Annotated in this window: 114 protein-coding genes, 1 rRNA gene and 1 riboswitch (1 of these 116 cut by a window edge); of the genes, 102 read left to right on the top strand and 13 right to left on the bottom strand. The window is 38.5% G+C overall.

Annotation, left to right across the window (positions count from 1 at the left end):
- Position 1 precedes the first annotated feature (1 nt).
- The 8 genes from rrf (at position 2) to mtnK (ending at position 9419) form a co-directional block, all read left to right on the top strand.
- A 5S ribosomal RNA gene (rrf, locus tag BMX10_RS09005) occupies positions 2-118 on the top strand.
- A 1207-nt stretch (positions 119-1325) separates the two neighbouring features.
- The gene (gene mtnA / locus BMX10_RS09000) at positions 1326-2372 is read left to right on the top strand and encodes an S-methyl-5-thioribose-1-phosphate isomerase (RefSeq protein ID WP_208976131.1); all 1047 of its coding nucleotides are present in this window, start codon (positions 1326-1328) and stop codon (positions 2370-2372) included.
- Positions 2373-2474: 102 nt separating this feature from the next.
- Positions 2475-3260 (top strand): DeoR/GlpR family DNA-binding transcription regulator, encoded by a 786-nt coding sequence (locus tag BMX10_RS08995; RefSeq protein ID WP_090442658.1) that lies wholly within the window; start codon positions 2475-2477, stop codon positions 3258-3260.
- Positions 3261-3400: 140 nt separating this feature from the next.
- The gene (locus BMX10_RS08990) at positions 3401-4168 is read left to right on the top strand and encodes a DeoR/GlpR family DNA-binding transcription regulator (protein ID WP_090442655.1); all 768 of its coding nucleotides are present in this window, start codon (positions 3401-3403) and stop codon (positions 4166-4168) included.
- Positions 4169-4330: 162 nt separating this feature from the next.
- The gene (locus BMX10_RS08985; RefSeq protein WP_090442652.1) at positions 4331-5452 is read left to right on the top strand and encodes a sugar ABC transporter substrate-binding protein; all 1122 of its coding nucleotides are present in this window, start codon (positions 4331-4333) and stop codon (positions 5450-5452) included.
- A gap of 154 nt (positions 5453-5606) precedes the next feature.
- Positions 5607-7127 (top strand): sugar ABC transporter ATP-binding protein, encoded by a 1521-nt coding sequence (locus BMX10_RS08980; protein ID WP_090442650.1) that lies wholly within the window; start codon positions 5607-5609, stop codon positions 7125-7127.
- A gap of 3 nt (positions 7128-7130) precedes the next feature.
- Positions 7131-8147, top strand: a complete 1017-nt coding sequence (locus BMX10_RS08975; RefSeq protein ID WP_090442647.1) for an ABC transporter permease — start codon at positions 7131-7133, stop codon at positions 8145-8147.
- Positions 8148-8192: 45 nt separating this feature from the next.
- Positions 8193-9419, top strand: coding sequence for an S-methyl-5-thioribose kinase (mtnK, locus tag BMX10_RS08970; RefSeq protein ID WP_090442645.1), 1227 nt, complete (start codon positions 8193-8195; stop codon positions 9417-9419).
- Between the two features lie 45 nt (positions 9420-9464).
- Here the strand turns inward: mtnK and BMX10_RS08965 are convergent, their stop codons facing one another.
- A complete protein-coding gene (locus BMX10_RS08965) occupies positions 9465-10226 on the bottom strand; it encodes a DeoR/GlpR family DNA-binding transcription regulator (protein ID WP_090442642.1) in 762 nt (253 codons plus the stop codon).
- A gap of 329 nt (positions 10227-10555) precedes the next feature.
- On the opposite strand from BMX10_RS08965, the gene BMX10_RS18440 reads away from it, so the two are divergent.
- From BMX10_RS18440 to BMX10_RS08860, 21 genes are all read left to right on the top strand, one after another.
- Positions 10556-11383: a methyl-accepting chemotaxis protein gene (locus BMX10_RS18440; RefSeq protein WP_090442640.1), complete on the top strand. Its 828-nt coding sequence runs from the start codon at positions 10556-10558 to the stop codon at positions 11381-11383.
- 54 nt (positions 11384-11437) lie between these two features.
- A complete protein-coding gene (locus tag BMX10_RS08955) occupies positions 11438-12607 on the top strand; it encodes an ABC transporter substrate-binding protein (protein WP_090442637.1) in 1170 nt (389 codons plus the stop codon).
- 291 nt (positions 12608-12898) lie between these two features.
- A complete protein-coding gene (locus BMX10_RS08950) occupies positions 12899-14359 on the top strand; it encodes an acetaldehyde dehydrogenase (acetylating) (RefSeq protein WP_090442634.1) in 1461 nt (486 codons plus the stop codon).
- Positions 14360-14386: 27 nt separating this feature from the next.
- Positions 14387-14680, top strand: a complete 294-nt coding sequence (eutM, locus tag BMX10_RS08945; RefSeq protein WP_090442632.1) for an ethanolamine utilization microcompartment protein EutM — start codon at positions 14387-14389, stop codon at positions 14678-14680.
- A gap of 76 nt (positions 14681-14756) precedes the next feature.
- On the top strand, positions 14757-15386 hold the full coding sequence (pduL, locus tag BMX10_RS08940; RefSeq protein WP_090442629.1) for a phosphate propanoyltransferase: 630 nt from the start codon (positions 14757-14759) through the stop codon (positions 15384-15386).
- Positions 15387-15503: 117 nt separating this feature from the next.
- Positions 15504-16178 (top strand): hypothetical protein, encoded by a 675-nt coding sequence (locus BMX10_RS08935; protein ID WP_090442626.1) that lies wholly within the window; start codon positions 15504-15506, stop codon positions 16176-16178.
- A 39-nt stretch (positions 16179-16217) separates the two neighbouring features.
- Complete coding sequence (locus BMX10_RS08930) at positions 16218-17564, top strand: 4Fe-4S dicluster domain-containing protein (RefSeq protein WP_090442623.1); 1347 nt, start codon at positions 16218-16220, stop codon at positions 17562-17564.
- Entirely contained in the window at positions 17561-18109 is a 549-nt protein-coding gene (locus BMX10_RS08925; protein WP_090442620.1) for a BMC domain-containing protein, read from the top strand. The genes BMX10_RS08930 and BMX10_RS08925 overlap by 4 nt, the downstream gene beginning before the upstream one ends.
- 26 nt (positions 18110-18135) lie before the next feature.
- Entirely contained in the window at positions 18136-18918 is a 783-nt protein-coding gene (locus BMX10_RS08920) for a class II aldolase/adducin family protein (RefSeq protein WP_090442618.1), read from the top strand.
- Positions 18919-18932: 14 nt separating this feature from the next.
- Positions 18933-20420, top strand: a complete 1488-nt coding sequence (locus BMX10_RS08915) for an aldehyde dehydrogenase family protein (protein ID WP_090442614.1) — start codon at positions 18933-18935, stop codon at positions 20418-20420.
- A 24-nt stretch (positions 20421-20444) separates the two neighbouring features.
- The gene (locus BMX10_RS08910) at positions 20445-20789 is read left to right on the top strand and encodes a BMC domain-containing protein (protein ID WP_090442611.1); all 345 of its coding nucleotides are present in this window, start codon (positions 20445-20447) and stop codon (positions 20787-20789) included.
- Positions 20779-21054: a BMC domain-containing protein gene (locus BMX10_RS08905; RefSeq protein ID WP_090442608.1), complete on the top strand. Its 276-nt coding sequence runs from the start codon at positions 20779-20781 to the stop codon at positions 21052-21054. The genes BMX10_RS08910 and BMX10_RS08905 overlap by 11 nt, the downstream gene beginning before the upstream one ends.
- Before the next feature lie 37 nt (positions 21055-21091).
- On the top strand, positions 21092-21403 hold the full coding sequence (locus BMX10_RS08900) for a BMC domain-containing protein (protein ID WP_090442605.1): 312 nt from the start codon (positions 21092-21094) through the stop codon (positions 21401-21403).
- Positions 21400-21675 (top strand): EutN/CcmL family microcompartment protein, encoded by a 276-nt coding sequence (locus BMX10_RS08895; protein ID WP_090442602.1) that lies wholly within the window; start codon positions 21400-21402, stop codon positions 21673-21675. Before BMX10_RS08900 ends, BMX10_RS08895 begins: the two co-directional genes overlap by 4 nt.
- 25 nt (positions 21676-21700) lie before the next feature.
- On the top strand, positions 21701-23041 hold the full coding sequence (locus BMX10_RS08890) for a CoA-disulfide reductase (protein ID WP_244272680.1): 1341 nt from the start codon (positions 21701-21703) through the stop codon (positions 23039-23041).
- 27 nt (positions 23042-23068) lie between these two features.
- Positions 23069-23893 carry a CoA transferase subunit A gene (locus BMX10_RS08885; protein WP_090442599.1) on the top strand — a complete coding sequence of 275 codons (825 nt, stop codon included), beginning with the start codon at positions 23069-23071 and terminating at the stop codon, positions 23891-23893.
- 19 nt (positions 23894-23912) lie between these two features.
- The gene (locus BMX10_RS08880) at positions 23913-24629 is read left to right on the top strand and encodes a CoA-transferase subunit beta (RefSeq protein ID WP_090442596.1); all 717 of its coding nucleotides are present in this window, start codon (positions 23913-23915) and stop codon (positions 24627-24629) included.
- Positions 24630-24749: 120 nt separating this feature from the next.
- Entirely contained in the window at positions 24750-25475 is a 726-nt protein-coding gene (locus BMX10_RS08875) for an SDR family NAD(P)-dependent oxidoreductase (protein ID WP_090442593.1), read from the top strand.
- A gap of 286 nt (positions 25476-25761) precedes the next feature.
- Complete coding sequence (locus tag BMX10_RS08870) at positions 25762-27243, top strand: methyl-accepting chemotaxis protein (protein WP_090442590.1); 1482 nt, start codon at positions 25762-25764, stop codon at positions 27241-27243.
- Positions 27244-27407: 164 nt separating this feature from the next.
- Entirely contained in the window at positions 27408-27701 is a 294-nt protein-coding gene (locus BMX10_RS08865) for a metal-sensitive transcriptional regulator (RefSeq protein WP_090442588.1), read from the top strand.
- A gap of 18 nt (positions 27702-27719) precedes the next feature.
- Positions 27720-27935: a heavy-metal-associated domain-containing protein gene (locus BMX10_RS08860; protein WP_090442585.1), complete on the top strand. Its 216-nt coding sequence runs from the start codon at positions 27720-27722 to the stop codon at positions 27933-27935.
- Positions 27936-27963: 28 nt separating this feature from the next.
- On the opposite strand, the gene mltG is transcribed toward BMX10_RS08860, so the two are convergent.
- Positions 27964-28980: an endolytic transglycosylase MltG gene (mltG, locus tag BMX10_RS08855; protein ID WP_090442582.1), complete on the bottom strand. Its 1017-nt coding sequence runs from the start codon at positions 28978-28980 to the stop codon at positions 27964-27966.
- Positions 28981-29162: 182 nt separating this feature from the next.
- On the opposite strand from mltG, the gene BMX10_RS08850 reads away from it, so the two are divergent.
- The 28 genes from BMX10_RS08850 to BMX10_RS18585 all read left to right on the top strand — a co-directional run bounded on the left by BMX10_RS08850 (position 29163) and on the right by BMX10_RS18585 (position 52940).
- The gene (locus BMX10_RS08850) at positions 29163-30176 is read left to right on the top strand and encodes a ThiF family adenylyltransferase (RefSeq protein WP_170834753.1); all 1014 of its coding nucleotides are present in this window, start codon (positions 29163-29165) and stop codon (positions 30174-30176) included.
- Between the two features lie 26 nt (positions 30177-30202).
- On the top strand, positions 30203-30847 hold the full coding sequence (locus tag BMX10_RS08845) for a TVP38/TMEM64 family protein (protein ID WP_090442578.1): 645 nt from the start codon (positions 30203-30205) through the stop codon (positions 30845-30847).
- A gap of 79 nt (positions 30848-30926) precedes the next feature.
- Positions 30927-31110, top strand: a riboswitch (cobalamin riboswitch).
- A gap of 123 nt (positions 31111-31233) precedes the next feature.
- Positions 31234-31617, top strand: coding sequence for a sirohydrochlorin chelatase (locus BMX10_RS08840; RefSeq protein ID WP_170834752.1), 384 nt, complete (start codon positions 31234-31236; stop codon positions 31615-31617).
- A 24-nt stretch (positions 31618-31641) separates the two neighbouring features.
- The gene (gene hemA / locus BMX10_RS08835; RefSeq protein WP_090442571.1) at positions 31642-32898 is read left to right on the top strand and encodes a glutamyl-tRNA reductase; all 1257 of its coding nucleotides are present in this window, start codon (positions 31642-31644) and stop codon (positions 32896-32898) included.
- A gap of 64 nt (positions 32899-32962) precedes the next feature.
- The gene (locus tag BMX10_RS08830) at positions 32963-33634 is read left to right on the top strand and encodes a precorrin-2 dehydrogenase/sirohydrochlorin ferrochelatase family protein (RefSeq protein WP_090442568.1); all 672 of its coding nucleotides are present in this window, start codon (positions 32963-32965) and stop codon (positions 33632-33634) included.
- A complete protein-coding gene (hemC, locus tag BMX10_RS08825; RefSeq protein WP_090442566.1) occupies positions 33631-34536 on the top strand; it encodes a hydroxymethylbilane synthase in 906 nt (301 codons plus the stop codon). The genes BMX10_RS08830 and hemC overlap by 4 nt, the downstream gene beginning before the upstream one ends.
- An 88-nt stretch (positions 34537-34624) precedes the next feature.
- Entirely contained in the window at positions 34625-36148 is a 1524-nt protein-coding gene (cobA, locus tag BMX10_RS08820) for a uroporphyrinogen-III C-methyltransferase (RefSeq protein WP_090442563.1), read from the top strand.
- Positions 36135-37112, top strand: a complete 978-nt coding sequence (hemB, locus tag BMX10_RS08815) for a porphobilinogen synthase (protein WP_090442559.1) — start codon at positions 36135-36137, stop codon at positions 37110-37112. Before cobA ends, hemB begins: the two co-directional genes overlap by 14 nt.
- Positions 37112-38410: a glutamate-1-semialdehyde 2,1-aminomutase gene (gene hemL, locus BMX10_RS08810; RefSeq protein WP_090442556.1), complete on the top strand. Its 1299-nt coding sequence runs from the start codon at positions 37112-37114 to the stop codon at positions 38408-38410. Before hemB ends, hemL begins: the two co-directional genes overlap by 1 nt.
- 1 nt (position 38411) lies before the next feature.
- A complete protein-coding gene (locus BMX10_RS08805) occupies positions 38412-39809 on the top strand; it encodes a cobyrinic acid a,c-diamide synthase CobB (RefSeq protein WP_090442553.1) in 1398 nt (465 codons plus the stop codon).
- A 93-nt stretch (positions 39810-39902) separates the two neighbouring features.
- Complete coding sequence (locus BMX10_RS08800; RefSeq protein WP_090442550.1) at positions 39903-40421, top strand: ECF transporter S component; 519 nt, start codon at positions 39903-39905, stop codon at positions 40419-40421.
- Complete coding sequence (locus BMX10_RS08795; protein ID WP_090442547.1) at positions 40411-41169, top strand: AIR synthase related protein; 759 nt, start codon at positions 40411-40413, stop codon at positions 41167-41169. Before BMX10_RS08800 ends, BMX10_RS08795 begins: the two co-directional genes overlap by 11 nt.
- Positions 41166-41897 (top strand): energy-coupling factor ABC transporter permease, encoded by a 732-nt coding sequence (locus BMX10_RS08790; protein ID WP_090442544.1) that lies wholly within the window; start codon positions 41166-41168, stop codon positions 41895-41897. Before BMX10_RS08795 ends, BMX10_RS08790 begins: the two co-directional genes overlap by 4 nt.
- Positions 41898-42047: 150 nt before the next feature.
- Positions 42048-42800, top strand: coding sequence for a cobalt ECF transporter T component CbiQ (gene cbiQ / locus BMX10_RS08785; RefSeq protein ID WP_090442541.1), 753 nt, complete (start codon positions 42048-42050; stop codon positions 42798-42800).
- Positions 42793-43617, top strand: a complete 825-nt coding sequence (locus BMX10_RS08780) for an energy-coupling factor ABC transporter ATP-binding protein (RefSeq protein ID WP_090442538.1) — start codon at positions 42793-42795, stop codon at positions 43615-43617. The genes cbiQ and BMX10_RS08780 overlap by 8 nt, the downstream gene beginning before the upstream one ends.
- Positions 43618-43637: 20 nt before the next feature.
- A complete protein-coding gene (locus tag BMX10_RS08775; RefSeq protein ID WP_090442535.1) occupies positions 43638-44522 on the top strand; it encodes a GHMP family kinase ATP-binding protein in 885 nt (294 codons plus the stop codon).
- A 51-nt stretch (positions 44523-44573) separates the two neighbouring features.
- On the top strand, positions 44574-45194 hold the full coding sequence (locus tag BMX10_RS08770; protein WP_090442531.1) for a precorrin-8X methylmutase: 621 nt from the start codon (positions 44574-44576) through the stop codon (positions 45192-45194).
- Between the two features lie 13 nt (positions 45195-45207).
- Positions 45208-46332: a cobalt-precorrin-5B (C(1))-methyltransferase CbiD gene (cbiD, locus tag BMX10_RS08765; RefSeq protein ID WP_090442529.1), complete on the top strand. Its 1125-nt coding sequence runs from the start codon at positions 45208-45210 to the stop codon at positions 46330-46332.
- A complete protein-coding gene (gene cbiE / locus BMX10_RS08760) occupies positions 46320-46940 on the top strand; it encodes a precorrin-6y C5,15-methyltransferase (decarboxylating) subunit CbiE (protein WP_090442526.1) in 621 nt (206 codons plus the stop codon). The genes cbiD and cbiE overlap by 13 nt, the downstream gene beginning before the upstream one ends.
- Positions 46933-47526, top strand: a complete 594-nt coding sequence (cbiT, locus tag BMX10_RS08755) for a precorrin-6Y C5,15-methyltransferase (decarboxylating) subunit CbiT (RefSeq protein ID WP_090442523.1) — start codon at positions 46933-46935, stop codon at positions 47524-47526. Before cbiE ends, cbiT begins: the two co-directional genes overlap by 8 nt.
- A gap of 174 nt (positions 47527-47700) precedes the next feature.
- Complete coding sequence (gene cobI / locus BMX10_RS08750) at positions 47701-48414, top strand: precorrin-2 C(20)-methyltransferase (RefSeq protein ID WP_090442520.1); 714 nt, start codon at positions 47701-47703, stop codon at positions 48412-48414.
- Complete coding sequence (gene cobM, locus BMX10_RS08745; protein WP_090442517.1) at positions 48407-49168, top strand: precorrin-4 C(11)-methyltransferase; 762 nt, start codon at positions 48407-48409, stop codon at positions 49166-49168. Before cobI ends, cobM begins: the two co-directional genes overlap by 8 nt.
- The gene (gene cbiG / locus BMX10_RS08740; protein WP_090442513.1) at positions 49165-50211 is read left to right on the top strand and encodes a cobalt-precorrin 5A hydrolase; all 1047 of its coding nucleotides are present in this window, start codon (positions 49165-49167) and stop codon (positions 50209-50211) included. Before cobM ends, cbiG begins: the two co-directional genes overlap by 4 nt.
- 39 nt (positions 50212-50250) lie before the next feature.
- Positions 50251-50982 (top strand): precorrin-3B C(17)-methyltransferase, encoded by a 732-nt coding sequence (gene cobJ / locus BMX10_RS08735; RefSeq protein ID WP_090442510.1) that lies wholly within the window; start codon positions 50251-50253, stop codon positions 50980-50982.
- Complete coding sequence (locus tag BMX10_RS08730; protein ID WP_090442507.1) at positions 50979-51749, top strand: cobalt-precorrin-6A reductase; 771 nt, start codon at positions 50979-50981, stop codon at positions 51747-51749. Before cobJ ends, BMX10_RS08730 begins: the two co-directional genes overlap by 4 nt.
- A gap of 36 nt (positions 51750-51785) precedes the next feature.
- A complete protein-coding gene (locus BMX10_RS18000) occupies positions 51786-51938 on the top strand; it encodes a hypothetical protein (RefSeq protein ID WP_170834751.1) in 153 nt (50 codons plus the stop codon).
- Between the two features lie 464 nt (positions 51939-52402).
- Positions 52403-52600, top strand: a complete 198-nt coding sequence (locus BMX10_RS08725) for a hypothetical protein (RefSeq protein ID WP_090442504.1) — start codon at positions 52403-52405, stop codon at positions 52598-52600.
- Between the two features lie 154 nt (positions 52601-52754).
- Complete coding sequence (locus BMX10_RS18585) at positions 52755-52940, top strand: sigma factor G inhibitor Gin (protein ID WP_090442502.1); 186 nt, start codon at positions 52755-52757, stop codon at positions 52938-52940.
- A 60-nt stretch (positions 52941-53000) separates the two neighbouring features.
- Here BMX10_RS18585 and BMX10_RS17995 read toward each other — a convergent pair whose 3' ends face one another.
- A complete protein-coding gene (locus tag BMX10_RS17995) occupies positions 53001-53174 on the bottom strand; it encodes a hypothetical protein (RefSeq protein WP_170834750.1) in 174 nt (57 codons plus the stop codon).
- A gap of 195 nt (positions 53175-53369) precedes the next feature.
- Here BMX10_RS17995 and BMX10_RS08715 point away from each other — a divergent pair, with 195 nt between their 5' ends.
- Entirely contained in the window at positions 53370-54812 is a 1443-nt protein-coding gene (locus tag BMX10_RS08715; RefSeq protein WP_090442499.1) for an aminotransferase class I/II-fold pyridoxal phosphate-dependent enzyme, read from the top strand.
- Positions 54813-54873: 61 nt separating this feature from the next.
- On the top strand, positions 54874-55551 hold the full coding sequence (tmk, locus tag BMX10_RS08710) for a dTMP kinase (RefSeq protein ID WP_244272679.1): 678 nt from the start codon (positions 54874-54876) through the stop codon (positions 55549-55551).
- A gap of 48 nt (positions 55552-55599) precedes the next feature.
- Here the strand turns inward: tmk and BMX10_RS08705 are convergent, their stop codons facing one another.
- From BMX10_RS08705 to BMX10_RS08690, 4 genes are read right to left on the bottom strand one after another with little or no spacing between them, the layout of a single operon-like run.
- Positions 55600-56688, bottom strand: a complete 1089-nt coding sequence (locus BMX10_RS08705) for a GerAB/ArcD/ProY family transporter (protein ID WP_090442494.1) — start codon at positions 56686-56688, stop codon at positions 55600-55602.
- Between the two features lie 6 nt (positions 56689-56694).
- Positions 56695-56904 carry a hypothetical protein gene (locus BMX10_RS08700; protein ID WP_090442492.1) on the bottom strand — a complete coding sequence of 70 codons (210 nt, stop codon included), beginning with the start codon at positions 56902-56904 and terminating at the stop codon, positions 56695-56697.
- Between the two features lie 18 nt (positions 56905-56922).
- Positions 56923-58080 carry a Ger(x)C family spore germination protein gene (locus tag BMX10_RS08695; protein ID WP_090442489.1) on the bottom strand — a complete coding sequence of 386 codons (1158 nt, stop codon included), beginning with the start codon at positions 58078-58080 and terminating at the stop codon, positions 56923-56925.
- A 22-nt stretch (positions 58081-58102) separates the two neighbouring features.
- Positions 58103-59629 (bottom strand): spore germination protein, encoded by a 1527-nt coding sequence (locus tag BMX10_RS08690; RefSeq protein WP_090442486.1) that lies wholly within the window; start codon positions 59627-59629, stop codon positions 58103-58105.
- Positions 59630-59854: 225 nt separating this feature from the next.
- On the opposite strand from BMX10_RS08690, the gene BMX10_RS08685 reads away from it, so the two are divergent.
- The 6 genes from BMX10_RS08685 (at position 59855) to rsmI (ending at position 64444) form a co-directional block, all read left to right on the top strand.
- Entirely contained in the window at positions 59855-60184 is a 330-nt protein-coding gene (locus tag BMX10_RS08685) for a cyclic-di-AMP receptor (protein WP_090442483.1), read from the top strand.
- 9 nt (positions 60185-60193) lie between these two features.
- The gene (holB, locus tag BMX10_RS08680) at positions 60194-61189 is read left to right on the top strand and encodes a DNA polymerase III subunit delta' (RefSeq protein ID WP_244272678.1); all 996 of its coding nucleotides are present in this window, start codon (positions 60194-60196) and stop codon (positions 61187-61189) included.
- 130 nt (positions 61190-61319) lie between these two features.
- Positions 61320-62222, top strand: a complete 903-nt coding sequence (locus BMX10_RS08675) for a PSP1 domain-containing protein (protein ID WP_090442479.1) — start codon at positions 61320-61322, stop codon at positions 62220-62222.
- Between the two features lie 24 nt (positions 62223-62246).
- On the top strand, positions 62247-62813 hold the full coding sequence (locus BMX10_RS08670; protein ID WP_090442476.1) for a TlpA disulfide reductase family protein: 567 nt from the start codon (positions 62247-62249) through the stop codon (positions 62811-62813).
- Between the two features lie 25 nt (positions 62814-62838).
- Complete coding sequence (locus BMX10_RS08665; protein WP_090442473.1) at positions 62839-63606, top strand: tRNA1(Val) (adenine(37)-N6)-methyltransferase; 768 nt, start codon at positions 62839-62841, stop codon at positions 63604-63606.
- Positions 63563-64444, top strand: a complete 882-nt coding sequence (gene rsmI / locus BMX10_RS08660; protein ID WP_090442470.1) for a 16S rRNA (cytidine(1402)-2'-O)-methyltransferase — start codon at positions 63563-63565, stop codon at positions 64442-64444. Before BMX10_RS08665 ends, rsmI begins: the two co-directional genes overlap by 44 nt.
- A 41-nt stretch (positions 64445-64485) precedes the next feature.
- Here rsmI and BMX10_RS08655 read toward each other — a convergent pair whose 3' ends face one another.
- Entirely contained in the window at positions 64486-64725 is a 240-nt protein-coding gene (locus BMX10_RS08655; RefSeq protein ID WP_090442467.1) for an AbrB/MazE/SpoVT family DNA-binding domain-containing protein, read from the bottom strand.
- A gap of 387 nt (positions 64726-65112) precedes the next feature.
- Here BMX10_RS08655 and BMX10_RS08650 point away from each other — a divergent pair, with 387 nt between their 5' ends.
- Positions 65113-66531 carry a tRNA nucleotidyltransferase/poly(A) polymerase-related protein gene (locus BMX10_RS08650; RefSeq protein WP_090442464.1) on the top strand — a complete coding sequence of 473 codons (1419 nt, stop codon included), beginning with the start codon at positions 65113-65115 and terminating at the stop codon, positions 66529-66531.
- A gap of 151 nt (positions 66532-66682) precedes the next feature.
- Here the strand turns inward: BMX10_RS08650 and BMX10_RS08645 are convergent, their stop codons facing one another.
- A complete protein-coding gene (locus tag BMX10_RS08645) occupies positions 66683-68122 on the bottom strand; it encodes a nicotinate phosphoribosyltransferase (protein ID WP_090442461.1) in 1440 nt (479 codons plus the stop codon).
- A 319-nt stretch (positions 68123-68441) separates the two neighbouring features.
- On the opposite strand from BMX10_RS08645, the gene BMX10_RS08640 reads away from it, so the two are divergent.
- From BMX10_RS08640 to BMX10_RS08595, 10 genes are all read left to right on the top strand, one after another.
- A complete protein-coding gene (locus tag BMX10_RS08640; RefSeq protein ID WP_090442458.1) occupies positions 68442-69017 on the top strand; it encodes a nucleoside recognition domain-containing protein in 576 nt (191 codons plus the stop codon).
- The gene (locus BMX10_RS08635; protein ID WP_090442455.1) at positions 69014-69547 is read left to right on the top strand and encodes a spore maturation protein; all 534 of its coding nucleotides are present in this window, start codon (positions 69014-69016) and stop codon (positions 69545-69547) included. Before BMX10_RS08640 ends, BMX10_RS08635 begins: the two co-directional genes overlap by 4 nt.
- Positions 69548-70051: 504 nt before the next feature.
- Positions 70052-72013 (top strand): methionine--tRNA ligase, encoded by a 1962-nt coding sequence (gene metG / locus BMX10_RS08630; protein ID WP_090442453.1) that lies wholly within the window; start codon positions 70052-70054, stop codon positions 72011-72013.
- Positions 72014-72027: 14 nt separating this feature from the next.
- The gene (locus BMX10_RS08625; RefSeq protein WP_090442450.1) at positions 72028-72795 is read left to right on the top strand and encodes a TatD family hydrolase; all 768 of its coding nucleotides are present in this window, start codon (positions 72028-72030) and stop codon (positions 72793-72795) included.
- A gap of 262 nt (positions 72796-73057) precedes the next feature.
- Positions 73058-74431: an S-layer homology domain-containing protein gene (locus BMX10_RS08620; RefSeq protein WP_170834749.1), complete on the top strand. Its 1374-nt coding sequence runs from the start codon at positions 73058-73060 to the stop codon at positions 74429-74431.
- 423 nt (positions 74432-74854) lie between these two features.
- The gene (locus BMX10_RS08615; RefSeq protein ID WP_090442444.1) at positions 74855-75898 is read left to right on the top strand and encodes a 3D domain-containing protein; all 1044 of its coding nucleotides are present in this window, start codon (positions 74855-74857) and stop codon (positions 75896-75898) included.
- A 192-nt stretch (positions 75899-76090) separates the two neighbouring features.
- Complete coding sequence (gene rnmV / locus BMX10_RS08610; protein ID WP_090442441.1) at positions 76091-76627, top strand: ribonuclease M5; 537 nt, start codon at positions 76091-76093, stop codon at positions 76625-76627.
- 8 nt (positions 76628-76635) lie between these two features.
- Complete coding sequence (gene rsmA, locus BMX10_RS08605) at positions 76636-77499, top strand: 16S rRNA (adenine(1518)-N(6)/adenine(1519)-N(6))-dimethyltransferase RsmA (protein ID WP_090442671.1); 864 nt, start codon at positions 76636-76638, stop codon at positions 77497-77499.
- A 90-nt stretch (positions 77500-77589) separates the two neighbouring features.
- Positions 77590-78759, top strand: a complete 1170-nt coding sequence (locus tag BMX10_RS08600; RefSeq protein ID WP_090442439.1) for a hypothetical protein — start codon at positions 77590-77592, stop codon at positions 78757-78759.
- Between the two features lie 109 nt (positions 78760-78868).
- The gene (locus BMX10_RS08595; RefSeq protein WP_090442436.1) at positions 78869-79873 is read left to right on the top strand and encodes a sodium:calcium antiporter; all 1005 of its coding nucleotides are present in this window, start codon (positions 78869-78871) and stop codon (positions 79871-79873) included.
- A 6-nt stretch (positions 79874-79879) separates the two neighbouring features.
- Here BMX10_RS08595 and BMX10_RS08590 read toward each other — a convergent pair whose 3' ends face one another.
- The 3 genes from BMX10_RS08590 to BMX10_RS08580 form a co-directional block, all read right to left on the bottom strand.
- Entirely contained in the window at positions 79880-80335 is a 456-nt protein-coding gene (locus BMX10_RS08590; RefSeq protein WP_170834748.1) for a rhodanese-like domain-containing protein, read from the bottom strand.
- A 70-nt stretch (positions 80336-80405) separates the two neighbouring features.
- Positions 80406-80858, bottom strand: a complete 453-nt coding sequence (locus tag BMX10_RS08585; protein WP_090442430.1) for a sporulation membrane protein YtrI — start codon at positions 80856-80858, stop codon at positions 80406-80408.
- Positions 80855-81184 (bottom strand): YtrH family sporulation protein, encoded by a 330-nt coding sequence (locus BMX10_RS08580; RefSeq protein WP_090442427.1) that lies wholly within the window; start codon positions 81182-81184, stop codon positions 80855-80857. The genes BMX10_RS08585 and BMX10_RS08580 overlap by 4 nt, the downstream gene beginning before the upstream one ends.
- Positions 81185-81300: 116 nt before the next feature.
- Between BMX10_RS08580 and BMX10_RS08575 the strand changes: the two genes are divergently transcribed.
- The 6 genes from BMX10_RS08575 to BMX10_RS08550 all read left to right on the top strand — a co-directional run bounded on the left by BMX10_RS08575 (position 81301) and on the right by BMX10_RS08550 (position 89500).
- A complete protein-coding gene (locus BMX10_RS08575; protein ID WP_090442425.1) occupies positions 81301-81732 on the top strand; it encodes a hypothetical protein in 432 nt (143 codons plus the stop codon).
- A gap of 339 nt (positions 81733-82071) precedes the next feature.
- Complete coding sequence (locus BMX10_RS08570) at positions 82072-83625, top strand: AbgT family transporter (protein ID WP_330387859.1); 1554 nt, start codon at positions 82072-82074, stop codon at positions 83623-83625.
- A gap of 194 nt (positions 83626-83819) precedes the next feature.
- Positions 83820-84935, top strand: a complete 1116-nt coding sequence (locus BMX10_RS08565; RefSeq protein ID WP_090442422.1) for a M20/M25/M40 family metallo-hydrolase — start codon at positions 83820-83822, stop codon at positions 84933-84935.
- Between the two features lie 119 nt (positions 84936-85054).
- On the top strand, positions 85055-86518 hold the full coding sequence (locus BMX10_RS08560) for an aminotransferase class I/II-fold pyridoxal phosphate-dependent enzyme (RefSeq protein ID WP_090442419.1): 1464 nt from the start codon (positions 85055-85057) through the stop codon (positions 86516-86518).
- A 163-nt stretch (positions 86519-86681) separates the two neighbouring features.
- Positions 86682-87674: an LCP family protein gene (locus BMX10_RS08555; RefSeq protein ID WP_090442416.1), complete on the top strand. Its 993-nt coding sequence runs from the start codon at positions 86682-86684 to the stop codon at positions 87672-87674.
- Between the two features lie 110 nt (positions 87675-87784).
- Entirely contained in the window at positions 87785-89500 is a 1716-nt protein-coding gene (locus BMX10_RS08550) for a CotH kinase family protein (protein WP_090442413.1), read from the top strand.
- A 121-nt stretch (positions 89501-89621) separates the two neighbouring features.
- Here BMX10_RS08550 and murC read toward each other — a convergent pair whose 3' ends face one another.
- Positions 89622-91007: a UDP-N-acetylmuramate--L-alanine ligase gene (murC, locus tag BMX10_RS08545; protein WP_090442410.1), complete on the bottom strand. Its 1386-nt coding sequence runs from the start codon at positions 91005-91007 to the stop codon at positions 89622-89624.
- Between the two features lie 270 nt (positions 91008-91277).
- On the opposite strand from murC, the gene purR reads away from it, so the two are divergent.
- From purR to spoIIE, 20 genes are all read left to right on the top strand, one after another.
- Positions 91278-92096 (top strand): pur operon repressor, encoded by an 819-nt coding sequence (purR, locus tag BMX10_RS08540; RefSeq protein ID WP_090442407.1) that lies wholly within the window; start codon positions 91278-91280, stop codon positions 92094-92096.
- 163 nt (positions 92097-92259) lie between these two features.
- On the top strand, positions 92260-92565 hold the full coding sequence (gene spoVG, locus BMX10_RS08535; RefSeq protein WP_090442403.1) for a septation regulator SpoVG: 306 nt from the start codon (positions 92260-92262) through the stop codon (positions 92563-92565).
- 198 nt (positions 92566-92763) lie between these two features.
- Positions 92764-94143 (top strand): bifunctional UDP-N-acetylglucosamine diphosphorylase/glucosamine-1-phosphate N-acetyltransferase GlmU, encoded by a 1380-nt coding sequence (gene glmU, locus BMX10_RS08530; RefSeq protein ID WP_090442399.1) that lies wholly within the window; start codon positions 92764-92766, stop codon positions 94141-94143.
- Between the two features lie 6 nt (positions 94144-94149).
- A complete protein-coding gene (locus BMX10_RS08525) occupies positions 94150-95097 on the top strand; it encodes a ribose-phosphate diphosphokinase (RefSeq protein ID WP_090442397.1) in 948 nt (315 codons plus the stop codon).
- Between the two features lie 77 nt (positions 95098-95174).
- Positions 95175-95765: an aminoacyl-tRNA hydrolase gene (gene pth / locus BMX10_RS08520; protein WP_090442394.1), complete on the top strand. Its 591-nt coding sequence runs from the start codon at positions 95175-95177 to the stop codon at positions 95763-95765.
- A gap of 295 nt (positions 95766-96060) precedes the next feature.
- Positions 96061-96450 carry a hypothetical protein gene (locus BMX10_RS08515; RefSeq protein WP_090442391.1) on the top strand — a complete coding sequence of 130 codons (390 nt, stop codon included), beginning with the start codon at positions 96061-96063 and terminating at the stop codon, positions 96448-96450.
- 16 nt (positions 96451-96466) lie between these two features.
- Positions 96467-99991: a transcription-repair coupling factor gene (gene mfd, locus BMX10_RS08510; protein ID WP_090442388.1), complete on the top strand. Its 3525-nt coding sequence runs from the start codon at positions 96467-96469 to the stop codon at positions 99989-99991.
- Between the two features lie 31 nt (positions 99992-100022).
- On the top strand, positions 100023-101000 hold the full coding sequence (locus tag BMX10_RS08505; RefSeq protein ID WP_090442386.1) for a peptidylprolyl isomerase: 978 nt from the start codon (positions 100023-100025) through the stop codon (positions 100998-101000).
- 221 nt (positions 101001-101221) lie between these two features.
- Positions 101222-101773 carry a stage V sporulation protein T gene (spoVT, locus tag BMX10_RS08500; RefSeq protein ID WP_090442383.1) on the top strand — a complete coding sequence of 184 codons (552 nt, stop codon included), beginning with the start codon at positions 101222-101224 and terminating at the stop codon, positions 101771-101773.
- A gap of 292 nt (positions 101774-102065) precedes the next feature.
- A complete protein-coding gene (locus tag BMX10_RS08495) occupies positions 102066-103667 on the top strand; it encodes a putative polysaccharide biosynthesis protein (protein WP_090442379.1) in 1602 nt (533 codons plus the stop codon).
- 346 nt (positions 103668-104013) lie between these two features.
- Positions 104014-105474 (top strand): bifunctional methyltransferase/pyrophosphohydrolase YabN, encoded by a 1461-nt coding sequence (gene yabN / locus BMX10_RS08485; protein WP_090442373.1) that lies wholly within the window; start codon positions 104014-104016, stop codon positions 105472-105474.
- A 92-nt stretch (positions 105475-105566) separates the two neighbouring features.
- Entirely contained in the window at positions 105567-105845 is a 279-nt protein-coding gene (locus BMX10_RS08480) for an HU family DNA-binding protein (protein ID WP_090442370.1), read from the top strand.
- A gap of 102 nt (positions 105846-105947) precedes the next feature.
- A complete protein-coding gene (locus tag BMX10_RS08475; protein WP_090442367.1) occupies positions 105948-106190 on the top strand; it encodes an RNA-binding S4 domain-containing protein in 243 nt (80 codons plus the stop codon).
- 99 nt (positions 106191-106289) lie between these two features.
- On the top strand, positions 106290-107285 hold the full coding sequence (locus BMX10_RS08470) for a SpoIID/LytB domain-containing protein (protein WP_090442364.1): 996 nt from the start codon (positions 106290-106292) through the stop codon (positions 107283-107285).
- Positions 107286-107580: 295 nt separating this feature from the next.
- Positions 107581-107871, top strand: a complete 291-nt coding sequence (yabP, locus tag BMX10_RS08465; protein WP_090442361.1) for a sporulation protein YabP — start codon at positions 107581-107583, stop codon at positions 107869-107871.
- Positions 107872-108138: 267 nt separating this feature from the next.
- Entirely contained in the window at positions 108139-108645 is a 507-nt protein-coding gene (gene yabQ, locus BMX10_RS08460; protein ID WP_090442359.1) for a spore cortex biosynthesis protein YabQ, read from the top strand.
- Positions 108646-108692: 47 nt separating this feature from the next.
- Entirely contained in the window at positions 108693-108983 is a 291-nt protein-coding gene (locus tag BMX10_RS08455) for an FtsB family cell division protein (RefSeq protein ID WP_090442356.1), read from the top strand.
- A 116-nt stretch (positions 108984-109099) separates the two neighbouring features.
- The gene (locus BMX10_RS08450) at positions 109100-109519 is read left to right on the top strand and encodes a S1 RNA-binding domain-containing protein (RefSeq protein ID WP_090442352.1); all 420 of its coding nucleotides are present in this window, start codon (positions 109100-109102) and stop codon (positions 109517-109519) included.
- 83 nt (positions 109520-109602) lie between these two features.
- The gene (locus tag BMX10_RS08445) at positions 109603-110511 is read left to right on the top strand and encodes a Ppx/GppA phosphatase family protein (protein ID WP_090442349.1); all 909 of its coding nucleotides are present in this window, start codon (positions 109603-109605) and stop codon (positions 110509-110511) included.
- 257 nt (positions 110512-110768) lie between these two features.
- Positions 110769-113022: the 5' portion of a stage II sporulation protein E gene (gene spoIIE, locus BMX10_RS08440; RefSeq protein WP_090442346.1), read on the top strand. It continues 116 nt past the right edge of the window; the window shows 2254 of its 2370 coding nt (coding positions 1-2254); it begins with the start codon at positions 110769-110771; the stop codon falls past the right edge of the window.

The raw sequence follows: 113022 nt of genomic DNA, 5'->3' as shown, positions 1-113022 counted from the left end.
ATGTCGTGACAATAGCGAAGGGGTCACACCTGTTCCCATCCCGAACACAGAAGTTAAGCCCTTCAGCGCTGATGGTACTTGGCGGGAAGCTGCCTGGGAGAGTAGGTCGTTGCGACATAGAAAAAACTTCTACAACAACATGTAGAAGTTTTTTTAGTTTTTGTCTTGCGCTAAAAGGGCTTAAATAAATTAAGGAGGATTAAGCAGATGGCCGAAATCTGTGATTTCGAGGCAGTCGCTTAGTTAAAAATGCAGTAATTCTTATCATTGCTTTTAAAATGATAGAAAAGAATGGAAGAATTTTTAAAAACCTTGTGAATCACAAGGTTTTTAACTAAGTGACTGACACAAAAGTTGAAAACCACAACTGGCACTCTGTGAAAGCGATTAACACAAAATCACAGATTTTGGTTACCTGCTTTTAGTCATCTACTTAACCGCTGATGGGCCTGGTTGGGAAACTGCCTGGGAGAGCATGTGGTTGCGACATGAAAACTTCTGCATCCTTCGCAGAAATCTTGTTAGTTTGACTAAAAAAAACAAGCCACTGTGGGTTTAAGAGAGTTTGTGTGGAATTACAAACAAAGACAAAACTGCTAATAATATTGTTAATATAGAGGCAAAGATATAACAAATAATGCCATTAAAAAAACACTATAAGCGAGTAAATATAAAAGTTACATTAATGATATATCATTAACAAAAATACAAAAATCAGTCCCTGAATAGAGGATAGTTGCAAAAAGAAAAAAGATAGAAAAAATTCAAAAAAATATAGACTTGTGTGAAAATTTGTTATATAATGTTTAAAACATGAAAAAACACTTATAAAACCTCAGCACTTATGTTATAATTTGCTGACATCTTATAAAAAGCTCACAAAACATCAAGTTTTTCAAGGTTTGTCATGGTAACGACTACCATTGAGCCGTTGAAGAATAAACTTGCTCAACGATATAGGAAAACGATACTATTATGATTTAAAAATTGTGTGAACACATAAGTATATTTGATTAAGACAGCTATTACAATAGATTGAAGCAAAAGGGGGAAAGTGTATAGGAATTAGTGAAGCAGCAAATTTAAAGCAAACAAAGCTTAACAGTAAAAAATAGCTACGAACTAGTTATTTTTAGAGATTTAATCAAAGATTATCAAGGTGTAGAAATATGAGGCAATGCTATTTTCAACGAAAAGGGAGAAACCCTTGTACTAACGAAAAAAGGCGCTGAAAAGACGATTTTAGCAGGAGTTGTTATAGGTGTTTTAATACCTGAAGAAATGAAAATAATGAATTTTGCATGACAGTAAAGGGGGTAATATTGATGGAAGAAGTAAAAACAATACAATGGAATAATGAGAAACTTATTTTGCTAGATCAGACCAAAATCCCCAATGAAGTAGTATATGAAGCCTTCGAGAAAGTAGAGGATGTATGGGATGCCATACAGGATATGAAGGTTAGGGGAGCGCCAGCTATTGGTGTAACAGCGGCTTATGGTCTCTATATTGGGATTCGTGAGGAGGGTGAGGAGGATAAAAATGCTTTTTTCAAAGCATTAGAAGAAAAGTCTCGTTATCTGGGAACTTCTAGGCCTACTGCTGTTAACTTGTTTTGGGCTTTAGAACGAATGGAAAATAAAGCCAAGGAATTAAAGGATTTAACGATAAAAGAAATTAAAGAGAAACTGCTAGAGGAAGCTATTCTTATTCATAAAGAAGATGAAGAAATCAATAGAAGGATTGGAGAGAACTTATTAACCTTATTAAAGGATGGTATGGGAGTGCTAACCCATTGTAATGCTGGAGCCTTAGCTACAACAAAATATGGTACAGCCTTGGCACCCTTCTATCTTGCTAAAGAAAAAGGCTGGGATATCAAGGTTTATGCTGATGAAACAAGACCGAGACTTCAGGGAGCATCTCTTACTGCTTTTGAATTATACCATGCCGGTGTCGATGTAACTTTAATTACTGATAATATGGCAGCTATGGTGATGTCTCAAGGGAAAGTACAGGCTGCTATTGTTGGCTGTGACAGAATTGCAGCAAATGGCGATACAGCCAATAAAATTGGGACATTAGGAGTGTCTATTTTAGCAAAACATTATAACATACCTTTATATATTGCTGCACCTACTCCTACTATTGATTTAAGAACACCTACAGGAGAAGGAATCCCTATTGAGGAAAGAGATGCAGAAGAAATAACCTGTAGATTTGGTGTATTGACAGCGCCTAAGGGAGTTAAAACCTATAATCCAGGATTTGATGTTACTCCCCATGAAAACATAACGGCCATTGTAACAGAAAAGGGGATTGTGTATCCACCATTTGAAGAAAATCTTAAAAAACTATTTGAACAAGAATAATAGAGAGATACGACGGAGACACCATTGATTTACAAAACTAAGTAGGATACACTGATATTGTTTGTTATTATTTATAAAAAACAATGTTATGAGGTGAAAAACATGGCGATATCTCCCTATGTAAGAAGACAAAAAATCATTAGTTTATTGCATGAAGGTAATTTTGTTGAAATAGCTTACTTAAGTAACTATTTTGATGTTTCAGAAATGACAATTCGTAGAGACTTAGAGAAATTAGAGGAAGATGGAGAAATTATTCGTTTGCATGGCGGCGCAAAGCTCAATACTAAAAGCATCTATGAAGCTACGTTAGAAGAACGAAGAATTAAGAACATTTTAGAAAAACAAGCAGTGGCTAGAAAAGCTGCAGAGTTAGTGGAGGATGGAGACGTTATTGCTTTAGATGCCAGCTCTACAGCGTTGGAGGTTAGTAAACAGATTAAGGGCAAAAAAAAGTTAGTGGTGGTTACCAATAACATTAGTGTTGCAAAAGAACTATCGGAATGTAAGGATCATACCATTATTTTATTGGGGGGTATTGTAAGAAAGAAGTCTCTTTCTTTGATAGGACCCTATGTGAAAAATATGCTATCTTCTATTTATATAGATAAGGCATTTATTTCTAGTAAGGCATTGGCATTCAAAAGTGGTTTGACGGATGCTACCATTGATGAAGGGGAAGTAAAAAAGGCCATGATAAAGAATTCAAAAAATGTGTACATTATTGTAGATCATACAAAAATAAATGAAACTGCTTTTTTTCAGGTGTGTGACTACAGAGAGATGAACAAAATTATTACCGATGATTTAGGTGTTTTGACAAAGGAGCAAGAAAACTGTTTGCAAGAATTTAGAAATGAAGGGATAGAAGTAGTCATTGGAAGCTAGGCTACAAAGCTATCAAAATGGAATAGAAAAAATACCTATCTATCAAGGGGCAGGACAGAAGAAAGTTGCTTAATTACCTTGAACTATCAGTAATTTAAAGATATAGATAACGCAGAGATTATAGAAAAGTGGTGAAGAAGATGTTGGCCATCGAAAGAAGACAGCAGATTCTAGAGAGGTTGTATGAAAAGAAAAGTGTAACTGTTTCTGAGTTAAGTAAAAAATATGATGTATCAGAAGAGACCATCAGAAGAGACCTACAAAAACTTGAAGAAGAGGGTATTGCAAACAGAACCTATGGTGGTGCTTATTTAAATGGTGGAGTTCATTATGATTTGCCTATTGAAATCAGGGAGACGGCTTATGTTAAAGCTAAGGAATTGATTGGAGTTAAGTGTGCCAGCCTTATTAACAGTGGCGACACAATCATTTTAGACTCTAGTACAACGTCCTTACATATAGCAGAGCACATAAAAAGGAAAAGTAATATTACCGTCATTACCAACGCTATTAAGGTAGCTTCAAAATTAGCTGAATGTGAAAACATAAAAGTGCTATCAACTGGTGGGATTCTAAGAGCTAATGCCCTGTCTTATGTAGGACATATAGCAGAGAGAATGTTAAAGGATTTCTATGTTGACAAGGCATTTGTATCCTGTGGCGGGATACATTTAGAGAGGGGTATTTTAGACTCCAATGAATTAGAGGCAGAGATTAGAAAAGTTATGCTAAAGCAGGCACAAAAAAAGGTTCTTATAGCTGACAATACAAAGTTTGACAAGACTTCTTTTATAAAGATTACAGATTTTGATGAAATAGATATGGTAATTACGGACAAAAAACTATCGGATGATTGGAAAGCAAAGTTTGATAAAGTTGCAATAGAATATTGCTATTGTGAAAACTAGAGAAAATAATATTGTTACTTCATGAGGAACGAAACAAAAAAAGATAAAGAAGCACACATTATACCAATAACAGAAGATAATGAGTCTACTAAAAAGGCAGGTTAACATAAATGCCATAATAAATAATACACAAATCTATTTAAATTAAAGGGAGGGGTTTCAATGAAAAAAGTATTGTTATTGATTCTTGTAATGGCCTTGATATTAAGTGGCTGTGGCGCAGGATCTACACCTAGTGGGGGAGACAGTCAGACAGAAGGTGGGGACATTCTAGATCTTGAAGGAGTACCAGAGGCAATAGCTTCTAAAGAAGGTGGGTTCAGAGTAGCTGTTGTAAGAAACTTACCATCTGATGATCATACTGTACAATTTTTAGATGGTGCAAGAAGTGAAGGAGAGGCATTTGGATTTACAGTTGACACATTTATTGCAGATAATGATGACGCTAGATTTCAAGAACTAGTAGATCAGGCGATTCAAAGAGGATACGATGGAATGATTATCTCCCATGGTAAGGCAGACTATTCCTATGACATGCTTAAACCTGCTGTTGATAGAGGAATGCAAGTTGTAACCTTTGATACTGTTATAGAGAAGGATGGAGCAACGCTTCCAGAGATTACAACAACCTTCCAAGACGATTTTGAATTAGCAGAGTTATCATTAGGAGAAATCGCTAAACTATCTGAGGGCGGAGAGCCTGTAAGAGTTATAAAGCTTTGGTTTGGACCTGGTGTTCCACCGCTTGATAGAAGAGAAACTGTTTACAGAAGATATGAAGAAGAAAACAAGATAGAAACATTAGAGGTTGTAGGACCTTCAAATTTCCAAGATGTACAGGGTGACATTGCTGCAAGAATAGGTGCTTTATTAGCAAGATATCCAGAAGGAACTGTAGATGCTATCTGGGGATCATGGGATGAAATGGCAAAGGGAGCTCATATAGCTCTTCAGGATGCTGGACGTACAGATATTCCAATTATATCTATAGACATATCTAACCAAGACATGAACATGATGAGAGAAGAAAACAGCACATGGCTATCTACTGCTGCTGTTGACCCTAGACTTATTGGTCTTGTAAATATGAGATTACTTGCAAAACAATTTGCTGGTGAAGAAACTCCTGATAATTATGATCTTGAAGCTAAATTAATTAAACTAGAAGATCTTAGACCAGATACAAATATGGAAAACCTTAATGAAGTTATTGATGGATGGGGTATATCTGATGCATTTAATGAACCATGGATGGATATATTACGTCAACACTTTGGAAAATAAATAGCAATTAAAAGATAGCATAAATAAAGAGAGGGTGCATCACTCTAAGCCCTCTCTTTTCTTTAAAAATACTTTAATGGATGGTGTAAACTTAGAAAAACAGTTCACTCTAACAGTTTCACATTATTTGCTTAGGAGAATGGGGTGGTGAAGTATGGAGGAAGGAAAGATACGAAAACTGGAGATGAAGGATATTTCTATAGAGTTTCCTGGCGTTAAAGCTCTTTCTAATGTGGATTTCATCTTGGATACAGGAAGCGTTCACGCTTTAATTGGGGCTAATGGTGCTGGAAAATCAACCTTGATGAAAATTCTTGCAGGAGCCTATGACCATTATACAGGCGATATCCTTATTGATAATAATATGAAGGAAATTCGTACACCTAAGGATGCAAAGGAGTTGGGTATTGGTATCGTTTATCAAGAGGTAGATACCGCTCTTATACCTTATCTTAGTGTAGCAGAAAATATTATGCTGGATGTTATTGTAAATGAAATGAAGGGAGAGCACTTCATAAACTGGACCTCTATTCATGCGGAGGCAAGAAAAGTATTGGAACGCCTTTCAATTAAAATCGATACGAGAAAACTAGTCCAAGATCTTACCCTTGCCCACAAACAAATGGTGTTAATTGCAAGGGCTATAGCAGAGGAATCAAAATATCTTATTCTCGATGAGCCAACAGCTCCTCTCAGCAATACGGAAACACAGGATCTTTTTAATGTAGTCAAGGATCTTGCTTATAATCATAATGTAGGAGTTGTTTTTATTTCCCATCGGTTACCAGAAATATTTGAAATTTGTCAAGAAATTACTATTCTAAAGGATGGTCAATTGGTAACTAGAAGAGGTTTAGAAGGACTTACCCCTAACCAGGTTGTTGAATTAATGTTAGGTCGAAAATTTGAAGAAAGCTATAAAAAGAATGATGCTCCAATTGGTGAGAAAATTTTCGAGGTAAAAGATTTAAGTGAAAAAGAAGGCGCTGTAAAAAAAATAAACCTATATGTACGGGCAGGAGAAACTATAGGTATAGCAGGACTTGTAGGAGCAGGAAAAACAGAGCTATGTAAAACCATATTTGGGGGCATGCCTATTGAGGGTGGAGAAATCCTTTTAAATGGAAAACCACTAAACATTAAAACCCCTTATCATGCTGTGAAGCAGGGGATTGCTTTAGTTCCAGAGGAAAGACGTAAGGAAGGTGTATTAGTGGAGGAACCAGTATATAGCAACCTCACAGCAGCCTGTTTATCAAGTTTTTGTGGACTTCTTGACTTTCTTAAGCCTCATGATGAATATAAAGCTTCTAGAAAAATGATTGATGAATTAGGTATTAAAACTCCAAGTGAAAAGCAAAAGGTCGCTTATCTATCAGGAGGAAATCAACAAAAAGTGGCTGTGGGCAAATGGCTGATGGCGGATGCCGATATCTATATTTTTGATGAACCCACTAAAGGTGTTGATGTCGGTGCAAAGCGAGATATTTTTGAGCTAATTGGCAGATTAGCCCATATGGGTAAAGGAATAATTTATGCTTCCTGTGAATTCTCGGAAATTTTGGGAATTAGTGATAGAACTTATGTAATGTATGATGGGGAAATTGCTAAAGAGTTGGTAACAGCTGAAACAAATGAAGAAGAACTACTATATTTTTCTACAGGAGGTAAGTAAAATATGGGCGATAATACAGAAGGTTTAAAACAAAGTGAAAATTCCCAGCAAATTAACCGAAAATCGATGATAATAGACTTTATTACGAAATGGGGCACATTAATAACCATCGGATTATTAATCCTTGTGTTTTCAATATTGATGCCGCCATTTATTTCAGCATCTAATATTGTTACTATATTAAGAAGTATATCAATAGTAACAGTAATTGCTATTGGAATTACTGTATCTTTAACTGTAAATGGGTTTGATTTGTCAGTAGGATCTGTTTCAACCTTTTCAGTTGCCTTAGTTGTATCCATGTTTGTCTGGTATGATATGTCAACTATACCAGCAATACTAATAGCTCTGCTGGTATCAGTGGTGGTAGTAGCAAGCTTAAATGCATTTTTAATTGTAAAAGTAAAAATACCTGATATGCTGGCAACCCTTTCCATGCTATTTATTATTGAAGGTGTTGCTATGACCTATACTGGGGGAGGATCCATTAGCCAAGGTATGCCTAGATTAGATGGGACACCAACAATAGGACGATTGACCCCTGCCTTCAGGATGATTGGGCAGGCACCCTATATCATCATCATCATGCTTGTTGTAGTTATATCAGTACACATCTTTTTAAACTATACGAAGCATGGAAGATATATGTATGTTGTAGGAGGAAATCAAGAAGCTGCTCGTTTGTCAGGTATTCCTGTTAACAGATACCGTGCTCTTGCTTATTATCTTGCAACGTTTTTAGCAGCCCTAGGAGGAATCATGCTGGCGGCTCGGATTGGATCTGCCCAAATCAATGCTGGAGCTGGCTACCTTATGCCAGCAGTGGCAGCTTCCTTTATTGGAATTTCTGTAGGAGGAGCAGGCAAGCCCAATGCATTAGGGACCTTTGTAGGAGCAGTGCTGGTAGGCGTACTGGAAAATGGTTTGGTTATGTTATCGGTGCCTTATTATTCTCTTAACATTGTAAAGGGTGCAGTACTAGCCTTAGCTTTAGCATCCACCTATTTAAGAAAAAAATAATAACAAAGCAGCAATAAGGTTATTTTTAAGAAGGAGGTTAATTTCATGTCAAAATTTGACACTTATTTTTTAATGAACCCTGAAGATGTCAGTGAATATGCTAAGGAAAAGCTGGATTTATTTGATGATAAAGCAGAATTGGTATGTAAAGAGATTGGAGATGGCAACATCAATTATGTATTTCGTGTATGGGAAAAAAACTCTGATACATCAGTAATTATCAAGCAAGCGGGAGATACTGCAAGAATTTCAGATGATTTCAAGCTTTCTACGGATAGAACCAGAATAGAAGCAGAGATATTGGTATTGGAAGGAAAATTGGCTCCTGGATTAGTTCCTGTTGTTTACAAATATGATGACATTATGAATTGCTGTGCTATGGAGGATTTATCGGATCACGAAATCATGCGAAGTGCCTTGATGAAACATGAAAAGTTTCCTGGTTTTGCTGAGGATATTACTACCTTTATGGTAAACACTTTGCTGTTGACAACAGATGTAGTGCTGGACCATAAAGAGAAGAAAGCCATGGTAAAAAGCTTCATTAATCCACAGCTATGCGAGATTTCAGAGGACTTAGTTTATACAGAGCCGTTTAATGATTATCAAGGAAGAAACGGTGTGTTTCCACCAAACCTAGAATGGGTTACGAAGGAATTGTATGAAGACAAAGCCCTCCGCATGGAAGCAGCAAAACTAAAATTTGATTTTATGACAAATGCTCAAGCTTTGATTCATGGAGATTTACACACGGGGTCTATTTTTATAAAGAAGGATTCCACGAAGGTAATTGATCCAGAGTTTGCATTTTATGGGCCAATTGGCTATGATGTTGGTAATGTTGTAGCAAACCTTATGTTTGCTTGGGCAAACGGCGATGCCACCATAGAGAATCCCACAGAGAAAGAAAGATACTTATCTTGGCTTGAGGAAACGATTCTTCAAGTAATAGATCTTTTTAAAGAAAAGTTCTTGAAATCCTGGAAAGAAAATGCAACAGAAGTTTTTGCTAAAGAAGAGGGCTTTGATAAATGGTATTTAGGAACTGTTATTCATGATACAGCAGCAGTGACAGGACTGGAGCTATGTAGACGTATTGTTGGATTGGCTCAAGTTAAAGATATCACCTCTATTGAGGATGAAAAGGCTAGAGTAAGAGCCGAAAGGATATGCTTAACAGCTGCGAAGAAATACATTAAGAACAGAGAAGGGTATCGTACAGGAGAAGATTTTCTAAATACATTAAAAGAAGCTGTTCAACAGCATTCTTAGACCCAATTAGGCTGATGAGCTTTCATCAGCCTTTTAACCATTGAGCTATTGACACTCTATGATTTCTACCTGATGTTCAGTTAAAAAAGCTTTCCATTCTTGATCTAAAGCGGTATCTACCAAAAGTGTATTAATATCGTGAAAAAAACAAATGTTGGTAAAAGAGGTTTTATTAAATTTTGTGTGATCTACTACTAAATAAACATGATTGGATCTTTTGATAGCCAGTTGACGAACCTCTGCCTGTTGTTCATTAGAATCTGTAACTGCAAAATCCATGCTGATGGAACGACAAGATATAAAGGCTTTATCAACATAGTAGTGCTGCATACTATTGATGGTATTTCTACCTAAAAAAGACATGGATTGAGGATCTAAAATACCGCCAATTACCATTAATCGAATAGACTCAGATTCTGATAGACTATTGGCTATTTTTAGAGAATTGGTGATAACAGTTACTCTTTTTGAGCGAATCTTAGATGATATAGCAAGCGAAGTGGTGGAAGCATCTAAAAAAATTGAATCACCATGATTAATGAGATCAGCACATTTAGTAGCAATTTTTTCTTTGTTGTCTACAAACAATGATTCACGGATATTGACATTAATATCATTCTGAACGCCATCTTGGATATAGGCACCCCCATAAGTTTTCACAAGAATCCCCTCATCCTCAAGGGCCTTCAGATCTCTTCGGATGGTTTCTTCTGTGACAGAGAATTTTTTTGATAATTCTGATACCATGACACTCTTTTTTTCTAGGATAATATCTTTTATTTTTTCTTTTCGAGTTACGGCAAGCATACATTTACCTCCTTCTATGAAACCATAGTTACTTTGGATTATGTGGAGTTTTTTTTATTATATACCATCAAAACCAAAAAAACAAATACTTAATAAAGAGCGGTGTTATAGTAGACAGCAAAAATCAGAAGAATCATGATGTATACCATAAAACTCATAAATTAGGCGTAGAGCTATTAAAGGTCAAATTTTGATATAAAAAAGTCTTCCTTTGGAAGATTCATTGGTTGACTTTTTTGAAACCAATAACGAAAATTATAACTTACCCACAGATTCAAATGTTTATAATTTCCTATTGGGTATAAAAAAATAGAATAGGGGGAAAGAGCGTGGAACAAATACATCCTTTATTAAAAAGTCTTATTGATGCTGCTCCATTATTTAGCCGCATGAGAAAAAATGGATATATGATAGGTATAACTGATCTTGAGAAAACATTAAGATTCTTTCCTAATGATGTCATCGATCTTAATATTGCACCAAATAATATGCTTCCACCAGAAGATCCCATGCTTGAGGTGATGAAGACAGGTAAGCAAATAGAAGTAAAGGTATCGGAAGAGCTTTATGGAATTCCATTCAAGGCAGCATATGCTCCTGTTTATGATGAGAATAGAAACATCATAGGAGGTCTTGCAGTAGGACAAGAATTAGAAATAGAAGAAAATGTTATAAAGATCGCTGACAAATTAGCAGAAAGCATAGAAGAGATAAATCGTTCATTAAGCAATATATCCAACGGCACAGAAAAACAAGTGGATATTAGCAAACAAATGGTGGATACTGTGTTAACGGCTACAGAAAAATACAACGAAACTGATCAAGTGATTAACTTCATTAATTCGGTGGCAAATCAAACAAACCTTCTTTCCTTGAATGCTCGAATAGAAGCTGCAAGAGCTGGAGAAGCCGGGAAAGGATTTGCAGTTGTTGCTAATGAGGTTGGAAAACTTAGTGCAAATAGTGCAGATGCTGCAAAGAGTATAGGGGATATCATCCTTGAGTTAAAAGAATCAAATGAAACCACAAAAAAGCTGGTGGAAGAAAATAGGAATATATCTTCTAATCAAGCAATAGCAATAGAAAACATATCAAATATTGCAAATCAGCTGGAAGACATTATCTCTCATTTAACGGAAATCGCTTCAAAGCTATAAAATAAAAGGACTTGCTGTTTTATACCCTGACAAGAGAAAGGAAAGATTAATAAAATGGAAATTAAACAGCTAAACATACTGGCAGTAGGAGACCCTGCTGTATATGGATATGTGGAAGAGAAATTTCAGATTATTTCTCAGTATGAAAAACGCAATAATCTGAAGGTACATTTTCACATAGTAGAATGGGAGAAATATTACGATACCATGATGCAGGCCTTTGAAGGGAAAGAAAACTATGATGTTGTTATGGTGGCAGGTCATCTTTGGTTGAAGGATTTTGCAAGTAAAGGATATTTGGCTCCAGTAAAGTATCCTGATAACGATGATTATCATAAGGAGGATATCCTGCCTGTTATTAGAGAGGAAATGGAGCTTGAAGGAAAACCGTATCTTTATCCCTCTTTTTGTGATGGTCATATTGTCCTCTATAGAAAATCTATTCTAAAAGAAAGGATAGGGTATTTACCTAACAAAGTTATTTCAACAGATGAACTTATAAATATAGTACAACAATGCGATGGTTTGAAAGAAATGAAAGGCTTTGCTTTAAAGGCTCATCCCAGTGAAATTTTTCTAGACTTTTTACCTTATCTTAGAGCTGAAGGAATAGATGCTTTTGATGAGAACACCTGTAAACCAACCTTTAATAATGAAAAAGGGGAAAGGGCATTAGAGAAGTATATTTCTCTTAAAAAGTACGCTCCTTCAGATACCAATAGCTATGGCAACGATGAAGTAAAAAAAGCATTTCAAAACTTAGAAGCTGTAGTTGCTGTTACTTGGGGAGGACAACTAGGATTTGTTCTAAATGAAGGATGTAAGGATATAGAGGATATAGGATTTGCAGCCTTAGAGACAGGGTGGAATGTGACATGGAGCTTTGGTATTAATCATTCTTCTAGCAACTGGGAAGCTGCCAATGAATTCCTACAGTATATCTCCTCTAAAGAAATTGATAGAAGGATAGGGGGATATGCAGGAGCACCAGTGAGGCGATCAACCTATAAAGTGGATAGGCACCTTTACAATTGGTACGATGTGCTTTTAGAAATGATAGAAAATTATGCTAAGCCTCTCCCTCAAATGAATAATTCTGGCAATATTTTTGGTGTGCTTTATGATTGCACAAACCAAGCATTTAATAATCAGTGCAGCATAAAAGAAGCTCTAGATAAAGCAGAGAAACAGATACAGACCTTAATAAAATCAGACATAGATTAAGAACTAAAAAAAGGTACTTAAAACCAAATGATTACTGGGAAAAAACCAACACAACAAAAACCACAAAACACAAAATAAAAAACCAAAAAAGTCAACATTTCTTGTTGACTTTTTTGGTTGTAGTTGATAATATTAAATTAAAAACATAATAATCAATCAATTTAATCAATCCATTATCCTTTGAAAAGACTACAGAACAATGCCATAACAAAAATACAGCTTATACATAAAGAAAACAAAAAAACAGAAACAAAATCAATATAACCTTAGGTTGATGAAGGGGGGAAGATTATGGTATTACAGGACAAGGATTTACAGTCTATACAGGAAGTAAGAAATCTAATTGGAAGGGCAAAAGAGGCTCAAAGAGAGCTGTCAACCTTTAGTCAGGAAAAAATAGACAGCATTATAAAAAGCATGGCTAAGGCAGCAGAGGAAGCATCAAAAAGCTTGGCAAAGAAGGCGGCAGAGGAAACGGGTTTTGGCAAGTATGAAGATAAAATCATTAAAAATCTTTTTGCCAGTAAAGCCGTTTATGAGTATATAAAGGATATGAAAACGGTGGGGATACTAAAAGAAGACAAGGAAAAGAGGTTGATGGAAATAGCATCTCCTGTGGGGGTCATTGCAGCTTTGATTCCTTCCACCAACCCTACCTCAACCACCATCTATAAAAGCTTAAGTGCCTTAAAGGCAGGAAATGCGGTTATATTTAGCCCTCATCCTTCTGCAAAGAATTGCACTTACGAAACTGCTAAGCTTCTCCAGGAGACTGCATCAAGAAATGGCGCACCTGATGGTCTGATAGGCTGCATGACCATTCCCACGATGGAGGGAAGTAAAGAGCTAATGACCCATAAAGATGTGTCCTTGATTTTGGCTACCGGTGGCTCTGCAATGGTAAAAGCTGCTTACAGCTCGGGAACACCGGCACTAGGAGTAGGACCAGGCAATGTACCAGCCTTTATAGAAAAAACAGCCAAAATACCAGCAGCTGTAAGGAGAATTATCACCAGTAAAACCTTTGACAATGGAACCATTTGTGCTTCAGAGCAGGCTGTGGTTACAGAAACTGCTATTGCCAACCAGGTGAGGGAAGAGTTTATGAGACAAGGGGGTTACTTTGCGAAAGAGGAAGAGGCTGCAAAGCTGGCAAAAACCATACAAAATCCATGGGGTGGATTAAATCCTAAAATCGTAGGACAGCCTGCTGTAAAAATTGCAGCAATGGCAGGAATACAAGTCCCCTCAAACACAAAAGTAATACTATGCAACGAAAAGGGAGTAGGAAAAGATTATCCCTTCTCCATGGAGAAATTATCACCAATCCTAGCCTTTTATACAAAGGATGATTGGCATGAAGCCTGTGAGCTTTGTATTGAATTATTAAAGTATGGAGGTCTGGGTCATTCTTTAGTCATCCATTCGGAAAATGAAGAGATCATTCGAGAATTTGCATTAAAAAAACCAGTCTTTAGAATTATGGTGAACACACCATCCTCTCATGGGGCTATTGGTGCAACCACCAGCTTGGCACCATCCTTAACCTTAGGATGCGGCAGTCTTGGTGGAAGTGCTACCTCTGATAATGTAAGTCCTCTACACCTCATCAATATTAAACGCTTGGCCTATGGTGTAAAGGAAGCAGATGAGCTGGGGGATGAAGCAATCCAACCAAAGCAAACAGGTGATATTGACATAGACACAATTACCCAATTGGTATTACAGGAATTAAAAAACCTAAATATATAAATTAACTATGATAAGGAGGAATTTTAAATGGCAACTTTAAATGCATTAGGCATGATTGAAACAAAAGGATTGGTAGGAGCAATAGAAGCAGCAGATGCTATGGTAAAGGCAGCAAATGTTACCCTAGTAGGCAAGGAGCAAGTAGGTGGAGGTTTAGTAACAGTTATGGTTAGAGGTGATGTAGGGGCAGTAAAGGCAGCTACAGAAGCAGGGGCAGCAGCAGCAGAAAGAGTTGGAGAGCTAATCTCTGTACATGTTATACCAAGACCTCATGGAGATGTGGAAATTATTCTTCCTCAAACACAAAAAACTGGAAAGTAAACACTCAACAAAGCCCGGGCTGATTTAAGCCCGGGAATTAGTGCAACTAAGCAAGCTCAGTGAAGGGAGGATATCTATGGGAGATCCTATGATTGATCATATCGTTGAGAGGGTTATGCAAAAGATTATGGAGGATGTACTGATACCTGTGGAGGTTTCAGCAAGACATATCCATTTAAGTAAAGAAGATATGCAGGTACTTTTTGGTGAAGAATATGTAATGACGAAAAAGAAGGACTTATCTCAACTGGGACAATGTCAGTATCAAGAACGTGTTACTTTGATAGGTCCAAAGGGTGTTATTGAAAAGGTAGCTGTTTTAGGACCTGCTAGAGAAAAGACGCAGGTGGAAATATCAAAAACCGATGCGGTTAAGCTGGGAATCAATCCTCCTGTTAGGGAATCAGGAGACCTAAAGGGAAGCGGCGACATCTTTATTGCTACTGACAAGTCTGTGATAAAGGCGAAGGAGTCAGTGATTCTTGCTAAAAGACATATTCACATGACGACGGAGGATGCCAAAAAGCTTCAAGTAATGGACAAACAAATTGTAAAGGTTAAGCTCCTTACTGAAAGGCCCATTATCTTAGAGGATGTAGTGGTTAGAGTAAGTGATAAATACGCTTTAAACCTGCATATTGATTTTGATGAAGCAAATGCAGCATTATGCACCAGTGGTACCCTGGGCAAGATGATTATTGAATAGTGGGGTATACAAGCATCTGTATAGTATTTAGAGGTATAAAAACATGCAATAAATGAATTGCTACACAGTCTGATGGAAAAGAAAGAAAGAAAGCCACCATAAAGGATGTGTTCTAACGTGGATATGGAAAAATTAGTAGAAACCGTTACACTGCAAGTGTTTAAAGCTTTGACAGAAACCCCTCCTCCATTGGAACAGAGGGGGAAAAAGATATTAATTCTAGAAAAAGATGGCAACAGCTTGTGGCAGGCTATTGCTAAGGAAATAGTATCACCAACAGATAAGGTAGAAGATATAAACAGTCTTGAAAGGGAAAAAGACTTAGAAAAATATGACTATATTATCCTCCCGTCTTTAACGGTAAAAAGACTTACAAATATAGCAACAGGCATTAGAAATGACCACATAGAAGAAGGTGTTTCCGATGTGCTGCTGCTGGGAAAAAGGATTTATCTTTTACAGGAGGGTATTGAGTATAGAAGGTATAAAAAAACTGCCAATAAGAGCTACTATCTTATGGTAGAGGAGTATGAGAAAAGATTAATGAATTTTGGTATTAAAATCGTTAATAAAATAGAGTTGTATGAAACCATTAAATTTGGAGAGCTGGAGGGCAACCCCCTAAAAGCATCTCTTGATAGCAAAGACAAAAAAATTATTACAGAAACCGAAGTAAAGCAAGGTATTCAAGAAGGATTTAATAGGATAAAGGTAAATGAAAAAACCATTATAACCCCTTTAGCCCATGATCTCATTAGAGCAAATAAGATAGAAGTAGTTACAGAAAAGTAATTATCTTAAGCAAACAGGATCAAAAAGGATGTGATAAGTATGGATCCATTAGAGTTGATAAAGGCTGCCGGTGTAGTAGGTGCCGGAGGTGCTGGATTTCCTACACATATAAAGTTAAACTGTCAAGTAAAATACTTTATTGTCAACGGAGTAGAGTGTGAACCCCTTTTAAAAACCGACCAGTATTTAATGAAGGAAAAAAGCAAAGAATTGCTTTTAGGGATAGAAGCTATAGGGAAGCTAGTAAAGGCAGAGGAAGTCATATTAGGAGTTAAAAAGAAAAACATTGAAATTCTTGATATTTTGGAAAAAGCCAATAAAGAACTAAAAACCTCCGTAAAAATCCATTATTTAAGCAACTTTTTTCCAGCTGGAGATGAACAAATACTGGTTTATGAAGTAACGGGAAAAGTTATTCCACCTGGAGGTCTGCCTCTTCACGTAGGTGCCGTAGTGGCTAATGTAGGAACCATTGTCAACTGTCATGAAGCCATACAAGGAAAGGCTGTCACAAACAAGGTGGTTACTGTACTGGGTGAGGTCAACAACCCTACCTTGCTGCAGGTACCAATTGGCACACCTGTTACTGAGTGTATTCAGGCGGCTGGAGGCCCCAAGATTTCTGATTACTACTGCATTATGGGTGGTCCCATGATGGGCCAGATCATTAACCAAGAAGAAATAGAAAAAAGAGTTATCACCAAAACCGACGGGGCTATTATATTACTACCTAAAAACCATTACATTGCACTGAGAGACAGTACCCCCATCAAGCATATTATCAATCAAGCTAAGTCCGCTTGTATACAATGCAGATACTGTACGGATATGTGTCCTAGGTATTTAATAGGTCATCCGTTAAGACCCCATAAGGTTATGGGCAACATAGGAAGAGGAATCAATGATGAAGAAATAATGAAGGAAGCTCTTATCTGCTGCGAATGTGGAGTATGTGAGCTATATGCTTGTCCTATGGGATTATCACCAAGAAAAGTCAATGTTTATATAAAGGAAACCTATCGTCAGCAAGGTATAAGATATCAAGCTGAAGAAACAGACCTCAAGCCTATGAATATGAGGGAATACCGCAAAATTCCTACCGATAGACTGATCTCTAGATTAAATTTAACCAAATACAACCAGCAAAAGATAGAGGACTTAAAGAAAGTAACCCTTAACCAAGTGAGCATACCCTTGAGACAGCATATCGGTGAAATAGCAAAGCCCATGGTAGCTGTTGGAGATATAGTGACAGAAGGACAGATGATTGGGCAGGTGGAGGAAGGCAAACTAGGTGCTAATGTTCATGCCAGTATTTCTGGAAAAATTGTTAACATCACAGATCATATCCTGATTGTAAGAGGGGATGGTGAAACAGGACAATGATTAGAACCATAGGATTAATAGAATTAAACAGTATTGCCAAAGGCATAGAAGCAACTGACAAAATGGTTAAGGCAGCAGAGGTGGAGTTGTTATTTTCCAAGGCTGTATGTCCAGGTAAATTTATTGTATCCATAACGGGAGATGTGGCAGCGGTGAAGGCGGCTGTTGAGATAGGTGTCTCTGAAGGAGAGCATTATGTAGTAGATCATCTTATGCTGCCTAATGTAGCGGAAGAAGTTATTTGTGCTATCAATGGTGTTTCATCAGTAGAAAATGTCAATGCCTTGGGAGTAATGGAGTTCTTTAGCATAGCAGCAGCAATGGTGGCGGCAGATAGGGCTGTAAAAACAGCAGCAGTTGACTTATTGGAAGTACGACTTGGCATAGGGATTGGGGGAAAATCCTTCATCACCCTAACTGGAGACGTAAGCTCAGTAACAGCAGCGGTTGATGCGGCAGTGATAGAGGCTGGAGAAAATGGCATGCTAGTGGAAAAGGCAGTCATTCCTTCACCAACAAAGGAATTATTTGATAATTTATTATAAAAATTTTTAATACAAGGAGGTACACCATGAATAATTCTTATTCATCCTTTCAAATAAAAAAACAGATTTGTGATATAGGTCGTCGGATGTATGATAGAGAATTTGTTGCAGCTAACGATGGAAATATATCTGTAAGGGTTTCAGAAAATGAGGTTTGGACCACCCCAACGGGAGTAAGCAAAGGGTTTATGACCCCTGATATGATGGTGAAGGTAGATTTAAATGGAAAAGTACTGCAGGGAACCCATAAGCCTTCCTCAGAGCTAAAAATGCATCTAAAGGTATACAAGGAAAAACCAGAGGTGAAGGCAGTGGTTCATGCACATCCTTTAACAGCAACAGCTTTAGCTACAGCAGGAATTCCACTGGATAGAGCATTGCTGCCAGAGGCGGTGATTACCTTAGGGATTGTTCCTATATCCCAATATGCTACACCTTCTACAGATGAGGTTCCTGAATCCATAGCGGCTTATATCAAAGACTATAATGCAGTTCTATTGGCCAATCATGGCGCTTTAACCTGGGGTAGAGATATTTTTGAAGCTTATTACAGAATGGAGACGGTAGAGTTTTATTCCAAAATCATCTTGACAACACAGCTAATTGGTCATGCAAATGAGTTACCCTGTAACAAGGTTGGAGACCTACTGAAGATAAGAGAAAAAATGGGGATTACAGGCATTACTCCTTCTGCTAACTGCAGCATTGAACCAGAGGAGCCTAAAGAGGTAAAAGCATCCCCTCAGGATATGGAATATATAGCCCAAAAAGTTACGGAGGCTGTTCTCAAAAAGTTAAATCTAGGATAGGAGGGAAGTAGCCTATGTCTATTACAGAAAAGGATCTTGAAAAAATTGTAAGCCAGGTTGTAAAAAACATAGAAGGTGCAATTACCAATAAAAACATTGAAATACCCAAAAATTTAGCACCTATAAAAATAAATGACCATCATCTTAAAGGGGTTTTTGAAGAAATAGAGGCGGCAATTAAAGCTACCTCAGAAGCTCAGAAACAACTGATGCTGGAGTATAGGATAGAGGATAGACAACGTTTTATCCAGGCCATTAGAAAAAAAGCTTTAGAAAATGCAGAAAAAATGTCCCAAATGGGCCTTGAAGAAACAGGGATGGGAAATCTAAAGGATAAGATTATAAAGCATAAGGTAGTGGCGGAGCTTACTCCTGGGACAGAAATCCTGAAAACGGATGCTTACTCAGGGGATCATGGACTAACCATAGAGGAAATGGCTCCCTTTGGAGTCATAGGAGCTATTACACCTTCAACCAACCCCTCAGAAACCATTATCAGTAACAGTATAGCTATGTTGGCGGGAGGAAATGCAGTTGTCTTCAACCCTCATCCCGGTGCTAAAAACACCAGCACTTTTGCTGTTGACATGATTAATAGAGCCATCATAGAAGAGGGTGGCCCAGAAAACCTTGTTACAACCATCTTTAATCCTACATTAGATACGGTGGAAGCCATAATTCATCACCCTGAAGTCAAGCTATTATGTGGAACTGGTGGTTCTCAGCTGGTGAAAAAGCTGTTATCCTCTGGCAAAAAAGCTATAGGGGCTGGAGCTGGAAATCCCCCTGTGATTGTAGATGATACCGCTGACATCCCTAAGGCTGCAAAGGCTGTATTAGATGGTGCCACCTTTGATAACAATATACCGTGTATAGCAGAAAAAGAAGTATTTGTTCTAGAAGCAGTAGCAGATGATCTTATTTACCATATGCTGAAAAATGGCGCTGTTATGCTGGATAGACAGCAAACGGAAGCTGTGATGAAGACCGTATTAACGGAAAAAGAAGATTTAAAAGCAGCCAGCTGCAGTGGTGAGAAGCCAAGAAAAACCTATGGAGCTTCAAAAGAATGGGTAGGGAAGGATGCTAAGTTGATTCTAAAGGAAATAGGTGTAGCCTATAAGGAGGATACCCGTTGTGTCATCTGCGAAGTAGAAGGAGATCATCCTTTTGTTATGACAGAAATGATGATGCCAGTACTACCTATCGTGAGGGTAGAATCTATTGAAGAAGCTATTGAACTGGCAAAAAAGGCAGAAGGTGGCAATGGACATTCCGCCATTATGCACTCAAAAAACATTGATAACCTTACAAGGTTTGCAAAAGAAATTGGCACAACGATATTTGTAAAAAATGCACCCTCCTATGCAGGCATTGGCGTAGGTGGTGAGGGCTTCTGCAGCTTTACTATTGCAGGGCCTACAGGAGAGGGAGTTACCAACGCTAGAAGCTTTACCCGTAAAAGAAGATGTGTATTGGCAGAAGGCTTTAAAATTGTGTAGCATTGTCAAGATAGGAGGTAAATCATGGAGAAAAACTATGCAGTAGGAATGGTAGAAGTACAAGGATTTACTACAGCCATCTTGGCAGGAGATGCTGCAGCAAAGGCAGGAGATATTACCATTATAGCCTTTGACTGCAATAAACCAGAGGGAGGGGACAAAGTACCCATACCCTTGCTGCTGCAGCTGAAGTTTGTAGGTGGAGTTTCTGATGTGGAGGCTGCTGTAGAAGCAGCTAGAACAGCGGCGTTAAAAATAAATAAAGAAGAAGATATTATTACCCATGTGATTCCTAGGTCCTATGAGGACACCATGAAACTAGTAGAGGTAAGTAAAATAGAGATTAAAGGAGGAAATGATGATGAGTGAAGCACTAGGTATGATAGAAACTAAAGGATTGACAGCTGCAATAGAAGCAGGAGATGCTATGCTGAAGGCGGCTAATGTAACCCTTGTTGGAACAGAAAAAATAGGATCAGGATTGGTATCCGTTTTAGTTAGAGGAGATGTAGGAGCTGTGAAGGCTGCTACAGAAGCAGGGGCAGAGGCAGCGCAAAGATTAGGAGAACTGGTTGCTGTACATGTTATTCCGAGACCCCATAATGACTTAGAAAAAATGCTGCCTAAAATATAATCCATGAAGAATGTCAAGAATAAGGAGGACTGCTGCTATGACACAGGCCATTGGCATCATTGAAATACAAAGTTTAACTGCTGCATTAGAAGCATTGGACTCCATGCTGAAGGCAGCAGATATAAAGTACCTTACCAGTGAAAAGAAACTAGGCGGCAGGTTAGTCACCATTATTGTAGAAGGTAGTGTTTCTGACGTAATAGCAGCTATCGAGGCCGGCAAAGCTAAAGGTGGAGCTATTGGAAAGGTAGTTGCTGCAGAATGTATAGCAGCACCCCACCAGGAAATTATGAAATTTTTAAAGCCTCAGGAAACCCGAGGCAACCTCAAAAAGGGGGCAGAAAAGTGATTTTAGGAAAAGTTATTGGAACGGTGGTATCCACTAGAAAAAATGATAAGCTAAGGGGTAGTAAATTTTCTATCGTGAAGCCTTTAGACCTACATGGTCCTCAGCAAAGCCTTGTTGCAGTTGATAATATAGGAGCTGGAATAGGAGAAATTGTCCTAATGGTGACTGGCAGCGCTGCAAGAATTGCTGTAGATAACTTAGATGCCCCTGTAGATGCGGCAGTGATAGGCATTGTAGATAGTGAGGATTATATAGATATTGCAGAAGTATAAAAACCTTCAGGAAGGAGGGTGCTAGGTGACCGAACGAATCATTGTGGTAGGTGGAGTTGCTGCTGGTATGAGTGCAGCTTCTAAGGCAAGAAGAATAGATCCAAAGGTGGAAATAACCGTATATGAAGCAGGAGACCAAGTTTCCTATGGAGCTTGTGGATTACCATACTTTATTTCCAACTTAAACAACGACTATAAGAAGATGATCATTAGAACGGCGGATGATTTTATTCATAAACAAAACATAGATGTTAAACTAAAGCATAAAGTGGTGAAGGTTTTTCCTAAGGACAAAAGTTTATTGGTTAGAAATATTTTGTCAGGACAGGTTTTTATTGATCATTATGATAAACTGATTATTGCCACCGGGGCAGCTCCCATTATGCCTCCGTGGCCTGGAAGAGAGTTAAAAAATGTCTTTACATTAAAAACCATTCAGGATGCTATTGATATAAAAGAGGCTGTTATGCAAAGGGATGTCAAAAACGTTGCTATTATAGGCGCTGGTTATATAGGCATGGAGCTGGTGGAGTCAATGATTTACCTAGGAAAAAAGGTAACAGTAATAGATCGTTCTCCTAGAGTAATGAATACCTTTGACAAAGAAATCAGTGACCTGGTCTTAAAGGAATCTGAAAAGCATAATGTGGCCATCTATAACAATGAAACAGTAGAGGCACTGATAGGAAGCCATAGGGTAGAAGGTATCAAGACGGATAGAGCTGTTTATGAAGCTGATGCTGTTGTAGTATGCGTTGGTGTGAAGCCTAGTACAGAATTGATGAAGGGGACAGGGGTAAAGCTATTTCCTAATGATGCTATTGTGGTGGATCAAGAGCTTAAAACAAATCTAGAGGATATCTATGCCGCTGGAGACTGTGCCACCATATACCATCAGGTGCTTAAAAAGGATAGCTATATACCCTTAGGAACCAATGCCAATAAACAAGGAAAAGTTTTAGGTGAAAATATTCTAGGAAGCCACAAAAAGTTTCCGGGCGTCATAGGAACGGCTGTTTGCAAAGTATTAGATATCACCATCGCTAGAACAGGGATTTCTGAGGAAGAAGCTCAGCATCATCATATTCCTTATAAAACACATTTCGTAAAAGCCAGCAGTCATGCATCCTACTACCCTGAAGCAACACCAATCTATGTTAAATTAATTTATGACCCTGTCACTAGAAAGCTTTTAGGAGCTCAAATGGCAGGAGAAAAAGGTATAGCTATCCGCATAGATGTCTTTGCAACTGCCATACAAAACCAAATGGTATTGGAAGATATAGGGATGCTAGACCTATGCTATGCTCCACCCTTTGCAACTGTTTGGGATGCTATCCAGGTTGCAGCTAACTCAGCCAAATAATGAGATAAAAATTCAGGGGGTGAAAAAATGTTCCTGCAGAAGGGAAAGCTAGTTTCTATAGAGGATGCAGTACAATTAATAAAAGACCAGGACACAATCGCTTTAGGCGGTAATGTTCTTCATAGAAGTCCCCATGCCTTTGTCCGAGAAATGGCAAGGCAGGGACGTAAAAACATAAAGGCTGTCAAAACAGCTGGGGCCCATGATATAGATCTTCTATGTGCATTTGATGTAATTCAAGAGGTTTCAGCCGGTTTTATCAGCTATGAAACAGAGTATGGTTTAGCTCAGCATTTCAGAAAAGCTGTAGAAGGTGGAAGAGTAGAAGCAAAAGAACATGCCTGTTATACTGTCATTGCTGGACTAAGGGCTTCTGTTTATGGTGTACCCTTTATGCCTGTTAGAGGAATGGTGGGCAGCGATTTAATAAGTGCCAGAGGCTTTAAAACTGTGGAAGACCCCTATACTGGTGAAACAGTTGTAGCCGTTGAAAGAATCCGTCCTGACTGGGCAATCCTTCATGTTCAACAGGCGGATATAGAAGGAAATGCAAAAATAATAGGCCCTAAATACGAAGATGTTTTGATGTCGAGGGCTGCGAAAAATGTGATTATCACTGCTGAAAGAATTGTAAATAGTGAAACGCTAGAAAAGCTTCCTGAGCTTACAGATGTTCCAGGATTTTTGGTAAAAGCAGTGGTTCATGTGCCAGGCGGAGGAAAACCAGGGACCTGTGCAGGAATGTATGATCTAGATAAAGCTTCACTGGATAAATTTAAGCAATTGAAAACAGAGGAAGAACTAAGGGACTATTTAGATAGCTTTAAATCTAAGGACCGAAAAAGGTTTTAGGAAAAAGAGAGGTGATCTCATGAAATATGAACCATCTGATATGATGACTATAGCAATTGCCAGACTGTTGAAAAATGATGAAACAGTTTTTCATGGAGTAGCATCTCCGGTACCAATGGTCTCTATTTTGTTGGCAAAGGAGCTCCATGCCCCAAACCTCATTTACTTAAACATTGCTGGGGGTGTAGATGCAAAGCCCTATAAGCTGCCAAAATCTACTGATGCGCCAGAATTGCTAAAGGGAACAAGAGCAATTTTTAAACTAGAAGAGATTTTTGATTTATCTGCAAGAGGTGGACTAGACGTGGCTTTTTTAAGCGGTGTACAAATAGATAAGCTGGGAAGGGTTAACTCCAGTGTTATAGGAGAGTACCATAAACCTAAGGTTCGGCTGCCTGGAGGAGCTGGAAGTGCTTGTTTAATTCCTACAACAAAAAAAGCAATTCTGTGGCGTACAAAGCATGACAAAAAAGTGTTTGTAGAGAGCTGTGACTTTGTTACCACCCAAGGGAATGTCCATAGGGTAGTAACACCTTTGTGCATCTTTAAAAAAGATGAAAGGGGACTGATTTTAGAATCTATTCACCCTTATACGACACTGGAAGAGGTACAGGAGAACACAGGATTTCCACTTGTTTATGATAGCATCAGCTATACCCCGGAACCCACACAACAGGAATTAAGAGCACTTGAGAATGTGGATCCTTCTAGGATTAGAGATATAGAATTTGTTTAATCTTTTAGCACTACTAAAATTGATAAATCCCCCCCTATTGATATAAAAGCAATCCACTTCATTATACTGAAAATATAATAGGTGGATTGTTTTGCTTAAAAAAAAGTCAGGAGGCATGTTATGATAGATTTAAAGGGAAAAAATGCAATCATTACAGGAGCTAGCAGAGGGATTGGAAAAGCCATAGCTACTGCCCTAGCAAAGGAGGGAGTAAACCTTATGCTGGTTAGCAGATCCTTAAAGGATTTAAAGAAGGTAAAAGAAGATTTACAGCAATACGCTATCAAAATTCATTTAATCAATGAAGACTTAATCCATTCGGATGCTCCAGAAAAAATCATCAAAGCAGGGGCAGAAAACTTAGGCGCTTTAGATATACTGATTAACAACGCAGGGTTGGCCATGTCAAAAAAATTAGTAGATACTTCAATAGAAGAGTGGGAAGCCCATATGGCAGTTAATGCCAGAGCACCTTTTCTACTATCTACTGCTGCAATACCTTACCTTAAAAAATCATCTACAGCTGTTATTATCAATATCGCCTCTGTTGTGGGGAGTAAGGGCTATGTTAATCAAGGAGCCTATACAGCATCAAAGCATGCATTAATGGGGATGACGAAGGTATTGGCCCAGGAAGTATATGCTGAGGGTATAAGAGTACATGCCATTTCACCTGGGGGTGTAGCTACAGATATGTTAACGGCAGTAAAGCCGGAATTAGATACAGAGGGACTAATCTCTCCTGAAGAAATTGCGGATATTGTAGTATTCCTTATAAAGTATAGAGGCAATGCAGTCATCGACGAAATTGCCCTTCATCGAGCTACAAAACCTCCATGGCAATAAAAAACTCCCTATATAATTTGTAGTAAAGATTTTACATCGTAGGGGTTGGTCTCTGTGCCAACCCGAGCTTGGAAACCTGCCCCTACAAAACATGCAATTTGCTTAATGCAATATATATTAAGAAAAAAAGAAAGAAAAATATAGAATATATGGAAGATTTGTTACTTTTTGTTGAAGATATTTTGGTCTATTGATACAATAGAGATATCGAGGAACGGATACTATAGGTTTTTTAAATTGTATGAATAGTTTAGTAAATATAACATAAAGCCTAGGGGGAAAAGAAATGATTTCTACCAACAAAAAAGAAATTAAAAAGCTAACAAATGTTGTTTCTGAGATTGCAGAGGGTAATTTAACTTCAAAAGTAAACATTCAAGGAACCAATAATGTAAAAGAACTTGGAAATACAATCAATACCCTGTTATCTAATGTAAAAAACCTTATAGGCAAGGTTTCGGTATCCAATGAAAAGACTGTTACCTTTGCGCAGGACCTGCAAGAAAATACAGGCTACATATATGATGCTTCTCAAGAGATAGCGAACTCTATTATGGATATAGCCAATGAAGCCTCTTATCAAAATGAAGCCCTTACCAATGCAAAAGAATTTACAGAAAGGATACATCAAGACATTTTAAATATCCTACATGAATCAGAAGAAACAAAAAAAATGTCTAGCAGCATGATCCATACCGTTAAGGAAAGCATGGAAATTTTCGAAAAAACCCTAGAGACACTGAACAAAAATTCTAACTGGATTATGAATCTAGTGGAGGATATGAAGGGATTAGAAGAAAATGCAGGGAAGATACAAAAAATCACAACAGTCGTTTCCAATATTAGTGAGAATACCAATCTATTGGCTTTGAATGCTTCCATTGAAGCTGCCAGAGCTGGAGAGGCAGGAAAGGGCTTTGCGGTAGTAGCAGGAGAGGTAAGAAAATTAGCAGAGCAATCCTCCCAGTCTGCTAGGGAAATAGAAGAAACAGTCAATGGTATTACTGGAAACATAAAAACAATCACAGAAGATATTGATAGAGAAACTCAGGACATGCAGCAAAACATTGAAATGATAGATAAAAGTAAGGACCAGTTTAGAAACATTGTTGAATCTACTGAAAATACATCAAAGGCAATTGATAAAATATATCTACTGGCTCAAAATGAAGCAGGCTTAGTAAAGGAAGCCAATAAAACAATAGAAGAAATTGCAGCTGCTACAGAAAAAGCCGTTTCCTTTACCCAAGAGGCAGTAGCTTCAACAGAAGAGCAATCGGCTTCCTTAAGTGTAATGTTTGAATCAATAAAGCAGTTAAGCCAAATGGCAGAGGAAGTACAACAAATTGTAGGAAGCTTTGTTCAAAAAGTCACTCTTACTGAAGAGGTAAGAAAAAAACTAGAAGAAGGGAAAAAAATAGTGGAGAAACTGGCCACGCATCAAAACCTGATGAAGGCTCAGGAGAAAGAATTAGCTTCCATCATAGGAGAATATTGTAAAAAGTTTATTGATTTTGATATATTAGGTGTTATTGACCAAGCAGGGGATACAAAGATGCTGATATCAAAAGAATTAAAAATATTAAAAAATCAAAACTTTTCCTTCCGACCTTTTTTTAAGGAAGCTATGAGTGGAAAAGCAATCATATCAGAACCCTATATTTCTGTATATACAAGCACTTATTGTGTTACAATTGCCGTACCTATCCAAGACAATGCAGGTGCGGTGGAAGGATTAGTGATAGCAAATCTATCGATAGAAAACTAAGAGAAAGGAACAGCCTACTTCAAAAGCTGTTCCTTTTAAAGTATAAAAAAAGCTTTTATTAGCAAATAATAAGATGTTAAAGTTTACAAAATTAAAAAGCCCACAGACACTTTACATACGCTAGAGGGGTATGGTATATTAAAAGAAGAAGGGAGGCATATGCAATGGAAAGAAATGATAAAAATCCCACAGAGCAATCAGCAAAAGTACAAAAATCCTTAATTGATAGACTGAATAGAGTAGAAGGACAGATTAGAGGTATAAAAAAAATGATAGAAAAAGGGACCTATTGTGATGACGTGATTAACCAAATAGAAGCCTCTCGATCGGCTTTAAGCGCAATAGAGTTGATTCTATTAGAAAGTCATTTTAAGCATTGTGTTGTACAGCAACTAAAAAATGGAGAAGATGAAGTAGTGGAAGAAATATTAAAAACCATAAAGAAACTTATTCACTAAAAAATAGGAGGTACTAGGATGAAAAAGAAAATTACCATTGAAGGAATGAGCTGCGGTCATTGTGTAGCCCATGTAGAAAAGGCATTAAAAGCAATAGAGGAAGTAATAGAGGTGCAGGTAAATTTAGCAGAAAAAAATGCGATTGTAGAGCTAAATGGAGATGTAGCTGATGCAAAATTAACAGAAATAATCGAAGATGCTGGATATGATGTAGTAGCAATAGAAAATCAATAAAAAAAGGAGATCGCTTTTGATCTCCTTCTTAATTTTGGTTCATCATTTCACGATATTTTGCTACATTGGTTAAATGCTCACTATAGGTTTTGCTAAAAACATGTCCATTTTCTCCCAATACATAGTAAAGATAACTATGCTGTTCTGGGTATAAAGCAGCTTCTACAGAAGCCCTTGATGGAGCAGCTATAGGACCAGGGGGCAGACCTTCTACTTTATAGGTATTAAAAGGAGAAGGATCCTCTAGATGAGAGTAAAGAACACGCGTGATATGCTCCTTGCCTTCACCAATACCATAAATCACCGTTGCATCAATTTGAAGCAGCATGCCTCGGGTCAATCTATTATAGATAACCCCTGCAATGGTGGCTCTTTCATTATCATGATAAGCTTCTCTTTCAATCAGAGAGGCAATGGTCAAAACTTCATGAAGGGACAAATCCATTTCCTCTGCCTTTGCCATGTATTCCTCTGTAAAAACCCTTTCCATGGTGGCAGCTAAGGTGGTGACGATCTCCATCATACTTTGTTTATCACTAAAGTGATAAGTGTCAGGGTATAAATAGCCTTCCATTTCAAAGAAAAGCTTGGAGGTATCAAAGTCATAGCCCTTATCTTGAAAATACTGTCTTGTAGCTTCAAGGAAGTCTTCAGCTGTGCCAATGCCGGCAGCCTCCATTCTATTAGCTATTTGATACAGGGTAAAACCTTCAGGAATAGTTACCACAATAGGCACCTCTTGGTTTCCTTTTTGAAGCAAATCAAAAATTTCTTCTAAGGTAAGATCAGGGGCGATAACATAAGTGCCAGGTCTGATGTTTCTATCAATACCCTCTACCTGAGATCTATATTTAAACCATAATTTACTTTTAATAACACCTTCTTCATATAAAAGCTCAGAGACGGCGTTTACAGAAGCGCCTTGCGGTATAGTAATCTCTACAGCTTCTTCATTCGTAGTTACAGATAAATAAGATGGTAAGTATAAGTAAGCTCCAATAGCTATCAAAAGCAATAGAATCATAAGATACATTATCTTTTTCAAAACAAAACCCCCTTTAAGTTACAAAATAGGCTATATTTCATCATAGTCTATCTTTTATTTTATCATTTTATTAAACAAAATGCATTAGCAGATTTATTTCCCAAAAAAACTTTCATGAAAAACAGGTATTTAAGGAAAAATGATAGAAAGATAAGAATAGAATAATGTAGAGGATGATAGGTATGGAAGAAAGATATTTAAAACAAATAAATTTTGAAGGAATAGGAATAGAAGGACAAAAACTACTAAAAAATGCTAAGGTGCTGCTGGTAGGATGCGGTGCATTGGGTACGGTAGCTGCCAATAGCTTAGCTAGAGCAGGGGTTGGATATTTAAGAATTGTAGATAGAGATTTTGTAGAATTGAGTAATCTTCATAGACAAACTCTATTTGACGAAGAGGATATAAAAAATAATATACCAAAGGCAGAAGCAGCTGCCAGAAAACTAAGAAAAATCAATTCTGATATAGAGATAGACAGCATGATTAAAGACGTCAATAGTGTCACCGTCGAAAAAATGGTAGAGGACATAGATCTCATCATAGACTGCACAGATAATTTCAAAACCAGGTACCTTATCAATGATGTGGCCTTTTCAAAAAACATTCCATGGATTTATGGAGGTGCTATAGGCAGTGCGGGAAATGTGAAGTTTTTTCTTCCTGAAGACGGAGTTTGTTTAAGGTGCATGATGGAAGTACCTCCTCCTGCAGGAAGCACCCCTACCTGTGATACTAGTGGAGTCATTAACACCATCACTGGAATAGTTGCAATGATGCAGGTGAATGAAGCAATAAAATATTTGACCAATAATACAGCGGCGATAGAGAAAAAATTAGTTTTTATTGATTTATGGGAAAATGTTATAGAAAAAATAGAGCTTACTCAAAGAGAAAGCTGTCCCTGCTGCATAGAAAAATCCTTTATTTATTTACAGGATAAGCGCCCGGAGGCTGTACATATCTGTGGAAACAATAGTATTCAGGTAGACTTCCAAGAAAAAATCAACAACATAGAGACGATATATAAAAGGCTAAAAGATGCAGGAATAGAAGTAAAGCTGACCCCCTTCCTATTAAGTATAAAAGCAGACGGATATCAGATAAAGGTTTTTGATGATGGAAGAGCCATTATAAAAAATGCAAAAACTGTTGAAGAGGCGAAAACTATTTATGCAAAATATATTGGGTATTAAATTTATAGCATGAAAGGATTAGAATAATGGCAAAAAAGAGGGTTTTTGCAGCAAAAGCAGCAGGTGTTTTATTATTTTTAGCAATAGCTTGGTATCTTTATTACTATAGAAACATAAACATACAATGGGATGTGGAAAAGCTGCAACAAATTGTGGAAGGGTTTGGCATTTGGGGAGTCATAGTTTTTGTAGGCATTGCCGCTATTCGGCCATTTTTGTTTTTTCCAAATGCTCTCATCTTTGTTGCAGGAGGGATGTTATATAGCACGATGTTTGGAAGCTTAGCAGCTATAGTGGGAACTATGACAGCCTTTTCCCTATGCTATTGGTTAGGCAATAGATTTCAACATTTTTTTATGAAGCTGGCAGCAGAAAAGCATGTAATAAAGCTAAAAAATCTTAAGGATAGAGAGATTATAAGGACCTTTTTTGTGATGCGGGTGACGCCAGCATTTCCTATTGACCCTATAAGCTATGGTGCTGGGGTGACAGGAATACCCTTTGAGAAATATTTTATAGGAAGCTTAGTGGGAATAAGTCCAAAAATTTTTATCTATACCTTCTTAGGAGACAGTATTGACAATGTTCTTTCTATAAGGACCTTATTAGCACTTATTTTATTAATGCTGCTGGCCATTATTCCCGTAATCCTCAATAAAAAAGGAAGTTAATGTTTCTATTGAAACAGGAGGAAAACTTTGATAAGATGTTTATAATTAAATAAAATGGTTTTGTAGGAAAAAAATAGAAAAAATTCATAATATTTTAGGTGTTTCATGGGAAACTTAAATGGGAAAGCGGTGAAAATCCGCTGCAGCCCCCGCTACTGTAAGTGAGGATGAAATCGACAAACAGCCACTGAACCTATTTCGGGAAGGTGTCGAGAGTAAGAGGATTCACAAGTCAGGAGACCTGCCTAAAGTAAAGCAACAGCCTTCGGAGGGAAGGAATGTTTGTAGTGCTGAAAACACCAATATGTCAACAGATATATGTTAGCACATACAAATCTCCATTCATCCGATTGGAGATTTTTTTATTATTACAAGGAGGACGAAAGATGAAAAAAGCGTTATTTGTATTAGCTCATGGTAGTAAGGCCAAGGAAGCGGACGAGACAGTGGAGGCCATTGTAGAAATGTTAAAAGCCAAGGACATAGAGGAATTTCCCTTCATTGGCTATGGTTCTTTGCAGATTTCAACCCCCAGCTTTGAAGAAGGGATAGAGGACTTAGTAAAAAAAGGGGTTGAGGAAATCGTAATTGTCCCTATGTTTCTTTTTAAAGGAAACCATATTAAATTGGACATACCAGAAGAACTGGAAAAACTAGAGAAGAAATATCCCCAGATAAGGTTTGTTATGGGAAAACACATAGGAGCTGATAGCAGAATTGCAGATATTGTTGAAGAGAGAGGAAAAGAGGCTCTTGTCTCAGCACTTTAGCCTATACTTAGAAGGTGAGAAGAAATGAAATTAGCAGCATTTGGTATTACCCATAAAAATTCCACCATAGCCCTTAGAGAAAAGGTTGCATTTTCAAAAAGCAAGCTGCAAAAGGCCTATAACCTATTAAAAGAAGATGCTTTTATCGAAGAAGCAGTAATCCTATCTACCTGCAACCGTAGTGAGATCATAGCTGTGATAAAGGATACCGGCATAGGAGAGGCATGGCTCAAAAGCTTTTATATAAACTTCTTTGACTTAGAAGAGAAAGAGATAGAGGGTCGTTATCTATATAGATGTAAGAAGGAAGTGGTTACTTATCTTTATGAGGTTTGCTGTGGGTTGGACTCCTTGGTGTTAGGAGAAGATCAAATATTGGGACAGGTAAAGGAGGCCCACCAAAAAGCTTTGGAGTTAAAGGCCAGTGGGAAGATACTAAATAAATTATTTTTAGAGGCAGTAACAACTGCTAAAGAAATTAAAACCAAGACCAGTATTTCTGAAAACCCTTTATCCATTAGCTATATTGCTGTAAAGCAGGTGGAAAAACAACTGGGGGATTTAAGGAATAAGCGTGTTTTAATTATAGGGTTTGGGGAAATGAGCAGACTAGCGGTGGAGCATCTTTTAGACAAAGGGATACAAGCAGTGTACATATGCAATAGAAGAAAAGAAAGCTTAGTGCATTTAATGAATCAGCGTAAACAGATCCACTATATTGATTTTGATAAAAAATATCAGCTTTTGGACAAAATAGATATCATCATTAGTGCCACGGGAGCCCCTCACTACATTTATTATAAAGAGGAGTTCGGCAGATATTATGATAGAAGGAAACCAATATGCATTGTAGACATTGCCTTACCAAGAGATATTGACCCTGCTATTGGAGAAATTCCAGGCATAAGCCTATTTGATATAGATCAATTAAAGAATATTGCCGATGAAAACCTAGATGCTAGAAAAAGCTTAATTATTGAAATCAAAAAGGATATTCAAGCTGCTATAAAAAATTATGAAGGTTGGTATCAATGCCTTCCTGTTTACCCCAAGATTGAAGCCATAAATAACTATAGTCAGCAGCTGACGGACGAGGAATTGGACAAAATGTTTAAAAAGCTTTCTCATATCCCTCAAAAAGATAAAGAAACAATAGAGATTCTTGTGAGAAGTCTTGTAAAAAAAATGTGGAAAAAACCTATTCTTCAGTTAAAGGATGCCGGCGCAAAAGGCAAAGGAGAGGAAATGGCATCCTTTGTAGATGAGTTTTTAGGATTATAAAACTAAGCTAGCAAGTATATACCTATACAATATTATTAAATTTGATTTTGTGAGGAGGCTGGAAATGTCTCTATACTATCCCATAATGCTTAATATCAAGGGAAAGTCCTGCACGGTGGTGGGGGGAGGCCTAGTAGCTGAAAGAAAGGTAAAGGCTTTATTGGAGCATGGTGCTATTGTTAAGGTTATTAGTCCCCAACTAACAGAAGGATTAAAGAGCCTAGTAAAAAAAGGCAAGCTCCAATACGAAAAAAAGCCCTATGAAACCGGGGACTTAACGGGAAGCTGCTTGGTTTATGCCGTTACTGACGATAAAAGCATAAATAAGAAGTGTAAAGAAGAAGCAGAGGCGAAACAAATCTTAATCAATATAGGGGATGCCCCAGATAGTTCGGATTTTATTCTGCCGGCTGCTGTAAAACGAGGCAGCCTTACTATTGCTATCTCTACAGAGGGGAAAAGCCCTGCATTATCTCGAAGAATAAAGGAGCAAATAGAGGACACCTATACAGAAGATTATGGAGAGATATTAGATACTCTGGGAGAGATCAGAGAGAAGGCTTTAGAGGAGATTGCTTCCATAGAAGATCGAAAAAAGCTTTTTCATCAGCTGGTACAGGAGTTTTTTTATAAAGCCCCAATAGAAATAGAAACCAAATTACTAAAAGAGGCCATGTGGGAAATGTATCGTAGGTATTGCACCAAGCCAAATGATAAAAAAGGCGTGATGAGATGAGAAAAATAAAGGTAGGCTCTAGGGCTAGTCAGCTAGCTCTGGTACAGGCGGAAATCATTATAGAAATGCTTCAGAAAAGCTTTCCTCAATATGAATATGAAATTATTAAAATTAAAACTAAAGGAGACAAGATTTTGGACCAAACCTTAAGCAAGATTGGCGGGAAAGGTCTTTTTGTCAAGGAAATCCAAACAGCACTGCTGGAGGAAGAAATTGATTTAGCGGTACACAGCATGAAGGATATGCCAGCAGAGTCTCCAGAGGGGTTGGTTTTAGGGGCCATTACCGAAAGAGAAGATCCGAGAGATGTTTTAATTATGAAGGAAAAATGCAGCCTACAGGAGCTTCCCCAAAAATCTGCTGTTGGCACCAGCAGCTTAAGAAGAAAAATACAGCTCTTAAGTCTAAGGAAGGACTTGCAGATGAGGGATATCAGAGGAAATGTTGGCACTAGATTGGAGAAGCTCCACACAGAGGGTTTAGATGCTGTAATTCTGGCGGCAGCAGGACTAAAAAGACTAGGATATCAAGAGGAGGACTTCTATTACTTAGATACAACTACCTTTACTCCAGCTGTAGGCCAAGGGGCCCTGGGCTGTGAGATGAGGAAAAAGGATAAAGAAGTCTATGAAATGCTAAAGAAAATTAATCACAAGGAAACCTATAACTGCGTCATGGCAGAGCGAACCTTTCTAAAGCTTTTAGAGGGAGGATGTCATGTGCCCATTGGAGCCTATGGGCAAAAGATAGAAGGGGAATTATGGATTAACGGGATGGTAGCCTCCGCCGATGGAGAAACCATACTGCGACATACAGAAAAGGGAAGCTTTGAGAACTATCTTGAGGTAGGAACAAAGCTGGCTAAGGAAATGATTAAGCTAGGAGCAAAAGAGCTTTTGTAATGTGAATAGGTGAAACTTAGCCACGTGTGTTTGAAAATTTTAGATACAGACTATACACATGGCAGTTCAAAAAGAAAGGAGGGATTCTGTGAAGAAACCCTATGTTTATTTGGTAGGGGCTGGACCCGGGCAGGAAGATCTGATTACGGTGAAGGGCTTAAAGTGCATAGAGAAGGCAGAGGTTATTCTCTATGACCGATTGGCCAACGAAAGCCTTTTAAAGCACAAAAGGCCAGAAGCAGAAGTGATAGATGTAGGCAAGGCACCAGACCATCATGCTTATACACAAGAGGAAATCAATCAACTATTGGTTACAAAGGCCAAGGAAGGAAAGATTGTTACTAGATTGAAGGGGGGAGACCCCTTTGTATTTGGCAGGGGGGGCGAGGAGGCTTTGACTTTATACGAAGCCGATATTCCCTTTGAAATCGTACCAGGGATTACATCAGCTATAGCAGTTCCCGCTTATGGAGGTATTCCTGTAACCCATCGTGGTATAAGTACCTCCTTTCATGTTATTACAGGACATGAAGACCCTACCAAGGCAGAAGCCTCTGTCAACTATGAAGCCTTGGCAAAGCTGGAGGGAACCCTGATATTTTTAATGGGGGTAAGCCACCTGAAGGAAATTACAGAAAAGCTAATGGCCTATGGAAAGGATAAAAACACGCCAGCTGCTTTGATTCATAGAGGAACAACCGCTAGACAAAAAACTGTTACAGGGACCCTGGGAACCATTGTAGATATAGTGGATGCCAATAAAATAAAACCACCCTCCATTATTATTATTGGAGAAGTAGTGAAGCTAAGACAATCATTAAACTGGGTAGAAAAGCTTCCGCTACAGGGAAAAAGAATCCTAGTTACCAGAACAAGACAGCAGGCCAGTGATTTATCTCGAAAGCTGAAGGAGCTAGGGGGAGAGGTAATAGAATTTCCCACCATACAAATCCAAGCACCGGAGGATTTTGCTGATATCGATGAAAAACTTAGAAACTTAAAGAAATTTCAGCATATTATTTTTACAAGCGTCAACGGTGTAAAGGCATTTTTTGAAAGACTAAAGGTGATAAAAACAGATATCCGCTCTATCGGCACAGCGCGGATTCATGCCATTGGCTCTGTTACCAAGAAGGCCCTAGAGGATAAGGGGATTTTGGTGGATATAATCCCTGAAGTTTTTACAGCAGAAGGCGTGCTGGAGGCTGTTAAGGAGATAATTCAATCAGGAGACAGAGTGCTATTACCACGAGCAGATATTGCCAGACAGGCTTTAATTGATGGTTTAAAGGAGATGGGGGCTGAGGTAGAAGTAATGGATATCTATAAAACCACTATACCCACCTGCAGGAGGCAGGACTTAGTAGAAATATTAAGGAACTCTGTAGATTATATTACCTTTACCAGCTCCTCCACAGCAAGAAATTTTATGGAAATACTAACCCCAGAAAATCATCAGTTGATAGAAAACAGTAAAATAGCCGTGATTGGACCTATTACAAAGAAAACAGCAATGGAGCTTGGAGTAAAGGTAGATATAGAGGCAGAGGAATACACCATTGATGGTTTAGTAAAAAGTATAAAGGGGGAAAAGGATCTTGAAGGATTTTAAAAGATCTAGAAGGTTGAGAAGCAGTGCTGAAATTAGAGGTTTAGTGAGGGAAACCAATGTACATATCTCTGACTTAATCTATCCCATGTTTGTGGTACCTGGAAAAAACATAAAAAGAGAAATACCCAATATGCCAGAGCAATACCATTATTCTGTTGATCAGCTGAAGGAAGCTGTAAAGGAAGTGATAGAGCTGGGAATCAAGGCCATCGTGTTTTTTGGGTTGCCAGAGAATAAGGATGAAGATGCTTCAGAAGCCTATGCAATGGATGGTATTGTTCAACTGGCAGTAAAGGAAGTAAAAAAATACTATCCTGGTATCTTGGTCATCACGGATGTTTGTCTCTGTCAATATACCAGTCATGGCCATTGCGGCGTTGTAAAGGGAGGGGTTGTTATCAACGACGAAAGCATTGATAAGCTGGCAGCAGTAGCCTTATCCCATGCTATGGCAGGGGCTGATATGGTGGCGCCCTCTGATATGATGGATGGGAGGGTAGGAAGGATTAGAGAAATCCTAGATAAAAACAATTTCAAGCATATTCCCATTATGAGCTATAGTGTAAAGTATGCTTCAGCCTTCTATGGACCCTTTAGAAGTGCTGCCAACTGCGCACCACAGTTTGGAGACAGAAAAACCTATCAAATGGATCCCGCCAATCGACTGGAGGCTATCAGACAGGTGGAAGCAGACCTAGAGGAGGGAGCAGATATCATTATGGTAAAGCCTGCCCTTGCTTATTTAGATGTTATTCGAGAGGTAAAGAATGGGTTTTCTGCACCGATAGCTGCTTACCAGGTAAGCGGTGAGTACGCTATGATCAAGATTGCCGCAAGGGAAGGATTAATCAAAGAAGAGGAAAGCATGGTGGAGGCATTGGCTGCCATAAAGCGTGCAGGTGCCGATATGATTTTAACCTACTTTGCCAAGGATATGGCTAGATGGATTAGGAGGAATCAGTAATGATGATGGAAAGGTCTAAAAAGCTTTTTGAAGAAGCAAAAACTGTTATGCCAGGAGGAGTAAACAGTCCAGTAAGAGCATTTTCTTCAGTAAAAATGGAGCCTCTTTTCTTTAAAAAGGGAGAAGGAACCTATCTTTATGATGAGGACGGAAATAAGTACATTGACTATGTAGGCTCATGGGGACCTCTTATCCTGGGACATTGTCATCCAGAGGTGGTAAAAAACCTTAAGGAGGTTGTGGAACTGGGTACCAGCTTTGGTGCACCTACAGAAATCGAAACCAGAATGGCACAACTGATTGTAGAGTCTATACCTTCTATAGAGATGATTAGAATGGTGAATTCCGGTACAGAAGCCACCATGACGGCCCTTCGTTTAGCAAGAGGCTATACCGGCAGAAGTAAGATTGTAAAGTTTAATGGAAACTATCATGGACATTCTGACAGTCTACTGATCAAAGCAGGATCAGGAGCTTTGACCCATGGAGTACCCAACAGCCCCGGGGTACCAGAGGATGTTGTTAGGAATACCATTGATGCTAGATTTAATGACATAGAAAATGTAGAAGAGATTTTTAAAGCCTATGGCGACGAGATCGCTGCCGTTATTGTAGAGCCGGTGGCAGGAAACATGGGGGTTGTTCCCATGACGCAGGCTTTTGCCGACAGATTGCGAAGCATCACAGAGGAATATGGCAGTGTCTTAATCTTTGATGAGGTAATGACAGGCTTTCGAGTAGCTTTTAAAGGTGCCCAAAGCCTCTATAACATCACGCCGGATCTTACCTGCTACAGCAAGGTTATCGGTGGAGGATTACCGGTGGGAGCTTTTGGCGGCAAAAAGGAAATTATGTCTCAAATGTCACCAATAGGCCCGGTTTATCAAGCAGGAACTCTTTCCGGCAATCCCTTGGCCATGATGGCAGGCTATACAACCCTAAAGATTTTGAGGGATAATCCTGAGATCTACCAAGAGCTAGAGAAGAAAGCAGAGTTGCTGGAGAAGGGATTAAAGAAGCATGCAGCAGCATTAGGAGTAAAGGCTTCCTTCAACAGAGTAGGGGCGATGCTATGTATGTTCTTTACAGATAAAAAAGTGGAAGATTTTGAAGCAGCTGTAACCTCTGACACAGAAAAATATGCCGTCTATTTCAAAGAAATGCTGAAGAGAGGGGTTTACTTAGCACCTTCACAATTTGAAGCAACCTTTATTAACGCCGCTATGACAGAGGAAGACATAGAAAAAACCCTAGAGGCTGCCTACCATGCATTAGAGGAAGTAAAGAGGCTAGGGTAGTATGAAAACAGCAAAAGGCTTTTTATTAGCAGGAACCCAAAGTGGTGTTGGAAAAACTACAATTTCTACTGGTATCATGGGGGCCCTGAAGAAAAGAGGCTATAGGGTAAAACCGTTTAAGGTTGGGCCGGACTACATAGACCCTCAGTTTCATCGTTTTATTACCGATAATCCTTCCAGGAACCTAGACAGCTATATGCTTAAGGAGAAAACCATAAAAAGGATATTTACCCAGAATATAACTGAGGAAGATCTTGCGGTGGTGGAGGGGGTGATGGGCCTCTACGACGGCTATGGCACAGAAAAGGACCAAGGAAGCTCTGCTCATGTTGCGAAAATCCTTGACTTGCCAGTGGTGCTAGTGATAGATGGCAGCGGTACCTCCACCAGCGGAGCTGCTATGGTACTAGGCTATAAGCTTTATGACGCAAAGGTAAATATACAAGGAATTATTATCAATAATCTTTCCGGTGAAAGGCATTATCTTCTTCTAAAGGAAGCTATCGAGAGAGATACCGGGATAAAATGTATTGGATATCTGAAGAAAAACAAAAATATTCAATTGAAAAGCAGACATTTAGGCTTGATTCCCTGTGGAGAAGTGCCAGCGCTGCAGGAAAAGGTAGATGAGGTGGTGGCTATGATAGAAGAAACCATAGACCTAGAAGCCTTAGTAAGACTAAGTGGAAAGATAGCTGTAGAAAGCTATTTAGAAGAAGGAAGTAAGCCTTTAGAAAGAAAAATCACCATCGCTTTTGCCTATGATGATGCCTTTAATTTCTACTACCAGGACAATTTAGATTTACTAAAAGAATTGGGCTGCCACCTCATATCCTTTAGTCCTTTAAAGGATAAGGAACTTCCGGAGGAAATAGACGGTATCTACATAGGGGGAGGCTTTCCAGAGGTTTTTGCTAAGGAGCTGGAAGAAAATAAAAGCATGCGAAGGGATATTTATCAAAAAGCCTTAGAGGGAGTACCCATTTACGGTGAATGCGGAGGATTTATGTATTTAACCAAGGGAATTAAGACCTTTGATGGAGAGTATCATGAAATGGCAGGGATTTTTGATGCTGCATCAGAAATGACCAACCGACTGCAGCGATTTGGTTACTGTGAGGTAGAGATCAAAGAAAGCAGTAGCTTCTTTGAGAGGCCTTTTAAAATAAAAGGCCATGAATTTCATCGAGGAATAATAAAAAGCAATAACAACAACTCTAGCTACCATGTAAAAAAAACAAGAAAAGGGGAGATCCAGGATAGTTGGGACTGCGGCTTAGAAAAATACAACTGCTTAGGCGCTTTTCCCCACATACACTTTTACAGCAACCCTTCCTTTGTAAAAGGCTTTCTTGAAAGGTGTCAAAGCTATAAATTATTTCGGCAGAGGAAAAGATAACATACCTTATAAGGGTTGACACTGCCTCTGGCAAGGTTTGATTAGAGTATTGTTCTTCAACAAAAATTATAAAAAAGGAATAGGGGGATTTCTATGTTTCAACAGGAGGTAAAAAAGATTTATAATGTCAGAACCATAACCAAAATAGCCATGCTGATTGCCATAAGTATGATTGGAGCTATGATTAAGATTCAAGGAAGTATAGCCTTTGACTCTATGGCAGGTTTTTATGCAGCCATTGCCATCAGCCCATTAGCCGGCGGCCTTGTGGGGCTTCTAGGACATTTATTATCAGCGGCTACTGCAGGCTTTCCCATGACATTACCAATGCATCTTATTGTAGCTATTGAAATGTTTTTATTTGTCTATATTTTTGGATGGCTATATAATAAAGCATCCAGTTGGATGGCTGTGTTGGTGGCAACATTATTAAATGGACCCGTAGCAGCTTTGATCGTTGTACCTACTTCCATCATGCTAGGGCTGCCCTTTAGTGGATGGCCGTTATTTACAGTGATTTGGATACCTTTAACCATAGCTTCCTTTTTAAATATTTCTTTAGCGACTATGATTCATAAAAACATTTCAAAGGGCATTAAAAATGAGGGTTAAAAGATTTAGGGATCTTACCCTTATTGAAGAAACACCCAATAAGCTTTTGGTAATCGCCTGTGATTCCTGTGGAGCTGTTGGAAATAAGGAAAGGGATATCGTGAAGGTACCCCCTGAGGTGGTAGGCTATTATACAGCTAGGGTTGCCTTAATGGAGGTTTTATCAGTAGGAGCGGAGATAATAACAGTCATAGACACCCTGTCAGTGGAGATGGAACCTACTGGAAAAGGAATCATCAAGGGAATAGAAGCTTTATTAAAAGAAGCTTCCATTGATACAGTTTTTCTCAATGGCAGTACTGAGGAGAATTTTGCCACCTGTCAAACGGCTATGGGCATTACAGTAATAGGAGCAGTAGAAAAAGAGAAGTTAAAAGCAAACACCTCAAAACAGGGTGATATTGTAGCTCTATTAGGAGCCCCAAAGCTGGGGAATGAAATAAGCTACCCGACAGATGAAGAAATCTGCAGCATAGGGGATATAAAAAAGCTGAGTTCCTTAAAAGAAGTAAAGGAAATCTACCCTGTGGGATCAAAGGGGATCCTGTATGAGGCTGATTATTTAGCCAAAAGCAATAAATGCTCCTTTAAAAAGAAGGAGAACCATCAAATAGATATTAATAAATCTGCAGGACCTGCAACGGTTGTTATTTTTACGATAGAAGCTGATAAGCTTTCTTTTGTTGAAGAGAAGCTGAAAAGATCGCTGCAGATAATTGGAGAATTAATTGAGGGGGAAAGACAATGAAAAAGAAGCAATTGTTTTCAGCATTTACCTTGGCGGGGGTACTTGCTATTTTGCCAACACCGGTCTTTGCCATGCACATTTCTGAGGGCTTTCTATCACTAAAATGGGTGATTGCCTGGTGGATAGCACTTCTGCCTTTCTTATACTTTAGCACAAAAAGACTCAAAGCCACCTTGGAGGAGCATCCTAACTGCAAGATTTTGTTAGCTGTTATAGGTGCCACAACCTTTGTATTATCTACACTGACCCTCCCTTCCTTTACAGGCAGCTCATCCCATCCAGCAGCAGTGGCTTTAGGGGCAATTATGTTTGGACCTACCATGATGGTTTTGATATATTTTATTGTACTAACCTTTCATGCTCTTTTGCTGAGCCATGGAGGTATTACAACCCTGGGTGCCAATGCTTTTTCTATGGCGGTTGTGGGGCCCTTTGTTACCTATGGAGTCTATAAGCTGTTAAAACACTTGAAAGCTCCAACTTGGGCAAGTGTGTTTGTAGCCACAGCTATAGGAAGCTTGTCCATCTATATCACAACCTCCATCCAGCTATCCTTTGCCTATGGGGATGCTGCTACGGGCTTTTTAGGCTCCTTTATGAAGTTTATGAGTATTTTTGCCATCACACAGATACCTTTAGCTATTGTAGAAGGCGTATTAACGGTAGTGGTCTTTAAAGTGATCTTTAATTACAATAAACAGAAATTAGAGGAGTTATCCTTTATGTAAGAGGTCAAAAGCTTATACAGATAGACTTCGCAAACTAACCACCTTCAAACATGCCAATTTCTTAAGGCATTTATCATATCCATAGGCTTGGATATCCATAGATAAGACAGCACAATCAATAACGAACCACAAAATAGAGGGGGTAAAGCCGTGTTTATCATAGACCAAATAGCCTACAACAGCAACTTAAGAGAAATGCATCCTTCAGAAAAGTTCTTTTTTTCAATAGCCACCATGACGATGGTCTTTATCAGCAACGCCCCCCTTATCGCTTCTATTGTGTTTCTTATGATGACCTTTCTATTGCTTTACAAAGGAAGAGTTCCTTTTACGCTATTAATGAAGCTTTATCTATTGCCCTGTGCTTTTGTACTACTAGGCATGGTAGCAATTATCTTTAGCCTAGAGGTAGAAGGTGGACTTCGTTTAACTTTGGCAGAGAATGCTTTTCAACAAGGATTTCTCTTGATTACAAGATCCTTTGCCTCTATATCCTGTCTGTATTTTTTAGTGCTGACGACACCCATCACAGAGATAATTTATGTATTGGAAAAGCTAAGGGTACCTATCTTAATAAGAGAAATGATGTTTTTTATTTATAGATTTATTTTTATTTTTATAAAAATAGCCGCTGATATCCATACATCTCAAAGGATTAGAGGAGGCTATGCCAATATAAAAAACAGCTACTATGCATTGTCACAGTTGATCTCAGTATTGTTTTTAAAGGCACAGCATCATGGGGAGCTTACCTACACCGCCCTCGTATCTAGGGGCTATACCGGAGAAATAAGAACAGTGGCACCTCCCTATAAAAAATGCAAAAAAAATTGGATTAAGATTGCTATAGCGGAAGGATTTTTAATAGGGATTTTTCTATGGAAAGGACAGTATTATGGATAATATCATCATAGAGTTTAAAAATGTACATTACCAATATCCCGATGGAACAAAGGCTCTAAAGGGGATAAATATAAAAATCCCTAAGGGCAAAAAAATTGTGTTTTTGGGACCCAACGGCTGTGGAAAATCAACAACCTTTCTTCAAATGAATGGTGTTTTGAGGCCCACTGAAGGAGATATCTACTATAAAGGACAGCTGGTTTCCAATAAAAAGAAGCCAAAAAAGGATTTATGGAAAGAGGTAGGCTTTGTATTTCAAGATCCGGAGATACAGCTTTTTTCTGCTAATGTCTATGAAGAAATATCCTTTGGTCCTAAAAATCTAGGCCTCTCCCATGAAGAGATTAGAGAAAGAGTAGAAGAGGCTATGAAGGACACCAATGTCACAGACCTTCAGCAGAAGCCAGTACATTATCTAAGTGGAGGAGAAAAAAAGAGAGTATCTATTGCAGATATCCTAGCCATGGATACAGAGGTGATTCTCTTTGATGAACCAACCACATCCTTAGATCCCAAGCATATAGAAGCCTTAATGAAAATACTTGAAGAATTACATGAGGGAGGAAAAACCCTAATCATTTCTACCCATGATGTAAACCTAGCCTATGGCTGGGGAGATTACTTTTACATCATGAAAGAGGGAGCAGTTTTATTAGAAGGAGACCATCAAGAAGTTTTTAAACAAAAAGAGCTGCTACAGAAAGCACATCTAGAAATCCCATGGATTTTAGAAATTTATCAATATTTATTAGACAATAACAAGACAAAAGTATTGCAGCCTCCAAGAAATAAAGAAGAATTATTAAGCTACCTATAGACAATAGAGGGGTTGATGTTATGATTCAAGGAATTTGTCCTGCCTCCTGCGGTGAGCTGCTGCAGGGGTATATGTTAGGAGGAGAAAAGCTAATCTCCTATAGCATTAATTTGTTTAGCACCGTAACCATTATAGAGAAAACTCAGGTAGACAAAAATAGTATTTCACAGAACCACGAAAAAGCCTACAGAATGCTGGAAAGCCTCTTTAGGCATTATGGGTATCATAAAGAAGACTACAAAGACATCGTCTTAAAGATAGATTCCCCTATCCCTATTGGGAAGGGAATGGCCAGCAGTACTGCAGATTTAGCTGCCACTGCTGTAGCTGGTGCCAAGTATTTGAAGAAAACCATTACCCAAGAAGAAATAGCAAAGCTTTGTATAGCAATTGAGCCTACTGATAGCACAATTTTTTCTCATTTAACCCTTTTTGACCACCTGAAGGGAACCTTTAAAAAGCAGTATCACAGCCTGCCGGCATGCAAGGTACTGCTGCTGGAGGGAAAAGAAATTATTGATACCATAAGCTTTAGAAAAACAGATAGAAGGTCTCTTTTAAAAAAAGCAGAAGCCTCATTAGGGGAAGCCCTCTCACTTTTTGAAAAGGGAATAAAAGCACGGGATTTAAAGGAGATAGGCAAAGCCGCTACCATCAGTGCTTTTGCAAATCAAAGCATTCTCCATAAAGAAGACCTTGAGGAAATCCATGAACTGAGTCAAAGGCTAGGAGCCTATGGCATCAATGTAGCCCATAGCGGCTCCGTAATGGGAGTGCTGTACAATGATGGAGATTTTGATAGGGAAGGATTTTACCATGGGCTTCTGGAAAAAAAGCTGATGAAGAACTATTTGTCCATTTCCAGCTATGACATTATCTCTGGCGGAGCTAGGCTAGCTAATTAGTAAGTATTACCAGTGCATCCATACACAACCTAAAAACGAGGAGAGAAAACCATGGAATATATCAAAGACCCAAGGGATATTGAAAAAAATAGCTTTGAAATCATAACCCAAGAGCTGGGGGAGAAAACCTTTCCTGAAAGAGAAGGAAAGATTATTAAAAGAATGATTCATACAACAGCTGATTTCCAGTATGCCGATATCACCAAAATCAGCAAAGGAGCCATAGACAGTGGATTAGCAGCCTTAAAAGAAGGCTGTAGTATCTATACAGATACAAGGATGTCTATGGCGGGCATTAACAAAAGAGCTTTAAAACAGATGAACTGTGAAATTTACTGTCTGGTAGACGATCCAGAAGTGGCAAAGGAAGCAAAGGAAAGAGGCCTTACCAGGTCAATGGTGGCAATGGAAAAGGCAGCCAAGGAAGAAAAGACTAAAATCTTTGTCATCGGCAACGCCCCTACTGCATTATTTCAATTATGTCAGTACATCGACGAAGGAAAAAAGCTGCCAAGCTTAGTTGTGGGGGTACCGGTAGGATTTGTAGGAGCCCGTGAATCAAAGGATGAGCTGATAAGGAGAAATGTGCCCTACATAACCACCTTAGGAAGAAAAGGCGGCAGCACAGTAGCTGCAGCCATTGTAAACGCTCTTTTATACATGAATCTGTAGGAGAATTGCTATCATGGATAAATATATGATTAAAAATGGAAAACGTCTGCAATATGGCTACACTACAGGGTCCTGTGCAGCTGCCGCCTCCAAAGCAGCAGCTAATATGCTTATGACAGGGGAGCCTTTAGAGGAGATTACCATAGCTACACCAAAGGGTTGGGACCTAAAGCTGAGGGTAATAGATCCAAAAATAGAAGGCCCTTGGGCTTCCTGCAGCATCAAAAAGGATGCAGGGGACGATCCAGATGTTACCCATGGCCTCCTAATCTATAGCAAAGTAAAGTGGCGACAAGACAATAAGATCAATATTCAGGGAGGCAGAGGGGTAGGGAGAGTAACAAAAAAAGGCCTGCCGGCAGCTGTAGGAAAGGCTGCCATCAATCCTATTCCTCTCCAAATGATAGAAAAGGAAGTAAGAGAGATGATTGGTTATGAAAAAGGCCTAGACATAGAAATCTTTGTTCCCAAGGGTGAAGAAATTGCAAAAAAAACCTTTAATCCCCGTTTAGGAATAGAAGGCGGGATCTCTATATTGGGGACCTCTGGCATCGTAGAGCCTATGTCAGAGGAGGCCTGGAAGGATTCCTTGGGACTAGAAATAGCTATGCTAAAAGAAGAAGGAATAGATAAACTGATTTTTGTTCCAGGAAATTATGGGAGAGATCTGGTAAAAAACACCTATCAATTTCAGGACAAATATATCATAAAAACTAGTAATTTTATAGGTTTTATGCTGGACAAGGCTGTTGAACATGGAATCAAGCAAATCCTATTAGTAGGACATCTTGGGAAGCTGGCAAAGGTTGCAGGAGGTATTTTCCATACCCATAGCAGAGTAGCAGACGGCAGGAGAGAAATCCTGGCGGCTTATTTAGCCTTACTAGGGGCTTCTCCTCATGAGGTAAAGACCGTATTGACCAGCAATACAACAGAGGAGGCAGTCTCCTATATCCGACAAATTAAAAAAGAAAAAATATTTCCTATACTAGCCCAAAAAATCACGGAGAAGACAAGGGAAAGAACAGAAGAAAAGGTACAAATAGGTAGTGTGATTTTCACCATGGAGGAAGGGATACTGGCTATTTGTCCCGAAGGGAAAAAACTGCTGGAGGGATGTAAGGAATGGAAAAAATAACTGTGATTGGAGTAGGCCCAGGACATAAGGATTATGTACTGCCGGTGGCATACAAGGCGGTGGAAGCCAGCGACATCTTAATAGGAGGAAGAAGAAACCTAGAGATTTTTCAGGACTACACAGGAGAAACCTATGTCATCTCAAAGGATTTAGAGAAGGTAATGAATTATATAAAGACCCATAGAAAAAGCAAAAAAATAGCTATTGTTCTTTCTGGAGATACTGGATTTTACAGTATGCTCATCTACTTAAAAAAGCACTTTTGTGATGAGGATTTAGAGGTGATTCCAGGAATAAGCTCCCTACAGTATTTGTTTGCTAGGATAAAAGAAACCTGGCAAGGGGTACCTCTGATGAGCCTTCATGGAAGGGAAGAGAACTATATAGAAAAGTTGAAAACCTATAAAAAGGTAGGATTATTAACAGATTCCCAGCATAAACCAGAAGCCATAGCGGAGGCTTTAATAAAAGCAAAGTTAGATAAAGCAATTATGATTGTGGGAGAAAATCTTTCCTATGAAGAAGAAAGGATTATTAAGGGAGAACCAAAAGAAATTATGGAAAAGGCTCCCTATCAAATGTCAGTGGTGGTGATTACCTATGAATAAAAAATGGAATTATAGCAGCTTTGGCATTCCCGACAGTTATTTTGTAAGGGGAAAGGCTCCTATGACAAAGGAGGAAGTGAGGGCTGTTGTGATGGGAAAGCTTCGACTACAGGAGGAGCATATCTTTGTAGATGTAGGTGCTGGAACAGGATCAGTATCTATAGAGGCCGCTTTAAAGCTCTCAAAGGGAAAGGTGTATGCCATAGAGTATAAGGAGGAAGCCTTAGAGCTTTTAGAAATAAACAAAAATACTTTTGAAATAAATAATCTAAACATCATGAGGGGTAGAGCAGAAATAGAACTAAAAAAAATAGCATCCTTTGACAGAATTTTTGTTGGGGGCAGCAGTGGTGCCCTACCAGAGGTACTGGACTATGCCCACCAGCACCTTACTCCAGAAGGAAGAATTGTCATCACTGCCGTCACTATTGAAACTCTAAACCAAGGATTACAGGGACTAAAAACCAAAGGATTTCAAGAGATAGAAGTGATTTCTGTAGGGATCTCAAAAGGACGTTTCACAGGAAACTATACCCTAATGGAGGCGCAAAATAGTGTCTATGTAATTTCAGGCATGAAGAAATAAGCAAATTTAAAGGCTTATATATGGATATACAAGTTGAAAGCTATCATTATTACAATCCATCATCGTATAACTAATTATGGTAAATAGAAAAATGTATATTTTAATTTCTGAGCTTGGATATCAATATAATGAAAAGCACGATAAAGCAGGATAAACTTGAGGGGGTTGTTGAAGATGAAGGGAAAGCTATATGGCATAGGGGTAGGACCGGGAGACCCTGAACTGTTAACCCTAAAAGCAGTGAAGCTGTTGGGGGAAGCAGATATGATTGTTTGTCCTAAGGGAAAAAAAGAAGAAGACAGTATTGCTCTACAGATTGCAAAAGGGCATATCCACCCTAACGCAGAAATAAAGCCCCTAGTGTTTCCCATGGTTTATTGTAAAGAAACCCTAGAAAATCATTGGAAGGAGAATATCAGCATTATATCTGATGCTTTAGATAGAGGTAAAAAAGTAGTGTTTCTAACCCTAGGAGATGCTTTGCTATACAGTACGTATATCTATATTGTAAAAGTGCTAAAGGAAAAAGATTATTCCATCGAAACGATACCAGGTATCACCTCCTTTAGTGCCGCTGCCAGCAGAGTAAATCTTCCCTTGGCAGAAGGAGATGAAGCCTTAACCATTCTTCCTCTTATCAAGGAGAAGGAAAAAGTAGAAAGAGCATTGACCAATAATGACAATTTAGTAGTGCTGAAGGTATCTCATGATCCAAAGGGTTTAGCATCCAAACTAAAGGCGCATGGACTAGAGAAGAGCTTTGTCATGATTTCTAAATGCGGCCACAGTGACGAGCAGGTGACTACAGATATAAAGGTACTTGAAGAAGGAAGGGTACCCTATCTATCTACTGTTATCATAAAAAAAGGAGGGAAGCTCCGTGGCTAAGGTTTATTTTATAGGAGCAGGACCAGGTGATCCAGAGCTAATCACCTTAAAGGGTCATAAAAAAATTCAAGAAGCAGATGTCATTATCTATGCTGGTTCCTTAGTGAATCCACAGGTGATTGCCGATAGAAAAGAAAATGCAGCAGTCTATAACAGCGCCTCCATGACCCTGACGGAGGTAATAGAGGTAATGAAAAAAGCTTCAAGAGAAGCAAAAACTATTGCAAGGGTCCATACAGGGGATCCAAGTATTTATGGGGCTATTAGAGAGCAAATGGATGCATTAATAGAGCTGTCTATAGATTATGAAGTGATACCTGGAGTCAGCTCTTTTGTGGCTTCGGCAGCTCAGCTAAAAAAAGAATTTACCCTGCCAGAGGTATCACAAACCGTGATCCTTACAAGGATGGAAGGAAGAACCCCTGTGCCGCCTAAAGAGAGCCTTTCTTCTCTAGCGGAGCACCAAGCCTCTATGGCAATTTTTTTATCCGTCCAAATGATAGACAAGGTGGTAGAGCAGCTGATAACCAGCTATCCTCCTGAAACACCAGTAGCAGTTGTCCAAAAAGCCACCTGGGAGGATGAAAAAATAGTAGAGGGGACCCTAAAAAACATCGCAGAAAGGGTAAAAGAAGCAGATATTAAAAAAACTGCACAAATCCTAGTGGGGGATTTTCTAGGGAACCAATATGCCCTCTCCAAGCTGTATGATGAAAATTTCACCCATGAATATAGAAAGGGAAAGAATAAATGAAAACAGCTATTTTAACGGTAACACAGGGAGGAAAGCAGCTGGGACTGCAGATAAAGAAACAGCTGCCACAGGCTCAGCTGTATGTACTGCCAAAATTTCATCATGAAGATTATGAAAAAGAAGCTGTCCTTCCTATAGAGCCAGATCTAAAAGCAGTGGTGAAGAAAATATTTTCTCAGGTAGATTATTTAATTTTTATTATGGCGGCTGGCATTGTGGTTCGATGTATTGCCCCCTATATAAAGCATAAAAGCCAGGACCCTGGGGTGCTGGTAATGGATGAAAAGGGACAGCATGTCATCAGTCTATTGTCGGGACATATGGGAGGTGCTAACGAATTCACCTTAAAAATAGCCGCAATCGTAGGAGGAAACCCAGTAATTACCACTGCCTCTGATGTGCAAAATACCATGGCAGTAGATACTCTGGCACAAAGATTAAACTGTAGACTCAAGGATTGGCAGATGGCAAAAAAAATAACCGCAGCCATTGTAAACAATGAAAAAATCGGGGTTTATTCAGAAATTCCTATCAATATAGAGCTACCCTCTCAGTATCATCTAGTAAAAAATTTAGCAGATCTTTCTCATGAACCCTATGGCATCTATATTGGAAACAAGGACGTAGAAGACCTAAAAGAAAACTGGCTGCAGCTGTATCCTCAGAATCTAGTCTTAGGAATAGGCTGTAGAAAGGACACAACCAAAGAGGTGCTTTTAACAGAGATAAAAACAGCTTTACAAAAGATAGAAAAAAGCATAGAAAGCATAAAAAAAATAACCACAGTGGATATAAAAGCAGAAGAAAAAGGATTAAAGGAGACGGCTATCGCCTTAGAGGTACCACTAGAGATATTTTCGAGGGAAAAGCTATTAGAAATAGAAACCCTTTTTGACAGCTCTCCCTTTGTAAAAGAAACCATCGGAGTGGGGGCAGTCAGCGAACCTTGTGCCTACCTAGGCAGTCAGGGAGGGAAAATGCTTTTAAAGAAACAGAAAAATCAAGGAGTAACCATTTCCATAGCAGAGAATAATGACTTGTAATTTTGCAATACACATCCATAAAGAAAGGAAGGGCAAAGGATGAAAAAAATCGTTGTGGTAGGCATTGGTCCAGGTGATGAAGCCTATATGACACCTGCCGCCAGAGAAGCAATAATATCCAGTGATGTGATCATAGGCTACAAAACCTACATAGATTTAATTTCCCACCTTATAACCGATAAAAAGGTAGTGGACAGTGGCATGAAAAGAGAAATAGAAAGATGCAATCTAGCCCTAGATTTTGCAGAGGAAGGGGCTGCTGTTGCATTGGTCAGCAGCGGAGATCCTGGGATCTATGGGATGGCAGGAGCTATGCTGGAGGTAAAGACACAAAGAGACAGCAAGGTAGAGATTGAAGTGATTCCAGGGGTGACTGCCGTCAGTGCAGCAGCAGCAGTTTTAGGAGCTCCACTAATGCATGATTTTGCTGTCATCAGCTTAAGTGATCTATTGACAGATTGGAAGGTTATCAAAAAACGTCTCCAGTTAGCAGCAGAAGGAGATTTTGTTATAGCTCTCTATAACCCCAAAAGCAAAGGAAGGGTAACACAAATAGAGGAAGCTAGAGAAATATTGCTGCACTATAGAGAAAAAGAGACGCCAGTAGGGCTTGTCCGAAATGCAAAAAGAGCTGAAGAAGCAGCTGTGGTTACCACACTTAAAGAAATGCTGCAGCATCCTATTGACATGTTGACGGTGGTGATCATCGGGAATAGCAATACTTTTGTAGAAAACGGAAAAATCATTACCCCAAGAGGCTACCAGCTATGATTCTGGCACTTTGTGGAACCTCCGAAGGAAGAGAGTTAATAGAAAAGCTGTCAAAAAAACAGCTGCAGGTATTGGCAACGGTAACCACAGCCTATGGTGGAAAGCTATTGAAGATTGATTTGCCAGTAGAGGTGCTGGAGGATAAGCTGGACAAAGAAAAAATGACAGCCCTTATTGAAGAAAAAAAAATAACCATGATTGTGGATGTTACCCATCCCTTTGCAGAAAACATTTCAAAACTAGCACTAGAGATTTCTAAAGAAAAAGCACTGTCTTATTTTCGTTATGAAAGGCAGGAAACAATAAAAGAGAAATATCAGTCAGAGAGTATTCTTATAGCAGAGGATTTTCATCATGCAGCAGATTTAGCAAAGGATTTTGATGGAAAAATATTTTTAACCATAGGAAGCAACCAACTGCCAATCTTTCTAGAAAAAATAGAGGCTAATAGGCTGGTGGCAAGAGTCCTGCCTTTATGGGAAATCATAAAAAACTGTGAAGCCTATGGTTTTACCCCGGATAATCTTATTGCCATGAAGGGACCCTTTAACAAAGAAATTAATCAACAAATGTTTCAAAGCTATGGTGCCTCCGTCGTGGTAACAAAGGACAGCGGTAGTGCTGGAGGAACCGGAGAAAAAATAGCTGCTGCAGAAGCACTAAAAATCCCTGTTATTCTACTAAAAAGACCGTCTATTTCCTATGGAGAAACCTATAATAATCTAGATAACTTGGTGAATAAAATAGCTTCTTTTTATGAAAAATAATGAAAAGGTAAGAAATATAAAAGGAGGCAGTATCCCATGAATCAAGAGATTATCAAAGATATGGGGAACATGAACTATGCTGATTTATCTAAGGAGCAGTTAAAAAAACTCATGGCAATAGAGGACGAAATTAATAGTAATCGACAAGAAAAGGTCTTTTTAATGGCATTTCAAAACAAAAATCAATAAGAGAGTAGCCTAAAAGGATGTGGAAACACATCCTTTAGCTTGTAGACAAACCCTAACATTTTTAAAGCTACGTAAATCCGCTCAGGACCAGGGCAGGAATGAGCTTAAAGATAATCAGGAGTTTTCAAAACTCGCTTCGCTCAAACAGTTGAAAACTCTTATCTAATTATCTTACGCTCTTTTATTTTAACTTCGCTAATCATTTACTTAAGCTATAAAAATCGGGTTTGTAAGTAAGTTTCATACCTTGTCTTCAGTCTGAAGGATGTGGAGACACATCCTTTTTACAAAGATACATTTTCTTTTTAGGACAAATTTCCTACCAAGCAAAAGTAGGATTATGAAAAACTATGTAGAATAATAAACCAGAAGATCAATTTATGAAGAAATATTTTATCAATAGAAGGATTTTCTACAAAGGATGACGAAAAATACCATAAGTCCACTTTTGAGGAGAAGAGAAAATGTATAATTATATTATAAGCATTGCCTTTTTAGGCATCACTGTAATTCCTATTTTTATATTATTTTTAACCTTTATCAAGGAACTTGGAGAAGACCTAAGAAGAGGAACAGTTATGGTGAGGGAAAAAGGTCTTTATGAAAACAGTGTAGAAATAGCTGGAGAAAATTATCATGAAAAAATTAGAAGGGTAAAATAGTCTTGAATCTATAAAATCACAAAAAGACTATTTTATTTTTTTTTGCAGGTTTTCTACTGAATTCCATTAACAATGTACTAGTATGCTGAATAAAATAATTAGTAGAAGGCTACAATCATAATAATTAATTATCTTAATAAGGCTGGTGAGTTTCATGAGTGAAGAATTAAAATGCTGTATTTGCAATAACGAAACCAGTATAGGAATTGTTTTGTTGAACCAGTACATATGTAGAAGTTGTGAAAAAGAACTGATATATACTCCAATGAACCAATTAAAATATGAAGCATATAAAAGAAAAATAAGAGACATTTGGAAGCAATCCGTACAGATCGTTTAATGAATAATAATGAAGAAAATAAAGGGACAAAAATCAGTCCCTTTATTTATTTGTTAAAAACTATTTGTTTGAATGCTTTCTAAATTTTCTTTCCATATTCTTACGAAGAACTTCTTTTCTTTGGCTCTTTACCTCATCAATAGAAACATCTAACATGGTGGATATTTCCATATCCGATTTCCGGTTACGATAGGCTGTTACAAATTTTTGCAAATTAGTTATTTTATCATTCAAACAGGCCACCACCTTTAATGATTTTTGTGGCTAATTATTATAGACACACACGGTCTACAATACTAGTATTTCTAAATAATAAAAGTTTTATACCTTAAAGGAAAAAAGGGAGTTTTTATCGAATACTAGTAGCATAGAAAAGAAAATAAATTTCAAAGAACCTGAGGGTTTATAAAGAAAAAAAGGAGGAGAATTATGAAAGAAACTCCACTTTTAGACAGACTTTTACAACTGCAAAATGAAAAACTTATATCCTTTCATATGCCAGGACACAAAAATGGAAAAATATTCAACAAATATAATTATAAAAACTTTAAAGACTGTTTAACCAATATTGATACAACAGAAATCCTTGGAACAGATAACCTACATAAGGCAAAGGAAGTTATAAAAAAAGCTCAAGAAAGAGCAAGTGAAGCCTTTAAAAGCGAAGAAACCTATTTTCTAGTAAACGGCAGCACCTCAGGAATCTATAGCATGGTGATGGCTGCTACCTCCCCGGGGGATAAAATTATTGTTGGACGAAATTGTCACCAATCCGTCATCAATATTACGATTTTAGGAGACTTAGCTCCTGTTTATCTATATCCAGAAATGGATCTTCAACAAGGAATCGCTTTAGGGATTTCTCCTGAAGAGGTAGAAAGAAGTCTGAAGGAGCACCCAGATGCAAAGGCTGTTGTAATCACTTACCCAACCTATCATGGTCTTGCCAGTGATTTAAAAAGAATAGCAGAGATTGTACATCAGCATGGGAAAATGCTATTGGTGGATGAAGCCCACGGCGCCCATCTAGGATTAAGTGATAAGCTGCCTATGACAGCGCTAGAATGCGGTGCAGATGCTGTGGTACAAAGCATCCACAAAACCCTTCCAGCTTTTACCCAAAGCTCTATGCTGCATGTACAGGGAAATAGAATCGACAGAGAAAAATTAAAGTTTATGCTGCGATTACATCAAACCACCAGTCCCTCCTATATCCTAATGGCCTCCCTAGATTTGGCCACAACCATTTATAGAGATCATGGGAAACTGCTGATGGAGGAGCTGCTTCACAATATTGAAGCATTTAAAGAAAAAATGAAAAACATTCCAAAAGTCACGGTTTTAGGTAGTGAAAGGATTGGCAGTCACTTTATCAAGTCTATGGATACTACTAGGCTATGGATGAGTATGTATCAGAACAAAATCAACGGCTATCAGCTGGAAAACAGACTAAGAAAAGAGTTCGGTATCCAGATGGAGCTGTCCAATCTATATGGTGTGCTGGGAATGACCTCCATTGGTAACGATAAAGAGGATTTTGAAAAGCTATACGAAGCTATGGCAGCTCTTTCCAAAGAGAAGGGCAGTGATGAAATAGGAGGAATGCCGTTTTTTTCCTATGCTATACCCAAGAGAGCTTTTACACCAAAGGAAGCCCTATATAAGAAAAAGAAAAAAGTGAAGCTGAAGGAAAGTATAGGACATATCAGCGGTGAATACTTAATTCCTTATCCCCCTGGAATTCCGATATTAATCCCAGGAGAAGTCATAGAGGAGGAAATGGTTACCTATGTGAAAACGATGGTGGTAAGAGGTATGGAGGTAACGGGACTGAAGGACCAAAGCTGTGAAAGGATTGAAATTATCGAATAAAATCTATACAATATAGATAGGGCACAGTAGACATATGTTTTAGAAGTACAGATTTACAATAATGAAGCTACGCATAACGGATGAATGGGGTGGAGAGATGACGAAGGGTTTATTTATATCAATTGAAGGCTTAGATGGAGCAGGAAAAAGCACCCAAATAAATTTTATGAAAAGATTTCTAGAGGATAAGGGTTTGGAGGTGTTGATTACACGAGAGCCGGGAGGCACCATCATTGGGGAAAAAATCAGAGAGATTATTCTAGATAAACAACACCAGGAAATGGCGGATACTACAGAAGCATTACTGTACGCTGCCGCCAGAGCACAGCATGTAAAGGAATTTATACTTCCAGCTCTAAGAGAAGGAAAGGTAGTGCTTTGTGATCGGTTTGTGGATTCCAGTATTGCCTACCAAGGTGGAGGCAGGAGGCTAGGTCAGGAAGAAGTAAAAGCCATCAACGATTTTGCTACCCAGAGATTGGAGCCAAATCTAACCATGTTCTTTGATATTTCTCCTGAAACCAGTTTAAAACGGATTGATGTAAAGGATATAGATCGATTAGAGCAAGAAAAAATAGAGTTTCATAGAACCGTCTACAACACCTACTTAGATTTAGCAAAAAAATATCCAGAAAGAATGAGAATAGTAAAAGCTGATAAAGGTATTGAAGAAATCAAACAAGAGGTAGAAGTCATATTAAAAGAATTGATAGAGAAAATATCCTTAAAATCAATATAAACTATAGCGAATCTATACTATATGAAAAGCTCTTCTTGATATGATTTGTCAAGAGGAGCTTTTAGTAGTTTTTTTCATTTGCTTTATAAAGCTGATCACTAGTAAAAGGATAGGAATCATGATTTGAAAGGGAATAGAATAATAGGGCCATACCGCAATTGCCCATCGAAGCATTTCAGCAATATTGGTGTAAATCCACATGGATGAACCAATGATGACCACACCTATAGGATAGACAAACACCCGATGGTCATTGGATTTTGTCAGCTGTGCTAGCCCCATGGCTGCTACAAGATAGCAGACACACATCTTAATTCCTCCAGTAATATAAAAAACAACTCCGATTAGAGGGTCTAAATTAAGGTTGGGAATTCTTTTGGTGGTAAGGTGTGGAGGGAATACTTTCCTTTCGATCCCGGACCCACCCAAAACCATAACCTCCCTAAAGTTTGCCAGCAGTAACAAAGCTCCTGCTAGTAAAAAGGCTGTAACAAAGCTTTTTTTAAGTGCCTTCCCTTCATTTACATAAGGAAAAATCATTAAAAAGACTACGGTTTCTCCAAAGGGAAAAGTCAGGACGGAAAAAGAAGCCTCCAGAACTGGGGTCATGCCATTTTCTAAAAAAGGCAACAGGTTATTGAGTTCCATGTGAGGTGTCAGCAGCAAAGTAACCCCTAGATTAAAAGCAAGGGTGAAAGGAACAACCAACTCACCCATACGACTGGTTACCTCTAAGCCGCTTTTTACAGAGTAGGCAACAATGGAGGTGCTTAATACTGCCATAAACCACATTGGGGTTTCTGGTAAGCTAATGGTTATAGTATATTCTGTGAAATTTCTCAAAACTAAAGTTCCTAGATGGAGAAAATACCAAATATAAAGTATAGAAAGAGTGTTTCCCAACCATTTTCCCAGCAGGATTTGATGGATTTCCACCAAGGTTTTGCCAGGATGTCTTTGATAGAGGACAAGATAAATAGAAAACAAAAGAAAGCCTCCCATCCAACCCAGGATATAGGCAAGCCAAGCGTCTTGCTTTGCCTGAACGCCAGGAATGATAATCACCGTACTACCGATAATAAATCCAATCAGGAGGATGGTAAACTGATAGGGAGATATTTGTACCTGCTTCCCCATAAATCATCACCTCTTTAAAATAAGATTTAATGCTTTTTCTATATAAACCGCTGGAGAAGCTACAGGAAGATCCTCTATAAGAATATAGAAGATAGCTATACCCATTAGTAACAAAAAAGAATAGGCGAAAGCCACCAATGGATTTTTTCTTTTTATCAGAAAAGGCAAATCAAATAAGGTAAAAGCCAAGATAATTAGAAGGACAACAATAAACATAAAGATAATAATCACCTCTTATTCACTTGAGGAGGGGGCAAATATTTGGCCTGTTCCCCTAATTTTTGTTTCAACCTTTATTTCTACTGGACATTTGGTAAAGATTTCATCCCAATCCTCTTCAATTTCCTTCCAAAGCTGAGGATATTTTTTGTGGATTAGCGTTCCAAAGCCAAAGAAATCTACCTTAAACTGATTTTGTGCAATATCAAAAACATCAGTAACCTCATGGGTAATCAGCTTTTCCTTTTCCTTTTCTAGGTATCTAATCCCTGCTACATCAGTTTGATCATAGGGACCCTGCTTTCCCCCTATATTACCTTCTTCTTTAATGACTACCTTTAAAAGAATTTCATTATCAATAATCGCTACATCCATTTTAGATTGGGTTCTAATAGTTTCTAAGGATACTAGCTTTTCGGGATCTTCTTTATGAGGAACCACTAAGATAAGACTATCTAGCTCGTCCACTACCCACAAATACCCTCGGGTCTCATAAGAATTTAAAAAACCAACTAGTCGCTCCCCAGAAAAAACTGCTGCCCCTTGAACACGAAGTCCTTTTACATGTTGAGGAACATCAACGCCTCTTTTAGCAATAAGCCCCATAACTAAATGGTTTCCAAGGCTATTGTATTCTTCAAAAAGATCTAGGAGGATCATATTTCTTGAAAAACCCACAGCATCATTATTTCTTATCATGTTAACAATATGGACTGCCGGCAGGGCTTCATAAATACTACCTATTTCTAAAAGCTCTTTGGCTGACATGTCTTTGGTGACAACTGGAACAGCCTGTCTCCTAAACTCATGGTCCCGCTCAAGAAAATCAATAATTTTTTGAATCCCATCCTTTGCAACACTTTCACCAAAGACGATCAGCTGTATATGGCCGATATAGATTTTATGACTGGAGACAGTGGTAAGTTTTCTTATGGCTTCAAAAAATGTGGAACCTACCTCTGTATAAGTAACGGTGGCATTTCCTTCAGCTCCATCTTGCCCTAATTTTCTAGGGATCACTGTCTGAACCGTCAGCTGGATTTCTTTCTCTTCTGTCATATCAATCCCAAAGGCAAGGGCAATCACCATATCATTAATCTCTCTATTGTTCCAGCAACCGGAAAGAGTGATTATTTGTAAAAGCACCAACACCAGTAAAATTATCTTTTTCATAGATTCATTCTCTCCTTGAAAGTTATCTTCTTTTAATCAAAAGGGTCCATAGAGGAGCTCGGATAAAAGTATCCTCTAAATCTTCAACAGATGTTGGTGCAAAAGGAGACAAATAGGGTACTCCAAAAGATCTTAGATTACACATATAGACAAATATGAAAAGAAGTCCAAAGGCAATGCCATAGAAGCCTACAATGCTAGCCAGCACCAATAGTAAAATCCTAATGAGAAAAATAGAATTTTGAAGGCCAGGAACCACAAAGCTGGTGATGGCAGTAAGGGCAACTACAATGATCATTAAGGGACTGGCAACCCCTGCCTCCACCACCGCCTGTCCAAGGACGATAGCCCCTACGACACTGATGGCCTGTCCCACTGCAGTAGGCATACGTATGCCTGCCTCATTAATGAGCTTAAAAATAACAATCATTAGCAGAGCCTCTGTTAAAGAAGATATAGGGATAGGTTCTCTAGCCGACATAATCGATAAAAACAACTTAAAAGGTATAATTTCATGGTGAAAGGTTTGTACACCAACATAAATAGCAGGCAGCGTGCTTGTTATAACCAAGGCCATGAGTCGGAAAAGCCTTATGGTACTGGCAAAGACCCATTTCATATAATAATCCTCGCTGGTTTGTAGATGTTCCACCAGTAGGTGGGGAACCGTCAAAACAAAGGGAGTGCCGTCGCATAGAACGGCTATTCGACCCTCAAAAATCTTTCCCACCACCACATCTGGTTTTTCTGTAGTACCTATCGCAGGGAAGGTACAAAAAGGCTGATCATCAATAAACTCTTCAATATATCCAGACTCTAAAACCACATCAATATTGATTTTTTCAATACGATTCTTTAGCTCTTCAACAATTTTAGGGTTAGCAATCCCATCTATATAACAAATAGCTAATTTAGTTTTAGAATAAATACCTCTAGTAATATACTCAAACTTTAGCTTAGGACTTTTTACTTTTCGACGGATTAAGGTGATATTGGTGATAAGGTCTTCATTAAATCCCTCTCTAGGGCCTCTGATGACGGTTTCTGCTGAAGGCTCTGTAACCCCCCTTGTCTCCCAATGGGCAGCGGAAATAACAATAGCAGAAGGAGAGCCATCTACTACAATGACAGTCCCACCCTTTAACAGTTCATCTACTACTTGGTTTAAGTAGCCTACTAAAAAGGTATTTACCGAAGTAATGATTTCTTCCACCAATACAACAGCAATAGTTCTAGAGGTTTTAACACCAAGGAATGAAGAAATATCCTGGCTCATTAAGGGCTTCAAGACATTTAGCTCCATCGCATCTGTATCAACCAAACCATCTATGTAGCAGATAAAAGCCTTATTCCTAGGAAAGGTTCTAATTTTAAAGGGCCTTATGATCAAACCCTCACTATGATGAAAAATCTCCTCAAGACGTTTTTTTGCAGCTTCTATATCTAAATCAAGCTTTTCCTCTACATCCTTAGGAATAGGGGTAAGGCTATGGCGATTGACGGGTGAATATTTAAGATATCTCATGATACCAATTATTTTCCTAAACATACGGCTTCCTCCAGAAGGTCAGTAATATAAGATGTTCTATTTAGGTTGTCTAGAATAAAGAAAGGCTATACCATTTTTTATAATAAAAACATACTATGATATAATATAATGAAGATATCCCATAAAAAGCATGTATTAAGGCTGTTTTGTGATATAATTAGAAAAATAGCTCTTTATAATAGGGCCCATACACGGAAGGAGAAAATATTAGAGGGGGTTAAGTCTATGAAATTAGTAATAGCGATTGTGCATGATGAGGATGCAGGAAACTTAATAGAGGATCTAACCAACAACAACTATCGGATTACAAAACTGGCTACTACTGGAGGTTTTTTAAGAGCAGGCAACACCACCTTATTGGTAGGGGTAGAAGACGAAGAAGTAGACAAGGTAATTGGAATTATAAAAAACAATTGTGAATCCAGAAAGGAAATTGCTACTTCGCCAGCACCGGTTTCTGGCACCACAGGGGTTTTTATTCCCTATCCTATTGAAGTAACTGTAGGAGGAGCAACAGTTTTTGTAGTAGATGTTGAAAAATACGTAAAGCTATAAGAGAGAGTGATGATGGATATGGCCTTTGAAGCTATTCTAGGACAAGAAAGACTAATAGAAAACTTAAAAAAAGCTTTAAACCGACAGCAGATAAGTCATGCCTATTTATTGGAGGGGGAAAAAGGATTAGGAAAACGAAAAGTTGCTTATGAGATTGCCAAAGGCATATGCTGTAGAGGGGAAGAAAAAAGACCCTGTAATGAATGTACTAGCTGTAAAAAACTACAGCATGGAAATCATCCAGAAGTAAAATGGCTTCAAGAGGAAACCTCCATCAAAATTGAAAGCATACGACAAATACAAAAAAATCTTCAAATGAAGCCGTACGAAGGCTCCAAAAAGGTATACATTATTTGTGATGCAGAAAAAATGACCATCCAAGCACAAAATGCCCTACTAAAAACATTGGAGGAGCCACCAGAATATGCCACCATTCTTTTGCTTACCACCAATGCCGTTGGCTTATTACCTACAATAACCTCAAGGTGTCAGCGATTGAAGCTGCTGCCGGTATCTATGGAAAAAATACAAAACTATTTAGTAGGAGAAAAAGGAATTACCCTAGAGGAAGCCAAGGTAATGGCCGCCTTTTCTAATGGTGCTATTGGGAAGGCTTTACAATTGATGGAGGATGAAGCCTTTAAAAATAGAAGGAAAGAAACCATAAGAATGACAAGGGATATCATGGACAAAAATACTATACAGCTTTTAGAAACCATGAATTTTTTTAACCAGGAAAAGGACAATATCGAAGAAATACTAGAAATCATGATGGGTTGGTATAGGGACCTATTGATTTATAAGGATACTAAAAAAAAGGAATATACCATCAATATAGATGAAATCCAAGAAATCTTTTATCAAGCTGATAAGCTTATACTAAAAAATATTAAGGAAATGATTTTGATTATTGAAAGAACGAAAAATAACTTTAGAAGCAATGTAAATTTTCAATTGAACCTAGAGGTAATGCTTTTAGATTTAAAACAGAAGGCAAAAATTTGACAATGGTATAACTGTACAAAGTTTGATACAATGGAGAAAGGTTAATATTAAAGAAGAAGAACTACGTCTGAGGCCGTTGACTTTCAGCAAACTTGCTTCAGCTTTTATATAGAACTAGGAGGAATGATGAATGGTAACAGTAGTAGGTATACGGTTTAAAAAAGCCGGCAAAATATATTACTTTAATCCAGGGGAAATCCCTGTAAAGAAAGACCAACACGTTATAGTAGAAACCGCTAGAGGTGTGGAATTTGGAGAGGTAGTTGTAGGTCCAAAGGAGGTTGCAGAGGAGCATATCGTAGCTCCCTTGAAGGATGTTATAAGGATAGTGACAAAAGAAGATCAGGAAAGACATGCAGAAAACAAACAAAAAGAAAAGGACGCTCTAGAGATTTGTCTAGAAAAAATAGAAAGTCATGAATTAGAAATGAAGCTAATTGATGTGGAATACACCTTTGATAATAATAAAGTCATTTTCTATTTTACTGCCGACGGTAGAGTAGATTTTAGAGAACTGGTAAAGGATCTAGCTGCCATTTTTAAAACACGTATTGAACTAAGACAAATTGGTGTGAGGGATGAAGCAAAAATGCTGGGAGGTATCGGTACCTGTGGGAAACCCCTATGCTGCTCCAGTTGGTTAGGAGATTTTGAACCAGTATCCATCAAAATGGCAAAAGAGCAAAGTCTATCCTTAAATCCAACCAAAATCTCTGGCATTTGCGGAAGATTGTTTTGTTGTTTAAAATACGAGCATGATATGTATCAAGAAATCCTTGATAAACTGCCGGGAATAGGTTCCGTCGTACAAACGCCTTATGGAGAAGGTACAGTTATTGAAACCAATGTTATATTAGAAAGAGTTAAGGTAAAAATTAAAAACCAAAAGGATAATACTGAAGAATTGAAAATTTGTAGTATGACAGAGGTTACAAAGATTAAAGAAAAACGAAGTCTTAAGGAACAGCTGGAAACCAAGGCAGTAATAGATGAAGGCCTGTCAGAAGATGAATTAAAGCAACTGGAAGACTAATAATCCTGTAAAGGAGTGTTTCCTATGAAGATAAAAAATATAAAATTTATGGGACTCCTACTATTAAGCCTCATGGTCCTCTTACTGATAGGATGTAGAGGAGGAGCACAGGATCCCATAGAAGAGACAACCCCTCCAGCACAGGAGGAGGTAGAAGAAAGTCCTGTAGAGGAGCCAGTAGAAGAAGGGATGATAGAAGCTTCTGTAGAGGCTGTGTTAAAGCAGCAAGAGAATAAACCAGCAATTTTGTCTTTTTGGGTATCCTGGAATGAAGATTCTAAACAACAATTGGACATACTAGAAAATGTATACAAGCTTTTAGAAGAAGAGGTAACCTTTATAGGGATTCATGCCACTGCCTTTGATACAGTATCTCAGGAGGAGATAACCAACTATATTGAGGAACAGAATTACTCCTTCCCAATATTTTTAGATGAAGACAATCAATATACAGAAGCTTATTTTGTAGGAAGTCTTCCCACTACTGTTTTCTTAGGTGAAGGGGAAAAGATGGAAAAATCCTATACAATACTGATAGAGGAAGATGAAATTCTAGACCAAATAGAATTCATGCTGGAAGAACTTTTCTAGCAAAATGAGGTGAAGCTTTACAACCATGAAAGAATTATTAAAGGATCAGGAACGAATTGATGACTTGCAAATAAATGGGTTGCAAATTATCCAAAACCCCCAGGGATTTTGCTTTGGTATAGATGCGGTGTTATTGTCAAACTTTATAACACTAAAGAAAAATGCCAAAGTGGTAGACTTAGGTACGGGCACAGGGATTATTCCCATCCTCTTGGCAGGGAAAAGTACCACAAGTCATATAACGGCATTAGAAATACAGCCAGAAGTAGCTGATATGGCGAAACGGAGTGTACTGCTAAACCAATTGGAGAATAGGATAAAAATAATACAGATGGATCTTAAAAGAGCTGTTGATGTTTTACCCATCAACAGCTTTGATGTAGTAACATCCAATCCCCCGTATATGCATCCAAAGGGACTGCTAAACCCTGAGGCTGGCAAATCCATATCAAGGCATGAGGTAAAGTGCACATTAGAGGATGTTATTGCAGCAGCCTCTCGATTATTAAAGCATCTAGGAAAGTTTTATATGGTGCATCGTCCTCAAAGGTTGGCAGATATTATGTACTATTGTAGAAAATATAAGCTGGAGCCAAAGGAACTACAGTTTATTCATCCCACCTATAAGAAAAAACCAAACCTTTTATTACTGGAATGCAGAAAGGCAGCCATGCCAGAGTTGAAAATTAAAGATCCACTATATGTATACAAGGAAACAGGAAAATATACGGAAGAAATCTATCAAATTTATGGCAGAAAACTGGTGGAGGAAGGGGAGGAGAATACTGAGTAAAGGAAAACTATACATATGTCCTACTCCCATTGGCAACTTAGAAGATATTACCCTTAGAGCCTTAAGAATTTTAAAAGAGGTAGATTCCATAGCAGCAGAAGATACTCGACATACCCTTAAACTCTTGCGGCATTATGAGATTCAAAAACCATTAACCAGCTATCATGAACACAACGAGACAACTAAAAGTCAACACTTGATGGATAAGCTGCTTAGGGGAGAAACCATTGCCCTAGTTTCTGATGCAGGTATGCCGGGGATCTCAGATCCGGGAGAGCTATTGATTAAGAAATGCATAAAAGCAGGGATTGCAGTTGAGGTGCTGCCAGGGGCAAGTGCTGCTATTTTAGCTTTAGTAGCATCAGGATTAGATACAAAGCATTTTAGTTTTGAAGGGTTTTTACATCGTGACAAAAAAAAGAAAAAAGAAAGATTGGAAAAAATAAAAGGGGAAGACAGAACCCTTGTATTTTATGAAGCTCCCCATCGAATAAAGGAAACTCTGAAGGTAATGATAGAGCTTCTGGGCAATCGAAAAGCCGTAGTTGCAAGAGAGCTAACCAAAAAATACGAAGAATTTATTCGAGGAAGCCTACAGGAAATCCATCAACACTTTCAGGAGAATCCTCCAAAGGGAGAAATGGTTTTATTATGCGAAGGAATTAGTCCTCAAGAAGAAGAAGATAGAAAAAAGGAAGCCTTTGAAGCCATCACCATAAAAGAACATATCCTATCCTTTATGGAGGAAGGATTAGAAAAAAAAGAAGCTATCAAGAAAGTTGCTAAGCTTCGAAAGATTCCCAAATCCGACGTATATAAAGAAGCCATAGATCTATAAAAAATCCATGGCTTTTCTTTATTTTCCTCTATGTTTTGCAGCTATTTTACTAGCTCATCAACACATTCACTACAAATATTCTTTGTTTTATAGACAACTACATTCTTAGCATTTCCACAGAAAATGCAGGCTGGCTCATATTTTTTTAATAATATGCTTTCACCGTCAACATAAATTTCTAGAGCATCTTTTTCAGCAATGTTTAAGGTACGTCTTAACTCGATGGGTAAAACAATTCTTCCTAGCTCATCTACCTTCCTTACAATACCTGTTGATTTCAAAATTTTTGTCCTCCTTTAGCTCATAATCAATAATGGTTTTCATATACAAAATTCGACAATGCCTTATAAAAATAGTACCAAATATACCATAAAAAGTCAAATGAATTTTCACGATTCATTGTTAACAAATTAACAAAGGTTGGCTCTTTTGCCATTTTGCTATATACTAGGTAAAAACTACAAGTTATTTTTACAAAAAAATTCCCTATATAATTTATAGTAAAGATTTTACATTGTAGGGGTTGGTCTCTGTGCTAACCCGGACAGGCTTGGAAACCTGCCCTTACAAAACATGTAATTTATCTAATGCAATATATATAGTAGTTTTTTTCAAAGAAAAGTAAATGCTAAATAGTGGGCTAGAAAATAAACTGAGGAGTTGATAAAATGAATACCGTTATTGCTGACATGATTCACTTGAGTAAAAATCTGGAGGTAGAGATATATTTAGTAGGAGGCATGATACGGGATTTATTATTAAATAGGGTTTCAAAGGATCTTGACTTAGTAGTGATAGATCATCATAGAGCCTTTGCTGAAAAAGCAGCAGAAAAGCTTCAAGGAACCTTTGTAGAGCTTGATAGAGAGAGGGAAACCTATAGAGTCGTATTAAAAAACGGTATCATCTTGGATTTCAGCAAAATACGAGGCAAGACTATTGAAGAAGACCTCTATGAAAGGGATTTCACCATCAATGCAATGGCGTATAACCTAAAGGAAGGCTGGCCATTAGAAGAAGAAAAAGTGATAGATCCTTTTAACGGAAGAGAAGGATTACATAGTAAAAAGATAAGACATTTACAAGGGAAAGCTTTTCAAGAGGACCCATTAAGAATGCTGAGGGCTGTCCGGTTTATGTCTCAGCTAGAGTTTGAATTAGAAGAGGAGACAAAGGAGTTAATTCGAAGTCACAGAAATGGAATAACCACTGTGGCAGGAGAGCGGATTGCTGAGGAACTATTTAAGATATTAAATGAAAAAAAGACCCATCATTATTTTAGTATCATGGACAAAGAACTAAAGCTGCTAGAAAAAATTTTTCCTGAAGTAAGAGAGATGAAGGAAGTGGGGGAATGCAAGTATCACCTGCTGGACAGCTGGAATCATTCCATCTATACCATGAAGGTGGTAGAAAGCTATATCTATGCAGAGGGGTTTTTTGAGGACCATATAAGAGAAGCCTATGAGGTCCATTGTGATGAGATAGTAGCCGGCAATCATAGTCGATTACAGCTGCTGAAGCTGGGAGCACTTTTCCATGATGTAGGAAAGCCTTCAGCCCAAAGGGTAGACGACACAGGAAGAGTACGCTTTAAGGGCCATGAAATAACAGGTGCAGAGATTATAAAAGAATATGGTAACAAGCTGAAGCTTAGCCTCAAGGAGAAGGAAATACTGTATAAATACATCTTTCTTCATATGTGGCCTTTGGAGCTGTACAAGAAAAATGATGTTAGCGGCAAAACACTATATACATTGTTTCAAAAGACGGGAAAGGAAACCTTAGAAATTCTTTTGATTGCCCTAGCAGATATTGTAGCCACTAGAAGAATATTAGATCCTCAGGAGGAAATGGGGATGTTTAAGGTCCATATAGAATATATTGCCAACAACTATCTTACCCGTTATAGACCTATAGAGGAAATTTCCAGCATGATAAAAGGTGAAGAGATCATGGCGCTCCTTGATATTCCAGAGGGAAAAAAGGTAGGAGAAGTACTGGAAGACATAAAAAAAGCTATTTATTTTGGAGAAATTGCCCCAAATAAAGAAGCCGTCATTCAATATCTAAAGAAAGTATATTAAAGCTTTTAAGTACAGAAGCTTAAAAACCCAGTAGCCGGAGAGTGTAGACAACTACACAGCATGGCACTGGGTTTTTTAAGTAAAAAACATAAAAATTTTTCAACAGGCTTAGGGTCTAATGAAGGCCCCTTGGCTGCCTGAAGAGTCTCCTCTAAAGGGAGTTCTTTTCTTTATATGCATTAAGCATCTCATTTTTTAAATCCCAAAGCTTCTGTGAAAGGTCCACCTTATAAAGGTGAGGACGGTTAAAGCGCTTATATTCTGGCCAAAGGGTCTGTAACTCTTTAGCTGTATAGGCTTTGATTTCAGCCACAGTTTTTCTAGGATAAACCAGCTTACCTTCCTCATAAATAGGTACCAGCATCTCCCTTATTTTATAACGGTTGAAGGTTTTCTTTTTCCAGGTATATATAGGATGAAAAATAGTAAGAGGCTGCGTAGTATCAATCACCTCATCATCCAGCATAATCAAGTCAGCCTGAGCATTATTGTTATGAGCATCATAAATGCGTACCACTTTTTTATAGCCAGGATTGGTAATTTTTTCAGGGTTTTCAGAAATTTTAATTTTAGGAATCAAGCCTCCATTTTTTTCAATGGCTGCCAGCTTATAAACCCCTCCTAAAGCAGGAGAATCACTGGAGGTAATAAGATTGGTTCCTACACCCCAGCCATTAATAGCGGCCCTTTGAATCTTTAAACTATAAATCGTTTCCTCTTCTAAATCACTAGAGGCTACAATAGATACATCATGAAAGCCAGCAGCATCCAACTGTTTTCGGGCCTCCTTAGAAAGATAAGCGATATCTCCTGAATCAATCCGTATCCCTTTTGGTTGATAGCCCTTTTCCTTTAATTCTTGAAAGACCTTGATGGCATTAGGAACACCACTTTTTAATGTATCATAGGTATCCACCAGCAAAAGACATCTATCAGGGTAGATAGCTGCATAAGCCTGAAAAGCCTCAAGCTCTGAATCAAAGGTCTGAATCCAGCTGTGGGCCTGGGTCCCTACCACCGGAATATCAAACATTTTTCCTGCCAAAACATTAGAGGTAGAAGTACATCCACCGATGACGGCAGCCCGTGCTCCATAGATACCAGCATCAGGTCCCTGGGCCCGTCTTAAACCAAACTCCATCACGGGATCTCCATCTGCTGCTTCACAAATTCTGGAAGCTTTGGTAGCGATCAGGGATTGGAAGTTTAAAATATTTAAAAGGGCAGTTTCAATTAACTGTGCTTCAAAGCATCTAGCCTTTACCCGTAAAATCGGTTCATGTGGAAACATAATAGAGCCTTCTGGTGCCCCGTAAATCGTTCCAGAAAATTTAAAGCCTTTAAGGGCGTTGAGAAACTCTTCATCAAAATTCAACCCTCTTAAGTACTGCAGATCCTCCTCTGTAAAGCTAAGGTTTTCAAGATAATCTATTACTTGTTCTATACCAGCAACAATCGTGTAGCTGTTATTAGAAGGATTCTTTCTAAAAAAATAATCAAAAACAACAATATCCTCATCAAGCTTGTGCTTTAGGTAACCATTCATCATGGTTAACTGATAAAAATCTGTTAGTAAAGCGAGGTTTCTCATTTTATTTCCTTCCTTATCTTAAAGTATTTGGTGAGAAAAGAAGTTTTTCTTCCAAGCCTATTATAACAGATTTTTGTCAATAAAAGAAAAATTTAAACAGGGTGGGAGGTCAATTATGTTTTTTTAAAGCGAAGAGCAGTTAAAGATAAATGCTGATATTTGATTAAGCCCATACCATTGAACTTAGATCATCCTCAGCATAAGAAAGTCATATAGGAAAAGCCATCTATCATACTATTGTAATGCATGAACAAATCTCACTGCCTGTAGAATCAATCCTTAAAACTTCTATAGGTATGAAAAAGAAAAGAGGATAAAAATGAGTATCATATGGTTTAGTATGATTATTTTTGGTATGATAGTAGCCATCTTTAATGGGAAAATAGAGATTATCAATGACGTTATTTTACAGGATGCCCAGGAGGCGGTAATTTTTGCTATCGGTCTTACTGGTATTATGGCAGTTTGGCTGGGGCTTATGAACATTGCCAAGAAATCAGGCCTGATAAAAGCCTTTGCCCTCATCATGCAGCCCGTCACCAAGCTCCTTTTTCCTAAGGTGCCGGCAGATCATCCTGCCATTAGTGCTATCATGATGAATATGGTAGCAAATATGTTTGGTGCAGGGAATTCAGCCACTGCATTAGGTATCAAGGCAATGGAGGAGCTGCAAACCCTAAATAAAGACAAAAAAGCAGCCACAAATGCCATGTGCATGTTCTTGGTCATCAACATGTCCTCAATACAGTTAATTCCCTTAACGGTATTAAAGCTAAGAGGAGATGCTGGATCTGCAGCACCTACAGAAATTATAGCCACCTCCTTTGTAGCCACGGCAGTATCTACTGCTGTAGGAATATTTGTATGCAAGGTATTGGAGGGGAGAGAAGGATGATTTATATATTGACGATTATTTCCGTAGCGGCTATTCCCATCATGATATCTGTTATCTTAATACATGGCATGATAAAAAAAGTCAACCTCTATGATGCCTTTGTAGAGGGAGCAAGTGAAGGATTCAAAACCGCTGTCAGAATTATGCCCTATTTAATAGCCATCTTTCTTGCCATCGGAGTTATGAGAAAATCAGGGGCTATGGAGCTTATCATCAGCTTCATGAAAGCCCCCATGACCCTTTTAGGTATTCCCCCAGAGGTACTGCCCCTAGCAATAATGCGACCCATATCCGGAAGTGGGGCCCTTGGGGTGCTGCAGGATATCCTGACTCATTACGGTCCAGATTCCTTTGTAGGCAGGGTAGCCTCTACTATGATGGGGTCAGCAGAAACCATCTTTTATACGATGGCAGTATACTTTGGAGCAGTAGGAATCAAGTACTCCAGACATACGGTACCAGCAGCCCTAATAGCACATTTTGCTGCTATGATTGCATCTGTGGTAATTTGTAGAATAGTATTTCTTTAGGTGCCAGGCACCTAACTTATTAACTTATTATTTATTTCTATCATAAAACCGGTTCTATATATTGACAGAAGCCGAATAATTTTATATATTAATGTGTAACATAAGAAAAACAAAAGTAATGATGGGAAGAGTAGGTAAAAGGATTTAGTATTGATAATCAGGTGCCAGGCACCTAACTTATTAACTTATTGAAGTTTAATGGATTATCAATAGCAGAGAGCCGGGATAGGTGAAAGCCGGTACTAAAGATATTTATCGAAGATGGCCCCTGAACTTCTTGGCTGAGGTCTAGCAGTACTAGGCTTAGGTCATGACGGAATTGTAGCCGTTATACTACAGGGTGATTGATTTCACTTACAGAGTTTGTTGCTGCGAAGCAATGATAAACTAGGGTGGTAACATGAGTTAAAACTCGTCCCTATACCAATAATACGGTATAGGGATTTTTTATTTTTTAATCAGCAATAATAATAAAATAAACAAGTATGAAGGAGGAAAAAAAGTATGAGTAAAGGCACCTATTATTTAACGACACCTATCTATTATCCCAGTGCAAAGCTGCATATTGGTCATACCTATACAACGGTAGCATCAGATGCATTAGCAAGATTTAAAAGGTTTACGGGATATGATGTACACTTTTTAACAGGGACAGATGAGCATGGAGAAAAAATCCAAAAAGCTGCTGAAGCAAAGGGGATGGCCCCAAAGGAGTATGTAGATGGAATCGTAAAAGACATAAAGAACATATGGAAAAAAATGGATATATCCTATGATGATTTTATCCGTACCACAGATGAACGCCATGTAAAAGCAGTACAATATATTTTTCAAAAGCTCTATGATAAAGGAGATATCTACAAAAGTGAATACGAAGGCTGGTATTGTACACCCTGTGAGTCTTTTTGGACAGAAACTCAGCTGAAGGAAGGAAAGCTTTGTCCTGATTGCAATAGACCGGCTGAGCTAGCCAAGGAAGAGGCTTATTTCTTCAAGCTGTCAAAATACCAGGACCGATTGATTCAATACTTTCAAGACCATCCAGAGATATGCCTTCCTGAGTCCAGAAAGAATGAAATGATCAATAACTTTCTTAAACCAGGACTAGAGGATTTAGCTGTATCCAGAACCAGCTTTGACTGGGGGATTCCTGTGCCCTTTGATGAAAAGCATGTTATCTATGTATGGGTAGATGCATTATCCAATTATATCACAGCCCTAGGCTATAGCTCTGATAACCAGGAGAAATATGAGAAATACTGGCCTGCCAATGTACATATTATGGCAAAGGAAATCATCCGATTCCATACAATTATTTGGCCAGCGATGCTGATGGCTTTAGATGAGCCATTGCCGAAAATGGTCTATGGCCACGGCTGGATTATGTTTGGTGACGATAAAATGTCAAAATCCAAAGGGAATATTGTTTATCCTGAGCCCCTTATCGAAAGATATGGACTGGATGCATTAAAATATTTCCTACTAAGAGAATTTACCTTTGGCTATGATGGCACCTACACCAATAGAGCCTTTGTCAGCCGATTTAATGCTGATCTGTCCAATGATCTAGGAAACCTAGTCAGTAGAACCATTACCATGATTGAAAAGTATAACGGCGGTATTATCCCAGAAGCAACAGTTCCAGGAGAATTTGATGAAGATTTAAAGGAAACAGTGACTGCAGCAGCTGATAAGCTAGAGAAGGCCATCGATAAGCTTCAATTCCACGAAGGCTTGGAGGAAATCTGGAAGGTTATCCGTCGGGTGAATAAATACATCGATGAAACTACCCCTTGGATTCTAGCAAAGGATGAAGCAAATCAAGGGAGACTCAATACAGTATTATACAATCTAGCCGACAGTATTAGGATTATCTCTGTACTGTTAAAGCCTATCATGGGACAGACCACAGCAAAGATATGGACACAGATGGGAATTGACGAAGGGCAAGGTACGGATTGGGAGGCGGCATCTGTTTTTGGCAAGCTTCCAAAGGGTATCAAAGTAAAAAGAGGAGAAATCCTATTCCCAAGGCTAGATATAGAAAAAGAAGTTGAGGAGCTTCAACAAATTAATGAAGCTTATTTCAAAAAAATCAATGGTGTACCAGAAGAAGAAGAGGCTGTAACTATCCAGCCAAAGGAGGAAATTACCATTGATGACTTTGATAAGCTGGAGCTAAGAGCAGTAAAGGTAATCAAAGCAGAGAAGCATCCTAAGGCGGATAAGCTATTGGTGCTTCAGCTCCAGGTAGGAAGTGAAACAAGACAGGTGGTCTCCGGTATTGCAGAGAACTATCAACCGGAGGACTTGGTTGGGAAAACCGTCATTTTAATAGCCAACCTAAAGCCTGTAAAACTAAGAGGTGTAGAATCTCAAGGAATGATACTAGCCGCCGCCAATGATAAAAAGCTGGTATTGGCCACAACAGATGGAGAGATACCTGCAGGTACCTTAATAAGTTAAAGGGAGGCAAAACAATGCTTTTTGATAGTCATGCCCATTTAGATGACAGTCGATTTGATAAAGATAGAGACGAAATACTAAAAAGGGCAAAGGAAAATGGGGTAGAGTTTATTCTTAATCCCGGAGCAGATCTCAACACCTCTATCAAGGCAGTAAACCTAGCAGAAAAGTATTCCATGATGTATGCTGCAGTAGGGGTACATCCCCATGATGTGAAGGACATGGATGAGGATACAGTAACCATCATCAAATCCTTTACCAACAAAGAAAAAGTGGTAGCCATTGGAGAAATCGGCTTAGATTTTCACTATGATCATTCTCCTAGAGAAGATCAAAGAAAATGGTTTCGAAGGCAAATCCAACTGGCACAAGAGGTAAAGCTGCCCATCATTGTTCATGACCGAGAGGCCCATGGAGAGGTGTTTGATATATTGGAGGAATATAAAGCAGGAGAATTGGGCTGTGTCATGCATTGTTACTCTGGCAGCGTAGAGCTGGCAAAGGAATATATAAAAAGAGGGATCTATATTTCCTTAGCAGGACCCATTACCTTCAAAAATGCAAAAAAAACCTATGAAGTAGCCAAGGAGATTCCACTAGAATGGCTGCTAATAGAGACGGATTGTCCCTACCTAGCGCCAGTGCCCTATAGAGGCAAAAGGAACGAACCAGCCTATGTTCGACATGTTGCTGAGACCATTGCAGAAGCAAAAGGGATTTCTTTTGAGAAAGTAGCACAGCAAACCAAGGAAAACACCAAAAAACTCTTTCATATTCAATAAATAATCCAGTAGAAGCTGAAGAAAAAAATCATCAGTTTCTGCTGTTTTTTTGTGTAAAGCAATATCAACAAGGAGAAAATATGTTTTTAAAAGAGATATTTTAGAGCAAAAAATAGAAAAACCATGAAAAGAAGATTTTTACTAAAATTGATAAAAAGTCAAAAAATTGGTACAATAAGGCATAGTGATAATTTTCTATGGATTTACCATATACGAAATACGAAAATAATTTTTATAGAACAATACAGAGGAGAGGATGTTTATGAGAAAAACGAAAAAGCCTATGATACTAAGTATATTATTAATCTTTTCTATGACTATGACGGCTTTTGCTGACACCCATGGAAAGCCCGTCAATCGTGTAGAATTTATAAAGGCACTGTTGGATCTAAGAAATATTAACATAGAAGCAACCAATACCTCTTCCTTTAAAGATGTAACAAATCCAGAGGAGATACCTTATGTAGAAGCTGCTGTAAAGCAGAGAATCGCATCCGGGTATCGGAACAGCTTTTACCCAGCAGATACTGTAACAAAGGAGCAAGCAGTAACTATGGTATTAAAAAGCTTTGGAGAATTAGATATGACAAAAAAAGTGCCAGCACATAAAGCTGTTGAATACACAGACTTTCAGGATAGAGATGCCATTTCTAGCTGGGCAAAGGCCTATATAGCTTATGGAGCAAAAGAAGGTATTATTGATGGAGATAAAGAGATTTTTAACCCTCAAGGGCCTGTCACCATAAAAGATTTAGAAGACATGATGCTAAAGGCCACAGAGGTATTTACTAGAGAAGGGTTAACGGCAGGGGACATGCTGGAAAAAACAGAAGATAAGCTGGCGGCACTTAAAGCCCTAAAGTATAACCTAAAAATGACTATGGAATCTCATGTAATAGACAAATCTCAAGAAAATTATGAGGTTTTTATGACAATGGAAATGCTTCAAGAAGCTTCGATGGATCAAGAAAAGGATAAAAACCATGTAATAAGTACCACCAAGGTAAAGACAGAAGGAGAAGAAATAGAGGCTGTGACAGAAATGGTCATAGGCAACCACGAGATGTACGTTAAACTACCAGAAACCAACAAATGGATGAAGCAGGATATTAATCCAATGATGAAGGAAATAGAGGTATTGATGGGAACCAGTATCGAAGGAGGTACAGGGATATCTAAACAGCAAATACAGCTATTTGGAATGACAGCTGCCTATCTACCAGAGGAAAAAATTGATGGAGAAGATTATTATGTTATCCTGTTTACTGTTGATAAAGAATCCGTAAAAGCGGCAATGGATGAAATCATTAAGAAAATTTTACCCCTTACGCTACAGATGAAGGAAACACAGGAAATAACCCAGCAGGAGGAAGCTGAAAAGCGGCAGCAAATAGAAGAAATGCTAAAAAGTCTACTCAGCGGCATGGATTTGGAAGTAGAATATAAATATTATATTAACAAGGCAACAAAGGAGTTAGAAAAGATAGAGGTTGACCAAACCATTCATAGAGTATCAGGAATCGTAGAAAATCATACCACCAGTGTTGGAACTTTTACGTATTTTGATTTTAATGAACCATTAACCCTTCCAAACATCAAAGAAAAAGATGTTTTGAAGGAATTTCAACTACACTAAGGCTGAAAGGCATAGGACGTATAGTGAAAAGCAATATTGAGATAAAAAGAAAAATTCAGTAAAAACACCAACTGGATTTTTCTTTTTATTTTGCGATATTTCCCGGGAAATCGACACAAAGCTTCACAGGAAAAATAACAAAACAGAATGCATACATAGGACAAAGCAAAGGGAAAGGAATAAAAGGCAAATTTGTTGGATATAATTTTAACAGTTCAATATTTTCAAATAATTCCATTTAATGGGTAAAAGTATTGACAAATATTTAATGGTAACATACAATGTTGTAAGCTTATTCCCTAGGCAAGCAGTTAACTAATTTTATGCGGGTGGTTAATTGTTTAAAAAACTGCTTTATTTCCTCTCTCAATAAAAAGAGAAAATCATTTAAGGAAATAAGGTAAAAAAACAGGAGGAATATGTATGGATAGTTTTTTCAGCAGTAAAGGCTTTTTAAAGGGAGCTAGTAAAAAAAGTCTTATTGCTATTTTCTTAGTAGCTATTTTTGCAGTGGGTGTTAGCGGGATGGCTATGAGGAAAGATGTAGTACTTGTATATGACGGTAATGAGGTGAAGGTTTCCACCTTTGCCGGGACAGTTGAAGCTCTATTGATCAAGGAAGGAATAGAAATTGAAGAAGAGGATAGAGTAACACCAGAGCCTCAGGAAAGGCTGCAGGACGGAACTAGAGTAATCGTCCATAGAGCCTTTGAAATCAAACTGGTTGATGGAGAAGAAGAAGAAATCATTAAGACAGCAGAGAGAAAAGTAGAAGACTTGTTAAATATATTAGAGATAAAATTAGGGGAAGAGGACAAGATAGAGCCTCATCTACAGGCAGCTATTCATCCTGGAGAGGTTGTAAAGATCGTAAGGGTAACCAAAGAGGTTGTTACAGAGGATCAAGAAATCCCCTTCCAAACTACCATGAAATATAATGATGACATGGATTATGGTAAAATCAACAGACTGCAAGAAGGAAGAACAGGCTTTAAAGAAATTGAATTACAGGTTACTTATGAAAATGGAGTAGAGGTGGCAAGAGAAGTAATAGGGGAAAAGATAATACAAGAAGCCACTAATGAAATTGTTGAAAAAGGAACAGCTAGAATGCTATTAACCTCTAGGGGAGACACTAGAAGGTATAAGGATGTTGTTGTGATGGAGGCTTCAGCCTACACGGCTGGATACGAGAGCACAGGAAAAAAACCTGGAGATCCTTTTTATGGTATCACCCGCAGCGGAACCCAAGTTAGACCTGGTGTTGTAGCAGTAGATCCTAGAGTAATACCACTTGGAACAAAACTCTATATAGAATCTATGGACAGAACAGCAAGCTATGGTATGGCCAGTGCAGAGGATACAGGAGGCTCCATTATAGGGAATAAAATTGATCTTTACTTTGAAGATCGCGATGCTGCCTTACGTTTTGGCAGAAGAAATGTAAAAGTGTATATTTTGGAGTAAGCATTTAATAGCGGAGAAATTTTTTCTCCGCTACAATTAATTTTTAGAGGATAAACCCTTGAATTACATAAAGAAATAGAATAAATTATAAGTATTGCAGAGTGAAAAAAGCTTTATGAAAACTGTAACTAGATCCATTAAAGGATGAGGGTCTAATGACATACATCAATAGCGTGTTGAAGGAGATTGAGGATGATTAAAGAAATAATTGTAGTAGAAGGTAAAGATGATGTAGCAGCAATAAAAAAAGCGGTGGATGCAGAAATGATTACAACAGGGGGATTTGCATTACCTCCCTCTGTAATAGAAAGGATAAAAACTGCCGCTGAAAAAAGAGGGGTTATCATATTTACTGACCCAGACTTTGCAGGAGAAAAAATAAGAAAAATTATTGCTTCCAAGGTTCCCAACTGCAAGCATGCTTTTCTTCCCAAAGAAAAGGCCACAAAAAACGGAGATATAGGTATCGAAAATGCTTCCCCAGAAAACATTTTACTTGCATTAAAAAATGCCCGCAGTCAAACAATAGAAAAAAGACAAGAATTCACACAAAAAGATCTAATAAGTCATCAGCTTATGGGAAATCACCAGGCGGCTGAAAGACGAGATCATTTAGGGAAAATTCTGGGGATAGGCTATGGTAATGCAAAGCAGTTTTTAAACCGATTAAATCATTATGACGTTACAAGGGAAGAATGGCAGGATGCTTTAAAAAGATTAGAGGGGTAGGAGAACCTATGGATAAAATCGCATCACCAAAAAAAACAAAAGAAATTATTGAAGAATATCAATTTAAGTTTTCTAAAAGCTTAGGACAAAATTTTTTGATTGATAAAAACATTCTAGAAAAAATTGTTGAAGCAGCAGAAATCACAAAAGAAGACTGGGTGATAGAAGTAGGACCTGGTATAGGCAGCCTAACTCAACATATCGCAGAAAAGGCCGGTAAGGTAGTGGCGGTGGAAATTGATAGAAATCTTATTCCCATTCTAGAAAAAACCCTAGAAGCCTATAACAATACAGAAGTGATTCACGAAGATATTTTAAAAGTAAATCTACACGAGGTCATTGAAGAGAAATTTGGGAAAAAAAAGATAAAAGTAATTGGAAATCTGCCCTATTACGTAACAACAGCTATTATCATGAAATTTTTAGAAGAAAAGGTGCCTATGACTTCTATGACAGTCATGATCCAGCAAGAGGTGGCCCAAAGGATGCAGGCAAGCCCATCCACTAAAGACTATGGCTCCCTCTCTATTGCAGTGCAATACTATTGTCAACCCAAAATCCTATTGAAGGTGCCGCCAGCTGTTTTTATGCCAAGACCAAAGGTGGACTCAACCGTCATACGCCTTGATGTTCTGGAGAAACCTCGGGTGCAGGTGGAAAACGAAAAACTTTTTTTCCAAATAATCAGAGATGCCTTTGGCAAACGAAGAAAGACCTTGGTCAATGCTTTGAGCACAGGAAACTTAAGCCTTAACAAAGAAGATATAAGAAAAGCCATGGAAATTGCGGGAATAGAAGAAAAGAGAAGGGGAGAAACCCTATCTATTGAAGAATTTGCTAAACTGGCAAATCATCTGGCAAAAGAAATGTAAATGGTATTTAATAGCAACTATTCCGTTCCTCTTACATATATTAATAAAAAGGTCAAAGAATCCTATTAATATATAAAAGGAGGTTGGACGGTGAAAAGACGCTATCGAAGATATTTTGTTATATTAGAAGAAGAAGACAAAGGCTTTAGCATTTCAAAATCAGAAGGACCAAAGGGATATGGCAAAATAGAAGTAAGAAATGATCATGGTACACTATCATTACATTGTCAAAATCTAAAACAGTTGGATGAAAAAAAAGAACGATACCGTTTGTATCTAATTCATACAAAGGATACAGAGGAGCCCGTTATCGTAGATGTAGGACCTCTACAGGTGGATAAACATGGAAAAGGAGAAGCTGTCTGGGAGTTTAATGCAGAAAATGTAAAGGGCTTTAGAAAAGCAATAGAAGTTTTTGACGTATTGGTTCTAGCGGTGGAGCCTTTAGAAGAGTCCCAAAGGATTATAGCACCTTTGGTAGGTTATATACATAAAGAAAAAACAAGATGGAAGCCCTTGCTGCAAAAGAAATTATTTATTACTACTAAAGAAGAAGAAAAGCCGGAACAGAAGCAGGAAGCGGTTGCGCCGAAGGAAGAGAAAAAGCTAGAGAAGAAGCAGGAGGCGGTTGCGCCGAAGGAAGAGAAAAAGCTAGAGAAGAAGCAGGAGGCAGCAGTACCGAAGGAAGAGAAAAAGCCGGAGAAGAAGCAGGAGGCAGCAGCACCCAAGGAAGAAAAGCCTACTAGCTCTTATAGCTTTGAAAAAGACTGGGATACAGTAGAAAAGGCTAATCCAGCTCAACAATATATTGAAAGCACCTTGAAGATATTTCCAAAGGTAGAACCATTTGATCGAAACCTAGAAAACTATGAATGGTGGCAAATCCAATATAATGCTCAGACTCTTTATAGAACCTATATGCCCTTTATTGCTCATATTGAAACCATGATCAATCCTTATTATTATCATTATCCCTACTACCAGGCTTCAGAGTATCAAAGGCAGCTATATGGGTATCAGCACTATGTTTTTGGCATTTGCTACGATGAAAAGAAAAGAGCAAAATATTATGTTTATGGCATTCCAGGGAAGAAAACCAGTGCAGAACAGCCATATAAAGGAAAAACAGGCTTTGTATATTGGCATCCTTCTCATTATCAACAATTTAACCAAGAAGGCTTTGGTTACTGGCTGATGCATATTGACGCAGAAACTGGCAAAGTAGTAGAGCCTTTAGAGGCAACAAAGGCTTCAACATAAAAAATAAAAAATAGTAGCGGGGTTAAAGCTCCGCTATCTATTGATTTTTGTTTATAAGCCTCATGCTATTGAAAATCTAAAGAGGAAAAGGAAAAAGAGAGGGGTTTCCATGTTAAATACCTATTTATTATTTATGATGAGTGCAGTTTTAGTCATTATTTCTGGTACAAAAATATCACAATATGGAGATGTCATTGCCGCCAAAACCAAACTGGGACATGGTTTGGTGGGAGGCATTCTTATAGCAGCAGCTACCTCCCTGCCGGAGTTTGTAACCAGCATCACCTCAGCATTAATCGATGCACCTGATATTGCTATTGGCAATGTCTATGGAAGTAATACCTTCAATATCATGATTCTAGCTTTAGTTGATATTTTGCATGGACATGGGCCTCTTACAGTAAAGGTAAAAATGAATCATATACTAGCAGGAATGCTAGGAGTGCTATTATCAGCATTGGGAGCTTTAGCCATCCTGATGACACAAATAGGCAGGATAGATCTTGAAATAGGCTGGGTTAGTATAAGCAGCATCATGATTTTTGCTATCTATATTTATGGATCAGTGCTAATTATTCGTTATGAAAACAAAAAAGCTCATCCGGAGGGCCCAGAAGATGTAGAGCAGGTAGATAAAGACAGTCTACCTTTGAATAAAGCCATCATAGGATTTGGACTGGCCTGCACCATTATTATCTGGGCAGGCATGACCCTATCCCAAACAGGAGATACGATAGCAATGCAGACGGGCTTAGGACATACCTTTGTAGGAACACTATTGATAGCCGCCACCACCTCCCTGCCAGAGCTGGTAGCTTCAATTGCTGCCATTAAAATTGGTGCCTATGACATGGCGGTTGGCAATGTTTTTGGCAGCAATATTTTCAACATGCTGATTATAGTGGTAACAGACATGGTATACTATAAAGGCTCTATTTTTGCTGTCATCAATATAGATCACACCATAACAGCGATGGCAGGCATCGTATTGAGCTGCATCGCTGTGATAGGATTATTCTATCGTTCTAACAGAACCTTTTTTAAGGTGGGCTGGGACTCTATATTTATCTTAGCCTTTTACTTATTATCTATTTATCTAATCTTTGTTTCCTAAAGAAGCTCAATCATTATGTAGAACGGGCTTTGTAATCTCATAAGGCCATTTTTGATAGCCCCCTACCAAGGAGTAGACTCTAGGGTACCCAGAATCACCTAGAAGCTTAGAGGCTTTTTGACTATCCTTTCCATTAGCACAATACACAAGATAGACATGATTTTCATCTAAAAACTCCCTATGGGACTTTAACTCCTTTAAAGGAATAAGAGAGGCATTTTCTAAATGCCCCTTATTGTACTCCTCCTCATTGCGCACATCTAATACAACTACATGTGCATTATTATCAATGAGGTCCTTTGCCTCCTCTGGTAGAAGGTTTCCATAGGTATATTTGATCGTAGAGTAGTTACTCACTGTTTTATCTCGGGTAAAAAACCAAAATAATAAGCCAACCAGCAGAACCACTATAAGGGCCAACGCAATATAGAGGCTTCTTCTCTTAATTACAAAAATCTGCATTATTTCACCCCTCATCTAATGAAAGTGTCTATTATTAATATATTTAAAGAAGGTATGCTTTAGTACAATATTACAATTTTTCTATGATTTTAGCGATGACAGCAATAGATATCTTTTCACTGATAACGATATACTTTATCTCTAAATGAACCTGTCGGTCTCCTATGTCAAGAATACGATCATCCAAAATCTTGTAAATCATTTCTCCATCTATACGCCATAGCTCCATACCAACCAAATCTGACATGTAAAAATGAATAGACTTCTCTATTTCATCCTGCACCAAAGGATTACCTTCAAATGCTATATCAATAACCAAATCCTTTACAATAGAGGCCTTCTGCTGCTCCATGCTTTCTGTTAAACGCTCCAGTTTAATTTCTCTGTCCAACAGCTGGTTGGTCAACTGGTTTTGAATCCGATATAATCGGTCTATCGTATGCATATGTACCACATTCATAACAGTCAAGCCTAGGATAAAGCCGATACTAAAGACAGCTATAAACCTCCCCCATGTTTTCATAGTTTCCCACTACCCTCTAAATAGTAAATAAGTCTATAGGCGATATGAGCTCCTGCTAAAGCACTTAAAATATAGATCATCTGTTTTACTAACCCTCTGATTTCTCCATTAAAAAGACCTGTTTCCAAAACCTTAAAAGAAGGAAAAGTACCTCCCAACGCCACCACAATGGCCCAAATCTTAAACCGTTCACATAAATCTATCATGGTTTTCAAAGGAGGATGACCAACTAGGGCTGCTGCCACACCTCCCAATAAACAGCCCCCCAACAATACCCCAAGAGATATAAAGAAATTATAGATAATATTTTGATAAAAAGTAAGCATTTACACTCCACCTCGTTTAGTCACTTTCACAAACCTTTTTTAATTATATGACAAGGGGTAGCACATATTTCATAAAATGCATAATATGTATCGAAAAAAGAAAGGAGGATAGAACTATGTATCATAATCCAACCCATAACCCTTATCATAATCCCTATCATACCCCTTACGAATATCCCTACTGGGGCATTCCTAGGGACTATATGGATCATTATGATAATCACAGGTATTTGACAGATATGTATCCAGATATTTATCGCAGAGTATATCCAAGAGTACAAGAAGTATGCCATCGCCATGATGTGCCCAGCAATAGGAGAATGTATCCTCAAGTAGACCCTGCATTTTTAGAACAAATGGTAGATGAAGTCTATGGTTTATGCACACAGGAAGTAGATGCAGAACAGTTTGGGCGAAGTGGAATTTTTGGAGATTTAATCAGCATTTTGATTATAAGAGAGCTGTTAGGAAGACGTCGTAGAAGGCCAGTATATGGTCACCCAGGCTATGGTAGACCAGGTGTTGGCTATCCAGGAATAGGATTTTAGTCGACAGGAAGAAGGCGATTGAAAGCGGTACTAGATTATTAGCGGAGAAAAATATTTTCTCCGCTAATATTTTTTTGCTCCAAACAATAGAAAGAAGAAAACAGAAAAATAGAGATAAGCCTTTAAATAAAGGACTATACCCAAAAATTACCTAAGGAAATAGTTCATTTATGTAACAGAGATACTGCCAAAAACACAGACCTTAATCTGAAAATTAGAAGGATTTAAAATATTTTTTAATTATTAAAAACATTTGACAAATCAAAAAAATGTTTATATACTAATCATACGGCATTTTTCGACATTTATAATTTATTCATTTATTAAGGAGGTAAAAAAGTGAGTACAAAAACAATGAGTACGAAAAAACGCGGAATTTTCAATAAGTTCTTAGATGTAGTTGAAGTAGTAGGAAACAGACTTCCACATCCAGTGACTTTATTCGCTATCTTCAGTTTAGCTGTTATTATTATCTCGGCTATAGCGGAAGCAGCTGGAGTACACGTAGTATTTGAAAGAATTATCATTGGAACTGGAGAAACTGAAACGGCTACTGTTGAAGCTGTGAGTTTATTAACAGTAGAGGGTATTAGAAGAATCTTTTCTAATGCAGTTACCAACTTTACAAGCTTTGCTCCATTAGGAACAGTGCTTGTGGCTATGCTAGGGGTTGGGGTTGCTGAAGGTACTGGATTGGTACAAGCAGGACTAAGAAAGCTAGTATTAAGTACACCTCAAAAACTAATTACAGCTGTAGTTGTTTTTGCAGGGGTTATGTCAAATATAGCATCAGATGCTGGGTATGTTGTATTGGTACCATTAGGTGCATTGGTATTCTTAAGCTTTGGTAGACATCCATTGGCGGGTCTAGCAGCAGCCTTTGCAGGAGTATCTGGTGGTTTCAGTGCTAACTTAATGGTAGGTACACTGGATCCATTACTAGGGGGTATCTCCCAACAAGCGGCACAAATGTATGTACCAGGGTATGAGGTACAGCCGACAGCCAACCTTTACTTTATGATTGCGTCAACCTTCTTGATCACGATTATCGGTACAATTGTTACAGAGAAAATCGTTGAACCGAGATTAGGGGTATACAAAGGTGAGGAAGTAGCTAAGATTGATAAGGTTTCCAAAGAGGAATCTAGAGGACTATTATTTGCAGGACTTGCATTCTTAGGCTTTGTAGCAGTGATGCTATTCTTAACAGTTCCTCAAAACGCTATTCTAAGAGCGGATAGTGGAGAATTATTATCAGGATCAGCCTTTATGGCTGGATTAGTTCCAATCATTGCATTATTCTTTATGATACCAGGTATTGCTTATGGTATCGGTGCTGGAACAGTAAAAAATGATAAAGATATTGCTGGTTTTATGGGCAAAGCTATGTCAACCATGGGAGGCTATTTAGTACTTGCCTTCGTTGCCGCACAGTTTGTAAGCTACTTTAACTGGACAAACCTAGGTACTATCCTAGCGGTTAAAGGTGCTGATTTCTTACAAGCAACAGGTATGACAGGTATTCCAATGCTAATAGGATTTATCTTTGTATCAGGATTTATTAACCTATTTATCGGAAGTGCTTCAGCAAAATGGGCCATTATGGCACCAGTATTTGTACCAATGCTAATGGCGGTTGGTTATTCACCAGAGTTTACACAATTAGCCTACAGAATTGGTGATTCAACAACAAATATTATTACACCATTAATGTCCTACTTTGCAGTAATCGTAGCATTTGCTCAAAAATATGATAAAGAAACAGGTATCGGTACGATTATTTCTACCATGGTACCGTACTCCTTATTATTTATGATAGGATGGATTATTCTGTTTGCAGCATGGTTCTTCTTAGGATGGCCATTAGGACCAGATGCACATATCTTAATGTAATTTTAATAGAAAATCACACAAAGCAGAGAACTTTTTTACTTAAAAAATTTCTCTGCTTTTTCTTCTATTTCAACAGAGAAAAGCTTGTTACCTTATAGCTGCAAGTATATGATATAATTATGAAGGGATTAACAAATACTACATAATAGAGATCACCAGCTTAAGCAAAAATCAACATAGGAGGGAGTAATCACATGGTTAACCAAGAACGATTGATACAAGAATTTCTTGAGCTAGTACAGATTGATAGTCATTCTGGAAAGGAAGGAAAAATTGCTAAAGTATTAAAGGAAAAGCTTGAAAATCTAGGTTTAGAGGTAATAGTAGATAATGCTGGAGAAAAGGTTGGGGGAGAAACAGGAAACCTTATTGCAAAGCTAAAGGGTACAACGGCCTCAGGAGAAACGATTTTATTTAGCTGTCATATGGATACAGTGAAGCCTGGTGAAGGCGTAAAACCTGTTATAAAAGAGGATGTTATTTATAGTGATGGCACCACTATCTTAGGTGGAGACAACAAAGCTGGGATTGCTGCTGTACTGGAAGGCATTAGAGTAATCAAAGAAAACAATATTCCTCATGGGGACATTGAAGTTGCCTTCAGCATTTGGGAAGAAGGAGGATTATTTGGTGCTAAGTATTTGGACTATGGTAAAATAAATGCAAAATATGGGTTTGTGCTTGATAGTGGAGGCTCTCCAGGAGAGATCATTACTACAGGCCCGTGTCAAGACAAGGTAAATGCCAAAATATTTGGTAAGCCAGCCCATGCAGGCGTAGCTCCAGAGGAAGGGATCAGTGCTATCATGATCGCTGCAAGAGCGATTGAAAACATGAAGCTTTTAAGAATAGATGAAGAAACAACTGCAAATGTTGGAGTAATCACCGGCGGTGAAGCCACCAACATTGTGACCCCTATGGTAGAAATAAAAGCAGAGTCTAGAAGTCTTCGTGAAGATAAACTAGATGCACAAACTGCTCATATGGTGGAAGCCTTTGAGAAGGCAGCAGCAGATTTTGGTGGAAAGGTAGAAATGGATGTAGAAAGAATGTATCCACCCTTTAACATTGCCGAAGGAGAAGAAATCATTACGAAGGTACAGGAAGCCTTTTCCCAGATAGGGTTGGAGAGCTATACAGCTGCCACTGGAGGAGGAAGTGACACCAATATATTAAACGGCAATGGCATCAAAGCCGTTAACCTTGGTATCGGAGAGAAAAAACCCCATACCTTAGAAGAGCATATCCATATTAAGGATTTAGTAAATAGTGCTAAAATGGTGGCAGAAATCGTAAAGGTATTTGCATAAAAGGAGCTTTCATTGAGAGACAAAGAAAAAAACCATACAAGACTTCAAAGGAGTCTTTGTATGGTCTTTTCCTTTAAGGGGAAAGTTAATCTTAATACAAAGAACATGAGGTGACCTTCATGACAAGATTAAATCAAACACAAACACCTATATTTACAGGATTGAAGGATTATCATAGACGCAATATCGTTCCGTTTGATGTACCTGGTCATAAGCATGGACGAGGATTAAGAGAATTTACTGAACACGTAGGCAGCACTATGATGGAAATAGATGTAAACTCAATGAAATGTCTAGACAACATATGTAACCCTATTGGGGTGATTCGTGAGGCAGAAGAGCTGGCGGCAGAAGCCTTTCATGCAGACAATGGATTTTTTCTAGTCAATGGGACGACCTCAGGCATTCAAGCTATGGTAATGAGTGCCTGCAGACCTGGGGAAAAGATCATTCTATCCCGTAATGCACATAAATCCTCTATATCCGCCATCATTTTAAGCGGTGCTATTCCTATCTATGTACAGCCTAAAATCAATGAGAGCTTAGGAATCGCTATGGGAATCACTGTAGAGGATTTAGAAAAAACAATAGCCAGTCATCCTGATGCAAAAGCAGTGATGGTGATCAACCCCACCTATTATGGAGCTACCTCCGACTTAAAAGAAATTGTTTCCTTGGTTCATCGACATGGGATGTTGGTATTAGCAGACGAAGCCCATGGAGCTCATTTTAGCTTCCATGAGGACTTGCCCATTAGTGCCATGGAGGCAGGGGCAGATATGAGTGCTGTAAGTACACACAAAACAGGAGGCTCCCTGACCCAGAGCTCTCTTTTGCTATTGAGAGGAGATAGGATATCTCCTACTACTGTTAAAAAAAATTTGAACCTAACCCAAACCACCAGTGCATCCTATTTATTAATGGCCAGTATTGATGTGGCCAGAAAACAGCTGGCGGTTCATGGTAAAGAAATGCTAGAGCGGATAATAGGTCTAGGTAGAGACGCCAGAAAACAAATTAATGAAATAGATGGTTTGTATGTATTTGGAAAGGAATTGATAGGAACACCAGGGGTATTTGGATTTGACGAAACCAAGCTAGGCATATCGGCTGCGGGTATAGGATTAACAGGATTTGAATTATACGATCTCTTAAGGGATCAATACAACATTCAAATAGAGTTGGCGGACTACTACAATATTTTGGCCATCCTTAGTTTGGGAGATGGAGAGGATCAAATAGAGACATTGGTAACAGCTTTAAAAGATATTGCAAAAAACCATAGCACCTCAAAAATCATTAAAATAAAAAATAGTGTATTAAAAAACCCTGAGGTAATTGTATCTCCAAGAGATGCCTATTATAGCAACACAAAAATTGCACGATTAGAAGAGGCGGCAGGAGAAATAAGCGGAGAGGCTGTTATGGCTTACCCTCCAGGCATCCCCATCATAGCACCAGGAGAAAGAGTCACCCAAGAGATAGTAGATTATATTTTTATGTTAAAGAGGGAAGGCAGTCTACTACAAGGTACAGAGGACCCATATGTCAATTTTTTAAAAGTATTAGGCCAGAGACGGTAGCATTAGTCTGTGGTCTATTTTTATGGGACGCATCTCCGTCCCTTGTCCCTGTGCAGGAAAATATGTCTAAATGGATTGAACTGTAGATTTTCCTGTTGCAATCTGATATAATCAAATGCAGATATATTACTTATTGTTAACGAAAAGTGGGGAAGTGAACATAATGAAAGTTTTCATGAAAATATTTACAATAGCCTTTATTAGCTTTGTCATATTATTTAGCGGGATGTTTTTTGCCTTCAATACCTTTATGAAGGACAGTCATCCCAATGCTGCTGTTCCTGTTGAAAGAGTAGATGATGATGATCACTTCGCTGATACAGAGCCAGTTATAAGGGACCAGCTGCTACAGGCGTTTTATGAGAGTAATCGAATCAACTTTATTATGCTGGGGTTGGATGGTATGCTGTCGGATACCATGATGATGGTGTCCTTTGATCCAGATAGCAAAAAACTAGATATTGTTTCAATACCAAGAGATACATATTATCCCAGGGTAGGCTATGATGGCCCAGGGAAAAAGAAAATCAATGCAGCTTATGGAGATCACGGAGCAACAGGGGTAAAAACAGTGGTCAGTGATCTATTGCTGGATGTACCAATACATCACTACGTTACTGTCAATTATAGAGGAGCCGCCTCAATCGTAAATGCTATTGGAGGCGTACCTGTTACCATTCCTCACCCAGGAATGTACTATAGGGATGATTATGATACCCCTCCTCTTGTTATCAATTTTCCACCCGGACCCCGTGTCTTAAATGGAGAGGATGCTGTAAAATTCTTGAGATATCGTCAAGCCACCCCTGGAAGCGGAGGCCTAGATAGAAATGGAGACCTAGGAAGAATCAGAGCACAGCAGGAGTTTATGAAATCAGCCATACAAAAAGCCATGAGCCTAGGAAACCTGCCAGGCCTTGCCTCCAACACCTTAAAATTTGTAAGAACAGATATGGAGCTGCAAGAGGTTATGCGCCATGCCACCAGTGCCATCGGTCTAAATCTAGAAAGGGTAAATATGCATATGCTGCCGGGAGAAGCTAGGTATCAAGGGGGCGTGTCCTATTACTTCCATGATGCCTCAGCCGTCCGACGATTGTTGCTGGATATATATGAAGTACCACCAGATGAAGAAGAAATAGAAGAAACCAATTAAAAGCGGGGAATACTCCGTTTTTTTTTGTCAATTTCTTTATAAACCTTCTTAATTTTTATTTTTTATCATACTTTGGTATAATAAGGGACATAGGATAAGGAGGTACGCCTATGAAAAGAATAGGGCTGATTGTACTGGCAACCATGGTAGGACTTTTGATTTTTGTTAGCTGCAGAAAGGAAGAAAAAGCTGTAAATGATAATGATATAGAGGTGAACTCTATTTACATCTATATGGAAGAAGAAGATTTACAAGAGCTCTACAGTAGAGACCCTTTTTCTGATGATAGAATAGATGCTTTCGCAAGAATCTCAGAGGAAGAGATGGATTTACAGCCTATAGAAATCCGTTTTCGAGGTCATAGCACTCGGATGCTGCCTAAAAAATCCTTTAACATACGATTTGAAGAAGGACAGGAACTACTATTTGGCAGCGATCGTATGAACCTGAACGGGTCTTATACAGATCCCTCACAGATGAGGGAAAAGCTCTCTATGGATATGTTTCATCATATTGGGCTTCCAGCTCCCAGGACAAAATATTTCAATTTATATATGAATGATATCTATGAAGGACTATTTATCCATGTAGAAAGAATAGACGAAAATGTATTGGCCAACATGGGTGTTAACCAGGAAGGGACTTTGATTAGAGACCGTTTTGTAAGAAACCAAGATGAAGAAGAGATAGATAGAGGCTCTCTTTTCGGCTACGATATCGCCAGTGTAGAAGACCCCATAACCCTATTGGAGGAAAATCTAGATTATCGGGGAACTCCCAGCTGGGAGGCTGTTATTGATCTGACAAAATGGGTCTATGATACCCCTGCCGGAGATGATTTTTATCATGGATTTCTAGAACATTTCTATTGGCAGCAGTATATTGATTGGCTGGCAATACACATATTGATAGGAGACATAGATTCCTATGGAGATGATTACTGGCTCTACAAGGACCATGAGAATCCTCAGGAAAAATGGAGAATAATCCCTTGGGATAAAGATTTGACCTTCGGCTCCACCTATCGTCCAGAGGAATACGTAGACAACCATTTTTTCGCCTATGAATATCATATGACAAGATATAATTATAGTAGAAATGAGATCTTTAACAAATTTATGGAAACACCTGCATTGAGAGAGAAGCTTTTTCAGCGAATGGATTATTTAATGAAAGAGGTTTTTCATCTAGGCTATTTTGAAGCTGAGGTGGAGAACACAAAACGATTGATTGAAGAAAGCGCAAATAAAGCACCTGGTGCAAATGCATTTTTACTACATCCCCAAAATCACCATGGAGAACTAGGATACTATGCGTATCACCTAGAAACTCTTTTGGACTTTATAGAGCTGAGATATCAATACTTGCAGCAGCATATGCTTCAGCATCAAGAAATAAAGCGCTATGAAGCAAAGGTTGATTTATCAAAATATAGGGAAGGTGACACCCTGTATTTCACAGATAATAATGGATGGACCATGGCAAAGCTGCTGATAGAGGAGATCAACCAAATCGGCAGCATAGAAATGAAGGTGAGAGAAGAGGAAGGGATACAGGGAATCAACAGGATATGGGAAATAAATGCCGGTAATGCCAGTGTAGCAGGAGAAATAACTCTATACTACAGAAATGATGTTGCTCACTTTGGAAGAGCCAATTGGTATGAAGAGGATACAGCAGTAGGGAATCAGTGGGATCTAATCATTGCTCAATACAATAGCGGAGAAATGGAGACCTTACCCTCTAGAGTGAATCCCTATTCCAACAAAGTTTCAGCAAAAGCAGCTATAAGCAATGCTATGGAACTGGTAATCACCTATCCATAAACCTTGATAGCTCTACCGATAGAATCCTAAGCTACGGAATAAAAAACTGACGATTAAAAAAAGCCTTGGATTTTTAAGCTCCAAGGCTTTTTAGATGGTTCAAAATGTCTTTGTGATTGCTTTACTCCATTTTATTCAGTAAAGCTTCTGCAATTCTATAAACATCTCCTGCCCCCATGGTTAAAACCAAATCACCCGGCTGCAGGTTTCGATAGATATAATCAGCGATATGCTCAAATCCCTCCATATAAAGGGCATTTAGATTTGGATCCATCAGCTCCACCAGCTTTTTACTGGTGACTTCACCATCATCCGGTTCTCTAGCAGCATAGATATCTGTGATGATGATATGATCTGCTGCATCAAAGGCCTTAGCAAAATCCTTCAATAATGCCTTTGTGCGGCTAAAGGTATGAGGCTGAAAGATAGCCCAAATCTTCTTGTGAGGATACTGCATTGCCGCTTCAAGGGTTGCCTTTATTTCCACGGGATGATGAGCATAATCATCGATAACCCTAGCTCCCTTTACCTCTCCTAAGACATCAAAACGACGATGTATTCCCTTATAACGATGAATATTTTTTTCTGTAGTCCGGGGATTTATTCCTAGGATATGGGAAGCTGCAATAGCTGCAAGGGCATTATAAACATTGTGGAGACCGGGAACACTTAAACAAAAATCTCCAAAAGACGTTCCCTTATAAGTAACCTTAAAGGAAGGATGGCCCTCTTCATTAAAAACAATGCCTGTTGCCATAAAATCTGCAACTGTTTCTATGCCATAGGTAACTAAATTGCAGGAGGCATCCTCATAGATATCCCTAACCTGGGGATCATCATTACAGGCAATTAAAAAACCTTCCTTAGGAATTAATCTAGCAAATTTTCTAAAGGCATTTTTAATATGATCAATATCCTTATAATAATCTAGATGGTCCTCATCAATATTCAAAATAATCCCGATAAAAGGGAAAAACTTTAAAAAGCTCTCCACATATTCACAAGCCTCTGTAATAAAATGCTGGCTTTTACCGATTTTGATATTTCCTCCAATGTTATCCAATTCTCCCCCCACCAATATGGTAGGATCTAAATCAGCATATTCCATCAATAAAGATAACAGAGAAGTAGTAGTGGTTTTTCCATGACTTCCTGCAACTGCAACAGCCTTTTGATACCTTTTCATAATCTGTCCCAGCATTTCCGCCCGATCCACCTGAGGAATACCTAATTCCTTTGCTTGAATCCTCTCAGGATTAAACTCTCTAATTGCAGCACTATAGACAACTAAGTCAGGATTTTTAATATTTTCTTTAGCATGCCCTATAAATATATCTGCTCCATGATTTCTTAATTTATCTAAAAGTTTTGAGTCTTTAATATCTGAACCTGACACATGATAGCCGTGGCTTAAAAGCACTTCTGCAATAGCGCTCATACTAATGCCACCAATTCCAATCAAATGGATGTGATGGATTTTATGCTCATTCAAATCAAAAGCAATCACAACCTTCGCTCCTTTACAAATAAGTTATTTTCTACCATATAGTGTTGCCATAATACTTGATTTATAAAACAATTTCCATTTCGTTAAATTTCTTCCTTACTATTAATACGAAACTCTGTTCAATATAATAACATAAAATGTAATAACATGCACATTAAATTTATATCTTTGTCTTTTAGAATCTTTTGGAATAGACTTGTATTTACGATAAAAAACGAATAAAATGTATATAATATATAAAAAAGATTCATACCAGGAGGAATTATATTTATGGAAAAACTAAAAAGAAACGAAAGAATTGCTGCCATGATGAAAATCCTCGGCGATCAGCCCAATAAAATATTTACACTAAATTATTTTACTGAAAAATTTTCTGCTGCAAAATCCACCATCAGTGAAGATATTATGGTGGTAAAGCAATCAATGGAGAAAATGAAGCTAGGAAAAATACTAACCATTTCTGGAGCTGCAGGAGGAGTAAAATATATTCCCTTTACTACTGAAAATCAAAACAAAGAAATACTAGAAGGGATTAGTCAGCAGCTATCGCAAGGTGAGAGAATCTTGCCGGGAGGCTTCCTTTATATGACAGATGTTATCTATGCACCTCAAAAGCTTCATCAGCTGGGGGAGGTTTTTGCCAGTCAATTTGAATATAAAGACATAAATTATATCATTACTGTAGAAACAAAAGGAATTCCGTTAGCACTGATGGTGGCAAAGGCTATGAACCTGCCGCTGGTAATCCTCAGAAGAGACAGCAAGGTGACGGAAGGCTCCACTGTTAGTATTAACTATGTTTCGGGATCTACAGGACAAATCCAGAAGATGTCTTTATCTAGGAGAGCTATAAAACCAAACTCTAAGGTCATCATTATAGATGATTTTATGAAGGCTGGTGGTACCGCCAAAGGAATGGTGGATATGATGAAGGAGTTTGATACACAGGTGGAGGGCATCGGTGTTTTAATAGCAACAAAGGAGCCGGAGGAAAAATTGGTTCAAGGATATATACCTCTATTAATCCTAGAAAAAGTGAAGCAAAAAGAAGGATTGATCCATATTTATCCTAATGAAAAGCTAGTATAAAATGCAAAAACTATAAATAAATTAATAAATTTACAAAATTATGAAATTTTTATCAATATTAAAGAAGGAAAACGAGATTTTATGGAGAATAAAGGTTACATCGGCAATTATATTCTTATTTACTCAGCCTAGTATTGTCAGAACGGAAGGTGGTGAAGGACAGATGGAAGTAACAGATGTAAGAATTAGAAAAGTAGCAGCAGAGGGCAAGATGAAGGCAATCGTTTCTGTTACCTTTGATAATGAATTTGTTGTACATGACATCAAAATTATTGAAGGACAAAATGGATTGTTTATTGCAATGCCAAGTAGGAAAATGGGGGAAGGGGATTTTAGAGACATAGCACATCCGATCAACTCTGATACTAGAACTAAAATCCAAGAGGCTATATTCACAGAATACGAAAAAGTAAACGAAGAATCAGAAGAAGAAGCAGTGGAAACTATTAGCCAAGCAAGCGAAGCATAATGCCGAGGGGAAGCCTTGTAGTAATAAGGCTTCTTTTTTTTGGACAGGCATACAATATTTACGGCCTATATCGACAGATTGTGAAAAAAAGGTTTATTATTTATTTAAAATATAATAAACTATTAAAGGGAAATACTAAGTAAATGAAAAATGAAAATTTTTCAATTTCGCCTAAAGGGCGTAATAGGTGGTGAAAAAATGAAATTACAGACAGTGATATTAGCAGCTGGTGCAGGAACCCGAATGAAATCCAAGCTTCCTAAAGTACTACATAGGGTTTGTGGTGAACCAATGTTACACCATGTGATAAATGTAGCCCGTCAGTCGGATATCCAAGAATGTATTGTAGTCATTGGACACGGGGCAGACCAAGTAAAGGAAAGCTTAGACAAAGATGTAAAAACAGTTTTACAAAACCAACAATTAGGCACAGGACATGCAGTAAAGGTTGCTTATGATATACTGATTGAAGAAGGGATAATACTTGTTTTATATGGAGATGCTCCCCTGATCACAGAAGAAGCCCTAAGAGAGCTAATGGCTTATCATGAAAATGGAAGCTATAGCGCTACGGTGCTAACAGCTGAATTAGAAGATCCTCACGGGTATGGACGAATTCTGAGAACACCCGACAACCAGTTTGAAGCCATTGTAGAGGAAAAGGATGCCACAAAGGAAGAAAAGCAAATAAAAGAAATAAACTCAGGCCTATATTGCTTTGATGCAAAAGCATTAAAGGAAGCCTTACCTAGGATTACAAATAACAACAAGCAGCAGGAATATTATTTAACAGATGCGTTAACCATCATAAAGGAGATGAAAGGACAGGTAGGGGTATATAAAACCAAGGATTATGAAGATATTATGGCGGTTAATTCTAGAGAACAGCTGGCGCAGGTAGAAGAAATCATGCGACGAAGAATTGCTGAAAAGCATATGAGAGATGGCGTCACCATCATCAACCCTAATCATACTTATATAGAAAGAACAGTGAAGATAGCAAGAGATACTATTCTTTATCCAGGTGTTATCCTAAAAGGAAAAACCGTGATAGGAGAAGATTGCAGCATCGGTGCCAACAGCATCATAGAAAACAGCAGGATAGGGAATCAAGTAGAAATCCAGAATTCCACTATCCTAGATAGCACCGTTGAAGAGTCAACAAAAATAGGACCATATGCCTATATCAGACCCAACAGCCATATAGGAAAGCATGTTAAAATTGGAGATTTTGTAGAAGTAAAGAATGCTACCATAGGAGACCACTCAAAGGCCTCCCATCTTGCCTATATCGGTGATGCAGAGATAGGCAAAGAGGTGAATATCGGCTGTGGTGTTGTATTTGTTAACTACGATGGAAAAAACAAGCATAAAACCATCGTTAAAGATTATGCCTTTATTGGCAGCAATGCCAATTTAATAGCACCAGTAGTAGTAGAAGAATCTGGTTATGTGGCCAGTGGATCTACCATAACAAAAACTGTACCAAAGGGGGCTTTGGCAGTAGCTAGAGGTCGCCAGGAAACAAAGGAAGGCTGGGTACAGCGAAAGGGTTTACTAAAAATAAAGGAGGAGTAACAAAAGATGAATACCAGTGGTAATGAGATAAAAATATTTACTGGCAATGCCAATCCTGAATTAGCAAAGGAGATTGCAAAAGAGGTAGGAGTATCTATCGGGAACTGTGAGGTAGGTACCTTTAGTGATGGAGAAATAGCAGTCAATATCAATGAAACCGTAAGAGGTGCAGATGTTTTTGTTGTACAGCCCACCCATCCACCAGTAAATGATCATTTAATGGAGCTTTTGATTCTAATCGATGCTTTTAAAAGGGCTTCAGCAGGCAGGATTACAGCAGTATTACCCTATTATGGCTATGCTCGCCAAGATAGAAAGGCAAAGGCAAGAGATCCAATTACAGCAAAGCTAGTGGCAGATTTGCTTACAGTGGCAGGTGCCGATAGAGTATTGGCAATGGATTTACATGCACCCCAGATTCAAGGGTATTTTAACATACCAGTGGATCATTTACTAGGTGTACCGATTCTTGCAAAATACTTCTTGAACAAAAACCTTCAAGACTTAGTGGTAGTTTCTCCTGACCTAGGGAGTGTTACAAGGGCTAGAAGCTTTGCTAATCATCTAGAGGCCCCTATTGCCATCATCGATAAGCGCAGACCGAAGGCCAATGTATCGGAAGTTATGAACATTATTGGTGAAGTAGAAGGTAAAAACGTAATTCTAATCGATGATATGATTGATACCGCTGGTACCATTGCACAGGCTGCCGATGCCTTAAAGGAATTTGGTGCAAAAGACGTATATGCTTGTTGCTCTCATCCATTACTTTCCGGCCCAGCAGTTGAAAGAATACAAAACTCTGCTATTAAAGAATTGATTGTAACCAATACCATCAAATTACCAGAGGATAGAATAACGGAGAAAATCCAAGTGATGTCCGTAGCATCATTATTTGCAGAAGCCATTCAAAGAATTTATAAAAATATTTCCGTGAGCAGATTATTTGACTAATCGCCACCCTTAACCGAAGGCATACTTGATGATTACAAGTTTTAGATTTTCATTGAAAGATTGTAGAGGTGTAACCTATGTACATAATTGTTGGACTGGGGAATCCAGGCAAAAGATATGATGGTACCCGCCATAACGTAGGCTTTGATACCATCGATTTGCTGGCCCATCGCAATAATTTAAAGGTAAATAAGCTAAAACATAAAGCACTTTATGGAGAAGGCTTTTGGAGCGGAGAAAAAATAATCCTAGCCAAACCCCAAACCTTTATGAATCTAAGTGGGGAAAGTGTAAGGGATATGGTGGAGTTTTATAAAATAGACACAGAGAAGCTGATCGTTATATACGATGATATAGATTTAGAGGCAGGGGTTTTAAGAATCCGTCATAAAGGCAGTGCAGGCACCCACAACGGTATGAAATCCATTATCTATCAGCTGCAGGAGGATGATTTTCCAAGGGTGAGAATAGGCATAGGGAAACCAGCCTTCGCCAATCTAGCCAGCTATGTAACAGGAGGTTTTTCAAAGGAAGAAATCCCCATCATGAGAGAAACAGTAACAAAAGCTGCTTTGGCAGTAGAAGCCATAGTAAAAGAAGGCATAGATAAAGCCATGAACCAATATAATACAAAAAAGGACCCAGAAAAAGAAACAAAAGACCAATAACACTAACTAAAGGGACAAGACAGAAACAAGGAAGAGGTAAAATACAGACAGAAGAGAAGCAGGAGAGAGGGAGAAAGACAGGAGAGGCAAAAGTGTGAGGGACATGGAGAAGAGAGAGGGACTTGGGGACGGGGTTCTGTCCTGACGCCTTTTGGAGGGACCGAACCCTGTCCCCATGTCCTGAAGGAAGGAAAGCCAGTAACCCCATGTCCTGAAGGAAAGCCAGCCAGTAATCCCTATGTCCTGAAGCCAAGCCTCTCCCCAAACCCAGGAAAGACAAAAAAGGAGCAACCCTATGATAGTGAACATCATCATGGCAGGCATATTGGCAGCTGCATTTGCTTATTTATGTAATAAAATTATCTTAAAAGCCTTTAAAGAAGAAGGACTAACGATTTTAGTACCATTACTGGAGGAAATGGCAAAAACCACCTTTGCCCTTCTCCTAAAAACCAATATAATAGGATCCCATTTCATCTTTGGTTGTATTGAGGGTATTTATGATATATTTACTTCATCGAAAAAAATCGGAAAGTGGGCTGCTGTGGCTAGCATTTTAAGCCATAGCTTTTTTGGCATTGTTACTTATTTCACATACAAAAAGACAAATATTCCCCTCATTGCTATTATCGTAGCATGGATTTTTCATAGCGGATGGAACTGGTACGTAACAAAAAAATTGTAAGGAGCAGGTGCAAAGGATGGAAAAGAATATATTATTGTCGCCAATGCAGCATTCAATGCAGTATATACAACTGATGCAGGCATTAAAGGAAAAGAAAACACCTATAGGACTATATGGTCTCAATGACTCTCAAAAATCCCATATTACCTATGGTATTTACCAAAGCCTGAAACAACAGGTGTGCATCCTAACCTATAGCGAGTTAGAAGCCCAACAGATTTATCAGGACCTAAAATTTTATCTACAGGAAAAGGTGCTGTTTTTCCCCACCAAGGACATTGTCTTCTATGACATGGAGGCCACCAGCGAAGAAGCAAATGAAGAAAGAATCAAAACCTTGGATAAGCTGCTAGAGGGCGGAGATCAAGTGGTGGTGGCTTCTATAGAGGCACTATTATTAAAGCTGACTCCCTTGGAAATCTATAAAAAGTGCCAAGTGATCTTTAAGCTAGGGGAAAGGGTCAACTTAAACCAAATAACAGAAACCTTTATTATGCAGGGCTATGAGAGAACAGAAAGAGTAGATTCCAAAGGCCAGTTTAGTATCCGGGGAGGGATTATTGATATCTTTCCTCCAGCAGAAGAAAAGCCTTTAAGGGTGGAGCTCTTTGATGACGAAATAGATTCCATTCGATGCTTTGAAGTAGAAACACAAAAATCCATTGAAAAGCTGCAGGAGATAAAAATCTTCCCAGCTACAGAAATCATTATTGAAACAGAAAATCATGGGAAAACCATTTCAAAAATACAACAGGAATTAAAAGGCAGCTTAAGAAAGCTTGAGGCACCAACAGCAGAAAAGCTAAAGAGGAAAATAGCAGAGATAGTAGAAAAACTAGAAAACCAGGGGAATTTTAAAGGGATACAAAAATTTCTGCCCTATATCTATGACAAGGATACCTCCTTGATGGACTATCTACAGCAGGAGGCAGTGATCATTATTGATGAGCCGGATCGAGGTAAGGATAAAATAAAAGGCTTCCATGAAGAATTCCGTGAAAGCTTTAAAACCCTGCTAGAAAGAGGAGAGGTTTTACCAAACCAAATACAGCTTTTGTTCACCTACGAAGAAATAATAAAAACCTTAAAGCAATACAAACTGGTGACCTCCAGCCTTTTACCAAGAAACCATCCAGATTTTCCACCGGAAGAAATCATCAGCTTTACTGCTAGAACTGTACAGACCTTTCAAGGAAAAATTACTCATCTGGTGGAGGAGATCAAAGGCTTAAAGGGAAAAGGCTATACCATCCTTTTGCTGCCCACCACAAAGGAAAAATCCTTAAAATTACTGGAAATCTTAAAGGAAGAAGAGATTCCGGTAAATTATGCTGTAAAGGATACAAACGGACTAGCAGCTAATCAGGTTACCATCCTACAGGGAAATCTTCATCGAGGCTTTGAATACCTAGATATTAAATTTATTGTCATGACGGATTATGAAATCTATGGGGTTCACAAAAAGAAAAAGCAAAAACCCAAAAGAAAGGATGCAGCCCCTATAAAATCCTTTATTGACTTACAGGTAGGGGATCATGTGGTCCACGAAGGCCATGGTATTGGTAAATATGTAGGTATTGAGGAGCTAAAGGTAGACGGAATAAAAAAAGACTACTTAAAAATTCGTTACTCCGGTGAGGATAACCTCTATGTGCCTACAGATCAAATGGATTTAATCCAAAAATATATAGGGGCCGACGATAAAACCCCAAAGCTCAACAAGCTAGGGGGCACAGAATGGGTTAAAGCAAAGGCAAAAGCAAAAAAAGCCATCGAGGATATGGCTCAGCAGCTATTGAAGCTCTATGCAGAAAGAGAAGAGAGCAAAGGCTATAGTTTTTCTGTTGATACCGAATGGCAGAAGCAATTTGAATACCTATTTCCCTATGAAGAAACACCAGACCAATTGAAGGCTATTGAAGAAGTAAAAAAAGACATGGAAAAAGAAAGACCTATGGATAGATTATTGTGCGGTGATGTGGGCTATGGGAAAACGGAGGTAGCCATAAGGGGTGCCTTTAAAGCCGTCATGGATGGAAAGCAGGTGGCTATCTTAGTACCTACCACCATACTAGCGCAACAGCATTACAATAACTTCAAAGAACGATTTTCCGGATTCCCAGTAACAGTAGAAATGCTGAGCCGATTTAGAACCCCAAGTCAGCAAAAACAAACCTTAGAGAATCTACGGACGGGCAATGTAGACATCCTGATAGGAACCCATCGTTTACTTTCCAAGGATGTGGTTTTTAAGGACCTAGGATTTTTAATCGTAGATGAAGAGCAACGATTTGGTGTTAAACATAAAGAAATATTAAAGCAGCTAAAAAAATCTGTAGACGTATTGACTTTAACCGCCACACCCATCCCCAGAACCCTCCATATGTCCATGGTAGGCATAAGGGACATGAGCCTTATAGAGGATCCACCGGAGGAAAGATATCCAGTACAAACCTATGTAGCCGCCTATAACGAGGCTCTGATAGCAGATGCTATGATAAAAGAAATCGCTAGGGGTGGACAGATTTATTATGTCTACAACCGTGTACAGGGAATCCACCAAGTGGCTACAAGGCTAGCTTCCCTAGTGCCTCAGGCTAGGATAGCAGTGGGGCATGGACAAATGAGCGAAAGACAGCTGGAGAAGCTGATGCTGGAATATTACCAGGGAGAGTATGATGTTTTGGTATGTACCACCATTATTGAAACAGGGTTAGACATTGCCAATGTCAATACCATCATCATACAGGATGCCGACAGACTAGGGCTGTCTCAGCTATACCAGCTGCGAGGAAGAGTGGGAAGATCCAACCGTCAAGGCTACGCCTATCTACTCTATGAAAGAGATAAGATTCTCTCGGAGGTGGCAGAGAAAAGACTAAAGGCTATTAAGGAGTTTACTGAATTTGGTTCAGGCTTCAAAATCGCTATGCGGGATTTAGAGATCAGAGGAGCAGGAAACCTTTTAGGCTCAGAACAGCATGGTCATATGGCATCTATAGGCTACGACCTATATGTGAAGCTACTGGGGGAAACCTTAGGAGAGCTAAAGGGGCAAGTGGTAGAAAAATATGAGGATACCATGATGGAGCTAAATGTAGACGCCTATATTGCTGAAAAATATATTGCTAACCAAAGTCATAAAATAGAAATCTATAAAAAGATAGCTTCTATTCGAAACCAAGAGGATATGTATGCTATAGAAGAAGAAATCGAAGACCGCTTTGGGGACTTGCCTGAGAGTGTGAGAAACCTGCTACTGATTTCCTATATAAAAGCAATGGCCAAAAACCTAAAGGTGGAAGCTATTACTCAAAAACAAAGCAATATACGTATCCAGTTTAAGGATGCAACAGTGCTGAAGCCAGAAAACATCGCAGAAGTGATGGAGCAATACCATAGAAAAATAGCCATTCATGGAGGGAATCCTCCCCATTTTGTCTACAAAATACAAAACAAGGATCAATACAGAATCTTGATGGATATAAAAGATATAATAGAAAAAATTAGTGGTTTCAAAAAAACAACAATTCAGATATAATAGATGTAGACTGAATAGGAGTTGATGAATAATGAAGGATATAAAAAACAGAAAAAAAATCATTTTTACGATGACTATACTGTTAATAATAACATTATTTTTTACCGCTTGCTCTAGCTCTACAAAAATGCCAGAGGATGCAGCTGCGGTAGTCAATGGTGCCAGCATAACAACAGCAGAATTCAATAAAACCTTAGCGCTGCAAAGGATGAGCTATGAAGCTCAGTTTGGTCCAGATATCTTTGCAATGGATACAGGAACGGGAATGACACTTTTAGAGTCTGTAAAAAAGAGTGTATTGGACAAACTGGTATTAGATGAAGTCATTCTACAGGAAGCTGAAAAAAATGATATTACCATAACAGAGGAAGAAATAGAAGCGGCATATGAGCCTTATCTAATGTTTAAGAATGAAAATGAAGCCTTTCAACAATTTACTGAGGAAAATGAAATAGACGAGGCCTTTATTAAGCAGCAGATCAGAAAAGATATTTTGATTCATAAATATAGAGATTATTATATAGAAAAGCTAGAGATTTCAGAGGAAGCAGCTAAGGCTTACTATGATGAGAATCCAGACTTTTTTGCAAAAGAGGAAGTACATGCAAGACATATTTTAGTAAGAGCAGGCACAGAAAATGCTGAAGCAAAGGCACAGGAAATCCTAAGTCAAATAGACAATCGCGAAGATTTTATTGCCTTAGCAGATATGTATTTACAAACACAGCAAGAAGGCATTATTGTTGAAGACCTAGGCTATTTTGGTAGAGGAGAGATGGTACCAGAATTTGACGAAGCTGCATTTGCCCTAGAGGCAGGAGAAATCAGCGGGATTGTAGAAACCATGTTTGGTTACCACATTATTTTAGTAAAAGACAACATCAATGAAATAGAAGAATTTGAAGATATAAAAATCTATCTAATCGAGTACTTAAAGGATCAAGACTTCCAAAATCATATTGAAGAATTGATGGAAGAAGCTACAATTGAATTAAGAGAAGAGTTATAAGCAGGGAAAATCCCTGCTTTTTTCTTTGTTTTAAATTAAGTTGATTCTGTCATCCAAAAACACCTTAAAGGATTTAAAATAGTGGAAATTGAAGAAGAATATAGATCTTAAGCAAACAAGTCCTTATTGAAAAGTAAAATAGTTCCAATGAATAAAAAACAAAGATTGGTAAAATACTATGAATACGCTAAAATTTTACTTAAATATAGGAGGGAAACGTATTGAAGGCTACAGGAATAGTAAGACGCATAGATGATTTAGGCAGAGTAGTGATCCCTAAAGAAATAAGAAGAACCCTTAGAATAAGGGAAGGAGACCCTCTTGAGATATTTACAGATAGAGAAGGCGAGGTTATCCTTAAAAAGTACTCACCTATAGGAGAACTTAGTGAATTCGCAACAGAATATGCAGAATCACTACAGGAAGCCTTAGGGCATATTGCAATTATAACCGATAGAGATACAATAATAGCTATAGCAGGTCATTCCAAGAAGGAGTACTTAGAAAAGAGAGTAAGCAAAGGGTTGGAAAGAATGATGGAGGAAAGAGAAACCGCTTTACTAAATGAAGGGGATCAAATGTTGCCAATAGCCTCCGATGAAGGGGATGAAGGAAGCTATACTGCACAAGTAATAGCACCTATCGTTACCCAAGGAGACCCTATAGGTACTGTAATTATTTGCTCTAAAACCAAAGGCTCCAATATGGGAGAGGTTGAGAAAAAAATAGCATCAACTGCAGCCTCTTTTTTGGCAAAACAAATGGAACAATAATAAAAAACTAAGTATAAATAAGGAAAAAAGTAGCTCCAATAGTGGGGCTATTTTTTTGCCCAGAAGTTTGTTATAATACATAAGAAGTCAAGCAGAGCATGGGGTAACATAATCTGTTGCCCTCAGGGTATCTATCTTGACGCAGCCTGGGCTTACATTTGTCAGGTCCAGTGAAGGCAATTAATGAGGGAATGTGAACCAGGGGATACTAAACAGAGAAACAAGTTATAATTTAACCCGTTAAAGGAAAGCATTAAATAGAGACAGGCACTAAACAAGTGGAGGAATCATCATGAAGAAAGATAACTTTTTAAAAGGAGCAGTTATTTTAGGAGCTGCCGGAATGATTGTAAAAGTAATGGGGGCATTTTTCAGAATCCCATTAGGAAATATTATTGAGTCAGAGGGTTTAGGATACTATCAAGTAGGCTATACAGTTTTTAATTTTTTATTAGCCTTTACAGCCGCTGGTTTTCCAACGGCTATTTCCAAGCTGGTATCAGAAAAAAGGGCAAAGGAAGATTATCATGGTGCCCACAAGGTATTTAAAACATCTTTTTACCTGCTGGTAGGATTAGGAGCGGCGGGCTCTATTATCCTGGCACTAATAACCTCCTTCCTAGTAAACAATGTATTTAAAAGTCCAAACGCCTATTATGCAGTCCTAGCACTATCACCAGCAGTATTCTTTGTTGCGGTGCTAGCCTCCTTTAGAGGTTATTTTCAAGGCATGAGGGATATGGTTCCTACAGCTACATCTCAAGTGGTAGAGCAGGCAGCAAGGGTAGTATTTGGGTTATCCCTAGCGATTTTTCTCCTAAGTAGAATGGATGTAACCTATGCCGCCGCTGGAGCCTCCTTTGGTGCTGCCATAGGAGCCGCAGCAGCCTTGGTAATCATGCTCTTTCTTTACAATAAAAAGAAAAGTAGGATTGTTCCAGCAGGGATAAAGGCTGGAGCATTTCAGGAAGAGACATCAAAAGAAATCATCAATAATCTATTAAAAATTGCTATACCTATTGCCATAGGAGCATCTGTAATGCCCCTAATCAATATTTTAGATACCTTTGTAGTACTGAGACGATTACAGGCCATAGGCTTCAGCTATCAAGAAGCCAACAGCCTATACGGACAACTGCAAGGGATGGCCAATACTTTGGTAAACCTGCCACAGGTATTGACCGTTGCATTAGCAGTCAGTATTGTTCCCGTTATATCCGAATCAGTGGCAACCAATGATTGGGAGGCTGTAAGAAATGACGCAAAATCCGCATTAAGAGTAGCCCTATTGATTGGATTACCAGCCTCAACAGGCCTAGCGGTGTTATCTACACCTATCATGACAATGCTTTTTCCTAGAGAGACTGGCAGCATAGGGCAGATACTACTGTTTTTAGCCTTTGCAGTAACCTTTTTAGCACCATTGCAGGCCTTGACAGGAGTACTACAGGGGTTGGGAAAACCTGATGTTCCTGTAAGAAACCTCATGATTGGTGCAGCAGTTAAATTTGTAGTTACCTATATACTAACGGGAATTCCATCATTAAACGTAAAAGGTGCCGCTCTTGGTACCGTCGTTGCTTACCTGGTAGCTTTTATACTAAACTTTCTAGCAGTGAAAAAAGCAACAGAGGTTACCTTTGAAGCTCGACAGTTTATTTTCAAGCCTATCATATCAGTAGCCACTATGGGCTTGGTAGTATATATTTTCTATAGACAGCTCTATCCCTTCCTAGGCAACAGCTTATCCACAGTGATCTCCATCGGTATAGGAGCAGCTGTTTACGGTATCATGCTGCTAAAAACACAAACCATCATCAGAGAAGACTTTGACCTATTGCCGGGAGGCGGCAAGCTTCTAAAGCTGCTAAACAAAACCAAGCTCATAAAATAAGGACAGAAAACCAGGGACAGGGGACGGAGATGCGTCCCTGTTTTTTTAAAATCAGGATTGCAGCAAACTGGTTCAGGACATGGGAATGTGAGGGACCTGGGGACGGGGTGCTGTCCTGACGCCTTTTGGAGGGACTGTACCCTGTCCGAGGCCACTGAAAAAAGCGGAGTCATGGGGACTGGTCATATGTCTTGTTGGCGAAGCCAGCAACCGCAGGGAAGACAGAGGACCTGTCCCCGTGGCGTAGCGAGAGAAGCAACAAAAAATCCTAAACTTAAATGAAATTATTATATCAGTTTAAATATCTAAATAGCTAAAACTAGACCTAAAAAAGGAGTGAAAAAAATTGCCTAAACTAACCATCGTTGGACTTGGACCAGGTGCCAAAGAAGACCTGACCCTTGCCACATTAGCCGCTATGAAGGACCATAAAGAAATATATCTAAGGACAGAAAAGCACCCTGTGGTAGCTTATCTTAAAGAGGAAGGCATCAATTATAAATCCTTTGATGCTATTTATGAAGAAAAAGAAGATTTTCAAGAGGTTTACCACCATATAGCAGATACCCTTATAGAGAAGGCAAAAAAAGAAAATGTATTGTATGCTGTTCCAGGACATCCCTATGTGGCAGAAAACACAGTACAGCTCCTAATAGAGGGCTGTAAGAGAGCGGGAATAGATAAAAAGGTATATCCCGCCATGAGCTTTGTAGATGCCATGTTTATGGCGCTGGAGATCGATCCTATCGATGGCTTTAAACTTTTAGACGGCTTACAGCTAGACAAACAACAACCTGACCCCAGCATTGCAAATATTATTACCCAGGTTTACGACCCTTTTATTGCCTCTGAGGTAAAATTAAGACTGATGGACTATTACCATGATGAGCAGGAGATAATTGTGGCAAAAAACGCTGGAATTCCAACGCTTGAGAGGGTTGAAAGGATGCCGCTGTATATGCTGGACAGATTGGAATGGGTGGATTATCTTACAAGTATTTATATTCCAAGCATTGACATACATCAAAAAAAATACTATAATGTGAATAATTTAGTGGAAATAATGGAAATATTAAGAAGTAAAGAAGGCTGTCCTTGGGATATCAAGCAAACCCACGATAGTCTGAAGCCTTACCTCATCGAAGAAAGCTATGAAGTATTAGAGGCCATCGATCAAAAAGACGATGAGCTGCTAGAAGAAGAACTGGGAGATTTGCTGCTGCAGGTTATTTTTCATTGTCAGATAGCAAAGGAAAGAAACGCATTTGAAATAAAAGATGTTGTACAGGTGCTTTGCGAAAAATTAGTATTTCGACATCCTCATGTTTTCAAAGAGGTGAAGGCTGATACTTCAGATGAGGCAGTAGTAACATGGGAACAACAAAAGCGTCAAGAGAAACAAATTAAGAGTATAGCAAATTCTATGGAGATGATTCCTAAAGAGTTACCAGCACTAATGAAAGCCGAAAAGATTCAAAAAAAAGCAGCAGATGTTGGATTTGACTGGGACAAGCTACAGGATGTTGTCAACAAAGTAACAGAGGAGCTTCAAGAGACCCTTGAGGCCAAGGCAACAGAAGACCCTTTGCAAATCAAAGAAGAGGCAGGAGATTTACTTTTTGCAGTAGTCAATCTAATAAGGTTCTTAAAGGTAAATCCAGAGGATGCCTTAAATACCACTTGCACTAAATTTATTCGTAGATTTCAATACATAGAAGAGAAGGCAGCCAAAGCAAAATTGGATTTAAAAGAAATGACATTAGAAGAAATGGACCTTTTCTGGGAGGAATCCAAGAAAAAAATGTAAAAAATACTGGTAAATTCTTAAAAAAAGAAGGATTTTAAAAACTTACAGAGAATATGCTATACGTACTTAAAAATATGAAGGAGGTATTTTAAGTGAATAAAGCTGAATTAGTTGCAAAAATTGCAGAGAAAAGCCAATTAACCAAAAAGGATGCAGAATTATCATTAAATGCATTCATGGAGAGTGTTGAAGAAGCACTTGTGGGTGGAGACAAGGTTCAATTAGTAGGTTTCGGAACCTTTGATGTAAGAGAAAGAAAGCCAAGACAAGGAAGAAACCCAAGAAACCCAGAGCAAGTAATCGACATCCCAGCTTCTAAAGCACCTGTTTTCAAAGCTGGCAAAACTCTAAAAGAAAAAATTAACGACTAATAAAAATCAGGGATAAACCCTGATTTTTATTTTTCACAAACTAAAACGGTGCCAGGCACCTAACTTATTAACTTATTTAAGGTAAGCAGAAAGGAGAAATAAATGCGCTTAGACAAATACTTAAAAGTAGCAAGAATCATAAAAAGAAGGACCGTCGCCAAAGAAGCCTGCGATAAAGGCAGAGTCTTTGTCAATGGCAGTACAGCAAAAGCAGGAACAGAAGTAGAGATAGGAGATAAGCTGGAAATCCACTTTGGAGATAGACCTCTAAAGGTGGAGGTAACCCAGATCTCAGAACATGTAAAAAAAGAAGAAGCTAAAGAAATGTTCCGTTTAATTGAGTAAAATTTGCATAGGAATTCTTTTCATTTCAAATAATACAAGTAAATAAGCTTGATAAAAGCTTTTTATGAATGAATAAACTTGTATGCGAGGAGGATTCCTATGAGAAGATTAAAAAAATATGGCATATTGCTTCTGGTGGTACTACTAATCATATCCTTAGCCGGCTGCCGAGCGGCAAGACGTCCAGAGGGACCAGAGGGACCACAGGGTACAGTGGAGGATGGTCCTGAAATCCCTGAAGGCATCACCCAAGGTGAAGGACAGGAGCCTAGGCTGACGGTACATATTGTAGAAGAGGGTGAAAACAGAGAAATGGCCTTTGAAGAATATCTACAGGGTGTACTGGCGGGAGAGATGCAAAACGATTGGCCAGAGGAAGCACTACAGGCACAAGCGATTTTGGCCCGAACCTTTGTGATGGAATTCGTAGCCAACCTAGGAGGCTCTAAATACGAAGGAGCACATGTTTCTACAGATATTGAAGAAGCACAGGCCTGGAACTCTGAAGAAATAAATGACAGGATTGTAGAGGCAGTAAATGCCACTAGAGGACAGGTGGCACTTCACAACAATGATTATATAAAAGCATGGTTTCACGCCCATGCAGCAGGACAAACAGCTGGTGCTGTTGAAGGATTAGCCCTAGATGGGGAAGACCCTCCCTATATCCAGCCTGTAGAGTCGCCGGACTCACCAGAGGCACCAGAGGATGATGTCAACTGGAGTGATACTTTTACAAAGCAAGAAATCATGGAAGCAGTACAATCAACAGCAGGTCAAGAAACAGGAGATTTTGATACCATCGAGATAACAGAAACAGGTCCTTCAGGCAGAGCAGTACAGCTGCAAATCGGAGAGGCTACTGTATCAGCCCCAGCCTTTAGATTAGCCTTAGACAGCACAAGAATGAAATCTACTATGCTAGAGAATGTTTCCATTGAAGGAGACCAAGTAACCATGTCCGGCACTGGCTATGGTCATGGTGTAGGCATGAGTCAATGGGGCGCCTATCAAATGGCACAGGATGGAAGCAGTGCAGAGGAGATTGTAAAACACTACTTCAAGGATGTAGAAATCGTAAAGCTTTGGGATTAGAGGGAAACAGAAGAATGAAAAATGAAGAATGAAGAATGAAAAATGAAGAATGAAGAATAGAAAATATAAAAAGTACAGCACCGTTGGGATATGTTCCGTGGTGCTGTTTGCTTTTTAAGGCTGACGGATGAAACGTCCCCGTGGCTGCGTCCCCGTGGCTGATAGCATATTATATAAAAAAGTTATAATATACCCGTTTAATTAATAAACATATAGTAAGTAGCTTTAACTTTTCATTTTACATTTTTCATTTTTGAAAAGCTCAGCTTTTCAAACCTATAAGGCGGGTGATATTTTGGAGGAAAGAAGAAATAATCGGTTGAGAGGGCATAGTGTTATATTAGAAAACAGAGAAAAGCTATCCATATCTGGTGTAGAGCATGTAAACAACTTTAATAGCGAATTGGTTGTAGTAGAAACCATAGCAGGGGTAATCACCATAAAAGGAGAGGATTTAGACGTAAACAAGCTAAATATTGAGGATGGAAACGTAGCTATCAATGGCACTATACATTCCATGACCTACAGCGATAGAGAAAGCTTTTCATCAAAAAGCTCAGGCTTCTTCAGCAAAATGTTTAAATAGCTGCGGAGAGAAACTACTGAAAAACCCAGTACCCTACGTATTTTTATGTATACGGTGACTGGGTTTTATTGCGCCTTGAAGCTGCCCAGCCTTTACCAACATAAGGCATATAAGATTTTTTATCAACCCTCCTGTTATGTTTTACAGCAATTATTGTCACCAAATCAACAGCAGTTGAATATAATAAATAAGAAGCATACTATTTTCTGCTGCATTACAGGGGAATTCATACTATAGCAACAAATAAATAATTAGGCAGGTGAAAAAATGATTCCTATATCGCAAGAAGCCTATATTTTGTTAGCCACCATTTATGGAGGTATATTGATCGGCTTTATTTATGATTTATATAAAATATTTAGAAAGATTTTCAATCCTAAGAAGATAGCTACCTTGATACAGGATTTCCTTTTTTGGCTGATTATCTCTGTCGTGGCTTTTTATGTGTTGATTGTCAGTAACCAAGGAGCTCTACGCTTCTATAACTTTCTAGGTTTTGTCATAGGTGCAGCAACCTACACCTTCTTTTTAAGCGAGATTGTAACCAATGCAATTCTTTTTGTATTGAGAATCCTAAGAAGCTTTTTTCTAGACTTATATCAATTAATAAAATATCCTTTTGTTGTAGGATTATGTCTAATAGAGGTGCCCTATTCCTATTGCAAAAGTAAGACAAAGCCTATATACTATAAAACAAGAAGGTATTTTAAGCTGCCGGGTAGAATTATAAAGAGCAGCAAAAAAAATATAAACAACTATTTCAAGAAAAAGTAGACTGCTAAATCCATCACCACAGAAGAAAATGCAAGGGAGGCAACCACATGCAAAAGAAAAAGAGAACAAACACATCAAAAAGAATATGGATGGGTATTCTCTCTATTGTAGCACTGTATGTTGTTATCACCTTCTATCAGCAGCAACAGGAAATGAAGCAATTATCACAGCAGGAGGAAGCTTATCTACAGCAAATAGAAAGAATTCAGGAGGATATCGATGCGCTGCAGCAGCAGTTAGACAAAAGTGACGATGATGAATACATAGAAAGAATTGCTAGGCAACAGTTAAAGATGATAGGATCAGATGAGATGTTGATCATTGATATAGGGGAGTAAAAAATATTTGTCCCCTCTACTTGAGGGATTACATAGAATCTGATATAATGGAGAAGGTAAATTAATAATATATATTTATATAGCAAATTAATTGCTCAAGGAGGAATATTAATTTTATGCTGGCAGAGGAAGGTAAGATCTTAGAAGGCACAGTATCTGGCATTACAAACTTTGGTGCCTTTATTGATCTGGGAGATGGAAAGACAGGACTAGTACACATTTCAGAGGTTGCCGATGATTATGTGAAAAACATTCATGATTATTTAAAGGATAAGCAGAAGGTGAAAGTAAAAGTACTTTCTATAGGCAAAGACGGAAAAATAAGTCTGTCTATCCGACAAGCAACGGTACAGCCTAAAAAATCTGTAAAACCTGCAGAGGTAGATTGGAGTGTAAAAGATTCTGATTCTGTAAAGCTTTCTTTAGACGACAAACTTAGTAAGTTTATGAAGGAAAGCGAAGAAAAGATGCAGGTGCTGAAGGCGAAAAGTAAGCCTAGCAATCGTAGAGGTAATGGCTTTAGAAATAAGATGTAAAAATAACATATAAAAGCAATAAGCCAGGGGAAAACCACCTGGCTTTTTTATCGCGATAAAGTTCTTAGCAAGGAGGACCATTCATGAAAAAATACGCCGTCATTGATATAGGCACCAACTCTATGCGACTACTATTAGCAGAGGTAGAGGGAGCCTCTATCCTCCACAGAAAAAAAGAAATCAACACCACAAGGATTGGACAATCCGTAGATGCAGGAGGAGCTATCACTCAGGAAGGGATAGAAAAAAACCTTTCTGCCCTTCAGGTATTTGCAGAAAAAGCAAAAGCCTACGGCGCAGAAGCCATCTATGCCATAGCCACCAGTGCTGTCAGGGATGCAAAAAATGGCAAAGCCTTTGTGAAATCAGCCCTTGAGAAAACCGGCATAAAGATAGAAGTCATCACTGGTGAAGAAGAAGCAGAGCTAGGCTTCAAAGGTGTCCTTATGGGAGGCATAGAATCTGCTGCAGAAATCCTGGTAATCGACATCGGCGGCGGCAGCACAGAGTTTATCCTAGGCAGTAGAGGAGGCCTCCAGGAGGTCATTAGTGAAAATGTGGGGGCCGTCAGAATTACAGAACGGATAGGGGAAGAAGAAGACAAGCTGCATAAAGCAGTAGAAGAAATCCTACATAATACTCTCCACAGATTGAAAAACAAAGAAATCCACCAGCTTATCGGCACAGGGGGTACCATCACTACCCTAGCTGCCCTACATCAAGCCCTAGACCCCTATGATACCGACAGAGTCCACAACTACAGTCTTACTATAAAGGACATAGAAGCAATAAAAGATCAGCTGATCAGCCTGACAATAGAAGAAAGAAGAAAACTAAAGGGCATCCACCCCAAAAGAGCAGACATTATTATCGCAGGTGTGATGATTCTCTATGTAGTGATGAAGGCTTTAGACATCACCACCATCACCGTCAGCGAATACGATAACCTTGAGGGAGTATTGTATAATAAGCTGCAATCTACTATTCTATAGAAAAAAAATAATACTTATTCCAAAAAACGTTCCACAGGAAGTACAACCCTTCGGCAAAATAAGAAGCACCTTTCACCCAAAACACAATATATGGTATGTGATATATGTATTACCTACCATATATTTGATTTTTTTTGTCAAAAAGCCCCCGTTGCTTGTCTAAAAGTAATTAGGACCTATCTCCTATTCTTGACAAATCTTTCAGGATTCTTCTGTTAAAATCTCCTTAAAGATGAAAAACAATGGGGGGATAAAACATGGCAGAAAAACCAACAGTATTTCCAATGCAGTTCAACAGAGAAAAAAAATCTGTAATAACATTATTAAACAAAAAAATGATAATCTTAAGTATCGTTGCTTTTTTATTAGGAAGAGCAGGAATCTTACAGGGCCTAACACCTTTTGGAATAGGATATTTTGCGGCACTGAACTATAAAGAGAGAAAATATGCATCCATAGGACTAACAACCGCTATAGGGATCATCACGGCTCAAGGTCTTGGCGGCAGTCTACCCTATGTCATAACCATAGGGATTGTATTTCTATTGTTCCATTATGTAATGAATCTGAGAAAAATGAGCACCCTTAAGGCCGCTTTTATCACGGGCTTTACTTATTTTACAGTAGCCATGCTGGCCTCCAGCTTTGGCACCTTTTATCTCTATGATGTGATGATGATCGCTTTTGAATCCTTGGTCATCTTTGTGACGCTATACATCTCCTCCTATGCCCTACCTATTATTGTAGAAAAGAAAAATAGGAGAATACTATCCACAGAAGAAATCATATGTGTGGCTATCTTGACAGCAGTGGCATTATCAGGGATCAATGAAGTTTTTATCTTTGATCTATCCCTGAGAAACAGCCTAGCGATTTTGCTAACCATCCTATTTGCCTACAATGGAGGTACCGCCATAGGAGCCTCTATAGGAATTACCCTAGGTCTCATCACCAGTATGTCTATGCCAGGAACTCCACCAGTTATCATTGGTATCTTTGGATTCTCAGGATTACTGGCAGGTATTTTTAAGGACATGGGAAAAATCGGCAGCGGCCTTGGATTCTTGATGGGAAATGTTATATTGACCTTTTATATAAGCGGATATTATGAAGTGTTTATACAATTTAGAGAAGTATTTTTCGCCTTTGGCTTATTCTTGTTGCTACCCTCCAGTTGGATACAGCAGCTGGAAAAGTTCTGCAACAACCCTAGAAGTATTGTGTACTCAGATCAGACCCATAGTGAGAGAATGAAAAAACGAACCTTTGAAAGGCTGATGGAATTTTCCACTGTATTTCACCAACTGGCAGGAACCTTTGAAAAAATTTCTGACAAGTACGAGATTTTTGAAAGAGAGGATCTTACCAATCTGATACAAGAGATGGCAAACCATGTCTGCAGCAGCTGTGGTATGAGAAGAAGCTGCTGGGAAAAGAACTTCACCTGTACCTACCAAGCAATGGCAGATGTGATGGTATTGATAGAGACTCGAGAAAATCTTAAGCCGGAGGATTTACCAGAGGAGCTAAAAAGACGCTGTATTCATCCAAAAAAAGTCCTTGAAAAAATGACCCATCTCTATGAGCTAAGCCACCTAGACATGACATGGAAACAGCGGTTTGTAGAGGGAAGGAACCTAGTAGGCCAACAGCTGAAGGGGGTTTCACAGGTTATAGGACAGCTGGCACAGGAGGTAAACGGTAATACCACCTTTGATGTAGAGCTGGAAAATGATTTATACGTAGCCTTAGACAAAGCAGGCTTAACAGCAAAAAATCTTACCGTCACTAAACATCAGGGAGGCTATTTAGAAATCACAGTAGAAAAAAATCCTTGTTACCATAGAGAAAGCTGCAGCAACAGCTTTGCCCCTGTCATATCAGAGGCAGTAGGTATAAAATTTATAAAAAAACCAGGAGCCTGTATCAATAAAAGGGAAGGAGATGGCTGTAGCTTTACCCTAGTAGAAGCCAATCGCTATATCGCCGTCACAAAGGTGGCAAGTCTAACCAAGGAAGGAAATAAATTATCAGGAGATACCCATAGCTTTATGGAGATTATGGAAAATCAGTATCTGATGGCCATCAGTGATGGTATGGGGACGGGAGAAAAAGCCCATCGACAATCCAGCGCCACCATCAGCATGCTGGAAAAAATGATGGAAGCCGGATTTGATAGAGAAGTAGCCATCAAAACCATTAATTCCATGCTGATGCTAAAATCATCAGAGGAAATCTTCTCCAGTCTAGATATGGCCCTGTTGGATTTATGTAAAGGAACCATAGATTTTGTAAAAATAGGATCAGCCCCAAGCTATATAAAGAAAAGCAAAGGAATGGTAGAAGGGATACACTCCTCAACCCTGCCTATTGGCATATTGAGCGATATCCAGTTTAATGAAAGCATGAAAAAAATAGAGGAGGGAGATTTCGTCATCATGGTGTCGGATGGGATTTTAGAGGCCAACAAAGAAGAAGGAGAGGAGTGGCTCCCCAGCTATATAGATACCC

It is taken from the genome of Natronincola peptidivorans (genome assembly GCF_900111615.1).
Taxonomy (GTDB): Bacteria; Bacillota; Clostridia; order Peptostreptococcales; family Natronincolaceae; genus Natronincola_A; species Natronincola_A peptidivorans.
Note: the sequence above shows the minus strand (reverse complement) of the source record. Positions and strands in the feature narration are given on the sequence as shown.

Coding starts and splice junctions, on each gene's coding strand:
- mtnK (WP_090442645.1), top strand. CDS start 8,193: ATGTCAAAATTTGACACTTATTTTTTAATGAACCCTGAAGATGTCAGT.
- BMX10_RS08640 (WP_090442458.1), top strand. CDS start 68,442: ATGAGTATCATATGGTTTAGTATGATTATTTTTGGTATGATAGTAGCC.
- BMX10_RS08650 (WP_090442464.1), top strand. CDS start 65,113: ATGAATACCGTTATTGCTGACATGATTCACTTGAGTAAAAATCTGGAG.
- BMX10_RS08950 (WP_090442634.1), top strand. CDS start 12,899: ATGGTATTACAGGACAAGGATTTACAGTCTATACAGGAAGTAAGAAAT.
- BMX10_RS08985 (WP_090442652.1), top strand. CDS start 4,331: ATGAAAAAAGTATTGTTATTGATTCTTGTAATGGCCTTGATATTAAGT.
- BMX10_RS08780 (WP_090442538.1), top strand. CDS start 42,793: ATGGATAATATCATCATAGAGTTTAAAAATGTACATTACCAATATCCC.
- BMX10_RS08695 (WP_090442489.1), bottom strand. CDS start 58,080: ATGAAAAAGATAATTTTACTGGTGTTGGTGCTTTTACAAATAATCACT.
- BMX10_RS08955 (WP_090442637.1), top strand. CDS start 11,438: ATGGAAATTAAACAGCTAAACATACTGGCAGTAGGAGACCCTGCTGTA.
- BMX10_RS08880 (WP_090442596.1), top strand. CDS start 23,913: ATGAAATATGAACCATCTGATATGATGACTATAGCAATTGCCAGACTG.
- BMX10_RS08625 (WP_090442450.1), top strand. CDS start 72,028: ATGCTTTTTGATAGTCATGCCCATTTAGATGACAGTCGATTTGATAAA.
- hemL (WP_090442556.1), top strand. CDS start 37,112: ATGATGATGGAAAGGTCTAAAAAGCTTTTTGAAGAAGCAAAAACTGTT.
- BMX10_RS08580 (WP_090442427.1), bottom strand. CDS start 81,184: ATGCTTACTTTTTATCAAAATATTATCTATAATTTCTTTATATCTCTT.
- BMX10_RS08505 (WP_090442386.1), top strand. CDS start 100,023: ATGAAGGATATAAAAAACAGAAAAAAAATCATTTTTACGATGACTATA.
- holB (WP_244272678.1), top strand. CDS start 60,194: ATGATGGATATGGCCTTTGAAGCTATTCTAGGACAAGAAAGACTAATA.
- BMX10_RS08915 (WP_090442614.1), top strand. CDS start 18,933: ATGTCTATTACAGAAAAGGATCTTGAAAAAATTGTAAGCCAGGTTGTA.
- rsmA (WP_090442671.1), top strand. CDS start 76,636: ATGGATAAAATCGCATCACCAAAAAAAACAAAAGAAATTATTGAAGAA.
- BMX10_RS08685 (WP_090442483.1), top strand. CDS start 59,855: ATGAAATTAGTAATAGCGATTGTGCATGATGAGGATGCAGGAAACTTA.
- BMX10_RS08470 (WP_090442364.1), top strand. CDS start 106,290: ATGAGAAGATTAAAAAAATATGGCATATTGCTTCTGGTGGTACTACTA.
- hemC (WP_090442566.1), top strand. CDS start 33,631: ATGAGAAAAATAAAGGTAGGCTCTAGGGCTAGTCAGCTAGCTCTGGTA.
- mtnA (WP_208976131.1), top strand. CDS start 1,326: ATGGAAGAAGTAAAAACAATACAATGGAATAATGAGAAACTTATTTTG.
- BMX10_RS08725 (WP_090442504.1), top strand. CDS start 52,403: ATGTATAATTATATTATAAGCATTGCCTTTTTAGGCATCACTGTAATT.
- BMX10_RS08800 (WP_090442550.1), top strand. CDS start 39,903: ATGTTTCAACAGGAGGTAAAAAAGATTTATAATGTCAGAACCATAACC.
- BMX10_RS08885 (WP_090442599.1), top strand. CDS start 23,069: ATGTTCCTGCAGAAGGGAAAGCTAGTTTCTATAGAGGATGCAGTACAA.
- BMX10_RS08805 (WP_090442553.1), top strand. CDS start 38,412: ATGAAAACAGCAAAAGGCTTTTTATTAGCAGGAACCCAAAGTGGTGTT.
- BMX10_RS08525 (WP_090442397.1), top strand. CDS start 94,150: ATGAATACCAGTGGTAATGAGATAAAAATATTTACTGGCAATGCCAAT.
- BMX10_RS08560 (WP_090442419.1), top strand. CDS start 85,055: ATGACAAGATTAAATCAAACACAAACACCTATATTTACAGGATTGAAG.
- BMX10_RS08840 (WP_170834752.1), top strand. CDS start 31,234: ATGAAAAAAGCGTTATTTGTATTAGCTCATGGTAGTAAGGCCAAGGAA.
- BMX10_RS08550 (WP_090442413.1), top strand. CDS start 87,785: ATGAAAAGAATAGGGCTGATTGTACTGGCAACCATGGTAGGACTTTTG.
- hemA (WP_090442571.1), top strand. CDS start 31,642: ATGAAATTAGCAGCATTTGGTATTACCCATAAAAATTCCACCATAGCC.
- BMX10_RS08995 (WP_090442658.1), top strand. CDS start 2,475: ATGGCGATATCTCCCTATGTAAGAAGACAAAAAATCATTAGTTTATTG.
- BMX10_RS08620 (WP_170834749.1), top strand. CDS start 73,058: ATGAGAAAAACGAAAAAGCCTATGATACTAAGTATATTATTAATCTTT.
- BMX10_RS08665 (WP_090442473.1), top strand. CDS start 62,839: ATGAAAGAATTATTAAAGGATCAGGAACGAATTGATGACTTGCAAATA.
- BMX10_RS08635 (WP_090442455.1), top strand. CDS start 69,014: ATGATTTATATATTGACGATTATTTCCGTAGCGGCTATTCCCATCATG.
- BMX10_RS08990 (WP_090442655.1), top strand. CDS start 3,401: ATGTTGGCCATCGAAAGAAGACAGCAGATTCTAGAGAGGTTGTATGAA.
- BMX10_RS08860 (WP_090442585.1), top strand. CDS start 27,720: ATGAAAAAGAAAATTACCATTGAAGGAATGAGCTGCGGTCATTGTGTA.
- glmU (WP_090442399.1), top strand. CDS start 92,764: ATGAAATTACAGACAGTGATATTAGCAGCTGGTGCAGGAACCCGAATG.
- cobJ (WP_090442510.1), top strand. CDS start 50,251: ATGAAAAAAATCGTTGTGGTAGGCATTGGTCCAGGTGATGAAGCCTAT.
- BMX10_RS08870 (WP_090442590.1), top strand. CDS start 25,762: ATGATTTCTACCAACAAAAAAGAAATTAAAAAGCTAACAAATGTTGTT.
- BMX10_RS08930 (WP_090442623.1), top strand. CDS start 16,218: ATGGATCCATTAGAGTTGATAAAGGCTGCCGGTGTAGTAGGTGCCGGA.
- BMX10_RS08865 (WP_090442588.1), top strand. CDS start 27,408: ATGGAAAGAAATGATAAAAATCCCACAGAGCAATCAGCAAAAGTACAA.
- BMX10_RS08830 (WP_090442568.1), top strand. CDS start 32,963: ATGTCTCTATACTATCCCATAATGCTTAATATCAAGGGAAAGTCCTGC.
- BMX10_RS08645 (WP_090442461.1), bottom strand. CDS start 68,122: ATGAGAAACCTCGCTTTACTAACAGATTTTTATCAGTTAACCATGATG.
- BMX10_RS08700 (WP_090442492.1), bottom strand. CDS start 56,904: ATGTTTATTGTTGTCCTTCTAATTATCTTGGCTTTTACCTTATTTGAT.
- BMX10_RS08590 (WP_170834748.1), bottom strand. CDS start 80,335: ATGCAGATTTTTGTAATTAAGAGAAGAAGCCTCTATATTGCGTTGGCC.
- BMX10_RS08455 (WP_090442356.1), top strand. CDS start 108,693: ATGCAAAAGAAAAAGAGAACAAACACATCAAAAAGAATATGGATGGGT.
- BMX10_RS08475 (WP_090442367.1), top strand. CDS start 105,948: ATGCGCTTAGACAAATACTTAAAAGTAGCAAGAATCATAAAAAGAAGG.
- BMX10_RS08575 (WP_090442425.1), top strand. CDS start 81,301: ATGTATCATAATCCAACCCATAACCCTTATCATAATCCCTATCATACC.
- pth (WP_090442394.1), top strand. CDS start 95,175: ATGTACATAATTGTTGGACTGGGGAATCCAGGCAAAAGATATGATGGT.
- BMX10_RS08705 (WP_090442494.1), bottom strand. CDS start 56,688: ATGGGGAAGCAGGTACAAATATCTCCCTATCAGTTTACCATCCTCCTG.
- BMX10_RS08595 (WP_090442436.1), top strand. CDS start 78,869: ATGTTAAATACCTATTTATTATTTATGATGAGTGCAGTTTTAGTCATT.
- yabQ (WP_090442359.1), top strand. CDS start 108,139: ATGATTCCTATATCGCAAGAAGCCTATATTTTGTTAGCCACCATTTAT.
- BMX10_RS08770 (WP_090442531.1), top strand. CDS start 44,574: ATGGAATATATCAAAGACCCAAGGGATATTGAAAAAAATAGCTTTGAA.
- BMX10_RS08850 (WP_170834753.1), top strand. CDS start 29,163: ATGGAAGAAAGATATTTAAAACAAATAAATTTTGAAGGAATAGGAATA.
- BMX10_RS08875 (WP_090442593.1), top strand. CDS start 24,750: ATGATAGATTTAAAGGGAAAAAATGCAATCATTACAGGAGCTAGCAGA.
- BMX10_RS08730 (WP_090442507.1), top strand. CDS start 50,979: ATGATTCTGGCACTTTGTGGAACCTCCGAAGGAAGAGAGTTAATAGAA.
- BMX10_RS08690 (WP_090442486.1), bottom strand. CDS start 59,629: ATGTTTAGGAAAATAATTGGTATCATGAGATATCTTAAATATTCACCC.
- pduL (WP_090442629.1), top strand. CDS start 14,757: ATGGGAGATCCTATGATTGATCATATCGTTGAGAGGGTTATGCAAAAG.
- BMX10_RS08445 (WP_090442349.1), top strand. CDS start 109,603: ATGAAAAAATACGCCGTCATTGATATAGGCACCAACTCTATGCGACTA.
- spoVG (WP_090442403.1), top strand. CDS start 92,260: ATGGAAGTAACAGATGTAAGAATTAGAAAAGTAGCAGCAGAGGGCAAG.
- BMX10_RS08585 (WP_090442430.1), bottom strand. CDS start 80,858: ATGAAAACATGGGGGAGGTTTATAGCTGTCTTTAGTATCGGCTTTATC.
- cbiG (WP_090442513.1), top strand. CDS start 49,165: ATGAAAACAGCTATTTTAACGGTAACACAGGGAGGAAAGCAGCTGGGA.
- BMX10_RS08555 (WP_090442416.1), top strand. CDS start 86,682: ATGAAAGTTTTCATGAAAATATTTACAATAGCCTTTATTAGCTTTGTC.
- metG (WP_090442453.1), top strand. CDS start 70,052: ATGAGTAAAGGCACCTATTATTTAACGACACCTATCTATTATCCCAGT.
- cbiE (WP_090442526.1), top strand. CDS start 46,320: ATGGAAAAAATAACTGTGATTGGAGTAGGCCCAGGACATAAGGATTAT.
- BMX10_RS08910 (WP_090442611.1), top strand. CDS start 20,445: ATGGAGAAAAACTATGCAGTAGGAATGGTAGAAGTACAAGGATTTACT.
- mfd (WP_090442388.1), top strand. CDS start 96,467: ATGGAAAAGAATATATTATTGTCGCCAATGCAGCATTCAATGCAGTAT.
- BMX10_RS08790 (WP_090442544.1), top strand. CDS start 41,166: ATGAAAAAGAAGCAATTGTTTTCAGCATTTACCTTGGCGGGGGTACTT.
- BMX10_RS18000 (WP_170834751.1), top strand. CDS start 51,786: ATGAATCAAGAGATTATCAAAGATATGGGGAACATGAACTATGCTGAT.
- BMX10_RS08900 (WP_090442605.1), top strand. CDS start 21,092: ATGACACAGGCCATTGGCATCATTGAAATACAAAGTTTAACTGCTGCA.
- rnmV (WP_090442441.1), top strand. CDS start 76,091: ATGATTAAAGAAATAATTGTAGTAGAAGGTAAAGATGATGTAGCAGCA.
- BMX10_RS08980 (WP_090442650.1), top strand. CDS start 5,607: ATGGAGGAAGGAAAGATACGAAAACTGGAGATGAAGGATATTTCTATA.
- BMX10_RS08565 (WP_090442422.1), top strand. CDS start 83,820: ATGGTTAACCAAGAACGATTGATACAAGAATTTCTTGAGCTAGTACAG.
- BMX10_RS08965 (WP_090442642.1), bottom strand. CDS start 10,226: ATGCTTGCCGTAACTCGAAAAGAAAAAATAAAAGATATTATCCTAGAA.
- BMX10_RS08670 (WP_090442476.1), top strand. CDS start 62,247: ATGAAGATAAAAAATATAAAATTTATGGGACTCCTACTATTAAGCCTC.
- BMX10_RS08795 (WP_090442547.1), top strand. CDS start 40,411: ATGAGGGTTAAAAGATTTAGGGATCTTACCCTTATTGAAGAAACACCC.
- BMX10_RS08975 (WP_090442647.1), top strand. CDS start 7,131: ATGGGCGATAATACAGAAGGTTTAAAACAAAGTGAAAATTCCCAGCAA.
- BMX10_RS08615 (WP_090442444.1), top strand. CDS start 74,855: ATGGATAGTTTTTTCAGCAGTAAAGGCTTTTTAAAGGGAGCTAGTAAA.
- BMX10_RS08775 (WP_090442535.1), top strand. CDS start 43,638: ATGATTCAAGGAATTTGTCCTGCCTCCTGCGGTGAGCTGCTGCAGGGG.
- tmk (WP_244272679.1), top strand. CDS start 54,874: ATGAAGCTACGCATAACGGATGAATGGGGTGGAGAGATGACGAAGGGT.
- BMX10_RS08675 (WP_090442479.1), top strand. CDS start 61,320: ATGGTAACAGTAGTAGGTATACGGTTTAAAAAAGCCGGCAAAATATAT.
- rsmI (WP_090442470.1), top strand. CDS start 63,563: ATGGCAGAAAACTGGTGGAGGAAGGGGAGGAGAATACTGAGTAAAGGA.
- BMX10_RS08905 (WP_090442608.1), top strand. CDS start 20,779: ATGATGAGTGAAGCACTAGGTATGATAGAAACTAAAGGATTGACAGCT.
- eutM (WP_090442632.1), top strand. CDS start 14,387: ATGGCAACTTTAAATGCATTAGGCATGATTGAAACAAAAGGATTGGTA.
- cbiT (WP_090442523.1), top strand. CDS start 46,933: ATGAATAAAAAATGGAATTATAGCAGCTTTGGCATTCCCGACAGTTAT.
- BMX10_RS08495 (WP_090442379.1), top strand. CDS start 102,066: ATGAAGAAAGATAACTTTTTAAAAGGAGCAGTTATTTTAGGAGCTGCC.
- cobI (WP_090442520.1), top strand. CDS start 47,701: ATGAAGGGAAAGCTATATGGCATAGGGGTAGGACCGGGAGACCCTGAA.
- cbiD (WP_090442529.1), top strand. CDS start 45,208: ATGGATAAATATATGATTAAAAATGGAAAACGTCTGCAATATGGCTAC.
- BMX10_RS08845 (WP_090442578.1), top strand. CDS start 30,203: ATGGCAAAAAAGAGGGTTTTTGCAGCAAAAGCAGCAGGTGTTTTATTA.
- BMX10_RS08450 (WP_090442352.1), top strand. CDS start 109,100: ATGCTGGCAGAGGAAGGTAAGATCTTAGAAGGCACAGTATCTGGCATT.
- BMX10_RS08920 (WP_090442618.1), top strand. CDS start 18,136: ATGAATAATTCTTATTCATCCTTTCAAATAAAAAAACAGATTTGTGAT.
- BMX10_RS08715 (WP_090442499.1), top strand. CDS start 53,370: ATGAAAGAAACTCCACTTTTAGACAGACTTTTACAACTGCAAAATGAA.
- BMX10_RS08515 (WP_090442391.1), top strand. CDS start 96,061: ATGATAGTGAACATCATCATGGCAGGCATATTGGCAGCTGCATTTGCT.
- BMX10_RS08925 (WP_090442620.1), top strand. CDS start 17,561: ATGATTAGAACCATAGGATTAATAGAATTAAACAGTATTGCCAAAGGC.
- purR (WP_090442407.1), top strand. CDS start 91,278: ATGGAAAAACTAAAAAGAAACGAAAGAATTGCTGCCATGATGAAAATC.
- BMX10_RS18585 (WP_090442502.1), top strand. CDS start 52,755: ATGAGTGAAGAATTAAAATGCTGTATTTGCAATAACGAAACCAGTATA.